Source organism: Mesorhizobium sp. M0030 (genome assembly GCF_040323695.1).
Taxonomy (GTDB): Bacteria; Pseudomonadota; Alphaproteobacteria; order Rhizobiales; family Rhizobiaceae; genus Mesorhizobium.
Genome location: NZ_JAMYVE010000002.1, coordinates 1 through 112,954, shown reverse-complemented (window position 1 = coordinate 112,954; position 112,954 = coordinate 1). Strand labels below are relative to the sequence as shown.

The 112,954-nt window shown below is 63.2% G+C and carries 104 protein-coding genes, 2 tRNA genes and 2 pseudogenes (1 of these 108 cut by a window edge); 61 read left to right on the top strand and 47 right to left on the bottom strand.

Annotated elements, in window-relative coordinates; all coding sequences use genetic code 11:
- Nucleotides 1-86, bottom strand: the beginning of a protein-coding gene (gene smpB, locus NKJ80_RS04350) for an SsrA-binding protein SmpB (RefSeq protein ID WP_023687280.1). It extends 394 nt beyond the left edge of the window; the window shows 86 of its 480 coding nt (coding positions 1-86); its start codon is at nt 84-86; the stop codon falls past the left edge of the window.
- Nucleotides 87-111: 25 nt separating this feature from the next.
- Nucleotides 112-993 carry a 4-hydroxy-tetrahydrodipicolinate synthase gene (gene dapA / locus NKJ80_RS04345; protein WP_023727558.1) on the bottom strand — a complete coding sequence of 294 codons (882 nt, stop codon included), beginning with the start codon at nt 991-993 and terminating at the stop codon, nt 112-114.
- Nucleotides 994-1,270: 277 nt separating this feature from the next.
- Between dapA and NKJ80_RS04340 the strand changes: the two genes are divergently transcribed.
- A complete protein-coding gene (locus tag NKJ80_RS04340) occupies nt 1,271-3,304 on the top strand; it encodes a lytic transglycosylase domain-containing protein (protein ID WP_352497142.1) in 2,034 nt (677 codons plus the stop codon).
- Nucleotides 3,305-3,626: 322 nt separating this feature from the next.
- Entirely contained in the window at nt 3,627-4,529 is a 903-nt protein-coding gene (locus NKJ80_RS04335) for an alpha/beta fold hydrolase (RefSeq protein WP_352497141.1), read from the top strand.
- 59 nt (nt 4,530-4,588) lie between these two features.
- On the opposite strand, the gene NKJ80_RS04330 is transcribed toward NKJ80_RS04335, so the two are convergent.
- On the bottom strand, nt 4,589-5,665 hold the full coding sequence (locus tag NKJ80_RS04330; RefSeq protein WP_502902188.1) for a tyrosine-type recombinase/integrase: 1,077 nt from the start codon (nt 5,663-5,665) through the stop codon (nt 4,589-4,591).
- Nucleotides 5,666-5,906: 241 nt separating this feature from the next.
- On the bottom strand, nt 5,907-7,052 hold the full coding sequence (locus NKJ80_RS04325; RefSeq protein WP_352497140.1) for a porin: 1,146 nt from the start codon (nt 7,050-7,052) through the stop codon (nt 5,907-5,909).
- A gap of 464 nt (nt 7,053-7,516) precedes the next feature.
- Here NKJ80_RS04325 and NKJ80_RS04320 point away from each other — a divergent pair.
- The 12 genes and pseudogenes from NKJ80_RS04320 to NKJ80_RS04265 all read left to right on the top strand — a co-directional run bounded on the left by NKJ80_RS04320 (nt 7,517) and on the right by NKJ80_RS04265 (nt 18,222).
- Nucleotides 7,517-7,607, top strand: a tRNA-Ser gene (locus tag NKJ80_RS04320).
- 148 nt (nt 7,608-7,755) lie between these two features.
- Nucleotides 7,756-8,121, top strand: a complete 366-nt coding sequence (locus NKJ80_RS31440) for a GIY-YIG nuclease family protein (protein WP_502896551.1) — start codon at nt 7,756-7,758, stop codon at nt 8,119-8,121.
- 123 nt (nt 8,122-8,244) lie between these two features.
- Nucleotides 8,245-9,438, top strand: coding sequence for a porin (locus tag NKJ80_RS04310; protein WP_023702165.1), 1,194 nt, complete (start codon nt 8,245-8,247; stop codon nt 9,436-9,438).
- 211 nt (nt 9,439-9,649) lie between these two features.
- Complete coding sequence (locus NKJ80_RS04305) at nt 9,650-10,762, top strand: pyridoxal phosphate-dependent aminotransferase (protein WP_352497139.1); 1,113 nt, start codon at nt 9,650-9,652, stop codon at nt 10,760-10,762.
- A gap of 146 nt (nt 10,763-10,908) precedes the next feature.
- Entirely contained in the window at nt 10,909-11,199 is a 291-nt protein-coding gene (locus NKJ80_RS04300; protein WP_023709796.1) for an acylphosphatase, read from the top strand.
- Between the two features lie 69 nt (nt 11,200-11,268).
- Nucleotides 11,269-11,925, top strand: a complete 657-nt coding sequence (locus NKJ80_RS04295; RefSeq protein WP_352497138.1) for a TetR/AcrR family transcriptional regulator — start codon at nt 11,269-11,271, stop codon at nt 11,923-11,925.
- A gap of 65 nt (nt 11,926-11,990) precedes the next feature.
- The gene (locus NKJ80_RS04290; RefSeq protein WP_023709798.1) at nt 11,991-13,154 is read left to right on the top strand and encodes an isovaleryl-CoA dehydrogenase; all 1,164 of its coding nucleotides are present in this window, start codon (nt 11,991-11,993) and stop codon (nt 13,152-13,154) included.
- 1 nt (nt 13,155) lies between these two features.
- Nucleotides 13,156-14,763 carry a carboxyl transferase domain-containing protein gene (locus NKJ80_RS04285; RefSeq protein WP_352497137.1) on the top strand — a complete coding sequence of 536 codons (1,608 nt, stop codon included), beginning with the start codon at nt 13,156-13,158 and terminating at the stop codon, nt 14,761-14,763.
- Nucleotides 14,764-15,293: pseudogene (locus NKJ80_RS04280) on the top strand (O-acetyl-ADP-ribose deacetylase). It begins immediately after the preceding gene.
- 120 nt (nt 15,294-15,413) lie between these two features.
- Nucleotides 15,414-15,788: a hypothetical protein gene (locus NKJ80_RS04275; protein ID WP_023670207.1), complete on the top strand. Its 375-nt coding sequence runs from the start codon at nt 15,414-15,416 to the stop codon at nt 15,786-15,788.
- A gap of 45 nt (nt 15,789-15,833) precedes the next feature.
- Nucleotides 15,834-16,211 (top strand): hypothetical protein, encoded by a 378-nt coding sequence (locus tag NKJ80_RS04270; protein ID WP_352497136.1) that lies wholly within the window; start codon nt 15,834-15,836, stop codon nt 16,209-16,211.
- 49 nt (nt 16,212-16,260) lie between these two features.
- Nucleotides 16,261-18,222 (top strand): acetyl/propionyl/methylcrotonyl-CoA carboxylase subunit alpha, encoded by a 1,962-nt coding sequence (locus NKJ80_RS04265; protein WP_352497135.1) that lies wholly within the window; start codon nt 16,261-16,263, stop codon nt 18,220-18,222.
- A 66-nt stretch (nt 18,223-18,288) separates the two neighbouring features.
- Here NKJ80_RS04265 and NKJ80_RS04260 read toward each other — a convergent pair whose 3' ends face one another.
- Together NKJ80_RS04260 and NKJ80_RS04255 are read right to left on the bottom strand one after the other, a co-directional pair.
- A complete protein-coding gene (locus tag NKJ80_RS04260) occupies nt 18,289-19,410 on the bottom strand; it encodes an ABC transporter substrate-binding protein (RefSeq protein WP_023687260.1) in 1,122 nt (373 codons plus the stop codon).
- Nucleotides 19,411-19,796: 386 nt separating this feature from the next.
- Nucleotides 19,797-20,063: an SEL1-like repeat protein gene (locus NKJ80_RS04255; RefSeq protein ID WP_352497134.1), complete on the bottom strand. Its 267-nt coding sequence runs from the start codon at nt 20,061-20,063 to the stop codon at nt 19,797-19,799.
- 437 nt (nt 20,064-20,500) lie between these two features.
- Between NKJ80_RS04255 and NKJ80_RS04250 the strand changes: the two genes are divergently transcribed.
- The 5 genes from NKJ80_RS04250 to NKJ80_RS04230 all read left to right on the top strand — a co-directional run bounded on the left by NKJ80_RS04250 (nt 20,501) and on the right by NKJ80_RS04230 (nt 24,347).
- Nucleotides 20,501-20,842 (top strand): DUF2147 domain-containing protein, encoded by a 342-nt coding sequence (locus NKJ80_RS04250; protein WP_023731827.1) that lies wholly within the window; start codon nt 20,501-20,503, stop codon nt 20,840-20,842.
- Between the two features lie 226 nt (nt 20,843-21,068).
- Nucleotides 21,069-21,221, top strand: a complete 153-nt coding sequence (locus NKJ80_RS04245; RefSeq protein ID WP_023670201.1) for a hypothetical protein — start codon at nt 21,069-21,071, stop codon at nt 21,219-21,221.
- A gap of 39 nt (nt 21,222-21,260) precedes the next feature.
- Nucleotides 21,261-21,455 carry a hypothetical protein gene (locus NKJ80_RS04240; RefSeq protein WP_023670200.1) on the top strand — a complete coding sequence of 65 codons (195 nt, stop codon included), beginning with the start codon at nt 21,261-21,263 and terminating at the stop codon, nt 21,453-21,455.
- 277 nt (nt 21,456-21,732) lie between these two features.
- Nucleotides 21,733-23,193, top strand: coding sequence for an AMP nucleosidase (locus tag NKJ80_RS04235; protein WP_023731828.1), 1,461 nt, complete (start codon nt 21,733-21,735; stop codon nt 23,191-23,193).
- Nucleotides 23,194-23,333: 140 nt separating this feature from the next.
- Entirely contained in the window at nt 23,334-24,347 is a 1,014-nt protein-coding gene (locus NKJ80_RS04230; RefSeq protein WP_488505400.1) for an endonuclease/exonuclease/phosphatase family protein, read from the top strand.
- Between the two features lie 25 nt (nt 24,348-24,372).
- On the opposite strand, the gene NKJ80_RS04225 is transcribed toward NKJ80_RS04230, so the two are convergent.
- Both NKJ80_RS04225 and NKJ80_RS04220 read right to left on the bottom strand, forming a co-directional pair.
- The gene (locus tag NKJ80_RS04225; protein WP_023826787.1) at nt 24,373-24,972 is read right to left on the bottom strand and encodes a DUF922 domain-containing protein; all 600 of its coding nucleotides are present in this window, start codon (nt 24,970-24,972) and stop codon (nt 24,373-24,375) included.
- A 143-nt stretch (nt 24,973-25,115) separates the two neighbouring features.
- Complete coding sequence (locus NKJ80_RS04220; protein WP_352497132.1) at nt 25,116-26,795, bottom strand: electron transfer flavoprotein-ubiquinone oxidoreductase; 1,680 nt, start codon at nt 26,793-26,795, stop codon at nt 25,116-25,118.
- Between the two features lie 302 nt (nt 26,796-27,097).
- On the opposite strand from NKJ80_RS04220, the gene NKJ80_RS04215 reads away from it, so the two are divergent.
- From NKJ80_RS04215 to NKJ80_RS04205, 3 genes are all read left to right on the top strand, one after another.
- The gene (locus NKJ80_RS04215; RefSeq protein ID WP_023698594.1) at nt 27,098-27,652 is read left to right on the top strand and encodes a hypothetical protein; all 555 of its coding nucleotides are present in this window, start codon (nt 27,098-27,100) and stop codon (nt 27,650-27,652) included.
- Between the two features lie 141 nt (nt 27,653-27,793).
- Nucleotides 27,794-28,672 (top strand): uracil-DNA glycosylase, encoded by an 879-nt coding sequence (locus tag NKJ80_RS04210; protein WP_352497131.1) that lies wholly within the window; start codon nt 27,794-27,796, stop codon nt 28,670-28,672.
- A 224-nt stretch (nt 28,673-28,896) separates the two neighbouring features.
- Entirely contained in the window at nt 28,897-29,709 is an 813-nt protein-coding gene (locus NKJ80_RS04205) for a helix-turn-helix domain-containing protein (RefSeq protein ID WP_352497130.1), read from the top strand.
- A gap of 19 nt (nt 29,710-29,728) precedes the next feature.
- Here NKJ80_RS04205 and NKJ80_RS04200 read toward each other — a convergent pair whose 3' ends face one another.
- Together NKJ80_RS04200 and NKJ80_RS04195 are read right to left on the bottom strand one after the other, a co-directional pair.
- Nucleotides 29,729-30,631: a DMT family transporter gene (locus NKJ80_RS04200; protein WP_352497340.1), complete on the bottom strand. Its 903-nt coding sequence runs from the start codon at nt 30,629-30,631 to the stop codon at nt 29,729-29,731.
- A gap of 170 nt (nt 30,632-30,801) precedes the next feature.
- Complete coding sequence (locus tag NKJ80_RS04195) at nt 30,802-31,014, bottom strand: hypothetical protein (RefSeq protein WP_155922471.1); 213 nt, start codon at nt 31,012-31,014, stop codon at nt 30,802-30,804.
- A gap of 37 nt (nt 31,015-31,051) precedes the next feature.
- Between NKJ80_RS04195 and pepN the strand changes: the two genes are divergently transcribed.
- Nucleotides 31,052-33,691 (top strand): aminopeptidase N, encoded by a 2,640-nt coding sequence (gene pepN, locus NKJ80_RS04190; RefSeq protein ID WP_352497129.1) that lies wholly within the window; start codon nt 31,052-31,054, stop codon nt 33,689-33,691.
- Between the two features lie 310 nt (nt 33,692-34,001).
- The gene (locus NKJ80_RS04185) at nt 34,002-36,323 is read left to right on the top strand and encodes a PAS domain-containing sensor histidine kinase (RefSeq protein ID WP_352497128.1); all 2,322 of its coding nucleotides are present in this window, start codon (nt 34,002-34,004) and stop codon (nt 36,321-36,323) included.
- A 104-nt stretch (nt 36,324-36,427) separates the two neighbouring features.
- Here NKJ80_RS04185 and NKJ80_RS04180 read toward each other — a convergent pair whose 3' ends face one another.
- The 5 genes from NKJ80_RS04180 to NKJ80_RS04160 all read right to left on the bottom strand — a co-directional run bounded on the left by NKJ80_RS04180 (nt 36,428) and on the right by NKJ80_RS04160 (nt 43,990).
- The gene (locus NKJ80_RS04180) at nt 36,428-36,793 is read right to left on the bottom strand and encodes an EF-hand domain-containing protein (protein WP_352497127.1); all 366 of its coding nucleotides are present in this window, start codon (nt 36,791-36,793) and stop codon (nt 36,428-36,430) included.
- Between the two features lie 165 nt (nt 36,794-36,958).
- On the bottom strand, nt 36,959-39,913 hold the full coding sequence (locus NKJ80_RS04175; protein WP_502902180.1) for a bifunctional [glutamine synthetase] adenylyltransferase/[glutamine synthetase]-adenylyl-L-tyrosine phosphorylase: 2,955 nt from the start codon (nt 39,911-39,913) through the stop codon (nt 36,959-36,961).
- An 11-nt stretch (nt 39,914-39,924) separates the two neighbouring features.
- Nucleotides 39,925-41,400 carry a sensor histidine kinase gene (locus NKJ80_RS04170; RefSeq protein WP_352497125.1) on the bottom strand — a complete coding sequence of 492 codons (1,476 nt, stop codon included), beginning with the start codon at nt 41,398-41,400 and terminating at the stop codon, nt 39,925-39,927.
- 107 nt (nt 41,401-41,507) lie between these two features.
- On the bottom strand, nt 41,508-42,182 hold the full coding sequence (locus tag NKJ80_RS04165) for a response regulator transcription factor (protein WP_023670185.1): 675 nt from the start codon (nt 42,180-42,182) through the stop codon (nt 41,508-41,510).
- Between the two features lie 254 nt (nt 42,183-42,436).
- Complete coding sequence (locus NKJ80_RS04160; RefSeq protein WP_023702184.1) at nt 42,437-43,990, bottom strand: Do family serine endopeptidase; 1,554 nt, start codon at nt 43,988-43,990, stop codon at nt 42,437-42,439.
- A 191-nt stretch (nt 43,991-44,181) separates the two neighbouring features.
- Here NKJ80_RS04160 and NKJ80_RS04155 point away from each other — a divergent pair, with 191 nt between their 5' ends.
- Together NKJ80_RS04155 and NKJ80_RS04150 are read left to right on the top strand one after the other, a co-directional pair.
- A complete protein-coding gene (locus tag NKJ80_RS04155; RefSeq protein ID WP_023684527.1) occupies nt 44,182-44,451 on the top strand; it encodes a CopG family ribbon-helix-helix protein in 270 nt (89 codons plus the stop codon).
- Nucleotides 44,448-44,756 (top strand): type II toxin-antitoxin system RelE/ParE family toxin, encoded by a 309-nt coding sequence (locus NKJ80_RS04150; protein ID WP_023670182.1) that lies wholly within the window; start codon nt 44,448-44,450, stop codon nt 44,754-44,756. The genes NKJ80_RS04155 and NKJ80_RS04150 overlap by 4 nt, the downstream gene beginning before the upstream one ends.
- Here the strand turns inward: NKJ80_RS04150 and NKJ80_RS04145 are convergent.
- From NKJ80_RS04145 to NKJ80_RS04110, 8 genes are all read right to left on the bottom strand, one after another.
- Nucleotides 44,753-45,217: a cytochrome c-type biogenesis protein gene (locus NKJ80_RS04145; RefSeq protein WP_023670181.1), complete on the bottom strand. Its 465-nt coding sequence runs from the start codon at nt 45,215-45,217 to the stop codon at nt 44,753-44,755. The two genes, NKJ80_RS04150 and NKJ80_RS04145, sit on opposite strands and share 4 nt — an antisense overlap.
- A complete protein-coding gene (locus tag NKJ80_RS04140) occupies nt 45,214-47,205 on the bottom strand; it encodes a heme lyase CcmF/NrfE family subunit (RefSeq protein ID WP_023684529.1) in 1,992 nt (663 codons plus the stop codon). The genes NKJ80_RS04145 and NKJ80_RS04140 overlap by 4 nt, the downstream gene beginning before the upstream one ends.
- A complete protein-coding gene (gene ccmE / locus NKJ80_RS04135) occupies nt 47,205-47,648 on the bottom strand; it encodes a cytochrome c maturation protein CcmE (RefSeq protein WP_023670179.1) in 444 nt (147 codons plus the stop codon). Before ccmE ends, NKJ80_RS04140 begins: the two co-directional genes overlap by 1 nt.
- 3 nt (nt 47,649-47,651) lie before the next feature.
- Complete coding sequence (gene ccmI, locus NKJ80_RS04130) at nt 47,652-48,791, bottom strand: c-type cytochrome biogenesis protein CcmI (protein ID WP_352497124.1); 1,140 nt, start codon at nt 48,789-48,791, stop codon at nt 47,652-47,654.
- 85 nt (nt 48,792-48,876) lie between these two features.
- On the bottom strand, nt 48,877-49,320 hold the full coding sequence (locus NKJ80_RS04125) for an RT0821/Lpp0805 family surface protein (RefSeq protein ID WP_023670177.1): 444 nt from the start codon (nt 49,318-49,320) through the stop codon (nt 48,877-48,879).
- 172 nt (nt 49,321-49,492) lie between these two features.
- The gene (locus tag NKJ80_RS04120; RefSeq protein ID WP_352497123.1) at nt 49,493-50,911 is read right to left on the bottom strand and encodes an ATP-binding protein; all 1,419 of its coding nucleotides are present in this window, start codon (nt 50,909-50,911) and stop codon (nt 49,493-49,495) included.
- Entirely contained in the window at nt 50,895-51,560 is a 666-nt protein-coding gene (locus NKJ80_RS04115; protein WP_023670175.1) for a response regulator transcription factor, read from the bottom strand. Before NKJ80_RS04115 ends, NKJ80_RS04120 begins: the two co-directional genes overlap by 17 nt.
- Nucleotides 51,561-51,642: 82 nt before the next feature.
- Nucleotides 51,643-51,903, bottom strand: a complete 261-nt coding sequence (locus NKJ80_RS04110) for a hypothetical protein (protein WP_023670174.1) — start codon at nt 51,901-51,903, stop codon at nt 51,643-51,645.
- Between the two features lie 280 nt (nt 51,904-52,183).
- Between NKJ80_RS04110 and NKJ80_RS04105 the strand changes: the two genes are divergently transcribed.
- Nucleotides 52,184-52,570 carry an ester cyclase gene (locus NKJ80_RS04105; RefSeq protein WP_023684533.1) on the top strand — a complete coding sequence of 129 codons (387 nt, stop codon included), beginning with the start codon at nt 52,184-52,186 and terminating at the stop codon, nt 52,568-52,570.
- A 6-nt stretch (nt 52,571-52,576) separates the two neighbouring features.
- On the opposite strand, the gene NKJ80_RS04100 is transcribed toward NKJ80_RS04105, so the two are convergent.
- On the bottom strand, nt 52,577-52,984 hold the full coding sequence (locus tag NKJ80_RS04100; protein WP_352497122.1) for a DUF3168 domain-containing protein: 408 nt from the start codon (nt 52,982-52,984) through the stop codon (nt 52,577-52,579).
- Between the two features lie 217 nt (nt 52,985-53,201).
- Here NKJ80_RS04100 and NKJ80_RS04095 point away from each other — a divergent pair, with 217 nt between their 5' ends.
- Complete coding sequence (locus tag NKJ80_RS04095) at nt 53,202-53,408, top strand: hypothetical protein (protein WP_352497121.1); 207 nt, start codon at nt 53,202-53,204, stop codon at nt 53,406-53,408.
- A gap of 7 nt (nt 53,409-53,415) precedes the next feature.
- Nucleotides 53,416-53,607 (top strand): hypothetical protein, encoded by a 192-nt coding sequence (locus tag NKJ80_RS04090; RefSeq protein ID WP_023684535.1) that lies wholly within the window; start codon nt 53,416-53,418, stop codon nt 53,605-53,607.
- 42 nt (nt 53,608-53,649) lie between these two features.
- Here NKJ80_RS04090 and NKJ80_RS04085 read toward each other — a convergent pair whose 3' ends face one another.
- Both NKJ80_RS04085 and NKJ80_RS04080 read right to left on the bottom strand, forming a co-directional pair.
- On the bottom strand, nt 53,650-53,916 hold the full coding sequence (locus tag NKJ80_RS04085; protein WP_023670170.1) for a DUF1488 family protein: 267 nt from the start codon (nt 53,914-53,916) through the stop codon (nt 53,650-53,652).
- Complete coding sequence (locus tag NKJ80_RS04080) at nt 53,913-54,176, bottom strand: hypothetical protein (protein WP_023670169.1); 264 nt, start codon at nt 54,174-54,176, stop codon at nt 53,913-53,915. The genes NKJ80_RS04085 and NKJ80_RS04080 overlap by 4 nt, the downstream gene beginning before the upstream one ends.
- 246 nt (nt 54,177-54,422) lie before the next feature.
- Between NKJ80_RS04080 and NKJ80_RS04075 the strand changes: the two genes are divergently transcribed.
- The 3 genes from NKJ80_RS04075 to NKJ80_RS04065 all read left to right on the top strand — a co-directional run bounded on the left by NKJ80_RS04075 (nt 54,423) and on the right by NKJ80_RS04065 (nt 56,777).
- Nucleotides 54,423-54,785 (top strand): co-chaperone GroES, encoded by a 363-nt coding sequence (locus tag NKJ80_RS04075; RefSeq protein WP_023684536.1) that lies wholly within the window; start codon nt 54,423-54,425, stop codon nt 54,783-54,785.
- Between the two features lie 64 nt (nt 54,786-54,849).
- Nucleotides 54,850-56,478, top strand: a complete 1,629-nt coding sequence (gene groL, locus NKJ80_RS04070; RefSeq protein WP_023684537.1) for a chaperonin GroEL — start codon at nt 54,850-54,852, stop codon at nt 56,476-56,478.
- A 134-nt stretch (nt 56,479-56,612) separates the two neighbouring features.
- The gene (locus tag NKJ80_RS04065; protein ID WP_023692806.1) at nt 56,613-56,777 is read left to right on the top strand and encodes a hypothetical protein; all 165 of its coding nucleotides are present in this window, start codon (nt 56,613-56,615) and stop codon (nt 56,775-56,777) included.
- A 13-nt stretch (nt 56,778-56,790) separates the two neighbouring features.
- Here the strand turns inward: NKJ80_RS04065 and NKJ80_RS04060 are convergent, their stop codons facing one another.
- On the bottom strand, nt 56,791-58,344 hold the full coding sequence (locus NKJ80_RS04060) for a trimethylamine methyltransferase family protein (protein WP_352497120.1): 1,554 nt from the start codon (nt 58,342-58,344) through the stop codon (nt 56,791-56,793).
- Nucleotides 58,326-58,541: pseudogene (locus tag NKJ80_RS04055) on the bottom strand (glycine cleavage T C-terminal barrel domain-containing protein); the annotation flags it as partial. The gene NKJ80_RS04060 and the pseudogene NKJ80_RS04055, both read right to left, overlap by 19 nt.
- A 217-nt stretch (nt 58,542-58,758) precedes the next feature.
- Between NKJ80_RS04055 and NKJ80_RS04050 the strand changes: the two are divergent.
- The 4 genes from NKJ80_RS04050 to NKJ80_RS04035 all read left to right on the top strand — a co-directional run bounded on the left by NKJ80_RS04050 (nt 58,759) and on the right by NKJ80_RS04035 (nt 63,521).
- Nucleotides 58,759-60,918, top strand: coding sequence for a transglycosylase domain-containing protein (locus NKJ80_RS04050; protein WP_023684539.1), 2,160 nt, complete (start codon nt 58,759-58,761; stop codon nt 60,916-60,918).
- Nucleotides 60,919-60,991: 73 nt separating this feature from the next.
- Complete coding sequence (locus NKJ80_RS04045; protein WP_023670163.1) at nt 60,992-61,576, top strand: DUF1214 domain-containing protein; 585 nt, start codon at nt 60,992-60,994, stop codon at nt 61,574-61,576.
- Nucleotides 61,569-62,117, top strand: a complete 549-nt coding sequence (locus NKJ80_RS04040; protein WP_023735535.1) for a DUF1254 domain-containing protein — start codon at nt 61,569-61,571, stop codon at nt 62,115-62,117. Before NKJ80_RS04045 ends, NKJ80_RS04040 begins: the two co-directional genes overlap by 8 nt.
- Before the next feature lie 396 nt (nt 62,118-62,513).
- On the top strand, nt 62,514-63,521 hold the full coding sequence (locus NKJ80_RS04035) for a hypothetical protein (protein WP_352497119.1): 1,008 nt from the start codon (nt 62,514-62,516) through the stop codon (nt 63,519-63,521).
- Here NKJ80_RS04035 and NKJ80_RS04030 read toward each other — a convergent pair.
- The 3 genes from NKJ80_RS04030 to NKJ80_RS04020 form a co-directional block, all read right to left on the bottom strand.
- The gene (locus NKJ80_RS04030; RefSeq protein ID WP_352497118.1) at nt 63,508-63,855 is read right to left on the bottom strand and encodes a DUF1491 family protein; all 348 of its coding nucleotides are present in this window, start codon (nt 63,853-63,855) and stop codon (nt 63,508-63,510) included. The two genes, NKJ80_RS04035 and NKJ80_RS04030, sit on opposite strands and share 14 nt — an antisense overlap.
- A 73-nt stretch (nt 63,856-63,928) precedes the next feature.
- Complete coding sequence (locus NKJ80_RS04025) at nt 63,929-64,717, bottom strand: peptidoglycan-binding domain-containing protein (protein WP_023670159.1); 789 nt, start codon at nt 64,715-64,717, stop codon at nt 63,929-63,931.
- On the bottom strand, nt 64,692-66,437 hold the full coding sequence (locus tag NKJ80_RS04020) for a sensor histidine kinase (protein ID WP_352497339.1): 1,746 nt from the start codon (nt 66,435-66,437) through the stop codon (nt 64,692-64,694). The genes NKJ80_RS04025 and NKJ80_RS04020 overlap by 26 nt, the downstream gene beginning before the upstream one ends.
- 531 nt (nt 66,438-66,968) lie before the next feature.
- Here NKJ80_RS04020 and NKJ80_RS04015 point away from each other — a divergent pair.
- Nucleotides 66,969-67,337, top strand: coding sequence for a DUF5330 domain-containing protein (locus NKJ80_RS04015; RefSeq protein ID WP_023684546.1), 369 nt, complete (start codon nt 66,969-66,971; stop codon nt 67,335-67,337).
- Between the two features lie 116 nt (nt 67,338-67,453).
- Nucleotides 67,454-67,882 carry a SufE family protein gene (locus NKJ80_RS04010; protein ID WP_023684547.1) on the top strand — a complete coding sequence of 143 codons (429 nt, stop codon included), beginning with the start codon at nt 67,454-67,456 and terminating at the stop codon, nt 67,880-67,882.
- Nucleotides 67,883-68,008: 126 nt separating this feature from the next.
- Here NKJ80_RS04010 and NKJ80_RS04005 read toward each other — a convergent pair whose 3' ends face one another.
- Together NKJ80_RS04005 and NKJ80_RS04000 are read right to left on the bottom strand one after the other, a co-directional pair.
- Entirely contained in the window at nt 68,009-68,434 is a 426-nt protein-coding gene (locus tag NKJ80_RS04005) for a Ros/MucR family transcriptional regulator (RefSeq protein WP_023673680.1), read from the bottom strand.
- Between the two features lie 412 nt (nt 68,435-68,846).
- Nucleotides 68,847-69,221, bottom strand: coding sequence for an SH3 domain-containing protein (locus NKJ80_RS04000; RefSeq protein ID WP_023684548.1), 375 nt, complete (start codon nt 69,219-69,221; stop codon nt 68,847-68,849).
- Nucleotides 69,222-69,335: 114 nt separating this feature from the next.
- Here NKJ80_RS04000 and NKJ80_RS03995 point away from each other — a divergent pair, with 114 nt between their 5' ends.
- The 3 genes from NKJ80_RS03995 (at nt 69,336) to NKJ80_RS03985 (ending at nt 72,642) form a co-directional block, all read left to right on the top strand.
- Nucleotides 69,336-71,483: a S9 family peptidase gene (locus NKJ80_RS03995; protein WP_023692797.1), complete on the top strand. Its 2,148-nt coding sequence runs from the start codon at nt 69,336-69,338 to the stop codon at nt 71,481-71,483.
- Entirely contained in the window at nt 71,480-72,106 is a 627-nt protein-coding gene (locus tag NKJ80_RS03990; RefSeq protein WP_023692796.1) for a LysE family translocator, read from the top strand. Before NKJ80_RS03995 ends, NKJ80_RS03990 begins: the two co-directional genes overlap by 4 nt.
- A gap of 146 nt (nt 72,107-72,252) precedes the next feature.
- Nucleotides 72,253-72,642 carry an SET domain-containing protein gene (locus tag NKJ80_RS03985; protein ID WP_023673684.1) on the top strand — a complete coding sequence of 130 codons (390 nt, stop codon included), beginning with the start codon at nt 72,253-72,255 and terminating at the stop codon, nt 72,640-72,642.
- Nucleotides 72,643-72,662: 20 nt separating this feature from the next.
- Here the strand turns inward: NKJ80_RS03985 and NKJ80_RS03980 are convergent, their stop codons facing one another.
- The 4 genes from NKJ80_RS03980 to NKJ80_RS03965 form a co-directional block, all read right to left on the bottom strand.
- On the bottom strand, nt 72,663-73,613 hold the full coding sequence (locus tag NKJ80_RS03980) for a cytochrome c (protein ID WP_352497117.1): 951 nt from the start codon (nt 73,611-73,613) through the stop codon (nt 72,663-72,665).
- Nucleotides 73,614-73,622: 9 nt separating this feature from the next.
- Nucleotides 73,623-74,060, bottom strand: coding sequence for a c-type cytochrome (locus NKJ80_RS03975; protein WP_023684552.1), 438 nt, complete (start codon nt 74,058-74,060; stop codon nt 73,623-73,625).
- Between the two features lie 159 nt (nt 74,061-74,219).
- Nucleotides 74,220-74,822 (bottom strand): superoxide dismutase, encoded by a 603-nt coding sequence (locus tag NKJ80_RS03970; RefSeq protein ID WP_352497116.1) that lies wholly within the window; start codon nt 74,820-74,822, stop codon nt 74,220-74,222.
- Nucleotides 74,823-74,927: 105 nt separating this feature from the next.
- Nucleotides 74,928-75,806, bottom strand: coding sequence for a branched-chain amino acid aminotransferase (locus NKJ80_RS03965; protein ID WP_023692793.1), 879 nt, complete (start codon nt 75,804-75,806; stop codon nt 74,928-74,930).
- 168 nt (nt 75,807-75,974) lie between these two features.
- Here NKJ80_RS03965 and NKJ80_RS03960 point away from each other — a divergent pair, with 168 nt between their 5' ends.
- The 9 genes from NKJ80_RS03960 (at nt 75,975) to NKJ80_RS03920 (ending at nt 86,855) form a co-directional block, all read left to right on the top strand.
- On the top strand, nt 75,975-76,637 hold the full coding sequence (locus NKJ80_RS03960) for a haloacid dehalogenase type II (RefSeq protein WP_023673689.1): 663 nt from the start codon (nt 75,975-75,977) through the stop codon (nt 76,635-76,637).
- 175 nt (nt 76,638-76,812) lie between these two features.
- On the top strand, nt 76,813-77,622 hold the full coding sequence (locus tag NKJ80_RS03955) for a L,D-transpeptidase (RefSeq protein ID WP_352497115.1): 810 nt from the start codon (nt 76,813-76,815) through the stop codon (nt 77,620-77,622).
- A 288-nt stretch (nt 77,623-77,910) separates the two neighbouring features.
- The gene (locus NKJ80_RS03950) at nt 77,911-78,111 is read left to right on the top strand and encodes a hypothetical protein (RefSeq protein ID WP_023684556.1); all 201 of its coding nucleotides are present in this window, start codon (nt 77,911-77,913) and stop codon (nt 78,109-78,111) included.
- Between the two features lie 809 nt (nt 78,112-78,920).
- Entirely contained in the window at nt 78,921-79,856 is a 936-nt protein-coding gene (locus NKJ80_RS03945; protein WP_352497114.1) for a helix-turn-helix domain-containing protein, read from the top strand.
- A gap of 233 nt (nt 79,857-80,089) precedes the next feature.
- Nucleotides 80,090-80,509, top strand: a complete 420-nt coding sequence (locus NKJ80_RS03940) for a hypothetical protein (protein ID WP_352497113.1) — start codon at nt 80,090-80,092, stop codon at nt 80,507-80,509.
- 1 nt (nt 80,510) lies between these two features.
- Nucleotides 80,511-85,088: a YadA-like family protein gene (locus tag NKJ80_RS03935; protein WP_352497112.1), complete on the top strand. Its 4,578-nt coding sequence runs from the start codon at nt 80,511-80,513 to the stop codon at nt 85,086-85,088.
- Between the two features lie 9 nt (nt 85,089-85,097).
- Nucleotides 85,098-85,673 (top strand): invasion associated locus B family protein, encoded by a 576-nt coding sequence (locus NKJ80_RS03930; protein ID WP_352497111.1) that lies wholly within the window; start codon nt 85,098-85,100, stop codon nt 85,671-85,673.
- A 13-nt stretch (nt 85,674-85,686) separates the two neighbouring features.
- Complete coding sequence (locus NKJ80_RS03925; protein WP_023735546.1) at nt 85,687-86,382, top strand: hypothetical protein; 696 nt, start codon at nt 85,687-85,689, stop codon at nt 86,380-86,382.
- Nucleotides 86,379-86,855, top strand: coding sequence for a DUF4189 domain-containing protein (locus NKJ80_RS03920; protein ID WP_352497110.1), 477 nt, complete (start codon nt 86,379-86,381; stop codon nt 86,853-86,855). Before NKJ80_RS03925 ends, NKJ80_RS03920 begins: the two co-directional genes overlap by 4 nt.
- Nucleotides 86,856-86,859: 4 nt before the next feature.
- Here the strand turns inward: NKJ80_RS03920 and NKJ80_RS03915 are convergent, their stop codons facing one another.
- Both NKJ80_RS03915 and NKJ80_RS03910 read right to left on the bottom strand, forming a co-directional pair.
- A complete protein-coding gene (locus NKJ80_RS03915; RefSeq protein ID WP_352497109.1) occupies nt 86,860-87,729 on the bottom strand; it encodes an aldose 1-epimerase in 870 nt (289 codons plus the stop codon).
- 70 nt (nt 87,730-87,799) lie between these two features.
- A complete protein-coding gene (locus NKJ80_RS03910) occupies nt 87,800-89,344 on the bottom strand; it encodes a helicase HerA-like C-terminal domain-containing protein (RefSeq protein ID WP_352497108.1) in 1,545 nt (514 codons plus the stop codon).
- Between the two features lie 348 nt (nt 89,345-89,692).
- Here NKJ80_RS03910 and NKJ80_RS03905 point away from each other — a divergent pair, with 348 nt between their 5' ends.
- The 3 genes from NKJ80_RS03905 to NKJ80_RS03895 all read left to right on the top strand — a co-directional run bounded on the left by NKJ80_RS03905 (nt 89,693) and on the right by NKJ80_RS03895 (nt 93,553).
- Nucleotides 89,693-91,135 carry a methylmalonyl-CoA mutase subunit beta gene (locus NKJ80_RS03905; protein ID WP_352497107.1) on the top strand — a complete coding sequence of 481 codons (1,443 nt, stop codon included), beginning with the start codon at nt 89,693-89,695 and terminating at the stop codon, nt 91,133-91,135.
- Nucleotides 91,132-93,252: a methylmalonyl-CoA mutase gene (gene scpA, locus NKJ80_RS03900; RefSeq protein ID WP_352497106.1), complete on the top strand. Its 2,121-nt coding sequence runs from the start codon at nt 91,132-91,134 to the stop codon at nt 93,250-93,252. The genes NKJ80_RS03905 and scpA overlap by 4 nt, the downstream gene beginning before the upstream one ends.
- Before the next feature lie 64 nt (nt 93,253-93,316).
- Entirely contained in the window at nt 93,317-93,553 is a 237-nt protein-coding gene (locus NKJ80_RS03895; protein ID WP_023670750.1) for an AbrB/MazE/SpoVT family DNA-binding domain-containing protein, read from the top strand.
- Nucleotides 93,554-93,560: 7 nt separating this feature from the next.
- Here NKJ80_RS03895 and greA read toward each other — a convergent pair whose 3' ends face one another.
- On the bottom strand, nt 93,561-94,034 hold the full coding sequence (greA, locus tag NKJ80_RS03890; RefSeq protein ID WP_023670749.1) for a transcription elongation factor GreA: 474 nt from the start codon (nt 94,032-94,034) through the stop codon (nt 93,561-93,563).
- Nucleotides 94,035-94,173: 139 nt separating this feature from the next.
- On the opposite strand from greA, the gene NKJ80_RS03885 reads away from it, so the two are divergent.
- Entirely contained in the window at nt 94,174-95,529 is a 1,356-nt protein-coding gene (locus NKJ80_RS03885) for a TIGR03808 family TAT-translocated repetitive protein (protein WP_352497105.1), read from the top strand.
- Here NKJ80_RS03885 and NKJ80_RS03880 read toward each other — a convergent pair.
- Both NKJ80_RS03880 and NKJ80_RS03875 read right to left on the bottom strand, forming a co-directional pair.
- Nucleotides 95,522-96,526 (bottom strand): asparaginase, encoded by a 1,005-nt coding sequence (locus NKJ80_RS03880; RefSeq protein ID WP_352497104.1) that lies wholly within the window; start codon nt 96,524-96,526, stop codon nt 95,522-95,524. The two genes, NKJ80_RS03885 and NKJ80_RS03880, sit on opposite strands and share 8 nt — an antisense overlap.
- Nucleotides 96,527-96,553: 27 nt before the next feature.
- A complete protein-coding gene (locus NKJ80_RS03875; protein WP_023816478.1) occupies nt 96,554-97,720 on the bottom strand; it encodes an acetyl-CoA acetyltransferase in 1,167 nt (388 codons plus the stop codon).
- 200 nt (nt 97,721-97,920) lie between these two features.
- Here NKJ80_RS03875 and betI point away from each other — a divergent pair, with 200 nt between their 5' ends.
- Genes betI through betB form a run of 5 tightly spaced genes read left to right on the top strand, consistent with a single transcriptional unit; the run spans nt 97,921 to nt 104,221 of the window.
- On the top strand, nt 97,921-98,511 hold the full coding sequence (gene betI / locus NKJ80_RS03870) for a choline-binding transcriptional repressor BetI (protein ID WP_352497103.1): 591 nt from the start codon (nt 97,921-97,923) through the stop codon (nt 98,509-98,511).
- A gap of 8 nt (nt 98,512-98,519) precedes the next feature.
- Entirely contained in the window at nt 98,520-100,049 is a 1,530-nt protein-coding gene (gene betC, locus NKJ80_RS03865; protein ID WP_352497338.1) for a choline-sulfatase, read from the top strand.
- The gene (locus NKJ80_RS03860) at nt 100,046-101,050 is read left to right on the top strand and encodes a threonine/serine dehydratase family protein (protein WP_023670743.1); all 1,005 of its coding nucleotides are present in this window, start codon (nt 100,046-100,048) and stop codon (nt 101,048-101,050) included. Before betC ends, NKJ80_RS03860 begins: the two co-directional genes overlap by 4 nt.
- A gap of 3 nt (nt 101,051-101,053) precedes the next feature.
- On the top strand, nt 101,054-102,706 hold the full coding sequence (gene betA / locus NKJ80_RS03855; protein WP_352497102.1) for a choline dehydrogenase: 1,653 nt from the start codon (nt 101,054-101,056) through the stop codon (nt 102,704-102,706).
- Nucleotides 102,707-102,757: 51 nt separating this feature from the next.
- A complete protein-coding gene (gene betB, locus NKJ80_RS03850; RefSeq protein ID WP_352497101.1) occupies nt 102,758-104,221 on the top strand; it encodes a betaine-aldehyde dehydrogenase in 1,464 nt (487 codons plus the stop codon).
- Nucleotides 104,222-104,409: 188 nt separating this feature from the next.
- Here betB and NKJ80_RS03845 read toward each other — a convergent pair whose 3' ends face one another.
- Both NKJ80_RS03845 and NKJ80_RS03840 read right to left on the bottom strand, forming a co-directional pair.
- Nucleotides 104,410-106,647 (bottom strand): mannose-1-phosphate guanylyltransferase/mannose-6-phosphate isomerase, encoded by a 2,238-nt coding sequence (locus NKJ80_RS03845; protein WP_352497100.1) that lies wholly within the window; start codon nt 106,645-106,647, stop codon nt 104,410-104,412.
- A gap of 11 nt (nt 106,648-106,658) precedes the next feature.
- Entirely contained in the window at nt 106,659-108,179 is a 1,521-nt protein-coding gene (locus NKJ80_RS03840; protein ID WP_352459678.1) for a phosphomannomutase/phosphoglucomutase, read from the bottom strand.
- Nucleotides 108,180-108,379: 200 nt separating this feature from the next.
- Between NKJ80_RS03840 and NKJ80_RS03835 the strand changes: the two genes are divergently transcribed.
- Both NKJ80_RS03835 and NKJ80_RS03830 read left to right on the top strand, forming a co-directional pair.
- Nucleotides 108,380-108,456: transfer RNA gene (locus NKJ80_RS03835), tRNA-Pro, on the top strand.
- Between the two features lie 168 nt (nt 108,457-108,624).
- Complete coding sequence (locus NKJ80_RS03830; protein WP_023684572.1) at nt 108,625-108,963, top strand: hypothetical protein; 339 nt, start codon at nt 108,625-108,627, stop codon at nt 108,961-108,963.
- A gap of 41 nt (nt 108,964-109,004) precedes the next feature.
- Here NKJ80_RS03830 and NKJ80_RS03825 read toward each other — a convergent pair whose 3' ends face one another.
- The 3 genes from NKJ80_RS03825 to NKJ80_RS03815 are packed head-to-tail and all read right to left on the bottom strand — an operon-like array spanning nt 109,005 to nt 112,717.
- Complete coding sequence (locus NKJ80_RS03825) at nt 109,005-110,624, bottom strand: ABC transporter ATP-binding protein (RefSeq protein ID WP_023725229.1); 1,620 nt, start codon at nt 110,622-110,624, stop codon at nt 109,005-109,007.
- 32 nt (nt 110,625-110,656) lie between these two features.
- On the bottom strand, nt 110,657-111,784 hold the full coding sequence (locus NKJ80_RS03820; protein WP_023670736.1) for an ABC transporter permease: 1,128 nt from the start codon (nt 111,782-111,784) through the stop codon (nt 110,657-110,659).
- A gap of 9 nt (nt 111,785-111,793) precedes the next feature.
- On the bottom strand, nt 111,794-112,717 hold the full coding sequence (locus NKJ80_RS03815; protein ID WP_023670735.1) for an ABC transporter permease subunit: 924 nt from the start codon (nt 112,715-112,717) through the stop codon (nt 111,794-111,796).
- Between the last annotated feature and the right edge of the window lie 237 nt (nt 112,718-112,954).

Below are 112,954 nucleotides of genomic sequence, written 5' to 3'. Positions count from 1 at the left end.
GTGTCGAGCACCTCATAGGAAAACCGCGCCTTGCGGTTTTCCGCAACGGTTTTGTTGTTTGGATCGGCTTTTCTGACCTGGTTCATGATGCGGAGAGGTGGCGCCTCATCCTCAATTTATCAAGCCGGCGTGCTTCATCGCCGCATCGATCTTCTCGGCGGTCGACGCCTCGATGGTCACCAGCGGCGAGCGCACCACGTTCTCGACCTTGCCAATCTTCGACAGCGCGTATTTGACGCCGCACAGGCCGGGCTCAAGGAAGATGGCCTTGTGCAGCGGCAGCAGACGGTCCTGCAATTCCAGCGCCTTGGCGCTGTCACCGGACAGTGTGGCTTCCTGGAATTCGGCGCACAGCCGCGGCGCGACATTCGACGTCACCGAGATGCAGCCGACACCGCCATGAGCGTTGAAGCCGAGGGCAGAGGCATCCTCACCTGAAAGCTGGATGAACTCCTTGCCGCAGGTGGCGCGCTGTTCGGACACGCGCTCGACCTTGCCGGTGGCATCCTTGACGCCGACGATGTTCTTGAAGTCGTGCGCCAGCCTGCCCATCGTCTCCGGCATCATGTCGATCACCGAGCGCGGCGGGATGTTGTAAATGATGATCGGCAGCTTGGTCGCCCTGGCGACGGCAGCGAAATGCTCGTACAAGCCGCGCTGTGTTGGCTTGTTGTAATAAGGCGTGACGACCAGAGCGGCGTCGGCGCCCGCCTGCTCGGCATACTGCACCAGACCGACCGCTTCAGCGGTGTTGTTTGAGCCGGCGCCGGCGACGACCGGAGCGCGGCCCTTGGCCACATCGATGCAGACCTTGACGACATGGCGATGCTCGTCATGCGACAGCGTCGGCGACTCTCCGGTGGTGCCGACCGGGACGAGGCCCGTCGTGCCCTCGCCAAGTTGCCATTCGACGAAGGCGCGAAAGGCTTTCTCGTCGAAACGTCCGCTCTTTTCGAACGGCGTCACGAGCGCAGTAAGCGAGCCTCTCAGCATGTCGTCCAACTCCTTGGAACTTGTTTGTTTATGCGTGTCATCGTCCCAAAACCGGTTCCCGCTTTTGGGCGACATGCATCGGGCGCCTTCTAGCCGAAAGCGAAGCCGCGCACCATAGTCTCGACACTGTTGCGCGGCAAGCATGCCGATGGTGCCAGCAAGCGCAATTCGAACGGCCTCGATAACCCTTTGTTTACGAGCTCTTCACGACCTAAGTCTAGGCTCTCGGGCACCTGGGCTTGCCATCTAAAGTGCCGCAACAGGGAAAGTCAGGATCATGCCGGCCAGTCGGCCACTCCGCTTCATATTGCTTGGCGCCGTTGCCCTGCTGATAGTGGGGACGGCGGCAAACGAGAGCGTCGACGAGCAGACGACCTCATCGATCCCGATGCCTGACATGCAAGATGGAGCGCAGACCGATGCGCCCTCCGCCAATATCGCCGTGTTGAAAGGCAGTCTCGATGCGTTGGCGACCGGCGATATCGCCGCGGCACGAGCGGTGCGCGAAACATTGCCGGCCAGTTCGCTGGACCGCCATATCCTGGCCTGGGCGATCGCGCTCTATGGCGGCGACCGTGTGCCGAGCAGCGAGATTGCCGATACCGCAAAGATGTTGCCGAATTGGCCGGGCACCATCGCTCTGCGCAAGAACAGCGAGCGCGCGCTTTATCGCGAAAACCCCTCGCCGCAGACCGTGGTGAAAGCCTTTGACGGCAGCCAGCCGCTGACCTTTCAAGGCGTGGTCATCCTTGCCCGTTCTTATTTAGCTCTTGGCAACACCAAGGCTGCGCTTTCCGTGCTGTCGCCATTCTGGCGCACCGAGAAGCTGGAAGCCAGGGACGAGGCGGCCGTCAGCAAGGAGTTTGGCGCCATCATTCCGGCTGCCGACCATCGTTTCCGCATGGAACGGATGTTTTATGCCGACCGGGAGAATTCGGCGCTGCGGGTCGCAGCCCTTGCCGGCGCGCAACCGCTGGCCGATGCCTGGGCCGCCGCCTCGCGTGGCGACAAGAACGCGGCCAAGCTGTTGAAAGCAGTGCCTGCCGCACAGCAATCGGCCGGCTATTTCTTCGCGCAAGCCGAATATCTGCGCAAGCAGCGGAAGTTTGCGGACGCCGCCGCGGTGGTAATGAAAGCGCCAACGAACCGCGACGCGCTGGTCGATCCCGATGCCTGGTGGGTCGAGCGCCGCGTGCTGTCGCGCGCACTGGTCGACCAGGGCGACTGGAAGACCGCCTACAAGATCGTTGCCGCGCATGCCGCCGAAAGCCCCGCCAGCGCCGCCGAGGCCGAATTCCACGCCGGCTGGTATGCGTTGCGCGGCCTCAACGATCCTGCGACGGCCTCGACCCATTTTGCCCGCATCGCCGATCTCGCGCAGGGACCGATGTCGCTGTCACGCGCCTATTACTGGCTTGGCCGCGCGGCGGAAGTCGGCGGTCCCGGCAATGCGAAGGATTATTTCACCAAGGCGGCAGCCTATGGCACCACTTTCTACGGGCAGTTGGCGGCGGAACGGGTTGGCTTGCGCACGCTGAACATCGTCTATCCCGAGCCAAGCACTGCCGACCGCCAAAGCTTTGACGGCCGCGAAGCCGTCAGCGCCATCAAGCGGCTGCAGGAGGCGGGCTACGACCGCTATGCCGAGACGCTTTACCGCGACCTCGCCGGGCAGTTGACCAGCCCCGGCGAGCTGGCGCTGCTTGCGGTGCTGGCGGAAAAGCAGGGCAATCATTTCATGGCGCTGAAGATCGGCAAGATCGCCGGCGCGCGCGGCATCGATGTCGGCGCGCTGTCGCATCCGCTGGGCGTCATTCCCGACACCGCCGACATATCCGGCTCGGGCAAGGCGCTGGCCTATGCGATCGCCCGCCAGGAAAGCGAATTCAATGTCGGCGCCGTCTCCAGCGCCGGCGCGCGCGGCCTGCTGCAGCTGATGCCGGGCACCGCCAAGCAATTGGCGAAGAAGGCCGGCGTGACCTTCTCGCAGGATCGGCTGACCAGCGACGCCGGCTACAATGCGACGTTGGGGGCTGCCTTCCTCGGCGAGCAGCTCGACCGCTTCGGCGGCTCCTATGTGCTGACCTTCGCCGGCTACAATGCCGGCCCCAACCGCGCCAGCCAATGGGTGGCCAAGTACGGCGACCCGCGCGGCAAGGGCATCGACGCCGTCGTCGACTGGATCGAGCGGATTCCCTACACGGAAACAAGAAGTTACGTGCAGCGGGTGATGGAGAATTACGAGGTCTACAAGATGCGTATTTCGGGGAAGTACGATATCGTTGGGGATTTGGTGAACGGAAGGGGTTGAGGCGGCAGAGCTGTCGCCATGGGCAGACGTTGGCGATCCTTCGCGCCCCCCTCTGGCCTGCCGGCCATCTCCCCCACGAGTGGGGAGATCAGCTGTCATTGCCGATTTCGCCAATCTCCAACGTCGAAGGAAGGGCGTAGCACCTGAACCGCCAATCTCCCCCCTCGTGGGGCCTCGTGGGGGGAGATGTCCGGCAGGACAGAAGGGGGCGCTGTCCCTCCGACATTTCCAAGAGTGTCAGCTTGCCGACAACCCTCGATTTGACCGCTCCCACCCTCGCCTGTAGCAGACGGAGACAATCCGGCCAGGGAGTCCTTTTAATATGTCGAGCACCGACGGCTTCTCCGACTTTTTCTACACCGCGCCGGACGGGCTCAAGCTTCACGCCCGCGTCTATGGCGAGACCAATTCGGCAGACTGGCAGGTCGTTTGCCTGGCCGGCTTGACCCGCAACGCGCGCGATTTCCATGAGCTGGCGCTTTATCTGTCGCAGCGGACCGACAATCCGCGCAAGGTCATCGCCTTCGACTATCGCGGCCGCGGCCAGTCCGCTTACGACCCTGATATCGGCCACTACACTATCGGCATCGAGGCCGGCGATGTCCTCGCTGGACTGGCCGCTCTGAACGTCGAGGAAGCGGCCTTCGTCGGCACCTCGCGCGGCGGGCTGATCATCCACGTGCTCGGCGCGCTGCGGCCAGCCGCGCTGAAAGCCATCGTGCTGAACGACATCGGACCGGTGATCGAGGCCGCGGGGCTCGCCCATATCCAAACCTATCTCGACCCGGCACCGAAACCGAAGAGCCGCGCTGAGGCGATCGATGCGCAACGCGTCGCGCACGGCGCGGATTTTCCCGCGCTGACGGCAGCGGATTGGGAGCGGATGGTGTCGGCCCTTTACCGGGAGACGGGCGAAGGTCTCCTGCTGCCGGATTTCGACCCGCGGCTGGTCCAGACGGTGGCGGGCCTCGACCTCAGCAAGCCGTTGCCGGATCTGTGGCCACAGTTCGAGGCGCTGGCGGCCATACCTTTGCTTGCCATTCGCGGCGCCAACTCGAAACTCCTGTCGGCCGACACACTCGACGAGATGCAAAAGCGTCATTCCGGCATGGAAGCGATCACCGTCGAGGGCCAGGGCCATGCGCCCTTCCTGGAGACAGGCAATCTGCCGGGCGCTATCGCGGCTTTCCTGGATGGAGTACCAAATTCTGCCCAGAAAAAGTAAACCCCAAGATCAAATATGATCCTGGGGTTGCCGCGGCAGTATATGAAAGCCTTGGTTAACTATTTGGCTTTCGAGCTTTTCCGGGGCGCCTTGGGTGCCTTCGCCGCTGCCGCTTTGCCCTTTTGGGCAGGCGCTGGCACTGAGGCCGTGGTCAGCGGCGATGCGAAGGCCGAGCTTTTTCCATCGCCGGACAGCCCTTCGCCGCGTGGTGTCTCCAGCACGACAACGCAGCCGTCGAGATCGTTGGTGGCCAGATGCGCATAGCGCATGGTCATCGAAAGCGTCTGGTGACCGAGCCACATCTGTACGCGGCGGATGTCGATGCCGCCCTGGACCAGACGCGAGGCACAGGTGTGACGCAAGATGTGCGGCACCACCTGATCGTCGGCGCCGAGACCGACTTCGGCCTTGGCATCGTTCCAGATGGCGCGAAACTGTGCCTGGCTGAGTTTGGTGAACGGACCCTTGGGCCGGCGGCCCTCTGACGGGGGCAGTTTGATCACCTCTTTGACCCGCTCGGTCATCGGGATGGTGCGGCTGCGGCCGGATTTGGTGATCCAGAACGAGACGCGATGTTCCTGGATGTCGTTCCAGATCAGTCCGAGCGCTTCGCCAAGGCGGCAACCGCTGTCGACGAGAAAGACCGAGAGACGGTAGGCATCCTCGCTGCGGGTCCTGATGGCGGCGAACAGCCTTGCTTCTTCGTCCCTTTCGAGGAAACGAATCCGTCCCGCCCGCTCCTTCTGGCGGCGGAACTCGGGCAGGCTGTGGATATCCCCCATCTTGTAAGCCTTGCGCAGCAGTTTGCTGAGGGCAGCCATCTTTCGATTGATGGTTGCATTGCTGTTGCCGCGCTGGCGCAAGGTGCCGATAAGATTGTCCAGGGTGCTCTGGTCAAAGGCGCTGAACCGTTCTCCGAGGAGAATCTCGTCTATTTCGCCGATGAAGGAGCTGACATTGTATTTATGCCGCCCATCATCCCAGAGTATGTCTCGGTATGCTGAAAAAAGCTCTCCGACCCGGTGCGACTTTACTTCTCTGATCTTGTTGTAGCTGTATTTTATCTTCGCATTTTGAGAAGAGAACATTGAGAAATGTTCGGAGGGGTCACCCTCTTGTATCGCGTCGATGGTCATAAATTGCCACACCCCCGAGTGGATAGAGTCAGACCTACCCGCTTGGAAGCGTCCTTTCAAGAGATTTAATCACGCAGTTGTGAATTCATCCGCCCATCAGCGGATCCCACGAACTCACCCTACGGACTGTTCAGCTGCCGATTCCCCCTGTTCCTTCTGCTTGCCTTGTTCCAGTCACGAAACAAAAACAGCCCGGGCGTAGATGCGCCCGGGCTGAATTTCACCTGTATAAACCCAGCCCTTAGAACGAGCGCTGGAAGCGGAGGATACCGCCGACGCTGTCTTTTTGCCGGGCGTTGGTCCAGTCCACGTTGGTGTAGCTCGCAGGATCGTTGAACCCGCCGTAGTGGTCGTAATCAACTTCAGCCGTGATCGTCAGGCCAGGCACGACATCGTATTCAATGTTCGCTGCCAGGGCATAGTTCTTCGCGTCGTCAGCCGAAGCCTGAGCATTGAACCTGGTCTTCTCGTTGATGGTGTACGTGCCACCACCCCAGACAGCCCAGTTGCCACCCCACTGCTTGAAGTAGCCGCGACCGAAGACATCCTTGACATTCGCCGGATCGTTGAGGTTGTCGTCGGTGCCGTAGCCGGCCATGACCCACAGCGACAGGGCCTGCGACACGGTGACGTCCAAGCGAACCTTGCCGGCCACTTCTTCGTAGTTGCTGTCGTAAGCGATGACGCCGGTAATGGCGCCCCAGCCCTGCGTGTACTTCACGCCGCCGACGACGTTCGGGACATAGCTGTCGATCGTCCGGAAGCCCGAGCCTTCTTCGAGAGAGACCACGGCCGAGAAGCCGTTGCCCGCATCGAAGTAGTACTGGACGACGTTGGTGTCGAAATCGCCGTAGGGAACCAGCGTATCCTGGATCACGTTGCCGGCGTAGCCGATGAACGTGTTGAAGGCCGATTCGTCCTTACCGACGCGGAGACCACCGAGCTGGATCCAGGCGAAGTTCAGCGAGGCCCCGGTGTTTCCAGCTTCGTTGTCGAAGAAGTAGTTGTTGCTGTTCTGGAAGTTGAAGCGGGTCTCGGTGTAGGTCTTCAAGGTGCCGAGTTCGGTTTCCTGGCCGGTCCAGGTCTTCAGCGCGAAACGGGCCTTCTTGCGGTAGGTGTCATTGGCGCTGCCATCCTGAGCATCGCCGGTAACCGCACCGTCGAACGAGCCGACGTCGCCGACGCCGATGTCGTAACGGACATAGCCGCCGATGCGCAGGCAGGTTTCAGTGCCGGGGATGAAGAAGTAGCCCGAGCCGTAAACGTCGCAAATCTTGACGTATTCAGCCGGTTCCGGCTCGGCGACGACGACGGCGTCGGCGGCACGCGCACCGGAAACTGCGATCAAGGCCGCAGCGGAGCCGAGGAGAAGGCTCTTAATGTTCATTTTCTGACCTCCAGTCAAAAGTTAAAAAACGGGTCTGGGTATTCTTTGCTGAAGGACAGCGTTCCCTGCCCCATCCCCACTACCGAAAAAGATGCGCACCGCGCCGCTTCTTCGAAATCGACATTACCCATGAGGCGGCGGCGTTCAACCACGATCGTACAGGCAAAAGGGCTGTGCGGGCGCTATCCCCTGGCGTTGTTGCACAAATGACACGATTTGGCCCCAGTCAGAAAGCTCTCATTAACTATCGAAGGGCCCGGAAGCCTTGTCCAGCGCGCCGCAATGCGGCCGAATCCGGCGACGGCCGGCCGAGATTGCGGCCATGTCACCGACTCGCCAGCCAGGGAACCGCCACAGATTCGCCGCATGCAAAAGGCGGCGCCGCGGCCGAATCCGGAATTTTCAGAGATAATGCCGCCGGCTTGTTGATTGTGCCGGCGCTTTTCTTTATCCAGCGGCGCAACGGAGAGGTGGCCGAGTGGTCGAAGGCGCTCCCCTGCTAAGGGAGTAGAGGTCAAAAGCTTCTCGTGGGTTCGAATCCCATCCTCTCCGCCATCCTGCTTCGCTCTTCGAGCTTCGCAGGACAAGCCCAACCCTCAGCGCGAAGCAGGATGGCGGAGAGAATGCCCTCCGAAGCCTTGGCGTAGGAGGGCCGGACCGCGTGGTGTGCTACGTGCCGCACAGCGTAAGCCCAGAGAATCCCTTGCAAAATTCGATTGGCAGTCCTGCTTCGCTCTTCGAGCTTCGCAGGACAAGCCCAACCCTCAGCGCGAAGCAGGATGGCGGAGAGGATGCCCTCCGAAGCCTTGGCGTAGGAGAGCAGCTCACGTGGTATGTGTATCTTCTGGAGAGTACGGCTGCGGAAGGCGAACGCTATATCGGCATAACGACGGACCTGAAACGGCGGCTTGTCGAGCACAATGCGGGGAAATCCAGCCATACATCCAAGTTTCTGCCGTGGCGGATCGTCAGCTATATGGCCTTTTCGAACCAGGCCAAGGCAGCTTCATTCGAGCGCTATCTCAAATCCGGTTCAGGGCATGCTTTCGCCAACAAGCCCCTGTGGTGATGGCCGCATCACCTGCCGCAAAGGTCCATCTTTTCAATAGACTTCAACAATAACAATTGGTTACAGCGAAAACGCTTGTCGCCGGCTTCACTATCTTGTTCGATTCTGACTGGAGGTCAGAAAATGAACATTAAGAGCCTTCTCCTCGGCTCCGCTGCGGCCTTGATCGCAGTTTCCGGTGCGCGCGCCGCCGACGCCGTCGTCGTCGCCGAGCCGGAACCGGCTGAATACGTGAAGATCTGCGACGTCTACGGCGCCGGCTACTTCTACATCCCCGGCACCGAAACCTGCCTGCGCATCGGCGGCTATGTCCGCTACGACATCGGCGCCGGCGACGTCGGCTCGTTCGACGGTGCGAGGTCCTTCGACCATAAGGATGGCGACGAGCAGGACACCTTCTACAAGAATGCCCGTTTCACGCTGAAGACCTGGACCGGCCAGGAAACCGAACTCGGCACCTTGAAGACCTACACCGAGACCCGCTTCAACTTCGGCAATCGTAACGGCTACCCGTCGGCAGACGATCCGACCACGGAAGCAGACGAGTTCAACTCCAACCCTGCCGGCAACAAGAACGTTTCGCTGAACTTCGCCTGGATCCAGCTCGGTGGCCTGCGCGTCGGTAAGGACGAATCGGCCTTCGACACGTTCATCGGCTACGCCGGCAACGTCCTCCAGGATACGCTCGTTCCCTACGGCGATTTCGACACCAACGTGGTCCAGTACTACTTCGATGCGGGCAACGGCTTCTCGGCCGTCGTCTCTCTTGAAGAAGGCTCGGGCGTCGTCGGCACGATCGACAGCTACGTTCCGCATGTCGTCGGCGGCGTGAAGTACACGCAGGGCTGGGGCGCCATCACCGGCGTCGTCGCTTATGACAGCAACTATGAAGAAGTCGCCGGCAAGGTTCGCCTAGACATCACCCCGATGCAGAACCTGTCGCTGTTCATCATGGGCGGCTACGGCACCGACGACAACCTGAATGACGACACGACCTTGATTCACAACGGCAACGCGATCAACGCCGGTGGCCGCGGTTTCTACAAGCAGTGGGGCGGCAACTGGGCATTCTGGGGTGGCGGCACCTACACCATAAACGAGAAGACCTCGTTTAATGCCCAGGTCTCGTATGACGAGTGGAAGAACCTCGGCGTCGCCGCGAACATCGCCTACGACGTTGTTCCCGGCTTCACGGTCACGGCCGAAGTCGACTACCTCAACGCAGGCAAGTTCGACGACGCCAACTTCTCCAACTTTACCAATGCCGACAAGAAGAGCAGCATCGGCGGTCTCCTCCGCTTCCAGCGCTCGTTCTAACAGGCAGAACCTGGCTGAAAATCGAACCCGGCGGGCAACCGCCGGGTTTTTCTTGTGAGGCGTCCGGACTGATCGGTCGCCGTGCGGATCTCGAGGGGTTTTCTGGCTCAACCGGCAGATCGGCAAAGGCGCCGCCTTGCGCCTCGCCAGAACTTGCGCCGTCCTATCGGGCACGCTAGCAAGAAGAGCCATTTTCTCGTGAGCTTTTGCCATGCGCCAGCGCCCTGCCCTCACGCCGCTTGTCGGCGCGCTTCCCTCCACGGTGCCGTTTGTCGGACCGGAAGCGCAGGAGCGCGAGCGCGGACGTGCGTTTCGCGCTCGCATCGGCGCCAATGAGAGCAGTTTCGGGCCTTCGCCGCGCGTTATCGAGCGCATGGAGAGCGTCGCGCGTGACCAGTGGATGTATTGCGATCCCGACAATTACGAGCTGAAGCAGGCTGCGGCCGCCCATCTCGGCATCGGCGCCGAAAACGTCGTGGTCGGCGAAGGCATAGACGGGCTGCTTAGCCTGGTGGCGCGCATGTATGTCGCGCCTGGCGACGCGGTGGTCACCTCGCTCGGCGCCTATCCGACGTTCAATTTCCACATTGCCGGCGTCGGCGGCCGGCTGGTCACGGTGCCTTACGAAAACGACAAGGAAAGTCTTGACGGCCTGTTGGCGGCGGTCACCCGAGAAAAGGCGCCGCTGGTCTATCTCTCCAACCCGGACAATCCGATGGGCAGCTGGTGGGAAGCGAGCGAGATCATCGGCTTTATCGAAGCCTTGCCGGAAACCACCATGCTGGTGCTCGACGAGGCCTATGGCGAATTGGGGCCGACCTCGGCGCTGCCGCCGATCGATGTCGCGCGGCCCAACGTCATCCGCATGCGCACCTTCTCCAAGGCATACGGGCTGGCCGGCATTCGCTGCGGCTATGCGGTGGCCGAGGCTGAGGTGATCCGCGATTTCGAGAAGATCCGCAACCATTACGGCGTCAGCCGCATGGCGCAGATCGCCGGCGTCGAGGCGCTGGCCGACCAAGACTGGCTGCACAGCGTGGTGGCGCGAGTCGCTGCCGGACGCACACGTATAGCCGGGATTGCCGAGACGAACGGGCTGAAGCCGCTGCCATCGGCGACCAATTTCGTCACCATCGATTGCGGCAAGGACGGCGCCTTCGCGCTGAAAGTGCTGCAAAATCTTTTGTCGCGCGACGTGTTCATTCGCAAACCGATGGCGCCAGGGCTCGACCGTTGCATAAGGGTCAGCGTCGGCCTCGATCATGAGCTCGATATCTTTGCCGAGGAACTGCCCGGCGCGTTCGCCGCGGCACGGGGAAACTAGCCCGGCCGATTGCCGTCGCGACACGGCCTGCCAATGCCGCCAAAGGCCAAGACAGAACCAGCCGGGTCCCCGGCTTCCGTCGATCCAACAACAATCCAACCGTTCAAGGCTGTTGCTTTCGTCCGATCCCGCGCCAGTTCTTGAGCATGGGAGATAACGACCGGCAAAAGGCGGTGCAGGCGCGCGTGCATGGTAAGGTGCAAGGCGTCGGCTACCGGATGTGGGCGCGACGCGAAGCGATAGGGCTTGGCCTCGTAGGTTGGGTACGCAATGAACGAGACGGCACGGTGACGGCCTCGATTGCCGGTGCCGATGCTGCGGTTTCCACAATGATCGAACGGCTCCGGCAAGGGCCACGGGGTGCTTCGGTTTCGAAGGTCGAGATCGAAGAATTCGAACTCCTCGACGCGCCCATCGACTTTCGGATCATTGTCTAGACGGAACCACTTTATTGCCGCTTGAATTAATCGAACGTTCGTTTTATTACTAAATACCGGGAGGCGATCATGGCACGCACAACGGGATCCGATGGCGAAAAAACTGAAGCGGCCGTCCGCGAGGCGGCGGTCAGCCTGATCGCCCGCTTCGGCTATGAGGCGACGTCGATGCGACAGCTTGCCGCCGAGGTCGGCGTCCAGGCGGCCGCGCTCTACCGCTATTTTCCGACGAAGGAAGACCTGCTGTTCACGCTGATGCGCGAACATATGGAAGGGCTGATCGAAGCGTGGGACGCCGCACGCCCCGACGCTGCCGATCCGGCAACGCGGCTTGCCGCCTATGTCGAAAACCACATCGCTTTCCACATCGAGCGCCGCCACTCCACCCATGTCTCGAACATGGAATTGCGCAGCCTGTCACATGACCGGCTGTCGCAGATCCTTCGCATGCGCACCGCCTATGAGAAGGAGTTGCGCGCCATCCTGCGCGACGGCGCGGAGGCCGGCGCCTTCAGTGTCGATGACACCGGGCTCACTGCCATGGCGCTGATCCAGATGATGACCGGCGTCATCGTCTGGTTCCGGCCGGGCGAGCGGCTGTCGATGGCTGAAGTCACGGCGACATATCTTTCAATGACAATGCGCCTGGTTGGCGCGAACATAGACGGCAAGACTTACAGCGCCGCGCGTCCCTTCGGACGCGCAAATGACGCTGTAGCATTTTGATTTCGCGCATGATCCTTTCCGAAAATCAAAGTTGATTTCGGGGTCATGCGGCAGGAGGGAACGGCATGTACACGAACACACTCAGCTTCGGGCATGACGAGGACATCGAGGCGCTGCGCGATCTGGTGCGCCGCTTTGCCCAGGAGAAAATAGCGCCGATCGCCGCCGAGATCGACCGCAGCAACCAGTTCCCCGCGCATCTGTGGAAAGAACTCGGCGCGCTCGGCCTGCTTGGAATCACCGCCGATCCCGATTTCGGCGGTAGCGGCATGGGCTACCTCGCCCATGTCATTGCGGTGGAAGAGATTTCGCGCGCCTCGGGCTCGGTCGGCCTTTCCTACGGCGCCCATTCGAACCTCTGCGTCAACCAGATCAACCGCTGGGCGACACCTGCGCAGAAGGAGAAATTCCTGCCGGCATTGTGCTCGGGCGAAAGGGCAGGTGCGCTGGCCATGTCGGAATCGGGCGCCGGCTCCGACGTCGTCTCGCTCAAGCTGCGCGCCGAAAAGCGCAACGACCGCTATGTGCTCAACGGCTCGAAAATGTGGATCACCAACGGCCCCGACGCTGAAACGCTGGTGGTCTATGCCAAGACCGATCCGGAGCGGAAATCGCACGGCATCACCGCCTTCATCGTCGAAAAGACCATGGCCGGCTTCTCGGCATCGCCAAAGCTCGACAAGCTCGGCATGCGCGGCTCCAACACCGGCGAACTGGTGTTCGACAATGTCGAGGTGCCCTATGACAATGTGCTGCATGAGGAGGGCCGCGGCGTCGAGGTCCTGATGTCGGGCCTCGACTACGAGCGCACCGTGCTCGCCGGCGGCCCGCTCGGGCTCATGGCGGCCTGTCTCGACGTGGCGATCCCCTATGTGCATGAGCGCAAGCAGTTCGGCCAGCCGATCGGCGAGTTCCAGCTCGTGCAGGGCAAGCTCGCCGACATGTATTCGACGATGAACGCCGCGCGCGCGTACGTTTATGCCGTCGCGGCTGCCTGCGATCGCGGCCAGACGACACGCAAGGATGCCGCCGGCTGCGTGCTGTTTGCCGCCGAAAAAGCGACGCTGATGGCGCTCGACGCCATCCAGCTGCTTGGCGGCAACGGCTATACCAACGAGTATCCGACCGGCCGGCTGTTGCGCGACGCCAAGCTCTACGAAATCGGCGCCGGCACCAGCGAGATTCGACGCTGGCTGATCGGGCGCGAGATCATGGCGGAAGGGGTTTAGCATGGCCGTACTTCAAACCCAGATCTCGCCCTCCTCCGAAACCTACCTCGCCAACACCGAGCGCATGCGGGCTCTGGTTTCCGACATTGCGGACAAGGCGGCAACCGTCGAGCGCGGTGGCTCGGAGGAGGCGCGCGAGCGTCATGTTTCGCGCGGCAAGCTGTTGCCGCGCGAGCGGCTAGCGCAGTTGCTCGACACCGGCTCGCCTTTCCTCGAGATCGGCCAGTTCGCGGCATGGTCCATGTATGGCGAGGAGATTTCCTCGGCCGGCCTCATCGCCGGCGTCGGCCGTGTCGAAGGCACCGAGGTGATGGTCGTGGTCAACGACGCCACGGTGAAGGGCGGCACCTATTATCCGCTGACGGTGAAGAAGCATTTGCGGGCGCAGGAGATCGCGCTGCAAAACAATCTGCCTTGCGTCTATCTGGTCGACAGCGGCGGCGCCAACCTGCCCAACCAGGACGAGGTGTTTCCCGACCGCGAGCATTTCGGCCGCATCTTCTACAACCAGGCCAACATGTCGGCGGCCGGCATTCCGCAGATCGCCTGCGTCATGGGCTCATGTACTGCGGGCGGCGCCTATGTGCCGGCAATGTCGGACGAGACGATCATGGTGCGCAACCAGGCGACCATTTTTCTCGGCGGCACGCCGCTGGTGAAGGCGGCTACGGGCGAAGATGTCAGCGCCGAGGAGCTTGGCGGCGCCGACGTGCACACCAGGCTGTCCGGTGTCGCCGACCACTATGCGCTGGACGACGAACATGCGCTGGCCATCTGCCGGCGCATCGTCAAAAACCTCAACCGGCGCAAGACTGTAAGCTTGACCCTACAGAAACCCATGCCGCCGCTTCATGACGCGCAGGAACTCTACGGCATCGTGCCGACGGATCTGCGCCAGCCCTATGATGTGCGCGAGGTGATCGCGCGCGTCGTCGACGGCTCCGAGTTCGACGAGTTCAAGCAGAATTACGGCACCACGCTGGTCACCGGCTTTGCCCATCTTCAGGGCATGCCGGTCGGCATCATCGCCAACAATGGCGTGCTGTTTTCCGAAAGTGCTGTGAAGGGCGCGCATTTCATCGAACTGTGCTGCCAGCGCAAGATCCCGCTGATCTTCCTGCAGAACATCACCGGCTTCATGGTCGGGCGAAAGTACGAGGCCGGCGGCATCGCCAAGGACGGCGCCAAGCTGGTGATGGCGGTTGCCACCGCCAAGGTGCCGAAGGTGACGATGATCATCGGCGGGTCGTTCGGCGCCGGCAATTACGGCATGTGCGGCCGCGCCTACTCGCCGCGCTTCCTGTGGATGTGGCCGAACGCGCGCATTTCGGTGATGGGCGGCGAACAGGCGGCGACCGTGCTGGCGGTGGTCAAGCGCGAGGGCATCGAGCGCAAGGGCGGTGAGTGGAGCGCGAACGAGGAAGCGAAATTCAAGAAGCCGATCCTGATGAAATACGAGCATGAGGGCCACCCGCTCTACTCCTCGGCGCGGCTGTGGGACGACGGCATCATCGATCCGGGGAAAACGCGCGAAGTGCTCGCGCTCAGCCTTTCGGCCGCGCTCAACGCCGACATCGAAGAAACGAAGTTCGGCGTGTTCAGGATGTAGATGAGCAAGTTCGGCGAACGGATACATGTCCACACCGGCGACATCACCAGGCTTGCGGTCGATGCCATCGTCAACGCCGCCAATTCCTCGCTGCTGGGCGGCGGCGGCGTCGACGGCGCCATTCACCGCGCCGCAGGCCCGGAGCTCGAATTCGAATGCCGGATGCTGAACGGCTGCAAGGTCGGCGAAGCAAAGCTTACCAAGGGCTATCACCTGCCGGCACGTTACATCATCCACACGGTCGGACCTGTCTGGCAAGGCGGCGGAAAAGGCGAAGCCGGGCTGCTCGCCTCCTGCTATATCAGGTCGCTCGAAATCGCCGCCGCCAGGATTGCCGGACCGTGGCATTTCCGGCGATCTCCACCGGCATCTACCGTTATCCGAAAAATGAGGCGACGCAGATTGCCGTTGGCATCGCAGGTACCTTCGTCGGACAGAACTCAACGCCTGAAACAGTTATTTTCTGCTGCTTCGACGAGCCAACAGCTCAACTATACCGACAAGCCGTTGCTGCCATTGAAGGATGCTAGTCTGCATGGATAAGATGGTTCATCCACCTACGCAAAAGAAATTTTCGGTGAGCAGGCTGGCGGCACTGGAGAATAGACGCTATTGTTCATCCCGCATTGGGCAACGGGGATGGGGTAAAGATGAGGCCAAAATATTCGGGAAAAACGACTGCGTCGGTACTTGCAGTCTTGCTTATATTTGCGGTACCCGGCGTTGGCGCCGCGGCATCGCTGGCGGGAAGCAAAGGCGACATCCATTTCTATCCGTATTTGCCGAAAAGCCCGAAAGACCAGTGCACCATGGCTTACAACGCCTATGTGGCCGCCGGCGGCCATTCGGCCTATGCGACCACGCCCTATGCCCGGATCCGTTCGTTGTACATCATCTGCGGCTCGGGCTTGAATGCACCGTCACAGAAGGCTGCCGAAGAACGGGCGATGAAATCCTGCGAGTCCGCCCGCAGCCATTACAAGGTCATTACAGGGGCTGGCTGCGAAGTTGCGGCATCGAAGTAGGCCGACAAGCATCGGCTTGGGCATTTTTCAAATGGGCGGCGCAAGATGAAATCGACACGCATCAAACGAATTACTGTATCGATGCTTGCCGGCCTGCTCGTATTTACGGCACCCGGTATCGGAGCGGCTGGATCGCTGGCGGGCAGCAAGGGAGACACCCGATTCTGGCCTCCGTTGTCACTGAATCCAAAGGAGCCCTGCACGAAGTCGTACAACGCCTATGTCGCGGCGAGTGGCCACTCGGCCTACGCGACCACATTCTACTCGCGCGTCGACGATCTTTACATCATCTGCGGTGCGCGGCTGAACGCGCCATCTCAGAAGGCCGCGGAAGAGTTGGCGTTGCGAAGCTGTCAGATTGGCCTGAAAAAGTGGAAGGTTCAGACCGCGAGCGGCGGCTGCAAAATCGCGGCTTCGAAATAGGCTCATTCCTGCCAGACCGGCGCCGCCCGAGACAAACCCGGGAGGCTCCATGTTCGCCAAGATCCTGATCGCCAATCGCGGCGAGATCGCCTGCCGGGTGATCCGCACCGCACGTAGGCTCGGTGTGCGCACGGTTGCCGTCTATTCCGACGCGGATTCCGAGGCTCTGCATGTCGAGATGGCCGACGAGGCGGTGCATATCGGTCCCTCGCCCGTCGGCGAAAGCTATCTGCGCGGCGACAGGATTGTTGCGGCGGCGCTGGCGACCGGCGCCGAGGCCATCCATCCCGGCTACGGCTTTCTCTCGGAAAACCCCGATTTCGTCGACCAGGTGGTGGCGGCGGGATTGATTTTCATCGGCCCGTCGGCTGCCTCGGTCCGCGCCATGGGTCTGAAGGACGCGGCCAAGCGGCTGATGGAAAAGGCCGGCGTGCCGGTGGTGCCGGGCTATCATGGCGAGGCGCAGGAGATCGTGCTGCTGGCGTCCAAGGCGCGTGAGATCGGCTATCCCGTGCTGATCAAGGCGCGCGCCGGCGGAGGCGGCAAGGGCATGCGCCGCGTCGAACATCCCGAGCATTTTTCGGAAGCGCTGTCAGGCGCACGGCGCGAGGCCAAGGCCGCGTTCGGCGACGATCGCGTGCTGGTCGAAAAATATGTCGACAAGCCGCGCCACATCGAGGTCCAGGTGTTCGGCGACAATTTTGGCAATGCCGTGCATCTCTATGAGCGCGACTGCTCGGCGCAGCGCCGCCACCAGAAGGTGATCGAGGAAGCGCCGGCGCCCGGCATGACGCCGGCGCTGCGCAAGGCGATGACGGAAGCGGCGGTCAAGGCCGCCAAGGCGATCAGCTATTCGGGCGCCGGCACCATCGAATTCATCGTCGACGCCTCGCAGGGGCTGAAGGCCGACCGTTTCTGGTTCATGGAAATGAACACCCGCCTGCAGGTCGAGCATCCCGTCACCGAAATGGTCACCGGCACCGACCTGGTCGAGTGGCAGTTGCGGGTAGCCGCCGGCGAAAAGCTGCCGAAGACGCAGAGCGAAATCACGCTTTCCGGCCACGCCTTCGAGGCGCGCATCTATGCCGAGGACGCGGCGAAAGGGTTTCTGCCGGCGACCGGCACGCTGCATCACCTGGCGTTTCCCGACAACGCGCCCGAAGGCGCCAGCATGCGCATCGAGACCGGCGTGCGGGCCGGCGATGCGATCTCGCCCTTCTACGATCCGATGATCGCCAAGCTGGTCGTCCACGCCAAGGACAGGCAGGCGGCACTCGATGCGCTCGGGACTGCGTTGTCGCAGACCGAGATTGCCGGCTCGACCGTCAACACCGCCTTTCTCGCGGCACTTGCCGCGAACACCGATTTTTCGGCCGGCGACGTCGATACCGGCCTGATCGGCAGGCATCAGGAAGCGCTGACCGCGGTCGCCCCGCCGCGCAGCGAGATCGTTGCCGCGGCGGCCCTTGCCGCGGCGGGCGCCGGTGCCTTGCCGCCGTCGAACGATCCGTGGTCGTCGCTTGCCGGCTATGCGCATTTCCACAGCATTGCGCGCCGCACGCGCCTGCGCCATGGCGAGGACGATATACTGGCGCGTGTTTCAGTGCGGCCGGACGGGCGCTTCGAGGTGGCGCTGGACGCGCCCTATGACAGCGTCAATTCGCATGATCTTCGCGCCGCCCCTCGCCTTGCCCGCTGGCCAGGCCACGTCACCGTCTTCGAAGGCGCGGTCGGCTACAGTTTCTTCGTCCCGGATCCGCTGGCGCGCACCGACGAGGCGGCCGCCGCTTCCGGCAGCCTGCGCGCGCCGATGCCAGGCGTGGTCAAGCTGGTGCGCGCGGCAAAGGGCGAAAGGGTGATCAAGGGCCAGCCGCTACTGATCCTGGAAGCGATGAAGATGGAGCACACGATCGCGGCCAGCCATGACGGCGTGATCGCGGAAATCGCCACCGAGGGCGCGCAGGTCACCGACGGAACGGTGCTGGTGCGCTTCGTTGAAGAGGCTGCATAGCCGGCTGGAGGCTTGAACGAAAAATGGCCAGGACAAGCCCGGCCATTTCCTTGAGTACGCGGACGATTACTGCGCGATTGGCGCGTATTTGCCGTCATGCCACTGGTTGATGTCGTAGCTGGCGTTCTTCAGATCGCCCTTCTCATCAAAGGTCACGTCGCCGACCACGGTGCTGAAAGGCGTGCCGTTCTTCAGCGCTTCGGCTACCTTGACCGGATCGTCCGTTCCGGCGCGCTTGACGCCCTCTGCAAACGCCTGAACGACGGCGTAGGAGAACAGCGTAAAGCCTTCCGGCACGAAGCCGCCCGCCTTGATCTTGGCGATGGCCTCCTTGGCTTCCGGCTTGGCCTGCGGGTCCGACGGGAAGACGAACAGGGTGCCTTCACCGGCGGGGCCGGCGACCTGCCAGAATTCCGGCGAGGCGATCGAGTCCGGCATGATCAGCTGGAACTTGACGCTCTGCTCGGCCGACTGACGCAGGATAAGCCCGGCTTCCGGGTGATAGCCGCCGAAATAGACAACGTCGGCCTTGAGGTCCTTCAGCTTGGTGACGAGAGCCGAATAATCCTTCTCGCCGGCATTGATGCCTTCATAGTCGATCTCCTTGAGGCCACCGGCATTCATCGTCGCCTTCACGGCATCGGCAACGCCCTGACCGTAGGCGCTCTTGTCATGCAGGATAACGACATTCTTGCCGGCATATTTCTTGGCGATCCACGGGCCAATGAAGGCGCCCTGCGCGTCGTCACGCGTATAGAGACGCATGATCGTCGGCCAGCCGGCCTTGGCGGCGGCATCGGTCAGCTCGGGATTGGAAGAGGCCGGGCTCATCATCAGCGCGCCGGCCTCGGCGTAGACGGCGGAAGCCGGGATGCTCGAACCTGAACAGGCATGGCCGTCGATAAACTTGACGCTGTTGGCAACGATCCGGTTGGCCACCGAAACCGCCTGCTTGGGATCGCACTGGTCGTCCTCGATGTCGAGCTTGATCATCGAGCCGTTGACACCGCCGGCGGCGTTGATCGCGTCGGCGGCTGCCGTTGCGCCCTGCTTGAACTGGTCGCCGATCGTGGCGAGCTGTCCGGTCATCGGGCCGACCACCGAAATGGTGATGTCATCGGCAAAGGCAACCGGCGCGCTCATCATCAGGCCAAATACGGCCGCGCTCAAAATACCCGTTTTTTTCATGGTGATAGAACTCCTCCCACACTCGCGCAGCCGCTCTGGCCGCGCTTCTTTCCGAAGGCGGGACAATTTCATCCTTCATTGGGCCTGTCTAGGCGCATCGGCGCCGCTCGATTGGGCCTCATCAACGCAAAAAGCCACGCCAGCCTGTTCCGGCCGGTCGTGGCTTTTTGCTCGTAGCAGTCCCCATGCGCCCCCGCGCCACGAAAACCTGCCCGCCGTCCCCATTGTGCACGACTGGACCGTGCCGGCCTGCCGCGTTCTTGTTCTTTCATGGTCGGCCGTCTTGTCGCGGCCTTGTCGTTTCACCGGTTCCGACCGTCTTTGCGGTCTTGATCCCGGGGCTTCCCTGTTTTCGATAATCTGCCTGCGATAATCTGCTCGCGATCTCAGTGCATCGTCATCCATTCGCGGGCTTCGCGCAGCGCCTTGGCGATCTCGACCTTGGACATTGCGACCGACAGTTCCGAGCGCAGTTCCGCGGCGCGGACCGAGCCCTTGATGGCGGCGATGTTGAACCATTTGTGGGCGGCAACGACATCGGTCTCGCAATCGCGGCCGGTCGCATACATCATGCCCAGTTCGAAAAGAATGTCGGCCTGGGCAGTTGCCCCCATGGCGCCGAAGCCGGCTTCAAGCATTTCAAAACGTGCCATTTTAGTCCCCTGTCTGGCTCCCGAGAGCGGGCCTCTTCTGTCCCCCGGTGTTCCCTGGGGAGCCGCTCTTTCGATGCTTCCGAGAATGAGGCCGAGCCTTGAATCCGTCGTTAAATGGCGTGCTTAATTTGGAGAAAACAAAGCTAAAACAAGAGGTAAACGCGGAAATTCGTTAAGGATACAAAGTCAGCAATCCCGCCGTTTTTCGATCGATTTGACGAAAATTTGCAAGGCGCCGATCAACACTCTGCTAACCACGCAAACCAAAGCCAACGCCTCGATCGTTTCATTTTCACGGGCTGCGCTCTCCCGACCCCGCATGAAAATTGCGAAACCTTCCGTCGCGGCACGCTTTTGTTTTGCCGGGAGCTGGATTAGCTTACGTTTGCGTAAGCGGCAGAGAGGCGGCTGCCCCATCTAAACCAGGGAGGACAGATATGTTTCGCAAAGTGAGCTTGGCCCTGGCGGCCGCCGTGATGATGGCTGGTGCGGCTTGGGCCGATCCGATCGAAGGCAATTGGAAGACACAAGCCGGCGACACAGCAGTAATCGGCGGCAGCGGTTCATTCTCCATCACGCTGAAGACCGGCAAATATGCCGGGAAGACCATCGGTTCGCTCAAGGCGGCCGGGGGCAACAAATATGCCGGCAACATCACCGATCCGGCAAACGACAAGACCTATTCGGGCAAGGCAACACTGTCGGGCACCTCGCTCAAGATGAGCGGCTGCGTGCTCGGCGGGCTGATCTGCAAGAGCCAGACCTGGCACAAGCTCTGATCTTGCTGCTTTGAGTTGACCAACGGGGCCTTCACAGGCCCCGTTTTCTTTTGCAGGACGGTCCGCGCCATAGCGACGACCGTGCCGTTTGCGGCGGCGCAAACCCGAACCGATGCTCTCCCTAAAACATCGTCAATCACTTTGAACCGCAGATGAACGTCGGCATCAGCGCCGGTTCAGTCGCATCAGGGCATTTTGATGGCGTGTTCAAGGAGACACTCCGCAAATGCTCGCTCGCCGCTTCACCATCGTCTGCCTGTTGATGAGCCTGTTCGGGATGCTCTTCGCCATCCTCGTGGCCGAATCCGGCCGTCCGGCCCGTTCCTGGGATGCAGCCAGTTCCTGCCAATTCGATTGCATGAACCATTTTCGCCCCTGAGACGACAAAGACATAGATCCAAACAGAAAAGCAAAAGCCATGAACCGCATCGCCATCAACGCCCTCCAGACCCTTCGGCTCCTGCCGCGGGCGGCGCTCGTCCTGGTCGTGCTGTCGGCGCCGGTCCTGGCCATGCCAATGATGCGGGCCAATGCCGACACGACGATCGACGCGCCGGCGACGAAGAAGCATGGCGTCGGCTTTGTCTTGCTGGTCAGTCTGCAGCGCGGGTAAGGTGTGCCGGTATTAAGGTGATGCCGGCCTGCAAGTGGCGGCCTTGGTGCTCACATGCTTCGAGTACGCTCCGCTCCGGTTCTCGAAGCCAACCAGTTTGGTCGCTTCGCGCCCGTCCTCGACTCCGGCTCAGCCTTACCTGAATCTCAGCACACCTTGGGCGTGGACGAATAAATCGACCACTTGGCGGCCACCCTCCCCTCCCAAGTGCGGCCTCAAGTCTCTATATTGAGCCATGGAAAAGCGAATCTACCCACAAGCTATCGAATCGGTCGTCATGCCGGAGCCTTTCGGCAAGCAGAGCTTCGACGACGCCAAAAAGGCCGTGGCCGCCTTGCAGGTGCTCTACGACCGCAACACCAAGTTTCTGCGCGACTCCTTTGCCACGCTTGCCGCCGGCGGCGACGAAAGCAAGCGCTACCGCGCCTTCTACCCGGAGATCGGCGTCACCACCAATTCGTTCACCCAGATCGACTCGCGCCAGGCCTACGGCCACATGCCGACCCCCGGGCATTTCTCGACCACCATCACCCAGCCGGTGCTGTTCGAACGCTATCTCGTAGAGCAGCTTCGCCTGATCATGCGCAATCACGGCGTGCCGGTAACGGTTTCGGAATCGACCACGCCGATCCCGCTGCATTTCGCGTTCCTTGAAGGAACCCATGTCGATGGCGCCGCCGCCGACCGCATCAAACGGCCGATCCGCGACCTGTTCGACGTGCCGGATCTCGACGGCACCGACGACCAGATCGCCAACGGCACCTTCGAGGTCGCGTTCGGCGAACCAAGGCCGCTGGCGCCGTTCACGGCGCAGCGCATCGACTATTCGCTGCACCGCATGACGCACTACACGGCGACCAGCCCGCAGCATTTCCAGAACTTCGTGCTGTTCACCAACTACCAGTTCTACATCGACGAGTTCGTCGCCCGAGCGCGGGCCCAGATGGCTGAAGGCGGCCACGGCTATACCGAATTCGTCGAACCGGGCAATGTCATCACCAAGGCAGGGCAAAACGCGCCCAGCGAAGGCGTGGCGGCGCCGCGCCTGCCTCAGATGCCAGCCTATCATCTGAAGAAGCCGAACCATGGCGGCATCACCATGGTCAACATCGGCGTCGGCCCGTCCAACGCCAAGACGATCACCGACCATGTCGCGGTGCTGCGGCCACATGCATGGCTGATGCTCGGCCATTGCGCCGGCCTGCGCAACACTCAGGCGCTGGGCGACTATGTGCTGGCGCATGCCTATGTCCGGGAAGACCATGTGCTGGACGATGACCTGCCGGTGTGGGTGCCGATACCGCCGCTGGCCGAGATCCAGGTGGCGCTGCAGGAGGCGGTCGCCGAAGTCACCGGACTTTCCGGCTACGATCTCAAGCGCATCATGCGCACCGGCACCGTCGCCACCATCGACAACCGCAACTGGGAACTGCGCGACCAGCGCGGACCGGTGCAGCGGCTGTCGCAGTCGCGCGCCATCGCGCTCGATATGGAATCGGCCACGATCGCCGCCAATGGCTTCCGCTTCCGCGTGCCCTACGGCACGCTGCTTTGCGTCTCCGACAAGCCGCTGCATGGCGAGTTGAAGCTGCCCGGCATGGCGACCGAATTCTACAAGCGGCAAGTGGCGCAGCATCTGACCATCGGCATCAAGGCGATGGAGAAGCTGGCGGAAATGCCGATGGAACGGTTGCATTCGCGCAAGCTGAGAAGCTTTTCGGAGACGGCCTTTCAGTAGACCGGCTTGCCATAAATGTTTGCCGCGAGGCGTTTCGTCATCTTGATTGGGCCGCATTTCAGCCGATAAAGGCCTGATACCTCGGCAATGTATTACCCGGTCTATGGGCAAAACCCGGTCTGATGGCACGCGTGCGAAAGATGATGGCTTCAATGGCGTTCCTGGCAATGCTCGGCCTCTCGGCCGCGCTTGTAGCCGGGTTCTTTGGCGCACTGCATCCGGCCTTCGATTCCTTCGCCCATTTCCGCATCCATTTTGCCGTGCTGATGGGGCTGATTGCGCTGCCGCTGCTCGCCACCTCGTTTCGCCTGCAGGCGGGCGTGGGCCTGCTGCTGGCCGTGGCCGCCTTCGCCAGCACGTTGAGCACCTTGCCGCGCCTGTGGCCGGTGCAGGCCGCCAATGACGCCGCGCCCGGCAACGAACCGGTCTACCGGCTGCTGCAGATGAACCTGCGTTTCAACAATCCGACACCCAAGAAGGTTCTTTCGCTGATCGCCAGGACCAACCCGGACGTGATCACGCTCGACGAAGTATCGGCCATGTGGGCGACCGAACTCGGCTATATCGAGAACGCCTATCCCTATCGCATCCTGTGCGCCCATCCCGACGGCGTGTGGGGCGTGGCGCTTTTGTCCCGGCGACCTTTTGCGGCCGGCACCGAGCCGCATTGCGAACCGCGCGGCGCGATGGCGGCCGCCACCGTCGATTTCGGCGGCACTCCGGTCGATGTCGCGGCGATCCATTTGAGCTGGCCGTGGCCGAAGGAACAATACTGGCAGATCGGCGAGTTGACCGAGACGCTCACCTCGCTCGGCGAGACGGCGATCATGGCCGGCGACTGCAATGCCGTGCCGTGGAGCGCCGCGGTACGGCGCGTTGCCTCGCTCGGCGGACTGACCGTGATGCCGTCGGCCGGACCGACCTGGATCCACCGGACCCTGCCCGATTTCCTGCGGCGCTATGCGGGCCTGCCGATCGACCAGGTGTTTTCGAAGGGCGGGGTGACCATCCTGTCGTCGACGCAGATGGAAGAGACCGGCTCCGACCATCTGCCGGTGATGGTGGAATTTTCATTGATGCGCGACGAGACCAAGCCGGTCGACGAGGATTCTACCGCGACTGTGTCGCTGATCCAGCCCAGCATGGGCGGCTAGATCGTACGCCACGGGGCTTACGGTTTCACAAGCCTACCAAGGCCTCGATGATGCGCTCGACATGGCCGCCTTCACTGTGCTCGCGCGCGTCGAACGCGATCTGTTTTGCCTCATAGAGCTTGGAAGTGGCTTGCAAGCGCCGCGTGGCTTCGACGCGCGTTTTGTTGCATTGCGGATCGTTGGCAAATTTCAGGCCGCGAACCGACCGCTCGGCAGCCTGCATCATCTGCCCGGCGATACGGCCATGGGTTCCTTCATGAGCGAGAACGCCTGTGAAAAACCGGTTCCAGCGTTTGCGCAGCGCCGGCGTGACGGCCGAGGCGACGCGCGGGTAGGTGTAGGCGATGTTGAGCGTTCCATTGGCCTGGCGCAGGCGGCAGACGCCGTTGACCTGACCCACGTCCAGGCTCCAGTCGGCGGTGTAGCTTGTCTGCGCGATGGCGTGGGTCATGAAACCGTGCTTGGGGCCCCTGCGGTTCATGGCGATAACCAGACCGGCACCTGTCGTGCCGGTGATGTCATAGGTTCGCGTCTTGACGACGGTTTTCACCCCCGCCGACGCCGTCCCGACGACGCCGCAGGCCGCGCTTACGACGGCGACGCAAAACAAGACCAACACGCGCATGCCATTTTCCCCATGGACGCGGCAATGAGACCACAAGCAGACGACGGTTTCAACAATCTTTGGCGCCGAGCGCCTTACATGCCTTGGTAAACCCGGCCATCGCCGCCATTTTTGCTGGTCGAGACGGCCCCGGTCGGTGGGGCTCACATGCCCTGATAGACCGGGCCTTCGCCGCCTTGTGGCGGCACCCAGTTGATGTTCTGGTTGGGATCCTTGATGTCGCAGGTCTTGCAGTGCACGCAGTTCTGCGCGTTGATGACGAAGCGCACATCCTTGGCAGACGGATCGGCGGCGGCGTTGCCGTCCTTGTCGACCCATTCGTAAACACCGGCCGGGCAATAGCGGGTCGAAGGCCCGGCAAAGACATCATGCTCGGAACGCTTCTGCAACTCCATGTCGCCGACGATGAGATGCACCGGCTCGTTTTCCTCGTGATTGGTGTTGGACAGGAACACCGAGGACAGGCGGTCGAAGGTCAGCACGCCGTCCGCTTTGGGATAGGCGATCTTCTTGTGCTTGGCCGCGGGCTCAAGCGTGGCATAATCGGCCTTGCCATGTTTCAGCGTGCCGAAGGGCGAGAAGCCGAACAGCGTGTTCAGCCACATGTCGAGACCACCGAGGCCGACGCCGATAATGGTGCCGAAGCGCGACCAGAGCGGCTTGACGTTGCGGACCTTCTTCAAATCCTTGCCGATATCGGTCGCGCGCCAGGCGTCCTCATAAGACGACAGTTCGTCATTGGCGCGGCCGGAGCCGATCGCTTGCGCGACATGCTCGGCCGCCAGCATGCCGGACAGCACCGCATTGTGCGAACCCTTGATGCGCGGCACGTTGACGAAGCCCGCCGCACACCCCATCAGCGCGCCGCCGGGGAAGGAGAGTTTCGGCACCGACTGCCAGCCGCCTTCGGTAATGGCGCGCGCGCCATAGCCGATGCGCTTGGCGCCCTCGAAGGTGCGCGATATCGCCGGATGCGTCTTGAACCGTTGGAATTCCTCGAAGGGCGACAGCCAGGGGTTCTTGTAGTTGAGATGCAGGACGAAGCCGACCGCGACCTGGTTATCCTCGAGGTGGTAGAGGAAGGAGCCGCCGCCTGTCTTCAGGTCGAGCGGCCAGCCGAAGGAGTGCTGCACCAGGCCCGGCCGGTGGTTCTCGGGCTTGACCTGCCACAGCTCCTTGAGGCCGATGCCGTATTTGCCGGGCTCACGCCCGTCGGACAGTTTGTATTTTGCGATCAGCTGCTTGGACAGCGAACCGCGCGCGCCCTCGCCGATCAGCACGTATTTGCCCATCAGCGCCATGCCCGGCGCAAAGCCCGGGCCATGTGTGCCGTCTTTTTCGACGCCCATGTCGCCGGTGACGACGCCCGTGACGGCGCCGGCATCGTTGTAGACGAGGCTGACGGCAGCAAAGCCCGGATAGATTTCGACGCCTAGCGCTTCAGCCTTGGTTGCCAGCCAGCGGCAGACATTGCCGAGCGAGACGATGTAGTTGCCGTGATTGTTCATCAGCGGCGGCATCAGTATATTGGGCAGACGGAACGAGCCGGCGGGGCCGAGCACCAGGAAATCGTCGGCCGTAACCGGCGTCTTGAAGGGATGGCCATCTTCCTCGCGCCAGCCCGGCAACAGGCGGTCGATGCCTATTGGATCGACGACGGCGCCTGACAGAATGTGTGCACCAACCTCGCCGCCCTTTTCCAACACCACGACGGAAAGCTCGGGATTGACCTGCTTGAGACGGATCGCTGCGGCAAGGCCCGCCGGGCCGGCCCCGACGATGACCACGTCGAATTCCATGCTCTCGCGTTCGATCTCGCTCATCAACCCCTCCGCACTGGCCAACCGTTTCCGGCATTTTGCTGGCTCCTGCGCTGCATAGCGCATCAATCCGCGACAGGAAACCGGCGCTGACGTGACAATGCCGATTTCGACAAAAAGTCGCGGATGACAACTCTGCCGCAAGCGTTTTGCGCGCGGCCGCGCTCAGCGTCCCATATTTTAATTGTTCGACGGCTCTCTTATCGGCCATACTTATTTCCATGCGCACGCCGTCCGGCTATTCATTGACGCGCTTCCCCCTTCCGCCCGGCCGGACGTGCCGAGCGATCCTTCTCGCCCTTTCAATGCTTACGCCGGTTCGCGCTCAGGCCGAGCCGGTGAAGGTGTGGGCGACCGGCGCCTATTCCTTTTCCGACGAGCTTGGCGGTTTCCACATCACCGGCGCCTCGGGCACCGGCACCAAGGAAGATCCGTTGGTCATCTCCGAGGAGCTGAATTCGTCGACGCCGGTGACGCTCACCATCCGCACCACCAAACCGATCCAGCCGTTCAGCACCAACGGCGAATTCGCCAACGGCATCCTGTACATGCGTATCGAGGTGCTCAACAACAGCGGCCAGGCCTGGGTCGAATTCCAGTTCGAGCTGCAGGAGATACTCAACCAGCCGAGCGTGTTCGGCGACGGCCTGTCCTTCGACCAGCGCAACAAGACGCCCGACAACATCCTGTCGAGCGCGTACGCCGATTTCGACCGCGATTTCGAACCCTATGACCGGCTCTTGTTCAAGAGTGGACAGATCGACCCGCTGAAGAGGGGACGCTTCGAGTTTCTGATCACCGACTACACGCCGCGCTGGACGTTCTATCTGGTGCAGGATCCGCGGATACCGACGGGGTAAGCGGCAGACGCCGTGAAAATCGCCACGAAATGCCCTTCGTGATTGGCGAAAGCCGACGAGCGCGTAATCTCCCTCCTTAAGGGGGAGATTACTAACCGCCCAACCTTGCAAATCGTCTCTCGGCGGACGAATGTGCCCGGCATGACTGCCGCCTCCCCCAACAACCGATCCGACCTGGCCGAGTTGCTCGCCTTCTACGCCTCTGCCGGTGTCGACGAAGCGTTGGAGGACGCGCCGGTGAACCGGTTTGCCGGGGCAGCACCGAAGCGCCCCGAGCGCACAACGGCGCCTGCCGCGCCGCCTCGCGAAAACAAGTTTCCGGAACAAGCCGCCGCCAGCCCCGGGCTGGACGCAAGCCGGGTGCCGGACGCGCCGGCGCGTTCCGTTCCGGCCATGGCGACGGTGCCCGACGAGGCACAGGCGGCCCTGGCCCGGCAAATGGCGGCAAGTGCCTCGACGCTCGACGAACTGCGCCAGCACATGGCGTCGTTCGATGGCTGCAACCTCAAATTCACCGCCAAGAACCTGGTCTTTGCCGACGGCAATCCGGAAGGTTTGGTGATGTTGGTCGGCGAGGCGCCCGGCCGCGACGAGGATATTGAGGGCCTGCCCTTCGTCGGCCGCTCGGGCCGGCTGCTCGACCGCATGCTGGCTGCGATCGGGCTTGACCGGACTTCGGTCTATATCGCCAACGTCATTCCCTGGCGGCCACCCGGCAACCGAACGCCGACGCCGCACGAGACCGAGATCTGCCGTCCGTTCGTCGAGCGGCAGATCGAGCTGGTCAATCCGAAGGTGCTGGTCAATCTCGGTGGCCCATCAGCCAAAACCTTGCTCAACACGACCGAGGGCATCCTGCGCCTGCGCGGCAATTGGCGCGTCCACACCACGGCTTCCGGTGTCGCCATTCCGGCGATGCCGACGCTGCATCCGGCCTATCTCTTGCGGACCCCTGCGCACAAGAAGCTGGCCTGGCGGGATTTTCTCGAGGTGAAGGCGAAGTTGCGGGAGGTGGGGTGAAGCGCGCCTCTTCCTTCCACCCTTGTGGGGGAAGGTGGATCGGCGCGCAGCGCCGAGACGGATGAGGGGTGTTCCAGCGGAGTGAGACGTTGGCGTTCCCTGGAACACCCCTCATCCGACCGAGCTTCGCTCGGCCACCTTCTCCCACAGGGGGAGAAGGGAGAACCGCGCCAATGACCTCCCAGGTAATTGAAATACGCCTCTCCCCGGCCTACTCATCCCCCATGACAACAGCCCAAACCTCCGCCGGCAGCCTGATCCGCGAATGGCGCACGCGCCGGCGCATGAGCCAGCTTGATCTCGCAATGGAGGCTGAGATTTCCCAGCGTCATCTCTCCTTCGTCGAAAGCGGCCGCGCCGCGCCCTCGCGCGAGATGGTGCTGCATCTGGCCGAGCAGCTTGAGATTCCGCTGCGGCAGCGTAATCAGCTGTTGCTGGCTGCCGGCTTTGCCCCGAGCTTCAGCGAGCGGCCACTCACAGATACGACGCTGGCGCCGGCGCTTGCCGCAGTCGAGAGCGTGCTCAAAGGGCATGAGCCGTTCCCCGCCCTCGCCGTCGACCGGCACTGGAACCTGATTTCCGCCAATGCCGCCATCGGCCCGTTTCTGGCCGATGTTGCCGAGCCGTCGCTGCTCCAGCCGCCGGTCAATGTGCTGCGCCTCAGCCTGCACCCGAACGGCATCGCACCGCGCATCGTCAATCTCGCGGAATGGCGGGCGCATCTGCTGGAGCGGCTGAAACACCAGAACGATGCCGCCGGCGATCCCGTCCTGGTCGAGCTGGAGCGCGAATTGCGAACCTATCCCTCCGGGCTCAAGGGCGCGCGGCCGGTGCCGGTCGAGCCCAACGGCATCGTCCATCCGCTGCGGCTGGCGCGTGGCGACCAGGTGCTGTCCTTCATCAGCACCATCACCGTCTTCGGCACGCCGCTTGACGTGACGCTGTCGGAACTGGCGATCGAGTCTTTCTTCCCGGCCGACGAGCAGACGCGAGCGGTGCTGGTGCGGCTGGCGAAGGAACGTGCGGAAGCTAACTGAGCCAACCCCGCGGACCTCCTCACCCCTGTGGTGGCGCTGCCTTGCGCGTTCGGGTGCGTTCCAGGCCGAGTTGGCGCTCGCGCCAGATGATGAAGATGCCGGCGGCAACGACGATCACACCGCCGACGAGCGTGTTGATGGTGGCGATATCGCCAAAGGCGAAATAGCCGACGACCACGCCGAGGATCATCGAGGTGTATTCGAACGGCGCCACCACCGAAGCTTCGGCATGGCGGTACGCCGCCGTCATCAAAATCTGCGCCAGCCCGCCACAGAACCCTGCTGCGACCAGCAGACCGGCCTGCAGCGGCGTCAGCGCCTGCCAGCCGAAGGGCAGCGTAAGCAGCGCCATGACACTCGCCGTCGCCGAGAACCACAACACGATGGTCGCTGTTCGTTCAGTCTGGACAAGATTGCGCACGAGCAGGATGGCATTGGCGGAGATTGCTGCAGAAACAAGAGCAGCGATGACGCCCAGCACCTCTTGGTCGCCGAGCGCGACGCCCGACGTGAGCAGCGTCAGCTCCGGCCAGGAGATGATCAGCACGCCGACCAGACCGACCGCAACCGCGCTCCAGCGATAGACGCGAATGGCTTCGCCGAGGAATAGCGAGGAGAACACCACCACCAGCAAAGGCTGGGCATAGTTCAGCGTGATCGCTTCCGGCAGCGGCAGCCGGGTCAGCGCGAAGAAGCCGAGCCCCATGGCGCAAACGCCGACGACACCGCGCGCAATGTGGTTCAGCGGGCGTTTGGTGGCGAACGCCGTACCGAGTTTTCTCTTGAAGGCCAGGAAGACGATGATCGGGAAGATGGCGAAGAAGGAGCGGAAGAAGACGATCTGGCCGGCCGGCAAAGTGCCGGCGGCCTTGATGCAGGTTTGCATGCCGACAAAGACCGCCACCGACATGACCTTGAGCATGATCCCGGTGAGAACATTAGAGCGCCGCGCGTCGTCTTCGACGCGCAAAGGACGCTCTGACACTTTAAATCTGCGCATCGTGCTTTCCAAAAATCGACATCGATTTTTGGGCCGATGCGCGCCGGGATGATCGGACAGTTTCCCGCCCGCTTCGTCTCCAGGCCCGGCTTTCACTGTTTTGTTGCTTCCCGGATCTCCGCTGAGATGCGCGTCGAACGACGCGGTACACAGGCGCCCATGCCGAACTTCGATGTGACGACGGTCATCAAGGCCTCACGATAATGGCGGAAGGGGAACGCCCCGAAATAGGCATTGGCGCAGTTTTGTCGAGTGACCGTTTCGTGTAAAGAGCGCGCAACTTTAGATTTAATGGGCCAGGACACGTCAGCGGCTCCGATAGCGACAGGGAAACCCAAGGGAATGCGAACCGATACCGGCCAGGTCTTCAAGCTCGAAGACTACCGCCCCAACGACTTTTCCATCCCGCAAACCGGCCTCACCTTCCGCCTTTCGCCAGACGCAACGCGTGTCACCGCAGTGCTGACGATCGAACGCCGCGATGGCGCCGCCGCCTCGACGTCGCTGGTGCTGGACGGCGACGGCCTGGTGCTCAAGCGCATTGCCATCGACGGTCGCGAGCTTGCCCCGGCCGAGTATCTCGCCACGCCGGACCAGCTGACCATTTTGAGGCCGCCGCCCCGTTTCCAGCTGCTGCTCGAGACCGAGATCGCGCCGGCCAGCAATGAGGCGCTGATGGGCCTCTACCGCTCCAGCAATGTCTATTGCACGCAATGCGAGGCCGAGGGCTTTCGCCGCATCACCTATTTCCTCGACCGCCCCGACATCCTGTCGGTCTATACCGTGCGTATCGAGGCGAGGCTGGACGAAGCGCCGCTGTTGCTTTCCAACGGCAATCCGGTCGAAAGCGGCGCGCTTGCCGACGGCTGGCACTTTGCAGTCTGGGACGACCCCTTCCCCAAGCCGTCCTATCTGTTTGCGCTCGTGGCCGGCAATCTCGGCAAGGTTGCGGACAGTTTCGTCACCATGTCCGGGCGCGAGGTCGAACTCGGCATCTATGTCGAGCCAGGCAAGGAGGGGCTTGCCGGCTACGCCATGGATGCGCTGAAGCGCTCGATGCAATGGGACGAGCAGGCCTTCGGCCGCGAATACGACCTCGACGTCTTCAACATCGTCGCCGTTTCCGACTTCAACATGGGGGCCATGGAGAACAAGGGCCTCAATATCTTCAACGACAAGTATGTGCTGGCCGACCGGGAAACCGCCACCGATGCCGATTTCGCCAATATCGAGGCGATCATCGCGCATGAGTATTTCCACAACTGGACCGGCAACAGGATCACCTGCCGCGACTGGTTCCAGCTCTGCCTCAAGGAAGGGCTGACGGTCTTTCGCGACCATGAATTCTCCGCCGACCAGCGCTCGCGCGCGGTCAAGCGCATCGCCGAAGTGCGCACGCTGAGGGCGCACCAGTTCCCCGAGGACCAGGGACCGCTGGCGCATCCGGTGCGGCCGCGCCGCTACCGCGAGATCAACAATTTCTACACGGCGACGGTCTACGAAAAAGGCTCGGAAGTCGTGCGCATGATCCGCACTATCCTCGGGGCCGAGGCTTTCCGCGCCGGCATGGACCTCTATTTCGAGCGCCATGATGGCGAGGCCGCGACGATCGAGGACTTCCTGAAGGTGTTCGAGGACGCCTCCGGGCGCGACCTGTCTCAGTTCGCGCTCTGGTATCACCAGGCGGGCACCCCGAACCTGACCGTCAGTTCGACGCACAATCCGGCGACGCGCGAGTTTACCCTCGAGATCGAGCAGTCGGTGCCGCCGACACCGTCGGAGAGCCGCAAGCGCCTGATGCACATTCCGCTCGCCTTCGGCTTGGTCGGCGCCGGCGGCGAACCGGTCGCCTATGGGGGCGTCGAAGGCGCCACCGTCGAAGACGGTGTCATCCATATCCGCAAGCGCCGACATATGGTGCGCTTCTCAGGCGTCGCCGAGCGGCCGGCGGTGTCGCTCAATCGCGGCTTTTCGGCGCCGATCACGCTTTCGGTCGAGCAGAAGGCCGACGACCAGTTCTTCCTCGCCGGCCATGACAGCGATGCCTTCGCGCGCTGGCAGGCGTTCAACACGCTGCTCACCGATGCGCTGATAGCGGCCTTCCGCCAGATCCTCGGCGGCGCGAAGCCGGCTTTCACCGCCAGGCTGACCGGACTTGCCGGCAAGATCGCCGGCGACGAGACCCTGGAACCTGCCTACCGGGCGCTTGCGCTGTCACTTCCGGGCGAGGCCGACATTGCCCGCGACATCGGCACGAACATCGATCCCGACGCTATCTTTGCCGCTCGCGAGGCGTTGGCGCTGGCAATCGCGCGCGCCAATCAGCAAACGTTCACCGACCTATACGGCCGCCTCGCCGACGACGGGCCGTTCAGCCCCGACGCGGCAAGTGCGGGACGCCGCGCGCTGCGCAACATCCTGCTCGACTACCTCTCGCTGCTGCCGAAAGGTGCTGCGCTCGCCGCCCGGCATTTCGAAACCGCGACCAACATGACCGACCGCGCCGCAGCGCTGACCGTCCTTGCGCACCGCCATGACGGTTCGCCGGAGGCGATCAAGGCGCTGGCCGATTTCGAGGCGCGTTATGGCGCCGATCCGCTGGTCATGGACAAATGGTTCCAGATCCAGGCCAGCGTGCCGGGACGCCGGACAGTCGACACGGTACGCGAGCTGACTGGTCACGCAGCTTTCTCGATGGCCAATCCGAACCGGGTGCGCTCGCTGGTCGGCACATTCGCCAGCGCCAACCAGACCGGCTTCCACCGCGCCGATGGCGAAGGCTACCGGTTTTTTACCCAGACCGTACTCGAGGTTGAAAAACGCAATCCGCAAGTGGCGGCCAGGCTGGCGACAGCGCTGCGCTCGTGGCGCTCGCTGGAGCCGGGCAGGCAAGCCAAGGCCAGGGAAGCGCTGCTGGCCATCGCCGGTGCCGAGAACCTGTCGGCGGATTTGCGGGACATTGTGGAGCGAACGCTGGCCTGATCCCTCCCCCTTGAGGGGACGGTGGACAGCCGCCGAAGGCGGATGGACGGGTGGGGTCGTTGCGGCAGTGCGCGACCTCGACCAACTTCGACCGTGATTGAGAGAGTCGAGCGCTTCGCCGAGGACCCCACCCGGCCCTTCGGGCCACCCTCCCCTCAAGGGGAGGGATTTCAGCGTTATTTCAATCAATTTTTAATGTTTTTCGGCCGCGCCTCTGGACAAGGCGAATCACCTTTGATTCTTTACAGACGATTCGGATGTGCGGTGTTGCCGGATCGTCAAGCGTACGGAAATTCGGGGAGTGCCATTTATGGCCAAGGCGGACGCGTGGGGCGCGCCCGAAGGGACGGCTTTTGAGCGGCGCAAGGCGCGAGGCGACGGCCTCGCCGGCAATACGCGGCTCATCGCTGAACCAGCCTACCGGCGGCTCCTGGCTGCCGAACCCCTTCTGCGCCGTTCGATACCGGCTCTCATCATCATCTTCCTGATCGTCATCGCCGCACTGCGCGTGCTGTCGCTGATGAACGAGCGCGACGAGGCCGAGCGCGACGGCAAGGCGGTGCTAGGTCTCGCCGCCGGCCAGATGGCGAACGCAATCTCGGCCGACCCGACCGCGGCATCCAGCGGTGCAATTGATCTTCTGGAAAGCACGAGCCGCCAGGGCGCCATGGGCAGAAGCCATGTGCTTGTGATCACCGACAGCGCCTTCAAGATCATTGCCGTGTCGCCGCTGTCGACCGGCTGGCAAGGGCGATCGCTGGACAGCCTGGTGCTGGACGGCCAGCCGCTGTTCATGTTCGGCGACCGCGCCGGGGTCATGGATGTCAGCATCGGCGGCCAGGACTGGTACGCGGCGGTGAGCCTGACCCGGGACCGCAAGAACGCCGCCGCCGTGCTGGTGCCGCAGGAAGCGGCGTTCGACAACTGGCGCAAGACCGTCTCGCTCAACGTCACGCTGTTTGTGCTGACAGCCGGCGTGCTGATCATCATCCTCTACGCCTATTTCGGCCAGGCATCGCGCGCCCAGACAGCCGACCGCATCTATCTCGAAGCCCATCAGCGCATCGACATGGCGCTGGTTCGCGGTCGCTGCGGCCTGTGGGACTGGGACATGGTGCGCGGCAAGATGTACTGGTCGCGCTCGATGTACGACATGCTGGGCTACGAGCCCTGCAACTCGATGCTGTCGTTCGGCGAGGTCGACGACATCATCCACCCCGAGGACGGCGACCTGTTCGAGCTGGCCAACAAAATCGTCGAGCGCGAGATCCACCATATCGACCAGGTGTTCCGGATGCGTCACGCCGACGGCCAGTGGGTGTGGATGCGCGCCAGGGCCCAGGTGATCGACCCGGAAGCGCCTGAGATCCAGCTGATCGGCATTGCCGTCGACGTCACCGAGCAGCGGCATCTGGCGCTGCGCTCGGAGGCGGCCGACCTGCGCCTGCGGACCGCGATCGAAAACATCAACGAATCCTTCGTGCTGTGGGATGCCGCCCAGCGCCTGATCATGTGCAATTCCAAATACCAGAAGGACAACGGCCTGTCGGACCGCGACGTCATGCCGGGCGCTGCGCGCGCCGTGCTTGAAGAGCGCATGCTGGCCTTCGCCTCGGAACGGCGGCTGGCCAACACCAACGGGCCACAAGGCGGCGCGACCTTCGAGCGGCAGCTTTCCGACGGACGCTGGCTGCAGGTCAACGAACTGAGGACCCGGGACGGCGGCACGGTCTCCGTCGGCTCCGACATCACCCAGATCAAGCTGCACCAGGAAAAGCTGGTCGACAGCGAGCGCCGGCTGATGGCGACCATCCACGACCTCAGCCTTGCCCGCCGTGCCGAGGAGGAACGCGCCAAGGAACTGGTCGAACTCAACCGCGAATACATGAAGGAAACCGAGCGCGCCGAGGCCGCCAACCGGGCCAAGTCCGAGTTCCTGGCCAACATGTCGCATGAACTGCGCACGCCGCTCAACGCCATCATCGGGTTCTCCGAACTGATGGAACAGGGCCTGTTCGGGCCGTTGGGTTCGCCGCGTTACGAGGAATATGCCAACGACATCAACGGCAGCGGCAAATATCTGCTGGGCGTCATCAACGACATACTCGACATGTCGAAGATCGAGGCCGGCCAATTCTCGATGGACCGCGAGGAAATCGATCTCTGCCCGCTGATCCGCGAGACGGTGCGGGTGATCTCGCTGCAGGCGGCGGAGAAATCGATCACGGTCGAAACCCGCATCGCCGATACGATGACGCTGTTCGCCGACCGCCGGGCGATCAAGCAGATCGCCATCAATCTGCTGTCGAATGCGGTGAAGTTCACCGGCCAGGGCGGCCATATCTCGGTGCGCGCCCGCAACACGTCAGGCGCGCTGGTGCTGACCATCGAGGACAATGGCTGCGGCATTCCGAAGGAGGCACTGAGCAAGCTTGGCCGCCCCTTCGAACAGGTGCAGAACCAGTTTTCGAAGAACCACGCCGGTTCCGGCCTCGGCCTTGCCATCTCGCGCTCGCTGGCCGAGTTGCAAGGAGGAGCGCTGAAAATCCGCTCGACCGAAGGCGTCGGCACGATCGTGTCGGTGCGCATCCCGGTGAAGAAGGCGCAACCGGCGGTGAAGGCGGCGGCCTGACGGCCCGCCAATGCGAAGCGGTGCTCTCCGCTGCGTTCAAGGACTGAGTAGGCGCGGTCATGCAAGGACTCCGGCGGCTTCGCCGCCGGAGCCACAATCACCACTCACTCCATGCTGTCGTCACCACCGTCCCAGTGGCGGTGGTGGCCCATGCGGCCGTTCTTTGGTAGTTCGTTGCGCTCGATCTTGCCGTCATTGTTGCGGTCGAGCATCGCGAACACCTTTTTCTCGCGCCCGGTGATGTCGTCCGTGGTCAGCGTGCCGTCGCCCTTGCTGTCGTAGCGGGCAACGATGCGCTTGGCCATTTCCTCGAACCGCGCCTTCTCCAGCGCGTCAGCGAGCTGGGCGACTGTCAGCTTGCCGCCATTATCGGCGACCAGCTTCTTCAGCCGCGCGTTCATGGCGTCGGAAAACTGGTCGAAGCTGATGGTGCCGTTGGAATCCTTCATCGCCTTGTCGAGGCGCATCATGGTGCCCTCGCGCATTCTGGCGCTGGCATTGTTCTCGGCATAGGCGGTGGTGCCGACGGCGCCGGCAAGCGCGACGAAGGCAAGGGCAAGTCCGGTCTCATGGGTATCTCCTGTTGCATCGTCACCCCCGATGCGATCCGAAACAGCCGCCAGAGCTTCACGCCCTCACAACCGTTTCGTACGAAGCAAAAGGTCGAAATCCTTTCTGACCTTTTGCGACGTTTCCTTGAGATGTGCTTCCAGCACACCGAAATCCGGCAGGTCAGTCACCGCCAGAAGCAGATCCGACAATCCCGGCGGAACGTCATCGCGTTCGAATGCGCCGGTGAGGCAAAGCCGCGTCATCTGGGTCAGCGCCAGATAGAGCTGGTAGGCTCCGCAAAGCTGCTGCCTGACGTCGGCCTCGGCGAAATCCGGCGACAGATGCGCCAGGATTTCGCCGGTCGCGGTCACCCTGCGGCCGGCTTCGACCTGCCCGGTTATAACCGCCACCTGCGCGATGAATTCGAGGTCGATGAGGCCGCCGGAGATGAGCTTGATGTCCCAGAGATCGCGCGGCGATTTTTCCTTCTCGATCAGCGCGCGCATCTCGGATGCCTCCGCCCTCACCTTGGCGGCGTCGCGCGGCAAGGCCAGAAGTGCCGCCACCTCGGCCTCGACCTCGGCGCAAAGGGCCGCGTCGCCGCCGATGGCGCGCCCCCGGGCCAGCGCCATGTGCTCCCAGGTCCAGGCCTCCTGGCGCTGGTATTTCTTGAAGGCATCGATGTGGGTGGCCACCGGCCCCTTGTTGCCGGATGGCCGCAAGCGCAAATCGAGCTCGTAGAGAACGCCTTCGGCGGTCGGCGCCGAGACAGCCGCGATCAGCCGCTGCGTCATCCTGGTATAGTAGTGCGATGGTGCGAGCGGCTTGTCGCCGTCGGACTCGTCGGCATTCGCGTCGTGGTCGTAGAGCAGAATGAGGTCGACATCGGAGCCGGCGGTGAGCTCGCGGCTGCCGAGTTTGCCCATGCCGAGCAGCGACACGGTGCCGCCGGCGATGCGGCCATGACGCAGCGCGAATTCGGTGGTCACCGCCTGCAATGCGGCGTCGATGGTGAGGTCGGCGAGATCGGAAAAGGCGCGGCCGGCGCGCGCCGGGTCGATCGAGCCGGCGAGCAGCCTGACACCGATCAGGAATTTCTGCTCGGAGGCAAAGATGCGCAAACGGTCGAGCACGTCCTCATAAGCCCGGTCGCCTTCGATGAAAGCGGCCAACCGCGCTGAGAGATAGGCTCGGTTGGGCAGTTCGGCGAGCAGCGCCGGGTCGAGCAGACCGTCGAAGACATGCGGGCGCCTTGTGATGATTGCCGCCAGCCGAGGCGCGGCGCCCATGATCGTCGCCATTAGTTTCAGCAGGGCGGGATTCGACTGCAGCAGCGAAAACAGCTGGATGCCGGCGGGCAGGCCGGCGAGGAATTCGTCGAAGCGAACCAGCGCCTCGTCGGCCCGGCGCGTCTGGCCGAAGGCTTTGAGCAGCGCCGGCGTCAGTTCGGTCAGCCGCTCGCGCGCTTCCGCAGACTGGGTGACGCGGTAGCGGCCGAAATGCCAGCCTCGAATCACGCGGCAGATGTCGCTTGGCCGCTGGAAGCCAAGGCCGTGCAAGGTCTGCAGCGTGTCGGGATCGTCGACATCGCCGGTGAAGACCAGATTGCCGACGCCGGCCGACAATTCAGGCGCGGTCTCGAACAGGGCGGCGTAATGGCGCTCGACCTCATGCAAAGCCGCGCGAAAGGTTTCGGCAAATCTGGCGGCATCGGCAAAGCCCAGCATATGGGCGATGCGTTCCAGCCCTTCATCATCGTCGGGCAGAATATGCGTCTGCTCGTCGGCGACCATCTGGATGGCGTGTTCGACGCGGCGCAGAAACCAATATTGCTGCGTGAGCGCGTCGCGTGCATCGGCGGTGATCCAGTTGCGCGCCGCCAGCGCACCCAGCATCGGCACCGTCTCGCGGCCGCGCAGCTCCGGAAAACGGCCGCCGGCGATCAGTTGCTGGGTCTGGACGAAGAATTCGATTTCGCGAATCCCGCCGCGGCCGAGCTTGACGTTGTGTCCTTTGACCGCGATCTCGCCATGACCCTTGTGGGCATGGATCTGGCGCTTGATCGAATGAACGTCGGCGATCGCCGCATAGTCCATGTATTTGCGCCAGACATAGGGCTGCAATTCCCGCAGGAACGCATCCCCGGCATCGAGATCGCCGGCCACGGGACGCGCCTTGATCATGGCGGCGCGCTCCCAGTTCTGGCCGCGCGCCTCATAGTAGCGAAGTGCTGCCTCGACCGGGATCGCCAGCGGCGTCGAGCCTGGATCGGGACGAAGCCTCAAATCGGTGCGGAAGACATAGCCGTGCCCGGTGCGGTCCTGCAGGATGCGGACCAGCCTGCGGGTCAGGCGCGCAAACAGCTCTGTGGCGTCGAGCGGATCGACGATTGCCGGCGCATCCGGATCGAAGAAGACGACGAGGTCGATGTCGGAGGAGAAATTCAGTTCATGCGCGCCAAGCTTGCCCATGCCGAGCACGATCCAGCCGGATTGCCGTGACGGATTTTCGGGATCGGGTAATTTGAGCTTGCCTTGGCTGTGCGCCTCGCGCAGCAGGAAGTCGACCGCCGCGCAGGTGCAGGCATCGGCGAGATTGCTGAGGCGCCTTACCGTCAGCGCGGCATCGGCCTCGCCGGAGAGGTCTGCAAGTGCGATCAGGAAGTGAGCTTCACCCTTCCACTGCCTGAGTTCCATCATCAGGCTGGATTCGGAAACGGTCTCGGAAAAGGCGACCTTGCCGATCGCTTCGGCGATGGCGAGCAGCCGAGCCTCGACACTGCCATCGAACAGCGCGTCGAGGATTTGCGGCCGGCGGCGCGCGACATCGCGGAGGAAGGGCGAGAGGTCGAAGACGGCAGCGAGAAACTCCTGTGCGGCGCCCTTGCCCCCTAGGAATTTCGCCAGCCGCGGCAGGTTCTCGTCCTTGGCATCGCCAGCGATCTCCGACAGTTCACGCCGGGCGCGGGCCTCATCCAGCGGCGCGAGCTGCGCCGCCAGTTGCAGGCGCCATTCGGTCTCGATCCGTTTCGCAGCCATCCTCACCGCCATCAATGGTCCTCCCGCGCCGGGAAGCTCATGATAACGGACAATCCGGGATTGGCAGGCAGAAGTTCAAGCCGGCCATTGTGAAAAGTCATGATCGCCTTGGCGAGGCTGAGGCCAAGACCGGATCCCGGCTGCGAGCGGCTCTTTTCCAGCCGCACGAAGCGCTCGGTCGCCCTGGCGCGGTCGGCATCGTCGGGGATGCCATGGCCATTGTCGGAAACGGAAAGGCGGATTTCGTGACCGACGCGCTGCAGGGCTACGCGCACGGCAGGCTTTTCCGTCGCATCGGTCGAGTATTTGATGGCGTTGTCGACGATGTTCGACAGTGCCTGGCCGATCAGCTCGCGGTTGCCATCGACGGAAAAATTCCCGTCCGCGGCAGTTTCAAGCACCACGCTAGCCTCCTCCGCCACCGGCTCATAAAGCTCGACAACGTCATGCACCGCGGCGGCGAGATCGACCTTGCTGGTGCTCTCCGAGGAATAGCCGGCCTCCAGCCTGGAGATCATCAGGATGGCGTTGAAGGTTTTTATCAGCTGGTCGGATTCGGCGATGGTGCCTTCCAGCGCCTGCCGGTAGTCGGTGGTCTTGTGCTTGCCCGAAAGTGTGGCCTCGGCGCGGTTGCGCAGTCTGGTCAGCGGCGTCTTCAAATCATGGGCGATGTTGTCGGAGACCTGCTTCAGCCCTTCGTTCAGCGTCGCGATCCTGGCCAGCATGGTGTTGAGGTTTTCCGACAGGCGGTCGAACTCATCGCCGGCGCCGGTCACCGGCAGCCGTCCCGTGAGATCGCCGCCCATAATGCGGCGGCTTGCCTCCGAGACGCTGTCGATGCGCTTCAGCGCGGCGCGGCCGACAAGGAACCAGATCAGCAGCCCGCCCAGGCCCATCATGCCCAGCGCCAGCATCAGGGCGCGGCGGACGACGGCGCGGAAGCGCTCGGGCTCGCCGAGATCGCGACCGACAAGCATGATCATCTGGTTGGGCAGCCGCAGCACCAGCGCGATGGCGTTGTGGCCCTTCTCGCCCTCGGACTGAATTTCGGTCTCGCCGGGCTGCGCGCCGTTCGGGTCAGAAGCCTGGTTGCGCTGCCGTTCGAGCTCACCTTCGCCGAAACGGCGATAGGAGAAGGGTTCGGTCGTCCAGCCATCGGTCTCGAGCACCCCCGGCGCCAGGCTCTGCACGTTGCCGGTGAGGATCTGGCCGTTGACGTCGGCAATGAGATAGAGGTTGGCGCCGGGCTGGCGCGAGCGCTGCTCGACGACGCGCACCAGCCGCGGCAGGCCGCCGCTCTGATAGGCACGGGCGAGGCCGAGCACCTCGTCATTGATGGTCTGCTGGGTCTGGCCGGTCAGCATGCGGGCCGACAACGACGTCATGTAGAAGACCAGCAACACGGCACATAGCGCGAAAAGCAGGAAATAAAGCGCTGAAAGCCGCGCCGCCGTCGTCCTCATGATGGCCGGCAGGGAAAGGGCCATCGAGTTCTAGCTCATGATGAGATTTGGCTGAAATCTCATCATGACCTACCCCTTTGTTGGAGCATGATCTTCTCCAAAAACCGGTACCTACTTTTTGGGATCATGCTCTAGCCGCTCTTCAGCATATAGCCGGCGCCGCGAACCGTATGCAGGATCGGCTTGTCGAAACCCTTCTCGATCTTGCCACGCAGGCGCGAGACGTGAACGTCGATCACGTTGGTCTGCGGATCGAAATGATAGTCCCAGACATTTTCGAGCAGCATGGTGCGCGTCACCACCTGGCCGGCATGGCGCATCAGATATTCGAGCAGGCGGAATTCGCGCGGCTGCAGCGTGATCTCGCGCGCCGCGCGCTTGACCGAATGGGACAGCCGGTCAAGCTCGAGATCGCCGACCCGGTAGACGGTTTCGGCCTCCCTGGCGCTGGCGCGGCGGTTCAGCACCTCGACGCGGGCGAGCAATTCGGAAAAGGCATAGGGCTTGGTCAGATAGTCGTCCCCGCCGGCGCGCAGACCGGTGACGCGGTCATCGACTTCGCCCAGCGCCGACAGGATCAGCACCGGCGTGGTGTTGCCGCGCGAGCGCAGGCCGGCAATGACGGAGAGCCCGTCGCGGCGTGGCATCATGCGATCGACGACCATCACGTCATAGTCGCCGGCATCGGCCAGCGCAAAGCCGGTTTCGCCGTCGCCGGCGACATGGGCGGTGTGCCCAGCCTCGGCAAAGGCCTTCTGCATATAGTCGGCCGCCTCGCGATCGTCTTCTATGACGAGAATCTTCATAGAGCCGTTATACGCGATTTCGCCGGAAGATTGAGGGGCCGCCATGAGCGCAAAAGCTTTCGTTCAAGCATGTCGTTTTGCCAAAACCGCAGTGCACTTTTGGGCGACATGCTTCGCTGTTAGAGCGGCAGCGGGCGATGGGGGCCCGCTGCCGCCGGGGGCAGAACACGATGACTGACTAACGCGATCGGCCCCTTGCTTCCCGTGCGGCGGCTCGGGGGTGTTGAAACCGCCGCACTGGAAACTGTGTGATGTCAGCCTTTGGCGACTGGCAGCGCGACGAAGCGGTTTGAATCGTCGCGGGTGATCTGCATCAGCACCGCCTTGCGGCCGGACTTGACCGCATCGGCCATCGCCTTGGCGACGTCGTCGGTGCCGTTCACCTCCGTCGAGTTGACCGAGGTGATGACATCGCCGGGCTGGATGCCGCGGTCGGCGGCATCGCTGTCGGGATCGACATCGGTCACCACCAGGCCCTTGCCGTTTTCCGACTTGGTGACGGTGAGGCCGAGATCGGCCAGCGCGGCGGGCTTTGCCGGTGCCGCGGGCTGCTGCGGGTCGGCCGAGGCCTGCTTGTCAGTGGATGGCAACGTGCCGAGATCGACCTTGATGGTCTGGCTCTTGCCGTCGCGCCACACCGTGACGTCGACCGACTTGCCGGGTGGGTAGGCGCCGATCAGACGAGCCAGTTCCTTCGGCGATGCGACGTCCTTGCCTTCGACCTGGGTGATCACGTCACCGGCGGTGATGCCGGCCTTCTTGCCGGGGCCACCGTCCTGGGCGCCCGAAACCAGAGCCCCGTTCTGCGACTTCAGGCCCAGCGATTCGGCGATGTCCGATGTAACCGGCTGGATTTCGACGCCGAGCCAGCCACGCTGCACCGAGCCGCTCTTCATCAGATCCTGCACCACCTGCTTGGCGGTCGAGGCCGGAATGTCGAAGGCGATGCCGACGCTTCCGCCCGACGGCGAGAAGATCGCGGTGTTGATGCCGACGACCTGGCCGTTAAGGTTGAAGGTCGGGCCGCCCGAATTGCCGCGGTTGACCGAAGCGTCTATCTGGATGAAGTCATCATAGGGACCGGCGCCGATATCACGGCCACGGGCCGAGACGATGCCGGCGGTGACGGTGCCGCCGAGGCCGAACGGATTGCCGACGGCCACCACCCAGTCGCCGACGCGAACCTTGGAATCGTCGGCGAAATCGACATAGGTGAACTTGCCGACGCCATCGACCTTGAGCACCGCCAGATCGGTGCGCGGATCGGTGCCGATCAGCTTGGCGTCAAGCTCCTTGCCGTCATTCATCACCACTGTGAAGGCGGAGCCTTCCTCGACGACATGGTTGTTGGTGACGAGATAGCCGTCATCGGAGATGAAGAAGCCAGAACCCTGCGCCACCGGACGCGGCTGGTCGTTGTTATGGTCGCGGTGGCTGAAGCGACGATTGCCGCCGTCATGGCCGTTCTGATCACCAAAGCCGCGGAATTGCTTGAAGAACTGGCGCAGCTGCGGATTGTCGGGCAGGTTGTTCATGCCGTCCGGATCGTCGGACTGGTCGGAGCCGTCATCGGCGGCAGGCTCGATCTTGGCCTTGACCTTGACGCTGACCACGGCCGGCGAAACGCGCTCGACGACATCGGCAAAGCCCGGCACCTGGGGCGCTTCGACCCGCACGGCGTCGGCCAGAACGGGAGCTGTACCAGTGGCAACGGCGCCGAAACCGATGCCGCCGGCAATGGCCAGCGAAGCGGCGGCGGCCAACAGGCGTTTGCGGGTGCGGGAATATGGGTTGGGGGCGATAGTCATGGGTCTCGTATCCTCTTTTCACTGGATGCGGCTCAGGCAGAGCATCCTCGGACAAGAGAAATAGAGAGGCGCACATTACGGCGCCATTTCCGGTGCATGAAAGTTTTGTAATGTTGGGCGGTCGCACAAATCGCTTGGTTGCGCTCGCCTGCTGCCCTATGGTGTACACAACTCAGCACAAGGCTTTCACAATGACAGCAAGCACCACCATGACCATTCGAGTCTCGTCCGAGACCAAGCTGAAGCTGGAGCAGATCGCTACCGATACCAGGCGTAGTAAATCGTTCCTCGCCGCCGAGGCGGTCTCAGCCTATGTCGATCGCGAGCTGGATATCATCGAAGGCATAAAACGTGGCATGGCCGACGCAGAGGCTGGCCGTGTCGTGCCCCACGACGACGCCATGGCGGAGCTCGACGCGGTGATCGAAGCAGCGAAAGCCAGGCGCGCAGGCAAGGCGTGAAGCGGTTCGTCACCTGGTCGCGAGAAGCGCTGGACGATCTCACGCAGCAAGTTGCCTTTATCGCTCAGGACAATCCTGCCGCCGCCCGACGCCTCGCGGACCGTATCCGTGAAATGGGCCGGGGCCTTGGTGATATGGCGACGGGCCGACCTGGCCGGGTAACAGGCACTTATGAGAAGCCCATCGGCCGCCTGCCCTACATCATTGCCTATGAATTGCGCCTGATCGCCGGCCGTCAGAGCATTGTTATCCTGCGCGCCATCCACACGTCGCGGGACTGGCCTTTGGAGGAATGGCCGAGCTAGTCGCTCAGCATCTTGTCCAGCGCCGCCTGTTCCTCGGCGCTCAGCGCCTTGGTTGCCAACGAGCGGCGGGAGCGTGTGGTCAGCACAATGAAAATGCCGCCGACTAGAAGCAGAAGCACCGGCGTGCCCCAAAGCAAGGCGTTGCGCGGGCTGAAGCGCGGCTTCAACAGCACGAACTCGCCGTAGCGCGACACGATATAGTCCATCACCTGCTGGTCGGTATCGCCGGCAACCAGGCGCTGGCGCACCAGGATGCGCAGGTCGCGGGCGAGGTCTGCATCGGATTCGTCGATGGACTGGTTCTGGCAGACCATGCAGCGCAGGCCTTCCGACAGGAGCCGCGCCCTCGCCTCGAGCGCCGGATCGGTGAGAACCTCGTCCGGTTTCACCGCTTGCGCGGCGCCGGCAAACAGCAGCGCCAGAAGCAGGGTGAGCGAGGCCAACGAGAACCTGGTGCTCACGGCGCGCCTGCCGACGGCATGGAGGCTGCCTGCTTGCGGCGGCGCGAGGGTGCGCCAACCCGCAGGCGACGGTCGAGCAGCGACATTGCGGCTCCCGCCATCATCACCAGAGCTCCGCCCCAGATCAGCGTCACCAGCGGCTTCCACCACAGGCGCACCACGACGGATCCATCGGTGCCTTCATCGCCCAGCGACAGATAGAGCTGGTTGAAGCCGATCGTCTCGATGCCGGATTCGGTCGTCGTCGTCTGCCGCACCGGAAAGAAGCGCTTGGCCGAGGTGATTTCGGCTGAAACGCCGCCATCGGCGCCGATCAGGGAAAAGCGGCCGCGCTGCTCGCTGTAGTTCGGACCCTGCGCCGGGAAGAGGCCGTCGAAACGCAGCGTGTGGCCGGAGAGTTCGACGCTCTCGCCGGCATGCATCGACAGTATCCTTTCGGTGCCGAAGCACAGCGTGCCGACAATGCCGAGCGTCGTCAGCCCGAGGCCGAGATGGGCAAGTGCAGTGCCGAACACCGAACGCGGCAGGCCGGCGAAACGGCGCAGCATGATGGCGTGCGACACATTGCCAAAGCCGGACTTGACGGCGAGGTCGGTGAGCGCGCCGCAGACCAGCCAGCAGGCGAGGCCGACACCAAGGGCGGCGAACACCGACGCGCCGTCGATGAACAGCCCGGTGACCAGCATCGCCAGGAGAGCGGCGCCGAAAGCCGCCATCAAGCGCTGGGCGACGGCATAGAGGTCACCGCGCTTCCAGGCGAGCAATGGTCCGAAAGGAACCACGACCAGCAGCGGCACCATCAGCGGGCCGAATGTCAGGTTGAAGAAGGGGGCGCCGACTGAGATCTTGCCGGCCGAAAGCGCTTCGACCGCCAGCGGATAGAGCGTGCCGACCAGCACGGTGGCCGTGGCCGTGGTCAGGAACAGATTGTTGAGGACGAGTGCGCCTTCGCGCGAGATCGGGTGGAACAGGCCGCCGGCCGTCAGCCGCGAGGCGCGCAGCGCAAACAGGGCCAGCGAGCCGCCGATGAACAGCGTCAAAATGCACAGGATGAAGATGCCGCGGGTCGGATCGGTGGCGAAAGCATGCACCGAGGTCAGCACGCCGGAGCGCACCAGGAAGGTGCCGAGCAGCGACAGCGAGAAGGTGAGGATGGCAAGCAGCAGCGTCCAGATCTTGAGCGCCGAACGCTTCTCCATGACGATCGCCGAATGCAGAAGAGCCGTGCCGGCCAGCCACGGCATAAAGGAGGCGTTTTCGACCGGATCCCAGAACCAGAAGCCGCCCCAGCCGAGCTCGTAGTAGGCCCAGTAGGAGCCCATCGCGATGCCGCCGGTGAGGAACATCCAGGCGACCAGCGTCCACGGCCGCACCCAGCGCGCCCAGGAGGCATCGATGCGGCCTTCGATGAGGGCGGCGACCGAGAAGGAAAAGCAGATAGAGAACCCGACATAGCCGAGATAGAGCAGCGGCGGATGGATGGCGAGGCCAAGATCCTGCAGGACCGGGTTGAGATCGCGGCCCTCGATCGGCGCCGGATTGAGCCGGGTGAACGGATTGGATGTCGCCAGGATGAACAGGAAGAAGGTGGCGCCGATCGCCCCCTGCACGGCCAGCACATTGGCGCGCAGCGTCGCCGGAAGGTTGGAGCCGAAGACAGCGACCAGCGCACCGAAGAAGGTCAGGATCAGCACCCAGAGCAGCATCGAGCCTTCGTGATTGCCCCAGGTTCCGGTGATCTTGTAGATCAGCGGCTGCAGCGAATGCGAGTTTTCCCACACGCTCGCCACCGAGAAATCGGAACTTGCATAGGCGCCGGCGAGTGCTGCGAACGATAGCGCCGTGAGCGCGAAGCCTGTGACCGTGACGGGACCGCCGACAGCCATCAGCCTCTGGTTGCCGGTACGGGCGCCGATCAGCGGCACCAGCGTCTGCACCAGCGACAGCACAAAGGCGAGGACGAGCGCGAAGTGTCCGGTCTCAACCATTACTGGCTCTTGCTCTCTTGCCACACGCCCTTGGCCTTCAGCCCGTCAGCGACTTCCTTGGGCATGTAGCGCTCGTCATGCTTGGCCAGCACGCTGTCGGCGACGAAAACGCCGTCGGCGCCAAAGCTGCCTTCGGTGATGACGCCCTGCTCCTCGCGGAACAGATCGGGCAGGATGCCGGTATAGCTGACCTTGACCGATTTGTGCGTGTCGGTGACCGAGAACGCAACCGTCGCGCCCTGCCCGCGCACGACCGTGCCCTTTTCGACGAGGCCGCCGAGCCTGATGCGCTGTCCCGGCTGCAAGCTGGCGGTGGTCAGATCGGCGGGCATATAGAAATAGGAGGCCTTCTGGCCCAACGCATAGAAGGTCAGCCCGGTGGCGGCGCCGAGGAAGGCAAGACCTCCGACAATCACCGACAATCGCTTCTGCTTGCGCGTCATGTCCTACTCCGTCGCCGTCAGGCCGAGCGAGGCGGCAAAGGCGGTGAATTTCTTCGCTTCCTCACTGTCGGCGCCAAACACGGCAATACCGCGATGCAGCGCGTCCCGCGCCTGGTCGGCCTTGCCCAGCACAACATAGGAACGAATGAGCCGCATCCATCCTTCCGTGTCGCGCGGATTTTGCCGCAATTTTTCGTCGAGGCCGGCGACCATGGTTTCGATCATGGCCTGCCTGTCCCGCGGCGCCATCGACGAGGCGGCATCGACGGCTGCGGCGTCGGGGCCTTTGGCGGGCTCTCCTGACGCGACGCTGCGGTTGGCGGCCTCGGCCAGTGCCTGTTGGACAGCTCCGCGCCATGGCGAATCCTGCGGCAGGGAATCGAGCATTTTCTGCCAAGCCGTGGTTGCCTCGGGTATGCGGCTTTCCTGGGCCAGCGCCATCGCCAAATAGAACGAGGCTTTCGCGTTTGCCGGGTCGAGTTTTAGCGCCTGTTCGAAAGCGGATTGCGCATCGGCCGAAACGATGCCGCCGGCCGCATTGGCAATCGCTTCGCCGAGACCGGCCTCGCGGGCAGCCGTGTCGCCATCGAGGCGGATGGCATTGCGATAGGCGGTCACGGCATCGGGAAAGCGCTGCAGGCGCAGATAGATCGGGGCGAGCACGTCCCAGCCGCGTCCATCGCCAGGGTTGGCGGCAAGATGGGCCTCGGCGCGCGCCACCAACTCGTCGACCGAACTATCGGCCGGATTCTTGGCCAGCCGTTCGGCAAGCGGCTGCGACGGCAGATCCGGCGAGCCGAGCTGGCTGTACAGGCCCCAGCTGAGCAGCGGGACCATCAGCACCGCTGATGTCGCCACCAGCCTGGCCGCCTTTGACGGCTGCTGAAGCGTCGCGGCATCGGCCTGGCCGGCATTTCCCAGCCGAAGGATGCGGCGGGCGATTTCGGCGCGCGCCTCCTCGGCTTCCGCCGGCTGGATCAGGCCGCGCGCGGCGTCACGCTCGAGCTCGGCCAATTGATCGCGATAGACTTCGAGGTCATGGTCGCTGCTGGTCGGAGCGTCCGTGCCGCCGCCGGTCAGCGGCAGCAGCACCGCCAGGCTTGCGCCCAGCGTGAGGAGTGCGGCTATGACCCAGAACAGCATGGTTCTTCCAATAGAGCGAGAGCCCTGCTCTCACAACATGAGGTCGCTGCGACGCTTTGACGGGATTCCGACCCCGGCCCAATGTTCAGGTCAGCGGCGTCCAGCTGCCGTCGGCGTTGCGGCATGCGGTGCCCCGCGCGGTCTGGCCGCCCGTGCCGGTAAACACTGTATGGGTGTACTGGCGGCAATCCTGCGAGCCGACGCGGTAGGGCTGGGCCGCGACGACTTCGCCGGAATGGGCCGAACTGTCGCCCTTCCAGGTCACCTTCTGGCCGCTCGCGGTATATTCGAGCGCCTTGTACTCCGCCTCGAGCGCCTTGCGCTTCTCGGTGCTGGTCAGGCCGCTGCCGATCGACCCGCCGACGAGCCCGCCAGCCATGGCCGAGATGATCGTCGTCGCGACCTTGGCACCCGAGGGAGGTGACGCGGGCGGATTGGTGATGGAAATATCCGGGCCACTGCCCTTGCCCAACGTTCCGCAGCCGGAAAGAGCGAGCAGTGCGGAAACGAGCGCAACGCGAATCTTCATGCCAACAACCGGTTTTCTTGAACGGGATGCGCTGGGTGCCGCGTCATCGGGGATGTCTGCTGGCCATAGTATTGATATTTGTCGGAAATTTGGCCGTTTGCCGACCGCCCAGGGAACAATCGACAGGCCGCCATAACACAGGCCCCCAACCATGTCGATTGGTCATCAAACATCATTGGAGGCTCCGCAAGCGCACCACCGCCTTCAGTCCACCCATGGCGGAGCGGTCCAGCGCCAGCGCACCGCCATACTCATTGACGAGGTCGGCAACGATGGCAAGTCCGAGCCCGGTTCCCGGCTTTGTCTCGTCGAGGCGCCGGCCGCGTTTCAAGACATCGCGGGCCTTGTCCTCGGGGATGCCGGGACCGTCATCCTCGATCGATAGCTCGAACAGGCCGGCTGCGGCCGGCGTGACGGATACGGCAACAGTGCTCTTCGCCCATTTCATCGCATTGTCGAGAAGGTTGCCGAGCAGTTCCTCCAGATCCTCGCGCTCGCCGGCGAAGACGATGTCGGCCGCCGGCAACACAAGCGACAGGCTGACATCAGGCTTGAGTTTTTGCAGCACGCGCACCATGCGCTGCACCAGCGGCGTCACCGGCGTGCGGTAGACGACGCTGTCGCGCTGCGCCGCGACCCGTGCCCGCTGCAGGTAGTGGTCGACCTGTTTCTGCATCGACGCCGCCTGGTCGGCGATGAGCTGGCCCTTGGCGCCGCCGAGAGCCCGGCCCTCATTGATCAGCACGGCGAGCGGCGTCTTCAGCGAATGGGCAAGGTTGCCGACCTGCGTACGCGAGCGCTCGACGATGCGCTTGTTGTTTTCGATCAGCGCATTGGTCTCGTTGGCGAGCGGCTCGATCTCGGCGGGAAACCGGCCATCGAGCCGTTGCGCCGTGCCTTCGCGCACCTGGGCAAGCGCGTTGCGAACCCGGCGCAAGGGCTGGAGGCCGAGCAGGATAGCAATCGCATTGATGGCGATCATGCCGACGCCGAACAGGCTGAGATAGGTCAGCAATCGGCCCTGGAAGGTGGCGATCTCCTGTTCGAGCTCGGTCTTGTTGCCCATCACGCGGAAGCGCGCGGCGCGGTTCTTGGCGTCGAGCACGAATTCGCTCTCGAACACTTCGAGCTGCTCGTCGCCGATACCGTCGGTGGAGTAGCTGCGCTGGAAGCTCGAATTGAACGGCACCTCGGCGACGGTCGGCGACGGGATCGTCGTGGTCATCGAGGACGAATGAAGGTTGCCGTGCACACCTTCGGAAGCCGGCTCCACCGACCAGTACCAGCCCGAATTCGGCTCCGAGAAGCGCAGGTCGCCAAGGTCGGGAGCACCGGTGAGCTGGCCGGATTCGGAAACGCCGACCGAGCCGATCAGATTGAACAGATGCGCCGACAGCAGGCTGTCGAAGCCGCGCTCGCTGGCCTGGCGGTAGAGCGTGGTGATCAGAGTGAAGATGACGATCAGGGTGAGGATCGCCCAGATCGTGGAAAAGCCGATGACGCGGAAGGCCAGCGAGCGCGGCCAGAGCCGCGCCGAAAAAGGCTTCCTTGCTGGTATGGGGAGCGGTTCCGCCTTACGCCTCCGGCTCACGCATGCGATAGCCCATGCCGCGCACGGTTTCGATCATGTCGATGCCCATCTTCTTGCGCAGCCGGCCGACAAAGACCTCGATCGTGTTGGAATCGCGGTCGAAATCCTGGTCGTAAAGATGCTCGACCAGCTCGGTGCGCGACACCACCTCGCCCATATGGTGCATCAGATAGGCCAGCAGGCGGAACTCATGCGAGGTCAGCTTCAGCGGCACGCCGTTGACATCGGCCTTGGAGGCCTTGGTGTCGAGGCGCAGCGGCCCGCAAGTGAGCTCGGACGAGGCATGGCCGGCGGCGCGGCGGATCAGCGCCCTCACCCTGGCCAGCACCTCCTCGATGTGGAACGGCTTGGTGACATAGTCGTCGGCGCCGGCATCGATGCCCGACACCTTGTCGCTCCAGCGGTCGCGCGCTGTCAGGATCAGCACCGGCATCTTGCGGCCGTTGCGGCGCCAGCGCTCGACGACGCTGATGCCGTCCATCTGCGGCAGGCCGATGTCGAGCACGACGGCATCGTAGGGCTCGGTGTCGCCGAGGAAATGCCCCTCCTCGCCGTCATAGGAGCGGTCGACGACATAGCCGGCATCGACCAGCGCGTCGGCCAGCTGCCGGTTGAGATCCTTGTCATCTTCTACGACGAGTACGCGCATGATCGGTCAGGCCTGTTGATGGGTCAGATATAGGCCGATTCCGGTGGTCTGGGAAACGAGCCCTGCAAGAGGGAAGATTGGATCAGTTCGCCGGGACGACGATCTCGGAACGGCGCGGACGCTGGCCGTCCTTGCCCGGCACAAGCACGACGATGACGCAGACCTCCTGGCCGCCACGCGTCGTCTGCGAAGCCTTGGCCAGCGTGCCGCCATTCTGCTCGGCAACCTGCTGGCCGATCGCGTAGCAATCCGCCGCGGCTGCCGGCGTCGCTTGCGACGCCAACAGGCCGGCCGCTGTGAGCGCCAGTATCGCGGTTCTGACATGAGAGCGAAGCGTTTTCATGGTCGGCGTTGTAACGCAACTGTGCTGAACGTGAAATGAACGGTGAACGGGTGAAAATCCATCCCCGCAATACCCCCTGCGCGCGCAACGAATGAATGCGATCCTACCGCCCAGTCCCTCAGACCGGGCAATGGATTCATAACCGGAAAACCGGCTGCGCGGCTATGGTTTTTGCGCGCAGGTTCTCAATTCGCAGCCAGATTGGGAACAGGTCAAGGCGAGACCATTCTGAAGGGCCGCCCTAAATAGCGCGGGAAACGCCAAATCATCGGAGGGCGCCATGACGGATAAAGACCTTGCCGACCTTTACCGGGGCTATATCGCTTGCCTGAATGCCCAGGACTGGGCGAAACTTGGAGACTTTGTCGGCGACGAGGTGCAGCACAATGGCGAAATGCTCGGCCTGTCGGGTTATCGCCGTATGCTCGAAGGCGATTTCGAGGCGATTCCCGACCTCCGCTTCAACATCGAACTGCTGGTCTGCCAGCCGCCGCGCGTGGCCGCGCGCCTGCATTTCGACTGTCATCCCAAGGGCGTGCTGTTCGGCCTGCCGGTGAACGGCAAGCGCGTGTCGTTCGCTGAGAATGTTTTCTACGAATTCGGAGAGGGTCGCATCCGCGAGGTGTGGTCAGTCATCGACAAGGCCGAGATCCAGGCGCAAATCTAGGTTGCTTCAATCAGTTTGCTCGGTGAGGGCGCGTATCCGCAGCACCCCGTGGTAGAGCGCCAGGTCCTCGTCATAGCGGGCCTCGGCGAACTCCAAGGACAGGCGGGTCTGGTCGCGCGAGCCGGTGGCGAAAGCGGCGCCGTCAAGGCGCGCCCGGATGCTGTCCATGATCAGACGCGTCTCGGCCTCGCCTTGCGCCTTCGACCAGACATGCAGCGTGATGAGCTGGTCGTCATCATTGTCGGCGCCGGTGTCCAGATCGAATGCGCTGGTCCTGCCATAGGTCACATAAGGGAAGGCGGCACTGTCGGCCGCCTGCTCGCGCAACCCGGCGCCGCCGAGCAGCGCCGTCAGCGAGGCATCGCTCTTCAATCTCATGAACAAGGCTTGCAGCAAATCGCCGGGCGCCGTCATCGTCGTCTCCGTTCGCCTGTCACGCTTTGAACAACCTCAGTTTCGCGCGCAACCTAACCGCGTTGCACGGATTTCGCCAGATGACGATCCGCCTGATGGAAGGCGGCGAATCGGGCGGCATGGCCCTTTCACGGACCGGGTTCTATTTGGCATGCGGGGAGTTTCAAGAAGGGTGTTATGAGGAGCCCTGTTTTCTCCGGCAATTCGAGGTCATTTCATGCGAACGCCACCGCTGCTGCCGGCTTTTGGAAAGCTCGGCGTCAAGCCCCCGGTCGCGATTGCGGCAGCACCCGCCCTGTCGAAGAGCACCGTGGCCCTGCGCATGCGCGAGATACTTTCAATGCATGGCCTGGCCTTAAAGCTGTCGGTGGTGGCCTGGACAATCCTGATCCTGGCGGCGGCATTTTTCATGTCAAAGGCCTGATGCCGATATGACAAACCGCTACGCGTTGCGCATGGACGAGCCCGAGAGCTGGACTATCTTCGACATCTTCACCGGCCAGCCTGTCGAGCTTAAGCAACAGGTAATGGTGGCCATGAATTTGCGCGATGCGGAAGCGATGGCCGACCGCCTGAACAGCCGGGACGTCAAGCGGCGGGCAAAAGCCGACCGCAAGTCCTGACGCACGCTGATCTCAGCCGCTCTGATGCAAGACGAACGCGCGCTAGCCGAAATCCGCGGCTGTGAGCACATAAATGCTCTTGCGGGTGCGGGCGTAGGCCTTGCTGGCAATGTCATGGATGGAGCTGGACGCGGTGTCGAAGGCCGCCAGATAGGTGGCTTCCGCGGTCGCCGTCCCTGATGGCGCCTTCGAGAGGGCATCGGCGGCGACAGAGAAGGAAATCTGGAACATGCCGTCATGGCCGACAAAGCGGATGCGCTTGCCGGCCTCGTCATAGAAGCGGCTTGGATTGGGGAATGTCAGGCTCATGACGTGCCCCCCTTCGGCGCGGCGGCGGCTTTCTTGACGGTAGCCCGCTTCTTCTTCGGTGTCGGGTTCAAGGCTTCCGCGACGCGGTCGGCCTCTTCCTTGGCCAGGCGCAATTCCCTGAGCCTTGCCGTCTTGATCTCCCTGGCCCTCGCTTCGGACATGTAGTCGGAGGTTGCCTTGTTGCGCTCGGCCGTCTTCTTCTGCTTGTCCATGAAGCGGGCTTCAGCTTTTTCCATGATGCTCTGATTGCCTTCGGCCATCGCATAAATCTCCTCGTGCCTGAAATTGTGAAATCGAACTTACAATATAAATAGTCGCTTTGGCCTCGAAATTCAATTTTTCGAAATATCTAGGCGCCTCGCGACGTTTCGAACCCGGCAGACATCATAATACGTTTTAATATTTAATTTTGGCCACGAATAATTTTTGGCACTCCTATCTATCGAGTGCCAACACGCCTATAAGAACGGCGCGGTCGCCTATGCCGGCCCCAGAAAGAAGTTCTCATGAAGTTTCGGCCACTCCACGACCGCGTCGTCATCCGGCGCGCCGAAGGCGATGTCAAATCCAAGGGTGGCATCATCATTCCCGACAATGCCAAGGAAAAGCCGCAGGAAGGCGAAGTCATCGCCGTTGGGCCGGGCGCACGCGACGAAAACGGCGCGCTTGTTCCGCTCGAAGTCAAGGCCGGCGACTTCATCCTGTTCGGCAAATGGTCGGGCACCGAGGTCAAGATCGACGGCGAGGACCTGCTGATCATGAAGGAAGCCGACATTATGGGCGTCATCGACAAGAGCGAGACGGCCGCTATCGGCAAGAGCGGGACGGTCGTCACCGAGAAAAGCGTCAAAGCCAAGAAGGCCGCCTGACCGGCCTGGCTTTGCCAGGCTCCGGCGAGCCGCTTGCTTCACCACACCAACGGGATTGAAAAAAATGTCTGCCAAGGAAATCAAATTCGCCACCGACGCGCGCGACCGCATGCTGCGCGGCGTCGAGATCCTCACCAATGCGGTGAAGGTCACGCTCGGCCCCAAGGGCCGCAACGTCATCATCGACAAGGCCTATGGCGCGCCGCGCATCACCAAGGACGGTGTGACGGTGGCCAAGGAAATCGAGCTTGCCGACAAGTTCGAGAACATGGGCGCGCAGATGGTGCGCGAAGTGGCTTCGAAGACCAACGACCTCGCCGGTGACGGCACCACCACCGCCACGGTGCTGGCCGCATCGATCCTGCGCGAAGGCGCCAAGCTGGTTGCCGCCGGCATGAACCCGATGGACCTCAAGCGTGGCATCGACCAGGCTGTCGCCGCCGTGGTCAAGGACATCAAGGCGAAGGCCAAGAAGGTCAAGTCGTCGGCCGAGATCGCGCAGGTCGGCACCATCGCCGCCAATGGCGATGCCAGCGTCGGCGCCATGATCGCCAAGGCGATGGACAAGGTCGGCAATGACGGCGTCATCACCGTCGAGGAGGCCAAGACCGCCGACACCGAACTCGACGTCGTCGAAGGCATGCAGTTCGACCGCGGCTATCTCAGCCCCTATTTCGTCACCAATGCCGACAAGATGCGCGTCGAGCTGGAAGAGCCTTACGTGCTCATCCACGAGAAGAAGCTCGGCAATCTGCAGGCGATGCTGCCGATCCTCGAGGCGGTGGTGCAGAGCGGCAGGCCGCTGCTGATCATCTCGGAAGACGTCGAAGGCGAAGCACTGGCGACGCTGGTCGTCAACAAGCTGCGCGGCGGCCTCAAGGTCGCGGCCGTCAAGGCGCCGGGCTTCGGCGATCGCCGCAAGGCGATGCTGGAAGACATCGCCGTGCTGACATCGGGCCAGATGATTTCCGAGGATCTCGGCATCAAGCTCGAAAACGTCACCATCGAGATGCTTGGCCGCGCCAAGCGCGTACTGATCGAGAAGGACACCACCACGATCATCGACGGCGCCGGCACCAAGGCGACCATCCAGGCGCGCATCGCGCAGATCAAGGGCCAGATCGAGGAGACCACGTCCGACTATGACAAGGAGAAGCTGCAGGAGCGGCTGGCCAAGCTCGCCGGCGGCGTTGCCGTCATCCGCGTCGGCGGCGTCACCGAGTCTGAAGTGAAGGAAAAGAAGGACCGCATCGACGACGCGCTGAATGCGACGCGCGCGGCGGTGGAAGAAGGCATCGTGCCCGGCGGTGGCGTGGCGCTTCTGCGCGCAAGATCGGCTCTGGCCGGCCTGACCGGCGCCAATGACGATGTGACCGCCGGCATTTCGATCGTGCTCAGGGCACTTGAAGCGCCGATCCGCCAGATCGCCGAGAATTCCGGCGTCGAAGGCTCGATCGTCGTCGGCAGGCTGTCCGACAGCAAGGACCACAATCAGGGCTTTGATGCCCAGAACGAGGTCTATGTCGACATGATCAAGGCGGGCATCGTCGATCCGGCGAAAGTGGTGCGCACCGCACTGCAGGATGCCGGCTCGATTGCAGCGCTTCTGATCACCGCCGAAGCGATGATCACCGACGTTCCGGCCAAGGATGCGGCGCCTGCGGGCGGCGGTGGCGGCATGGGCGGCTACTGACCATCGCCCGAAAATTGCCCCTGAGAATCTGGGCGGGCATAAATCAGAACAGGCTGCCGGGGACATTTCCCCGGCGAGCCAGGAATTTCCGTCAGTCAGTCAAGACCAGTCAGCAACGACAGGGAGATCGACAGATGATCACATTCGCCCCGAAGCCAAACGCTGTATCCGCGACCAAGCCGGCGGAGGAGAGCCGCTTCGATCGCATCCGCCGGATTGCCGCCGACAAGCACAGACAGACCGATGCCGGCATGATCCGCCGCGAGCCGCCGAAGCCCGGCGACAAGCGGCCGATGTGACGGCTGCCAACCCTCACGACACCGGCAACGCTCCGCCCTCTTCGGTGCGGCGGGCAATGAACTCGTCGAGCACATCGGATGTGGCAAGGGCCGACGCCGGCGGCTGGAAGTCGGCCAGCGTCCGCTTCCAGATGCCGGTGGCGCGCTCGGTGGCCGACTTCGAACCGGACTGCGTCCAGCTGCCGAAATTCGACCAGTCGGCGACCAGCGGCTCGTAGAAGGCGGTGCGGTAGCGCGTCATGGTGTGGCCGGCGGAGAAGAAATGCCCGCCCGGCTGGACTTCGGCGATCGCCTCGAAGCCGATCGAATCCTTGTCGCCGGGGGTCGTAGCACAGAGTTCGGCAACCGTCTGCAATGCCTCGATATCGGTGATCAGCTTCTCGTAGGAGACGCTGAGGCCACCCTCCAGCCAGCCCGCGGCATGGATGCAGACGGTGGCGCCGGCAAGCACCGAGCCCCACAGCGCGAACTGCGTCTCGTGCGCCGCCTGCACATCGGAAATGTTGGCCGCACTGCCGCCGCCGGACCGCCAAGGCAGGCCGGTGAAGCGGGCCAACTGACCGGCGCCCAGCGTCGCCTTGACGTGCTCGGGCGTGCCGAAGGCCGGTGCGCCGGACTTCATGTCCACATTGGAGGAGAAGGATCCGTAAACCACCGGTGCGCCCGGCCGCACCATCTGCGCCAGCGCGAGACCAGCCAGCGCCTCGGCATGCTGCAGCGTCAATGCGCCGGCGACGGTGATCGGCGCCATGGCGCCGGCCAGGCAGAAGGGCGTGATGATGGACACCTGGCCGGCCTTGGCGAAGTCGATGATGCCTTGCGCCATCGGGATATCGAGCTGGCGCGGCGAATTGGTGTTAATGACGGTATAGCAATGGACGCCGGCCAGGAACTCGTCCTGCGAGAGGCCGCGCGCCAACCGGATCATCTCGAACCCGTCCTCGACCTGCGGCGTGCCACGGGCGAAGACGAAGGGAAACTTGTCCGACAGGGTCAGCTGCGCACGGTTGACGGCATAGTGGCGCAAACGGTTGTCGACATCCTGAGGCTCGATCCAGGGGCCGAGCATATGCAGCACGTCGAAATTCTGAACAAGCTTGGTCAGTTCTTCGAAAGCGGCGAGCGTGCCCGGACGCCGTCCGCGTTCGAGATCGGTGACGTTGGGCGCCCCGGCTCCGGCGAGGAATGTCATCGAGCCGAGCTCCAGCATGAGATCGCGGCTACGGTTGCCCGCCAGCGCCCGGATGGATTTCGGCACCGAGGCCAGTGCGGCGGTGACAATATCGCGGCCGATGCGCACCATCTGGCTGTCCTCATCGACCAGCGCACCGGCTTTGGCGTAGATCGCCCGTGCCTCCGGCGGCAGCACCTTGATGCCGAGCTCTTCCAGCACGCGCAACGCCGTGCCGTGGATGGCCGCGACCTGGTCGTCCGAAAACACCGGCTGCGGCAGGAACGGGTTCTTGAGCGAGCGATAGTTCGGGTGGCGGCTTGGCCCGCTGCCGGCCTCACCGGTGTGCCCGCGCCGGCGCTCGCGCCTGGTCTCCCTTATGATGTCATCGACCATGGCCAAAACTCCTCATTGCCGCATCGCCTGCCCTCGGGGTCGTATGGGAAGGCCGGAATAATTCGCGCCGGCCGCTCGACGCCGACAATGTGCACCGAAAGCGCGGTCCCCTCCCCGGCGAATTCGTCGCCCAGCAACGTCAGCGCGACGCTTTTGCCTATTGTGTAGCCATAGCCGGCTGAGGCGACGAAGCCGACGCGCCGGCCCTTGTGCTAGACTGGCTCGAAGCCACTGGCGTCGGCATCGACGGCGTCGACCTCCAGCGTCACGATCCGGGCGGCGCTCAACAAACCGTGCGGTGTGGCCTGGCTGCCCTTGTGAGCCGGGCTGAAATGGATGAATAGTCTTGGCCGGGTATGCCCGCCCTGAAATTGCCCGCTTGCGGTTCTCAGGTGGGTTGGGTGAGTTTCGGGAATGGCCAGTCCTTTAGAACGACGTCCAAGACGAAGAGGTCCGATCGCCGCCGCATTGCTGGCGGTGGACGCGTGGATCGATTCCTCGCTCTACGAAATCGGCTTCAAGGCCGGCCAGTTCTGGGAATCGGCAACCATTTTTTCGCGGCGCTTCCGAGTCACCGGCTGGCGACGCGGCATCATCGAGGTGCTGAGCGAAGGTTTTACGATGGGCGCCGGCGGCGTCGTCGTGCTGCTCGCACTCGCGATGCCGGCCTTCCAGATCACCACCGGCGACTGGCGCAGTCAGGGCGATTTCGCCGTCACCTTCCTCGACCGCTACGGCAACGAGATTGGCCAGCGCGGCATCATCCAGCGCGATTCCGTGCCTGTCGACGAGATGCCGGACCATGTCATCAAAGCGGTGCTGGCGACCGAGGACCGGCGCTTCTTCGAGCACTACGGCATCGACGTGCTCGGCCTGTCGCGCGCCATCTTCGAGAATGTGCGGGCCAATTCCGTCGTCCAGGGCGGCTCCAGCATCACCCAGCAGCTGGCCAAGAACCTGTTCCTGTCGAATGAGCGTACCTTCCAGCGCAAGATCAAGGAAGCCTTCCTGTCGCTGTGGCTGGAGGCCAATCTGTCGAAGAAGGAGATCCTGCAGCTCTATCTCGACCGCGCCTATATGGGCGGCGGCACGTTCGGCATCGAGGCGGCGGCGGATTTCTATTTCGGCAAGAGCGTCAAGGATCTGAACCTCGCCGAGGCGGCGATGCTGGCCGGCCTGTTCAAGGCGCCGACCAAATACGCCCCGCACATCAACCTGCCCGCCGCCCGTGCTCGCGCCAATGTGGTGCTGTCGAACCTCGTCGATTCCGGTTTCATGACCGAAGGCCAGGTGCTGCAGGCAAGGCTGCATCCGGCCGAGATCGTCGACCGCGGCGAGCAGAAGAGCCCGGACTATTACCTCGACTGGGCCTTCGATGAGGTCAAGAAGATCGCCAAGCCCGGCCAGCATTCGCTGGTCGCCCACACCACTTTCGACGCCAACATCCAGAAAGCGGCGGAGGAATCCGTCGAATTCCATCTCCGCCAGTTCGGCAAGGAATACAACGTCACCGAGGGCGCCGTTGTAGTGATCGAGACCAATGGCGCGGTGCGGGCCATTGTCGGCGGCCGCGACTATGGCGCAAGCCAGTTCAACCGCGCCACCAAGGCGCTGCGCCAGACCGGCTCCTCGTTCAAACCTTACGTCTACGCCACCGCCATGGAGCACGGGTTCACCCCGGACTCCGTCGTCTCAGGCGGGCCGATCAGCTGGGGCGGCTGGTCACCGCACAATTACAATGGCGGCTCGGCCGGCAATGTGACGCTGATCACGGCGATCGCCAAATCGATCAACACCGTGCCGGTACGGCTGGCCAAGGACTATCTCGGCATCGGCCCGATCAAGGCGATGGCCGAATCATTCGGCGTGGAATCGCCGCTGGAGTCGCACAAGACCATGGTGCTCGGCACATCGGGCATGACGGTCATGGACCAGGCGACGGGCTACAGTGTGTTCGCGCAGAACGGCTTCGCCGGCTCGCGGCACGGCATCACCCAGCTCGTCACCCGCACCGGCGATGTCGTCTACGACTTTGCCAAGGATGCGCCGGCGCCGCATCGGGTTCTGTCGGAACAGGCTCTGAAATACATGAACACCATGCTGGCTGCGGTGCCGGCGATCGGCACCGCGCGGCGCGCGCAGCTGCCCAACATCGTCGTCGCCGGCAAGACGGGGACGACGCAATCCTACCGCGACGCCTGGTTCGTCGGCTTCACCGGCAATTACACCGCTGCCGTCTGGCTCGGCAATGACGACTTCACCCCGACCCGCAACATGACCGGAGGCACGCTGCCGGCGATGGTGTGGCAGCGGCTGATGGTCTACGCGCACCAGAATATCGACCTGAAGCCGATCCCCGGCCTCGACAAGCCCTTCGTCGACGAAGAGATCGCGGCCAAAGCCGAGGAAGCGGAGAAGAAAAACGCCGATCAGGCAGCCGCCGATGCCGCGGCCGAGCGCCCGGCGGTGCTGTCCAGCCGCACGACACAGACGCTGCGCGAGATGACCAAGGTGTTCCAGGCCGCGCCCGTGCTCGGCTCGCCGCAGACACCGGAGACCCTGTCGGCGCTTTGATTCCACAGCGCTGCTTGCTCTGTGGCCTGCCCCGCTATATCCCCGAACGATAATTCTCTCGTCCCGGTTCTTCATGCTCAAGACCGCCTTTTTCACGCTGCTTTCGCTTGCCATAGCCATCGGCCTCGGCGGCGGCAGCGTCTGGTATGCGCTGCAGGCGCAGAGCGGCGTCGGCGCGATCAGCATCGGCCAATGGACCGCCTTCCCCGAGATCGGCACGCAAGATGCCGACCCCTATTCGAAGGCGCGCGTGGCGCGCGAGGGCGTGCTGGCGCTCGGCAAGGCGGAAGGCTTGTCCTTCATCGCCGAACGCGATGCGGCCGGCGATGAGCTTCAGCGGCAATGCGACTACAGGATCGAAGGCAGTTTCCCGACCGCCCGGTTCTGGACGCTCTATGCCGCGGATCAATCGCTCGGCGTGGTCGACACCGGCAAGCCGAGGCTGGCGGCGCTGCAATCCTACCAGGTGCTGCGTCAGCCCGACAATTCGGTGATCATCGCCGTCGGCAACCGTCCGGCCCCCGGCAACTGGCTTCTGACCGAAGGTTTTGGCCGGATGTACTTCGTGCTCACCTTCTACGACACGCCGATTGCCTCAAGCACCGGCCTTTCCGACGTGTCGCTGCCCCGGATCGTCAAGGCTGGCTGCAATGCGTAGGTTGCTGCACGCCATCCTGCTCGGCCTGCTCGGCGCCGGCATCGTCCACATCGTGGTGCTTTTGCTGGTGCCGGAATTTACCGAGCGCGATGCCTGGTCACGGCTGGCGATGGCGTCCGACCTCTACAAGATGACCAGGCTGGATGCCGAGGCGGGCGGCGCGCCGGTGGTGAAGTCGGTAGATCCGCTGTTTTACGCCGCCGCCTGCCGCTTCGACCTTGCCGAAGGCGTGGTGCGGATCAAGGCGCCGGGCAGCGTGCCGTTCTGGTCGGTGTCGGTCTATGACCGCAACGGCCACAATTTCTATTCATTCAACGACCGCACGGCGACCGGCAACAAGCTGGACACCGTGGTGCTGACGCCGGCACAGATGATCGACGTGCGCAGGGAGCTTCCCGAAGACCTGCAAGGGGCGATCTTCGTCGAGGCGCCGATCGAGGAAGGCATCTTCGTCATCCGCGCCTTCGTGCCTGACGACAGCTGGAAGCCAGTTGTGTCGCAGTTCCTGGACCAGAGCTCCTGCGAACTGCAGGACTACTGACCTCACCCCGACGACCAGCAAATTCAGTGGTGCGGAACAGGCGTCCGTGGTGTGCCCGGCTGGTCCGCCGGTCGCGCCTGGCCCGCCAATGGCGGATGCTCGTAGCGGACGCCGGGAAAAATGATCACCGCCGCCGGCGTACCGGTGTCCTGAACTGCTCGATTGACTGGTGCCGATCGCGGCACGAAAGACAGTACCATGCCCATGGTTCGCGTATTCCTCTCGGTTGCCCCGGAGCACAACGCAACGCCTCCAAATGTGATTAAGGCCGGCAGAGGGTTAACGGAGCGCTAACGGATCGCGGCTAATTTGATGTTTGTTCCAGGCCTAGCGCGAAACCGACACAGTTGCGGTTGAGCATGGTCCGGGTTGTGTCGAGTGTCAGGCGTATCTTCCGTGTCAGCTTCGGATTTCAGGCAAATCGCCATACGGACGGAATCGGGAAAAGCCGAAAGGCTGTTTCGCGCCGCCGTGTCGGCGTTCTGCTCGCTGACCCGCCCGTCGCGCCGCGAGATCGCCCAGCTCGAGGATCTGACGCTGCCGCTGTTCGACAGCGTGCCGGTCGAATCGCGCCGCTATGTCGCCGCTGCCCTGTCCGAATGCGAATATGCGCCGGCCGCCCTGGTGCGGCGGCTTTGCGAGGAGCCGGTCGATGTCTGCGCGCCCTTGCTCGTCCGTTCGCGGGCGCTGGGCGACATCGACCTGATCGCGTTGATCGGCCGCCACGGCCTGCCGCATGCGCGCGCCATTGCCCGCCGCAAGGATTTGAACCCGACCATCGCGCAGTTGATCAAGGCGCTGGAAAAGCCGACCCTGGTGCGCGTGCGGCAGCCCGAGCCGATCGCCGACGTGGCGGGTGCCGACGCCGAAGCCGCTGCCGCCGCTCCCAGCGCACCAAAACTGCCCGGCAGCGCCGCCGAAACCGCCAGGCGCCGCCTGCGCTCGATGATGCTCGCCGGCGAGGCGACATCGGTCAATCCCTTCGTCGGCTTAGCAACTTACAGCAAGCTGCGCGAGACGGCGCTGACCGGCAACGCCGCCTTCTTCCAGACCGCGCTTGCCGACGCGCTCGACATCGACTTCTCCACGGCGCGGTCGCTGACCGAGCATTCGAGCTATGTCTCGTTGCTCGCCGCGCTGCGGGCGCTCGACCTCAGCGAGGACAGGGCATTTCTGATCGTGGTCGCGGTTTACCCCCGGGAGTTTCCGCACCCGCAGGCGATCCGCATCTTCCTCGACCGCTACCGGCTGCTGCACCACGAGGCGGCGCTCGACAAGGTACGCGGCTGGAAGGCCGAAACATTGTCGCGAGCGGTGCGCGGCAACACTCCTGTCGCCGCGAATGGCGACCAAGCGCCGGACGTCGACAAAGCCAGCCTAGGGGCCAGCCTCAAGGCGTCTTGACGGAGAGAAGCTCCTCGACGGAAACCGTTCCGGCCTCGATCTCGACCACCCAGATGTCGGGATCGAATTTTTTCTCCTGCTCAAGCCTGGCGTCAAGCACGGCGGCATCGTCGCCGGCGCCGAGCAGCGTGAAAAAGCGATCATCCGGTTTGTCCGAATCGTAGCTCGTCTGCGGCGCCGGGCCGAACAGGGAGACCTCGCCCAGCCTGCCGCGCGAGAGCACGAAGACAGCGCCGGCCTCGGTTGCGCCGCGCTTGACGACGGCCGCAAAGCCGCCGGCGCCGAAAACACGGCGCAGCAGGGCCGACACCCAAAACTCGGTGGTTACGCGCATGACGAGGCTCCGGAGGACATGCGCGGCGTCTTAGCCGGATTTTCGTCTATCCGCGAGCGGTCGTCTTGACCACTCAATTGGTCAGGCCGATCTCGCGCATCTTAACGTAGACGACCTCGTCGGGCTCGCCCGTTTCCGGCAGGCCGAATAGCGACTGGAATTCCTTGATCGCCGCCTTGGTGCGGGCGCCGACGACGCCGTCGAGCTGCATGTCGTCATTGCCGAATGCCTTCAGGCCGGCCTGGATCTTGACGATGCGGGCATCGGGCGCCTGGGCGGATACCGGCGCGGAAACCGGGATGGGCGCAGGCGCGGCCTCGGGCGCGGCAACTCGAGCGGCGGCCATATCCACGGGCCTCGGCACAGGATGCGGGATGCCAGCTGTTGTCTGCTTGGCGCCGAGCTGGTCGAGCAGGACGGCGTCGATCTCACCGGAGGCCGGCAGGCCAACTTTCTGCTGGTATGCCTGGATCGCCTTTTGGGTATTCGGCCCGGAAATGCCGTCGACCGTTCCCGTGTAGAAATCGAGATCCTTCAGGATGCCCTGGACCTGCTCGACGGTCGGATCGCTTTTGACCGGAGCCGGGCCGGGCCGCAGGATGTTGATGGTGGTTTCGGGTTCGTCCGCGCCGGGGTGCGGAAAACCCTCGATGCTGCGGGTGGCGAAGAAGGCGCCGGCATGCGGAAACGGCTGGTACCACAGCGCGTTGGCGGAAACGTAGAACAGCGTCACCAGGAAGGCGGTCGAGCCGCCGACCAGGACCGGATTGCGCGAGATCGCGCCGCCCAGCGCAATCGCGCCGGCCTCGAACGCGCCGCTGCGGCGCTTGACCGCCTTAGGCTGTTTTGCGGAGCGAGCCATTCCTGTCCCCTTTCGCGTCGCCTTTCGTCCTGGTCGCGGACATCGGCAGCACGCCGTTCCTGTCGGTCGCGCTCCTCTTCGGCCCGTTCACCGGCAGGCTGATCGTGACCGTCGTCCCCTCGCCCGGCATGCTTTCGATCGACATCGTGCCGTCGTGCAGCGCCACCAGGCCCTTGACCAGCGACAGGCCGAGCCCGGTGCCCTCGAAGCGGCGCGTATAGTCGTTCTGGATTTGCATGAACGGCTTGCCGAGATTGACAAAATCTTCCTCGGCGATGCCGATGCCGGTGTCCCTGACCCAGAAATGCAGCCGCGAGCCGATCCGCTTGGCGCCGACGATGATATCGCCGCCATCGGGCGTGAACTTGACCGCATTGGAGACGAGGTTGATCAGGATCTGCTGCACGGCACGACGGTCGGCATTGATCTCCCCGGCGTCCGGCGCAATCTGCGCCTGGAGATCGATGTTCTTGGCATTCGCCTGCAGCTGCATCATCGACTGGCACATCTCGACCGCTTCGATGAATCGGAACGGTTCGGGCTCGGTCGCGTAGGCGCCGGCCTCGATCCTCGAGACATCAAGGATGGAGGTGACGACGGCAAGCAGATGCTGGCCCGACTCCTTCACCAGGCCGACATACTCCTTCTGGCGCGGGTCCTTGAAGCCGCCGAACATCTCATGCAGCAGCATGTCGGAAAAACCGATGATGGCGTTGAGCGGCGTCCGAAGCTCATGGCTGACGACCGCCAGGAAGCGGCCCTTTGCCACCTCGGCCGACGCTGCGGCCTCATTGGCGGCAGCAAGCTCGTCGCGCAATTCGGCAGTCTCGTCGTTCTCGCGCAGCAGCAGAGTGAAGGTCTCCTGCTGCTCTTCGGCACGCATCAGTTCGAGCTGAAATGGCCGGTAATTGTCGGCCGTCGAGGCGCTGCCGTCCTGCGGCAGCCTTACCCGAAGATCGAGCCGGCGCGCCAGGGCGCCATCGCGCATGTCGGCAAGCGCGCTGAGATAAGCGACGCGATCGGACAGGTGGATGCGGTCGAACAGCCCGGCGCCGAAAAGCAGTTCCGGCGGCAGCTTCAGGATGGTGCGCGCCTTGGCTGAGGCATCCAGGACCTCGCCATGCCGGGCGACATGCAGGACAACGGCGTCGATCATGTCTTCAAGGCGGTCGTTTGGAAGCCGCGCGGGCTGCGCGCGTGCGGCATCGCCTAGGGCTGCGAGCCGGGGAACCAGCGTCAGGCCCCAGGCGAGCGGCAGCAGCCAGTGCCACGCCGCGACTTGCGCCCCTCCGAGCGGGACGACAGAGCCGACAAAGGGCTGCAGCAGCATTGCGGCCAAGGTTGAGAGGCCGCCCCAAAGTGCCGCGCGCTTTGAACCGCCGATCCACCAGGCCTCGAATGGCAGTGCCAGGGCCAGCAGCGCAACCGGCGACGCCAGGCCGCCTGCTGCCGCGACGGCGCCGGCAAGGGCAAGACCGCCGGCGGCAAGGGCAACCTGGGCTGCCAGCGTCATCTTACCCGACGCCGCCACCAGCAAGGCGGCGAACCAGCAAAGACCGAAGGCGGCGAAAATGGTTGCGACGGTGACGGCGGCGCCCATGCCCGAGGTGACCAGTGTCACCGCCGCACCGGCGGCGAAGAACGGAGCGGCAAGCATGATGCCGATGAACCGGCGCTGGCGCAGGCGATCGCCCTGGCCGATGATGGCCGGATGGACCATGCGTTCGCAACCGGCCGCCAGCGCGCCAGGCAGTTCAATATATCTGGCAGTTGTCAAACTCAACGCACTCGCACCCGGTCGTGACTGCCCCTGCTTTGCAGGTCGCTTTTGCTTGTTTGAAACTCGCATCCAGCGTTTAAGGAATGAATAAGGCTGACCGGAACAACGAGCGCGCTGCGGCAAAAATTGGAGCGCCGGCACCGGAATGCACCGCCATTTGTGGCCATAGTAAACGGAGCGTTATGTGCAAGGGCGTGCCCGTGGCTGCGAAACCCTGAGCCGGCATGCCTGCTCTTCTGAAGATATCCATGCGCAACAATCGCTTAGATGGTTACTGCAAGGTTAAGAAAATTGTCGGCATTTGAGGCTAATGCACTGCAAAACGCCTCGCTTCGAATTTGCCTAAAATTTGAGGAAAATTTTCGCTGAGCAGGAAAGCCGTCCTTTGCGCCTCATGTGCCATTGTGGCTGATATAAAGAGGTCATTGCGCATGGACGCATGATCCGGTCATTGGACGAGAGGGCAGATCGATGGGCTTTTTGATAAGAATGGCGTTCTGGTTTTCGCTGGTGTTGCTGGCGCTGCCGCTGACCGTCGGCCCCGACGAGGATGGCCGCGAGAGCGTCGGGCCGTTCCAGGCGCTTTTTGCGGCGCGCGAAGCGGTCGGCGACATCGCCGGCATTTGCGAGCGTAAGCCGGACGTCTGCGAAACCGGCAAGTCGGCGATGCATACGATCAGCGCCCGGGCCAAGGAAACCGCCAAGATCGCCGCCGCCATGCTGGACGACAAGAGCGCCGAGACCTCGCCCGATACATCGCTGGCCACCGGCAGCGTCGCCAAGGACATCGTGCTGCCGGCGACAGTCAACATACCTGCCAAGCTGGTGGCGAAGAACTAAACACCGTTTCAGCTGTATCTACAGCGACACCGCAGGCCGGTCGGACCTCTCGATGCCTGCGGTGCTTTTCTTCTTTTTCCGTGACGCCGCAGCCGCGGATGACTATATCCCGAGCAATGGCCACGACGATCCAGACGATCCGCGACGACTTCTCCCTGCTCGACGAGTGGGAAGACCGCTATCGCTATGTCATCGAGCTCGGCGAAGCGCTGCCGCCATTTCCCGACGCCGAACGCAACGCCGCCAACAAGGTGCCGGGCTGCGTCAGCCAGGTCTGGCTGACCACGAGCCGAGCGCCGGGCGCCGATCCGGTCATCACCTTCACAGGCGATTCAGACGCTCATATCGTGCGCGGTCTGGTCGCCATCATGCTCGCGCTGTTTTCGGGACGGACTGCCAGCCAGATCCTTGAAACGGACGCCGAGGCGACGCTGAGGTCGCTTGGCCTCGACGAACATCTGTCGCCGCAGCGGGCCAATGGCCTGCGCTCGATGGTCAAGCGCATCAAGCGCGACGCCGAGATGGCTCTCAAGCAGACTGCTTGATTGCTCTATCTTCTCTTCTTTCGACGCAATTCCAAGGGAAAGCGCTCGGCAGTTTTCCTGGAATTGTTCTAGAAACAAAAACGGCGCCGTAAGGGGCGCCGTTGATCTTGTCCATTGGAGCCGGTGTTACCGCCCCTTGCGCTTGCGGCCGAGGCCCATCTTCTTGGCCAGCTGCGAACGGGCAGCGGCATAGTTGGGGGCAACCATCGGATAGCTGGCGTCGAGATTCCACTTCTCGCGGTATTCATCGGGCGTCAGACCGTAATGGGTCATCAGGTGGCGCTTCAGCGACTTGAACTTCTTGCCATCTTCAAGGCAGACGATGTAATCGTCATGAACAGAGCGCTTCGGGTTTACCGCAGGCTTCTGCTTGTCGGCCGGAGGCTGTTCGCTTGCTCCGCCCACGCGCCCGAGAGCGGCATGGACATCAGCGATAAGGTTCGGCAATTCGCCGACCGGCACGGGATTGTTGCTGACATAGGCTGCCACCACATCGGCGGTCAGCTCGATCAGCGCATCGCTATTTCTGGAAGGTGTTTCGACGATATCCATGGTTTAGGCCCCAACGAAGGATGTTTCTGTTTGCGCCCTTTTTGGAAGATCGGGCATGGCGCGAATTTCACGCGGGAAGAGCTTCATGGATTCGCGTCCGGGCATCTTAATGAGCCCCCAGACAAAGTAAGTCAATTCGCATCTTGCGCTATATTCAACGATATTCATCGAATAGTCGCTCTTCAGCTTCAATCTTTCGTGCACTCTGTAACTTCGCGATATTTTCTGGTCGGACCAGGACTAGCATGACGTAAGGTCACGCCGTCGCTAAATCAGCAAGGACTCATAAAGTGGGCAGCGATGCTTGGTCTATGCTTCAAGATTTGGGCGGCTGATTGTCGGATTCGTACCAAACCGCAAGTTGCAAAGCGTTGGCGAAACACGCCGAAGAAGATCTTCGGTCTGACCGGATTCAATACGGCGTGAGGTATTTTCCATAGACCCAGCCACTAACAAAACCACCATTTTGCGCCGGGTCGTGCCAAACTTGACACCATTGATAGCGAATTGCCTGTTTCTGTTTCCAGTGCGGCTGGCCGGCGATCTCCAGAAGATTCAAGCCGCTGGTGCACTTGCCGGTCATCTGCAGGATCGTCCCGTTGGGATAGGCGGCCTGCTTCTGCGAGGTGCCGGACGGATATTTGCGAACGTTGAGCGTGTCGCCGAACGGCACGCCAGCCACTTGCCAAGCGGCGAACGCGGTTGCATGAGACTGGCCGGTGAAAGCCAGAACGGTCGAAGCGACGACGGCGAGAGCCGCAGCGGTGTTGATATGGAAATTCATCATCCTCTCCTTTTGGCTCATCTCCCGAGCCCGCCGCAACCAATACATCCCGGCCCTTGAACCCGCGCTGATCGGCGTGTTCATTTGCCATTCAAGTAATTTCTTCAGTGAGACGCAATGACCAAGACCTCAGCTTTTCCGACCGCCAGCCCGCCGAGCCCCGAGAAACACCCCGTCTTCGACACGCATCACGGCATTACCCGCACAGATGACTATGCCTGGCTGAGGGCCGAGAACTGGCAGGCGATGTTCAGGGACCCTTCCCTGCTTGAGGGCCGCATCCGCGCCCATCTCGAAGCCGAAAACGCCTATCAAGCAGTGCTTATGGCCGATACGCTAGAGCTTCGGAAGCAGCTGTTCGGCGAGATGAAGGGGCGCATCAAGGAAGATGATTCGACGGTGCCGATGAAGGATGGCCCCTATGCTTACGGCTCATCCTTCAAGCTTGGCGGCGAACAGCCCCGCTATTTCCGCATGCCGCGCGATGGCGGCGATGAGCAGATCCTGCTCGATGGCGACGCGGAAGCCGAGGGCAAGCCCTATTTCCGCCTCGGCGGCGTCGACCATTCGGCCGATCACCGCAAGCTGTTGTGGGCGTTCGACGACAAGGGCTCTGAATTCTTCACACTTCGCGTGCGCGATCTCACCAGCGGCAAGGAACTGAGCGACCAGATCGAGGCCACCAGTGGTGGCGGCGTCTGGAATGCCGCCGATGACGGCTTCTTCTACACAAGGCTCGACGACAATCATCGCCCGTCCAAGGTGCTGTACCACGCGCTCGGCGGCAGCCCCCTTAATGACCGGCTGATTTATGAGGAAACCGATCCCGGCTTCTTCATGGATGTCGGCGGCACGCGCTCCAACGAATGGATCATGATCGGGATCAACGATCACGAAACCTCGGAATATCACCTGATGCGCGCCGATGAGCCTTTCGCCGAGCCAAAGCTGGTGGCAAAGCGCGAGACTGGCCTGCAATATGATCTGGAAGAAGGCGGCGACATCTTCTTCGTCCTCACCAATGCCGACGGCGCCAAGGACTTCAAGATCATGACGGCGCCGGCTAATGACCCGGTTCGCGCCAATTGGGAAGAGCTGGTGGCGCACGAGCCAGGCCGGCTGATCCTGTCGGTGGTCGGCTTCAGGGATCATATGGTCAGGCTCGAACGCAAGGAAGGGCTGCCGCGCATCGTCGTGCGCGATCGCCGCAGCGGCGAGGAGCATCTGATCTCGTTCGACGAAGAGGCGTTCTCGCTCGGCCTGTCGGGGTCCTATGAATACGACACCGAGATCATGCGCTTCACCTATTCGTCGATGACGACCCCGGCGCAGGTCTTCGACTACAATATGCGCAGCCGCGAGCGTGTGCTGCTGAAGACCCAGGAAGTGCCGTCCGGTCACAATCCGGATCATTATGTCACGCGCCGGCTGATGGCGCCGGCCGCCGATGGCGAACTGGTGCCGGTCTCGCTCCTGCATCACCGCGACACGCCGCTCGATGGCTCCGCACCGTGCCTGCTTTACGGCTACGGCTCTTACGGCATTGCCATCCCGGCGGCGTTCAACACCAACTGGTTCTCGCTGGTCGACCGTGGCTTTGTCTTTGCCATCGCCCATGTCCGCGGCGGCAAGGACAAGGGCTATGGCTGGTATGACGACGGCAAGCGGGCGCACAAGATGAACACGTTCACCGATTTCATCGCCGTCGCGCAGCATCTCGTCGCCGAGCGTTACACCCAACACGACCGCATCGTCGCGCAAGGCGGCTCGGCCGGCGGCATGCTGATGGGTGCGATCGCCAACATGGCACCGCATAGTTTCGGCGCCATCGTTGCCGAGGTTCCCTTTGTCGACGTGCTGACCACGATGCTCGACGCAAGCTTGCCGCTGACGCCGCCGGAGTGGCCGGAATGGGGCAACCCGATCGCGTCGGCGGAAGATTATCAAACGATCGCCGCCTACTCGCCTTATGACAATGTCGCTGATCACGACTACCCGCCGATCCTGGCGCTGGCCGGCCTCACCGATCCGCGCGTCACCTATTGGGAGCCGGCCAAATGGGTGGCGCGGCTGCGCGAGCGCAAGAGCGGCGACAATCCGGTGCTGTTCAAGATCAACATGGATTCCGGCCATGCCGGCGCCTCCGGCCGCTTTTCAAGGCTGGAGGAGATCGCCTATACCTACTCCTTCGCGCTCAAGGTTACGGCCAAGCCCGAACCCGAGGTTACGGGCAAGGCTGAGAATGCAACGGAGGCGTCGCAATGATCGATCTATCCACCTTGACGGCTTACATAGCGGTTGTGCTTGGCTTTGTGTTTATTCCAGGCCCAGCCACGCTTTTGACGGTCGCGCGAGCGACGAGTTCCGGAACCAGGGTTGGCGTCGCGACGGGCGCGGGCGTCGCGGCTGGCGATGTGTTCCATACCATCATGGCGATGGTCGGCATTTCGGCGATCATCGCCACTTCGGCAACGCTGTTCAGCGTCGTAAAATACATCGGCGCGGCGTATCTCGTTTACCTCGGCATCCGCGCAATCATCGAGAGAATACCGGCCGACCCTACTGCCGGCGCACTCGCGATCTCCGCCAGCAAGGCGTTTCGTCAAGCTGTCCTGACCGAAGTGCTTAATCCAAAGACGGCGCTTTTCTTCCTCGCCTTCCTGCCCCAGTTCGTGCGGCCTGAAAACGGATCGGTGATGCTCCAGCTGATGACGCTGGGCATAATCTTTGTTCTGCTCGGCCTTTTCAGCACAGTCGTCTTTGCCGTGAGTGCGGGCCGGCTCGGCACGTTCCTGCGCCGCAATCCGTCGGTGGTGAAATGGCAAGGCAAGGTGGTTGGCGGCATCTACTGCGCGTTAGGCGTCCGTCTGGCCTTGCAGCAGCGCTGATGTCGATGCGAAAGGCGCGCCCGTCGAGGCGCGCCGATCGTCACTTTTTGAATTCCAGGCTGCTCATTTTCACTCGCATTTGCAATGGCTGCGCGCTACCCAATGCGCGCCACCTTCCAGACCATGACATACGCAAAGGGGCCACTATGTTGCTCGTCGACACCTATCTCGAGAAATCACCGATCCAGGGCATCGGGGTTTTCGCCAGGAACCACATTGCCAAGGGCACGCTGGTCTGGAAGCTCGACCCCAGATTCGACCGGATCATCGACGTCGAGACCTATGAAGGCGAGAGCGGCCCGGTGAAGAACTATCTCGACCGTTATTCCTATCCAGACCGCCGGGATCCGAACTACATCGTCTTCGAAGCCGACGACGCCCGCTACATGAACCATGACGACGAACCGAATTGCGACGTCTCCTCGCCCGAGGAAACCTATGCCTTGCGCGACATCGCACCCGGCGAGGAACTGACCTGCAATTACAGCCATTTCTTCGAGACGGGCTTCGACTTCCTCGGCGATCGCCACCTGTAGATCGCCACCTGTGGCCGGGATCACTTGGCCGGCTTGCTGCGCACCGGGTAGCCGTTGGGATGCGGCGGCACCGCCTTGAGATAGGCGGCTATTGCCGCGCGATCTTCCGGCGGCAGTTCGGCCATGTTGCGCTGCACGTCGACCATGGCGCCGCCGACCGAATCGAAATCAGGGGTAAAACCGGTTTCGAGATAGTTGGCGATGTCGGCTTCCGACCAGTCACCGAGCCCGCCTTCGCCCGATGTGATGTTCGGCACGATGCCGCTGCCTTCGGCGGCCGCCGCGCCAGCCAGCCACTGGCTCTTCCTGGTGCCGCCGGTGATGTCGCGCGGCGTGTGGCATTCGCCGCAATGGCCGGGCCCCTCGACCAGATAGCGGCCGGCGAGTACCAGATCAGGCGTGCCATCGGCAAAGGCAATCACCGGCTCTTTGCTGAGATGGAGCCGCTTCCACAGGCCGAGGCCGCGGCGGATGTTGAAGGGGAAAGTCAGGGAATTGTCGGGCGCCTTGCCGGCGACCGCCGGCAGCGTCTTCAGGAACGCATAGAGATCGGCAATATCAGCCGGCTTCATCCGGGCGTAGGACGCGTAGGGAAAGGCCGGATAGAAATGCTCGCCCGACGGCGACACGCCCTTCAGCATGGCGTTGGCAAGGTCCTCGACCGTCCAGGCGCCGATGCCGTCCTTGGGATCCTGCGAGATGTTGGGCGGCACGAAGGTGCCGAACGGCGTCTTGAGCTCGAGGCCGCCGACCAGTTGCAAACGGGCGTCACCCTGCGAGCCTGGCTTGGCGTGACAGGAGGTGCAGCCGCCGGCATTGAAAATGCGCTTGCCCCTGGCGGCGCCGCCGGGGCCGAGCTGCGCCAGGGTGTCAGTGTCGAGCTTGACCGGCGCCGACAACAGCCAGCCGGCGCCGGCACCGACGACACCCAGGACAAGGGCGGCGCCGACAAATTTTTTCCACAAGGGCATTGCCCGGGATCAGCTCTTCTTCACCCGATAGGTCTTGTGGCAGGTGCCGCAATCACTGCCGAGCGTATCGATCTGCGCCTTCAACGCATCGACATCGGCGGGTGCGGCGGCGACTGCGGCCTTGACGTCGGCGAGGTACTTGTCTTCGGTCGATTTGAAGCCCGCCATGTCTTTCCAGATTTTGGGCGAGGCGGTGGTATCACCGCTGTCGCTGCCGGCCGGGAACAGCGTGTCGACATCGAACTTCTCGGCATTGACTTGCAGCGCCTGCAGCGCCGTCAGCACGGCGGCGGCATCGAAGTCTGCCTCGCCCTTGGCGATTTTTGACAGGCCGCCGACGATCTTGCCTCGTTCCTTCATCAGTCCCTGTCGGTCGAGGATCGGGTCGGCAAAAGCCGCCGAGGCGGCGAGGCTGAGCATAGAGATGGCGATAACAAGCTTTCTCATTCAATTGGCTCCAGGATGATGAGGGGTCGCGACCTACCGTTAACGGAGGGCGGGCCGGGATTATTCCCTGTCCGCCGGCCGGATTCCGCCGAATTTTGTGTGCCTGCTGCTTCAGCTGAGAAAGAAAAGCCCCGGAGTACCGGGGCTTCTCTGGGTCGATCAGGCTTTCGCCTCTTCGTACATTTCAAGGACATGGTCCCAGTCGATGAGGCTGTCGACGAAGGCCTCGAGATATTTCGGCCGCGCGTTGCGGTAGTCGATGTAATAGGAATGTTCCCAGACATCGACGCCGAGGATCGGCGATGCGCCAAGGACGAGCGGGTTCTCGCCGTTCGGCGTCTTGGATATCGCCAGCTTGCCGTCCTTGACCGAGACCCAGGCCCAGCCCGAACCGAACTGCGTGGTGCCGGCGGCGATGAAGTCGGCCTTGAACTTGTCGTAGCCGCCGAGGTCGGCGTCGAAAGCCTTCTGCAGGGCGCCCGGAAGCTTGTTGCCGCCGCCGCCCTTCTTCATCCACTTCCAGAAATGGATGTGGTTGTAGTGCTGGGCTGCGTTGTTGAAGAGGCCGGCATTCTTGCCGAACGACTGTTTGACCACCTCTTCGACCGACAGATCGCCAAGGCCCGCTTCGGCGGCCAGCTTGTTGCCGTTGTCGACATAAGCCTTGTGGTGCTTGTCGTGGTGATACTCCAGCGTCTCCTTCGACATGTAAGGCTGCAAGGCCTCGTAGTCGTAGGGCAAGGCGGGCAATTCAAAAGCCATCGGTCATACTCCTCATGGAAAAATCCGGTGCGGATACCGGATTAAGATAGGGCTGCATTGATCTGGAACAACTCCGGAATGAAGCGCCAATTGCCTTTTAGCGGCTCAACCGGCGGAAGTCGAATGCGCCCATTCCCAATAAAGGTCGCGCGCTTTCTTGGCCACCGGCCCGGGCTGCAGATCGCGGTCCTCGATGCGGGTGATCGGCACGACCTTGGAATGATTTCCGGTCGAAAATATCTCGTCGGCTTCAAGAAAGTCGCGCACCGAGAGCATCTTCTCCGTGGTCTTGAAGCCGTAATCGCCAAGCAGCGTCATGGTGCGCGAGCGGGTGATGCCGGACAGGAAGGTGCCGTTGGGCGCCGGCGTCAACACGTGGCTGTCCTTGACCAGGAAGATGTTCGAGGTTCCGGTCTCGGCGACATTGCCCAGCATGTCCAGCACCAGCGCATTGTCGAAGCCGCGTCCCTTGGCTTCGAGAATGGCGCGGCCATTGTTGGGATAGAGGCAGCCGGCCTTGGCATTGGTCGGCATGGTCTCGATGGTCGGCCGCCGGAACGGCGACACGGTGATCGAAAAGCCGGTCGGCGAGATCATCGGCGATTCGTAAAGGCAGAGGCAGAAACGGGTCGAGGCCGGATCGGCCGGCACGCCCATATAGCCGCCATGCTCGGCCCAGTACATCGGCCTGATGTAGACCGCTGTCTTGCCGTCGAACTTCTTCAGCCCGTCCCAGGTCAGTCCAACAATCTCATCGGCGCTCATCGACGGCGCGAGGCCGAGCGCGGTCGCCGATGCGTTCACCCTGGCGGCATGCAGCTCGAGATCGGGGGCGACGCCTTCGAACCAGCGGGCGCCGTCGAAGACGCTGGTGCCGAGCCACATGGCGTGGCTGCGCGGACCCAGAATGGCGACGTTGCCTTCGTACCAGTCGCCGTCGACGAAGGTCCATGTCGCCGATAGCGCCGCAGTCACCAGTGTCATTGTTCGGTTCCGCTTCAAAGCTGCCTGTGCCAAGCATTGGAAGATGCTTTGACCGGCGCCGTCAACCGGCATGGAGCGGTTTTTGTTGAGGCCAGAGCGCCCCAAGAAAGCGATCAAGACCACAATCGATGCTTGCACCTTGCGCCGCCTGCCCTCAAAACTGTCGCCATGCATTACGCGGCTTACGTTTTCGACGCCTATGGCACGTTGTTCGACGTGCACGCAGCCGTGCGCCGTCATGACGGCGAGATCGGCCCCGACGGCCCGCTGCTTTCGGAAATCTGGCGCGCCAAGCAGCTGGAATATTCCTGGGTGCGCACGCTGATGGGCGGCTATGCCGATTTCTGGCAGCTCACCGAACAGGCGCTCGATTTCGCCCTGCTCAAGGTTCCCTCCGCCGACAAGGGACTGAAGGCCAAGCTGCTCGAAGCCTATTGGCGGCTCGATTGCTATCCGGAAGTGCCGGCCGTGCTCAAGGCGCTGAAAGCATCCGGCGCCAAGCTCGCAATCCTGTCCAACGGCTCGCCCGAGATGCTGGAAGCGGCGGTCAAGTCGGCCGCCCTCGACCAGGTGCTGGACGATATCTTTTCGGTCGACGCCGTCAGGCGCTTCAAGACCGACCCGTCGACCTACGACATGGTGGCGACGGGCTGGCGACTCTATCCGGGCGCCGTCTCGTTCCAGTCGTCCAACCGCTGGGACGTCGCCGGCGCCACCAAATTCGGCTTTCGCACCGTATGGATCAACCGCGCCAACCAGCCCGAGGAATACCGGGATTTCCCGCCGGCGCTGATCCTGCCGTCGCTTGAAGGCCTGCTGACCGGCGGCTGATCACTCTGTTGCCTTCGAGCAACAGTGGCAGGGCGGTCACAGCTTCGCCTTTGTTTGTCCACCCTCAGGCCAGAATCGGAACCGCCTATCGCGTCAGGCATTGGGGGAGGCCGACCACTGCGCCGCTTGAAGGCATTCACGCTTTCTTGCGATTCGAGACTTAAAAAAGGCAACCATGTTGAAGACCGAAATCGCCCCCTATCGCCTGAGCCGTCGCGGCTTTCTGAATGCTGCAGCCCTTGGCGCCGCTTCGATTGCGGTCTCCGCCTGCACCACCACCGGACCGGCGCCGGCGCCGGTCGAACCGCCACCGCCGACCTATGACGAGCCGCCGCTCGGCGACTATGCGACGATGTACGGCCCGATTTCCGACAGCGGGTTCGAGCTCCCGGCCATCCCGATCAAGAAGATGGACCCGCAGTTCCTGCGCCAGATCGTTCCCGATCCGACCGGCCAGCGGCCAGGCACCATCATCGTCGATACGACCAACCATTTCCTCTATCTGGTGCGCGAAGGCGGCCAGGCGATCCGTTACGGCGTCGGCCTCGGCCGCGCCGGCTTCGAATGGTCGGGAGACGCCGTCGTCCAGTGGAAGCAGAAATGGCCGAAATGGACGCCGCCCGATGAGATGGTTGCCCGCCAGCCTGAACTGGAAGAATACAGCGCCAAGAACGGCGGCATGCCCGGCGGCCTCAAGAACCCGCTCGGCGCCCGCGCGCTCTACCTGTTCCACGACAACGTCGACACGCTCTACCGCCTGCATGGCTCGCCGGAATGGAACTCGATCGGCAAATCCGTCTCGTCAGGCTGCGTGCGCCTGATAAATCAGGACATCATCGACCTCTACGACCGCGTGCCGTCGAAGAGCCCGGTCATCGTGACGTCCGACATCGGCCAGCCGATGGCGGCGAGCGCAAACCGCAGAGCCATCCCGATCGATGGCGGGGTGCCGGATGGCTCGGTCCTGCTCGGCCCGGTGACCTGATCGACTTCATCGATGCCATGAAGCGCAGGTTCCGCTCCATGCGGCAAAGCTCGCCAGGATCCCGATAGCTTTACGCGAATGCCTGGGGTTCGCATCCAAGATGTGCAATGCCGGCAACAGGAGGCCAAAAAAGACGTCCAGACGAACCATGGAGCCGCTGCAATCGGGGCGGCCATGCCCTGTCAATCTCGACGCTGCTGTGTTTCGTTACCGATTGATGTATATTAGACGGGAGTATGATTGCAGAGACATACATTTCATTAGATCATTGATGGCGGGGGAACGCCGATGGTGGGATTTGATTTCGATAGTCCGCCTGCCGACGGCGCCGAGGCCAACTTGTCGGCCGAATGCGAGCGCCAATTGCTGCCGCTCGTCCGCGGAATTGTCGAGGCGGCGGTTGCCGCCGGGTGGAGCCAGGAAGACGTTCTTCTGGCCATGGTCGAGCTGTCCTGGGATCTGTACGAGAAACGCCGAGGCGATCTTTAGCAGGCCTGCGTGAGCCGGATAATTCCGTAGCGCCGGCCAAGCCAGGCCATGTTTTTCTCGCGCGAACTTTTTTCTTCACTTACAATGTTTTTTCTATCCGCGGGATGCGCTACGCTGCCTTTGGGCAGGACTATGGGGGATACAAATTACCGTCCGGATTTCCGGGTTGGCTGTTTGCACGGCACGGAATTTCGATGGGCTGGCAAAGCGGCTGAGGCAAGGCTGAATGAAAAATGCGGGCGAGGTTCAGGAACGCAGCGCAGGCGCCGATCGGGTCGATCGGCACGCCCTCGGACATAATCCCCGAAAATGCCAATCCCAGAAGAGCAACCATGCGGGGGAGCGGGATATGCTCTGTCCGCAGCCCTGGATCGCTCCCGGAGGGTCGCCATCGCCGAAGTCGCCTACCTCGCGGGATTTTCGGATCAAGGCCATTTGGCCACCGCCATGAAGAAGCACAAGGGAAAGAAGCCATGATTCGGGCGATAACTGCTGCCGGATCGTCCGTGGCAATGACAGATAGTCGACCAGCTCTGTCAATGGCCGCGCGATCTATATTCGGAATACAACGCTGGATTGCGACGGCACACTATGCACAATAACTAGGCAAAATGGTAAGATAAGATCGGAAAATAGTCAGGTAGCCTTGGCTAATAATTCAAACCTGTAAGTTTATAGTCAAAATCCTGGTAAAATTTTCATTTGAGCTCAAATTCTTCTTTGCAATATAAAGCAGCATCTGTAGGATTCGAAGGGACGCCCAGGAGCAAACGTGAATTCTGGGCGCCTCGATACAGCACAGGATTGGATTGATCGGCGCAGCAGTGGCAGAGACGAAGATGCAACATAGAGGCAACGTCCAGGAAAGCGCCGGGACAGAGCGGCGGCGCGCGGATCGTCGCATCTTCGACGGAATTCCGGAAAGCGCGGGGCGCTACCTGGTCACGTTTCGAGGCGGCGCGGCTCATGTCGTTCATGGGCCGGGATCACACACATTCAAAGCGGCGGAACATTTCGCTTCGGTTCTGCTTGCACCCTCACCAGGGATTGCGGCATCGCTGGGCAGCGACAAAGTCCACGAATACGACGGCGACGTCGGCATGATCATGATCGTCCCAGCCGACCTCGGCGGCAAGGTGACCCGATCATCCACCACGGAAAGCGCAATCGTGGCGCTCACCCCCGAGAGTCTCTTCGAGCTGGCAATGCGTGAATTCGACACCGGCCATGCCGAGCTTCAATCGCCGCCGTTCGGGACCGTCGACTTCCAGGCGCTGCAACTCGCGCAGTTGCTGAAGGCGGAACTGACGGATCGGGAAACTCCAAACGAGTTCTATGTCGATTCGTTGGTCACCATGTTCGGCGTCCATTTGCTTCGGAACTACGCAGGAGCGCGAAAGTTGCCACAAGCCCCAAAGGGCGGTCTGTCGAACCGCAGCGCCCGGCGGGTGCGCGAATTCCTGGAGGTAAATTTTTCCAGCAAGATCGCGGTGGCCGAGTTGGCCGCACTCTGTGGCCTTTCGCCGAGCCATTTCATCCTGGCATTCACCAAGACCTTTGGCGAGCCGCCGCACAAATACCTGCTGCGGCTGCGTCTCGATTTCGCCGAAAAACTTCTCATCGAGAGCGACCTGTCGATTGCGGAAGTCGCTCATCTCAGTGGATTCTCGGACCAGAGCCACTTGACAGTCACCATGTCCAGATACCGGAACAGAACCCCCAGGCAGGTGAAGCTGCAACGTTAACGACTGTTGCGGCGCGCATGATTGTCCGCGGCGATACCTCGATTGATCTTCAGTATAGTCGAAGGTTGTGTGGCAGAGCAGTCACAGTTGTCGCGCAGGGACCAAATACCGGATTTTCCTACAAAGATTCCGGATTATTCCAAAATACTTGCACCGCGAATGTGCTCATGGTCGCGATGGAAGTCATTTGGGGCGGGGGAGCAACCAGATGATACAGCATGTCGGATTGTCCCATGGACATTCAATTCGCGGAAATCGAGGTCTTCGCGCCTAAGGCCGAAGCGGCCTGGGCTGCACTGCAACGCCAATACGCCAGCCGGATCAGCGCTGCGGAACTCGACCATCTCCTGGCCTGTTTCGTGCTTGGACTGACCTCTCCGGCTTGTGGTGAAGGCGATCCGGGATTTCATTTCGATCTCTGCCGCGCGCTGGTGGCGGTAAACCTGCCGCCGGAACGGACGGAGGCTGCACTGCATACGGTTCCAGAACCGACGCAGCCATGGGTCGCGAGCGCCTATCAGCTGATTGAAAAACAAGGCGCGAAGGTCGGTCTCTCGTTGCGGGAGAAGACGCGCAATTTCGAAGATTTTTTGGCCACCGGGGCGAATGATGCGGCACATCAGGGCGCCTCGGCAATTGCGAGGAAAAACTAGCATGACCAGACGCGTCGAGGGGCGGATAAGGATCGCATTTCTTCCCGGATTTGTTGGAAACTGGCTCACGGGCGCGGCCGACAGTCGCTCGGTCCGCCGCCGCCTGATGGCGGTCTTGCGCAACGCGTGCCGCGTGCTCGGCATGCGACGCAAATGTCTGGGGCTTGGCACGCTGGGCAGCGGCAGAATTGCGGCAGCGGCGCTGGGTGCAATCGCATTCGGGAGCATCGCCACCCCGGCGTCCGCGCAGTATGCCGCCGGCGGCGGCACCGCGACCGCCAGTGGCTCAGTCGCTATCGGCCCGGCCGCGACGGCCTCTCAGCTCAATGCTGTTGCGATCGGGACCCGGTCTGTCGGGTCAACGCAATACGCAGTGGCAATCGGCCAGGATGCGCAGGCCACAGGCACCGGCGGCGCGGTGGCGATCGGCGGCGGCGCGATTTCAAACAACATCAATACGGTAGCAATTGGCGTTCAGTCCGACGCCACTGCGGCCGGGGCCAGCGCACTGGGCACAAACTCCCACGCTTCGGGAGCGAACTCCACCGCGGTCGGTGTCGGCGCCACGGCCAGCAACAATTATGCGTTCGCCACTGGCTACGGATCGGTAGCCAGCGCCCAATACGCATACGCCATGGGCTATCAGTCCAGTGCTAGTGGCCTGCGCGGTATGGCGCTTGGATATCAAGCAACCCAGAGCGGGATCGATTCCCTTGCCCAAGGTACCAACGCCAATGCAGGCAGTCAAAACGCCATCGCGATAGGCTTCCAGTCGGTGGCGTCCGATATCAACTCTATCAATATCGGAGCGCGCACCGTTGCGGGGTCAGGGGCCTTGGCCCAAGGCGCCATCGCCCTTGGCACGGATGTCACAGCAAATCAGCAAAACGCCCTTGCCATTGGCGTCCTGACCAAAGCAACGGGAACGAACGCCGCAGCGGTGGGTAGAGGAGCCAGTGCATGGGGCAACCAGTCCATCGCATTCGGCACGGGCGCGCAGGCGGGCGTTCAGGCCAACACGGCGCTGCCCAACAGCATCGCCATCGGCACCAATTCGCTCTCTTCGGGGGCTTTCGCCACGGCGATGGGTGCTACCTCGGTTGCGAGTGGCTCCGCCAGCACCGCTATTGGCAACACCGCCGTCGCCAGCGGCGCGAACGCCTCCTCGTTCGGGTCCGGCGCGAATGCGACGGGAGACAATTCTCTTGCCGCCGGTGTCAGCGCCGCCGCCAGCGGGATTGCCAGCACCGCGCTCGGCATCGGCTCCAAGGCCAGCGCCACCAACGCCGTGGCGATCGGTAATGCGGCGGTCGCCAATTCCGCCGACGCTGTTGCAGTTGGCACGAATGCGACGGCGACGGGCGGCAAGGCCGTCGCCATCGGCGCCGGCAACACAGCTTTTGGCAACGGCGCGGTCTCCATCGGCGATCCGAGCTATGCCAGCGGCACCGGCGCCTTCACCGGCGGCGCCAACAACATCGCCAATAGCGACGGCACGGCAACCGCCACAGCCGCAAACCAGGCCGCAGGCGCGGTTGCCATCGGCAACAACAACAAGGCCGTCGGGCAAGGCTCCGTGGCGCTGGGCAATGGCTCGACAGCGGGTGCAGCCGGCCTTGCCGGCAATGTCGCGCTGGGCAATGGCGCGACGGCGACGGCAAGCTCCGGCGACGTAGCGCTCGGTTCGGGCTCGGTGACCGCGACGGCGGTCGGCACCAGCGGCGCGACGATCGGCAGCACGGCCTACAGCTTCGCCGGCACGACGCCGACGAGCACTGTCAGCGTCGGCGCGCTCGGCGCGGAGCGGACCATCACCAATGTCGCGGCGGGCCGGCTCAGCAATTCGTCGACCGACGCCATCAATGGCTCGCAGCTCTTCGCCACCAACCAGCAGGTGACGCAGAACACGACGGCCATCGCCGCCAACACCGCCGACATCACCAATCTCGGCAACACGATCAACAGCATCAGCACCGGTGGCGGCATCAAGTATTTCCACGCCAATTCGACGGCGGCGGACTCGTCCGCAACGGGCACGGACTCCGTTGCTATCGGACCAGTCGCGACCGCGACGGGGACAAACGCCATCGCGGCCGGCACCAATTCGAGCGCCTCCGACGCCAACGCCTCGGCCTTCGGCAGCGGCGCCGTCGCATCGGCGCTTGACGCAACGGCGATGGGATACATCTCCAAGGCCTCGGGCCAATACAGCACCGCCGTCGGTGCCAACGCCAATGCCACAGCCACGTCCAGCACCGCGATCGGCCAGAACGCGTTTGCAACCGCCTTTCAAGCGACCGCTCTCGGCGTAGGAGCGAATGCCGGCGCCCAGAATGCAATCGCGCTGGGCGCCCTCGCCAACGCCAGCAACGCCGGCGACGTGGCGCTCGGCTCGGGCTCGGTAACCGCCGCGGCGGTCGGCACCGCCGGCACGACGATCGGCGGCGTCGCCTACAACTTCGCCGGCACGACGCCGGCAAGCACCGTCAGCGTCGGCGCGGTCGGCGCGGAACGCACCATCACCAATGTCGCGGCGGGCCGGCTCAGCAATTCGTCGACCGACGCGATCAACGGCTCGCAGCTCTTCGCCACCAACCAGCAGGTGACGCAGAATACGACCGACATCGCCGCCAACACCGCCGACATCACCAATCTCGGCAACACGATCAACAGCATCAGCACGGGCGGCGGCATCAAGTATTTCCACGCCAATTCGACGCTGGCGGATTCGCAGGCGCTGGGGACGGATTCCGTTGCCATCGGCCCGAATGCTGTGGCCAACAATGCCGGCGACGTGGCGATCGGCGCGAATGCGGTGTCGACCGCGACCACGGCGGTCGGCGGCACCACGATCGGCGGCGTTGCCTACACCTTCGCCGGCGCGACGCCCGCGGGTGCATTCTCGGTCGGCTCGGTGGGCGCCGAACGCCAGATCCAGAACGTCGCGGCCGGGCAGTTGAGCAACTCCTCGACCGATGCGGTCAACGGCTCGCAGCTGTTTGCGACCAACCAGCAGGTGACGCAGAACACCACCGACATTGCCGCCAATACTGCTGACATCACCAATCTCGGCAATTCGATCAGCAATATTACGGGCGACACCTCGCTGGCCTACACCGACGCCAATGGCGACGGCATCCGCTATGTGCGCACCAACGACCGGACGCTCGCCGTCGCCGACTCTTTCGCGCAGGGGATCGGCTCGTCCGCCCTCGGCTACCAGGCGACCGCGAGCGCCGACAATGCGCTGGCGCTCGGCCGCGACACCCAGGCCAGCGTCATCGGCGGCGTGGCGCTCGGCGCCGGCTCGGTTTCGGACCGGGCGGTCGCGCCCGTATCGGGATCGATCCTCTCCGGCACCGGCCTCATTCCCTACAACACCGCGGACATGAGCCTGCTCGGCGCCGTCTCGGTCGGCACCTCCACCTCCTATCGCCAGATCATCAACGTGGCCGACGGCACGCAGGACCAGGACGCGGTCACGCTTCGCCAGTTGAAGGGCGCGCTGAGCTCGTTCGCGGTGACGGGAAGCTTGTATTTCCACGCCAATTCGACGGCAGCGGACTCGCTCGCGGTCGGCGTCGATTCGGTTGCGGTCGGTCCGCGCACCACCGTCAATGGCGACAATGGCATCGGCATCGGCAATGGCGCCATCGTGCAGCAGACGGCGCCGGGAGGCATTGCGATCGGCCAGAACTCGACCGTCAACCAGGCCGACAGTATCGCCCTCGGCACCAACGCGACCACCAACGGAGCGCAGGCGGTGGCGCTCGGCGCCGGCGCAAAGGCCAACGAGCCGGGCAGCGTCGCGCTCGGCGCGGGCTCGACGACGGCGGCGGCGGTCGCCACCACCGGCACCACGATCAACGGCGTTGCCTATACTTTCGCCGGAGCAGCTCCGACGAGCACGGTCAGCGTCGGCACCGTCGGCAACGAGCGCACCGTCACCAATGTCGCGGCGGGCCGGATCAGCGGCACCTCCACCGACGCCATCAACGGCAGCCAGCTCTTCGCCACCAACCAGGCGGTCGAAGCCATGCAGGGTAGCGTCGGCGACCTCAACCAGTTCGCCGTCCAGTACGACAAGGACGGGAACGGCAACAAGTCCAACTCGATTACCCTTGCCGGCGGCGACCCGAACACGCCGGTCGTCATCCACAATGTCGGGGCGGGCGTTGCAAACACCGATGCCGTCAATGTTCAGCAGTTCAACAGCGGGTTAGCACTCAACCTGGACAATTCGAAGAACTACACCAACCAGGTGGCGGCCACCACGCTGCAGCAAGCCAATGCGTATGCGGACTCCAAACTCAGCCAGCTCAACATGGACATGGGAGAGGTCAGGGGCGAGGCGCGCCAGGCTGCGGCAATCGGCTTGGCGGCCGGCTCGCTGCGCTACGACGATCGTCCCGGCAAGCTGAGCGTGGCCGCCGGCGGAGGCTATTGGCGCGGTGAAGGCGCCCTGGCCTTCGGCGCCGGCTACACCAGCGAGGAAGGACGTGTTCGAGCGAACCTGTCCGGTACGACGGCAGGCGGACACTGGGGTGTCGGCGCGGGCGTCAGTCTTACGCTGAACTAGAGCCCGGCCATGATCAGGCAGGCAGTCCTTGCTGTCGCGATATCCATGACGTCAATGCTCCTGTCCGGCCCGTTAGCGGCCGGGCAGGAAGCGATCCCTTCCGGCTACAGGGTAAAACCTTCCGACGTAGCGATCCCTGCGGATGCGAAGCTTGGCGAGTATCAACGGACCACCCGTCCGTTCGAGAACTGGACGCTGATCTGCGACGAGAACCTGAAGGCGCGCCAAAAGGTCTGCAATGTCACCCAGATCATCGAGGACCAGGCAGGACAGGTTGCGTTCAGCTGGTCGCTTGCCGCCACCAAGGAAGGCAACCCCTACATGATCTTGCGCGCCCCGCCGATCGCCAAGAGCGACGCTCCTGTCTCGCTGACGTTCGAGGGGCGCAAGGAGCCGATAAAAATTCAACTCGACGGATGCAATCAGGCCGTCTGCGTCGGCATGCTGCCGGTTGGTCCGATCATGCGCGATCAGATTTCGAAGGCCGCGGCATCCGTCATCTCCTTTCCGACCACGGATGGCAGAACGATCAACGTAACCGCGACCCTCAAGGGCTTGGCCGCGGCCGTTGCGGCGATCAATTGACGAGGCAATCGCGATGAACCAGCAATCGATCCATGACCGGATAATGGCCCGCAACCAGGGAAAGGATGCTGTCCGGGTCGGCATCGAAGACCGGAGCAGACCGCAACGAAATCGCGCGAGGACCGCGGTCTTCTCGTTGCTCGCCATTGCCGTCGTCGCCACGGCCGGCTTCGCGGCCATGCGCTACGACCTGCTCCACAATCTATTGCCGCAGCCGGCGGTCGCGGAGACCAACCAGCCCAATCCGGCCCTGGCCGAGACGCCATTTCTGCAACACGCCAAAGAGGCAGGCTTGCAGTCTTGTTCCAACATTTTCCCGGCCCTTGGGCAGATGCTGACAACCGGCACGACGTACAGCGTCCAGTCGATCTGGAACAACGAGGCCCCCGACAAACACCTCGTGGAAGCCCTGGTCGGCATGAACTACGCCACACAGGGCTACAGCGGCCCGGCGGCAGGTCTGGTGTTCGCGGCACCCACCGCATCCGTTTGCGAAGGTACGATGGTCAGGGTGGCGCCATTCGCGGCCAATTGCGCCGATGTTCCGGCCCTGCTTCCGAAAGACAGCAAGCTCGCCAACAATCTCGGACAAATCAGCGTCTATGAACTGGCCAATGGAGGGGGCAACGCGATGCTGCTGCCAACCGGCAACAGCTGCGTCGTCATTTCCGTGGCCTCGGCAGCAGGAAAACAAGGAGGCGTACAATGAGGATTAATTCCGCTATTGCGGCGGTCGGCATGCTGTTGCTTTGCGCCGGGCGGCTGGGCGCGGCGGACCTAGCCCCGGCGGCGGACGTGCCCGAGCCGCCGGCCCAGGAGGAGAGAGGCATCTGGGCGGCGATCGCCTATTCGAGCCCCGACGAGAAGCACGGCTTCTTTTGGGGCGCCGACAAGCGGCAGGAGGCGATGGACATCGCGCTGAAGCATTGCCAGAACGCCGGCGGCGGCAGCTGCGCCGTGGTCAGCGTATTCCGCAATCATCGCCATTGGGACGATGACGACAATACCGGCTTTCCCTACAAGCATTGCGGCGCCCTCGCCGTAGGCGAGAAGCCGGAAGGGCGGCTGACCAGTTGGGGCGCCGAGACGGCGCAAACACGCCGGGATGCCGAAGACCTGACACTGCAGGCGTGCGAGCGGAACGGACAAAAATGCAAGATCCGCGAGTGGGTGTGCACATGACGCATCAGAGCGAAGCAGCGGAACGCCAATCGAGGCGCATGTTTGCACTCAGCGTAGCGCCGTGCTCAAGCGGGGTCAGCCCTTTGCCGTGATGCGCATCGACGGTATGCGACACCGGCTCGAAGCAGAAGAAATCGGCATCCTGCGACGGCGAATAGAGGATGAAGACGTCGAGCAATGGCGAGGCGGTGAGCGAGATAGCGATCCTGTCCTCGGGCCGGGTGATCCTGGCGCGGCGGTCCCAGCCGTCGAAGGCGTTGTTGACCCAGCTCCGCGGCAACAGGGAGGCGTTCGAGAAATTCCACGCGGGGTAATCGGCCACCGGCGCCACGCCGACCGGCAGATGATGCTTGTCCTCCAGCCAGACCCGCGCCGCCTTCGCCTCGAGCGTCGTTCCGGCGCTGCGCGGGAACCACGGATGAAAGCCGAGCCCGTAAGGCAGGCGAATGCCGGTGCGATTCTCCACCGTGAGCGTGGCATCCAAGGCCCCGTCATGCAGCGCATAGGCGACCCGCGCCGTATATCGGTAGGGGCCGATTTCACCGGCGTCGAGGACCAGTTCTGCCTCGGTGGCGCTGTGGCTGGCAATCCGCCACTCCCTCTGGAAGCCGTCGCCATGGATTGGAAAGGCCTCCCCCGGCACGTTCGGCTCGATCGCATGGAAGCGGCCGTCGAAGGCGAAACCGCCGCCTGAGATGCGGTTCGACCAGGGAACCAGAAGCTGGCAGCCGGAGGCGCCGTTGCCATCGTCGGGGCGGAGCAGCGGCACCGTTGCGCCGCAGACCAGTGCGTCGAAGCGGGCGATCGCCGCGCCCTTTTGCGGCGCCAGGACCAGACGGGCGCTGTCGTCGCGCAGTTCCAGGAGGCCGGCCATCCCTACCAACCGCCGTCAATAGCGATATTTTGGCCGCTGATCATGTCCGAGGCGGGCTGGCTGACACTTTTCACCGCCCCCTGGACAGGCTGCCCAGAATCCCGCGCACGATCGCGCGGCCGACCGACGAGCCGACCGAACGCACGACAGCTTTGATCGCGGCTTCGGCCACCGTCTGGCGGTTGGACGGGCGCGGCGCCGGCACGCGCCGGCCACCGGATTGCTGCGGCGGCGGATCGTCATTGCCGAAGCCCGGAATGGTCCAGCGCGAGCGCCCGCTGTCGGCCTGCTGCGCCTGCTCGTCCTGCGCATCCTTGGCTTTCTTCTGCAGCATCTCGAAGGCCGATTCGCGGTCGATGGTCTGGTCGTACTGGCCGGCGACCGGGCTCTGGTCGATCAGCTTGCGGCGCTCGTCCGCCGTGATCGGGCCAAGCCTGGACGACGGCGGCCGGATCAATGTCCGCTGCACCATGGACGGCACGCCCTTGACCTCCAGCGTCGAGACCAGCGCCTCGCCGGTGCCGAGCTGGGTGATGGCGGTGGCGCAGTCGAAATCGGGATTGGGCCGGAAGGTGTCGGCGGCGGTCTTGACCGCCTGCTGCTCACGCGGCGTATAGGCGCGCAGCGCGTGCTGCACACGGTTGCCGAGCTGGGCGAGAACCTTTTCAGGGATATCCAAGGGGTTCTGCGTAACGAAATAAACGCCGACGCCCTTGGAGCGGATCAAGCGAACCACCTGTTCGACGCGGTCGATCAGCACCTTCGGCGCTTCGTCGAAAAGCAGATGCGCCTCGTCGAAGAAGAACACCAGCTTCGGCCTTTCGAGATCGCCGTCCTCGGGCAATTCCTCGAACAGCTCCGACATCAGCCAGAGCAGGAAGGTGGCGTAGAGCCTGGGGTTCATCATCAATCTGTCGGCGGCAAGCACGCTGATGGCGCCACGACCGTCGCGAGTGGTGCGCATGATGTCGGCAATGCGCAAGGCCGGTTCGCCGAAGAAATGCGCCGCACCCTGCTGTTCCAGCACCAGAAGCGTGCGCTGGATTGCGCCGACCGACGGCTTGGTGACATTGCCGTAGCGCGAACTGATCTCGTCGGCGCGCGCTGCGATGTTGGCCAGCAGTGCTTGCAGATCCTTCATGTCGAGCAGCAGCAGGCCGTCCTCATCGGCGATGCGGAAGGCGATGTTCATGATGCCTTCCTGCGCTTCGGAGAGGTTCATCACCCGCGACAAAAGCAGCGGCCCCATTTCCGAGACGGTGGCGCGGATCGGATGGCCCTGCTCGCCGAACAGGTCCCAGAAGATGACCGGGAATTCCTGGAAGTCGTAAGGGTCGAGCTTGACCTGCTCGGCCCGCTTGACCAGGAAATCCTGCGCCTTGCCCATCATGGCAATGCCGGACAGGTCGCCCTTGATATCGGCGCAGAACACAGGCACGCCGGCATTGGAAAACCCCTCGGCCAGGATCTGCAGGCTGACTGTCTTGCCGGTGCCGGTGGCGCCGGTGATCAGGCCATGGCGGTTCCCATATTGCAGCAAGAGCTGTTCGGCGCGCTGATAGCTGTCGTCGGGCTTGCGGCTGGCGCCGAGGAAAATGCTGGTGTCGTCAGCCATATGACCATGTCTCCGCAAACTGATGTGTTAAAAGCCTGTGGCCGTGCCGCAGGGTATAGTCAGGCCATTGCGCAGCGACAATGCTATTCTCCAATTGGGCTATCCATCCAGTTGGCTATTCATCCAGATTGGGCCAATCGTCTAAATTGAACCAATCCTCCAAATCGGTTTTTGGAACTTGCGGATTTTGCCGCTGTTTGGCAATCGTTCCATGGTTCGTCCACGCAGCTGCCCTATGTCAGGGAAGCGAATCCCAACCGCGCAAGCGCATTGCATTGCGATATCTGGCAGGGAACCGTAGACTGGACGGCTGACGCTGGTGCGGCCGCATAAAAACGAGGAACATGGATGGGCGCCGGAGCCTTGACCAGGAGCATCGAACCCGCTGACGTCGAGCGCCAGCGTTGGCTGGCCTTGGCCGAAAAGGCGCTCGCCGGCGCCTCCTTCGAGGAAAAACTGGTCTCGCATACCGACGATCAGATTCGCATCGAACCGCTCTACGATCGCGCCGCCGGCGCCGAGCCGCTTGTGCGCGCCAACCCCAAATTGCCCTGGATCGTCAGCCAGCGCGTTGACGATCCCGATATCGGCCGCGCCAAGGCGCAGGCCCTGGACGATGTGGCACAAGGCGCGACGGGATTGTCGCTTGTCTTCGAGGGTGCTCCGAATGCGTTCGGCTATGGCCTGCCAAGGACGGCGCAGGCGCTGGAAACGGTGCTGGATGGCGTACCGCTCAACCGCAGGCAGATCCGCATCGACGCCCATCCCTGGAGCCGTGCCGTCGCCGACTGGCTGGTGGCGTTCCTGAGCAAGCGCCGCTCCGACCCGGCAAAGCTGAACCTCTCCTTCGGCATCGACCCGGCGGCAATCTTTGCCGGAACCGGCCGGCTGCGCATGTCGATCGAGGCGTTGCAGGCATCGATGCCGCAATCGCTGGCGCATTTCTTCTCGCTGGGCGTGCCGGGTGTGCTGCTGGAGGCCGACGGGCGGGTGTTCCACAATGCCGGCGCCACGGAAGCGCAGGAACTCGGCACCATGCTCGCTTCCGCCGTGTCATACCTCAGGATGTTCGAGGATGCGCGCCAGCCGCTTGTCTATGCCGCTCCCCATATCGGCTTTGCGCTGAGCGTCGACCAGGACCAGTTCCTGTCGATGGCCAAGGTCCGGGCCTTGCGCAGGCTGTGGGCGCGCATCCAGGAAACCTGTTCCATCCCGGCATCGACAGCCAACATCCATGCCGAGACGTCGTTCCGCATGATGACGGCGGCGGATCCCGAAACCAACATCCTGCGCACCACCATCGCTAGCTTTGCAGCGGCAGCAGGCGGCGCGGACTCGATCTCCATCCTGCCACACACCATCGCCCTCGGGCTGCCGGCCGGCTTTGCCCGCCGCATCGCCCGCAATGCGCAGTTGATCATGGCCAATGAAAGCCATATCGACCATGTCGCCGACCCAGCATTTGGGTCGGGCGCAGTCGAGGCGCTGACCCTGGGCCTGTGCGAAGCGGCGTGGGAAGAGTTCCAGCGGATCGAAGCGGAAGGCGGCGTTCTGGCAAGCCTGCAGCAAGGGCATATCCAGAAGCGCGTCAAGGCAGCATCCGAGCGCCGCGCCGAGGCCTACCGGTCGGGTGAACGGGCAATCATCGGCACCACGCTTTACCCGCTGAAAAACGATGCCCCGGTCGAGACGCTGGCGGCTGAGCGGCGGCCGCCTTTCACAGAGGGCGTGGCGGTGTGCGAGGCGCTGTTTCCGGTCCGCATCGACCAGGCAATCGGAGCCGCACAGTGATCCCGGATTTCAGCCACATTGGCTGGTCGGCGCCACGGCGCGCGCCGGTCGAGGTCAAGGGCCAGCGGCTGACGCCGGAAGGTATTGCCGTCAAGCATCTCTACAGCCAGGGCGATCTCAAGGGGCTGCCGCATCTCGACACCTATCCGGGAATGCCGCCCTTCGTGCGCGGTCCCTACCCGACCATGTATGTCCAGCAGCCGTGGACGATCCGGCAATATGCCGGCTTCTCGACGGCCGAGGAATCCAACGCCTTCTACCGGCGCAATCTCGCCGCCGGCCAAAAGGGCCTTTCGGTCGCTTTCGATCTGCCCACCCATCGCGGCTATGACAGCGACCATCCGCGCGTTGCCGGCGATGTCGGCATGGCGGGCGTGGCCATCGATTCCATCCTCGACATGCGGCAATTGTTCGACGGCATTCCGCTGGGCGAGATGACGGTGTCGATGACCATGAACGGCGCGGTGCTGCCGATCATGGCGCTCTATATCGTCGCGGCCGAAGAACAGGGCGTTGCTCAGAAGGATCTCGCCGGCACCATTCAGAACGACATTCTGAAGGAGTTCATGGTCCGCAACACCTACATCTATCCGCCGAAGCCCTCGATGCGGATCGTGTCTGACATCTTCTCCTATACCTCCCAGCACATGCCGAAGTTCAATTCGATCTCGATCTCCGGCTATCACATGCAGGAGGCCGGCGCGACCGCGGACCTGGAGCTCGCCTACACCATCGCCGACGGCATCGAATATGCCCGCGCCGGCGTCGCCGCCGGGCTCGACATCGACCGTTTCGCCCCGCGGCTTTCCTTCTTCTGGGCGATCGGCATGAACTTCTTCATGGAGATCGCCAAGCTCCGCGCGGCGCGCCTGTTGTGGGCGACCCTGATGCAGAAGAATTTTGCACCGAACGACGAACGCTCGCTGTCGCTGCGCACCCATTGCCAGACCTCCGGCTGGTCGCTGACGGCGCAGGACCCCTACAACAACATCACCCGCACCATGATCGAGGCGATGGCGGCGACGCAGGGACATACCCAGTCGCTGCACACCAACTCGTTCGACGAGGCGATGGCGCTGCCGACCGACCACTCGGCCCGCATCGCCCGCAACACGCAGCTGATCCTGCAAAAGGAATCCGGCACCACCCGCATCATCGATCCGTGGGGCGGCTCGGCCTATATTGAACGGCTGACGCATGATCTGGCGGCGCGTGCGCTCGCCCACATCGAAGAGGTCGAGGCGCTTGGCGGCATGGCGGCGGCAACCGAACAGGGCATTCCAAAACTGCGCATCGAGGAAGCGGCGGCGCGCACGCAGGCGCGTATCGATTCCGGCGAGCAGATACTGGTTGGCGTAAACGCGCATCGCCCCGAGAACGAAATCGACGTCGACGTGCTGAAGATCGACAATGCCGAGGTCAAGGCCCGGCAATTGTCGAAGCTGCAGAACCTGAAAGGCACGCGCAATGTCGGCGCGGTCGAGAGCGCGCTCGATGCGCTGACCCGCGCTGCGCAGGGTAACGAAAACCTGCTGGAATTTGCCATCCGCGCCGCGCGCGCCAATGCCACGGTCGGCGAGATCTCGCTGGCGCTCGAAAAGGTCTTTGGCCGTCACGTCGCCTCGGTGCAAACGATCTCCGGCGTTTATCGCAATGCGCTTGGCGACAATCTGACGGTCGACCGATTGCTGGAGAAGCTCGAAGCTTTCGAGAAGAAGTCCGGCGGCAAGCCGCGCATCCTGGTCGCAAAGATGGGACAGGACGGCCACGACCGTGGCCAGAAGGTGATCGCCACGGCCTTCGCCGATCTCGGCTTCGACGTGACGGTCGGCGCGATGTTCCAGACACCCGACGAGATCGCCAGGCTGGCGGTGGCGCAGGACGTCCATGTCATCGGCGCCTCATCGCTGGCGGCGGGGCACCTGACGCTGATCCCCGAACTACGCGACGCGCTGAAGAAGCTCGGCCGCAGCGACATGCTGATCGTCGCCGGCGGCGTCATCCCGCCGCAGGATTACGGCGCAGTGCTGGAAGCGGGTGCCGCGGAAATCTTCCCGCCAGGGACGGTTATCCCGGAGGCTGCGGATCGGTTGCTGGACCGGCTGCTGGCGGGCTGATTGAAACAGTTGCACTGCTTATCAAAGTTGCGTTGCAATATCGGGCGCAACCTATGGTATAGCTATGAACACCATCATTCACGGACTTGAGGACGGATCGGGCGTTGTAATCCTGCCGCGGGAAACGCTCGACAGCTTGGGCCTGCAGGTGGGCGATGAACTCCAGATCATCGAAACCGACGACGGCATCATCCTAAGGCCGGTGCCGTGTGACGACGTCGAACGGCAAATGCGTGCTGCTCGCGATGTCATGGACAAGTATGAGCCCGCGTTGCGAAAGCTGGCTGTGCAAATAGGGTGAGCTGGCGTCAGGCGTCCGACAGCTTGACGATTTCCCATTCCTTGCCGTTGACGCTTGCGACGTCGCCGACCTTCTTGCCGAACAGCGCCACGGCCATTGGCGAGACGTGTGAGATGCTGCCCTTTGAGGGGTCGGCCTCGTCCTCGCCGACGATCTTCCAGTGCACTTTCTTGCCGTCATCGCTTTCCAGCGTGACACCCATGCCGAAGCGCACCTGGTCGCTGCCCGGTTCCGGCACGGAAAGCTCGGCGCTTTCGCGGCGCGCTGTCCAGTAGCGCAGGTCGCGCGAGACGACGGCAATGCGCTCGCGATCGGCTTTTCGCTCGGCTTTCGCCAAGATGTCGCGCAGATCGGCCAGATTGTCCTCGATCATCGCCAGGCCGCGCTCCGTCACCAGATTGCGGTGTTGGCTGATCGGCCGCTCGCCGATGCCGGCAATGGCGTTTTCGCTGTCTTCCTCGCGGGTAAAAGCCCTGCTCATCGGATAAACTTAGGCCCGCTTCGGCGACTGTACAAGCCACTTGCCGGACCCGGTCATTGGCCGGACTATCGCCGAGCGGAGACCTATGCGGCTGGCCCAATTCCTGCGAAGAACCATTTCATCGCAGGGATCTGTGCCGATGTTGAACAGACGAACGCTTCTCAAGGGGACTGTCGGCTTTGCGGTGCTCGGCGTTTCGCTGGACAACGCCTTGGCGAAGACGGCAGCGCTTGGCTCGATCAACGCCGCCGAGGTCGGCGTGGAGCCGGACGCACCGGACGACCAGAGCAAGGCCTTTGCCAGGATGCTAGCCGAGGCAAGCCAGCGCAATGCGCCGGTGTTCCTGCCGCCGGGCACCTATGTCGTGTCCAACCTGACCCTGCCCGCCGGCGTCAGGCTTTCGGGCGTGCCGGGCGCCTCGCGCATCCTCTATGGCGGCAATGGCCATTTGCTGACGGCCGAACAGGCCGAGCATATAGAGTTCACCGCATTGGTCTTCGACGGCGCCAACGGCGGGTTGGCCGACGATGCGCAAGGCCTGCTCGACCTGCGCCGCGTCGCCCATCTCGTCATCGACAATTGCACGATCACCGGCAGCGGCAAGCATGGGCTGGCGCTGGAGCATGCGTCGGGCCGCGTCGAGCGCTCCGAGATTTCGGGGGCTGCGGACGCCGGCATCTACTCCGTCGAGGCCGCTGGCCTGGCGATATCCGACAACACCGTATCTGACTGTGGCAATGGCGGCATTCTTGTGCATCGCTGGCAGCAGGCCGAGGACGGCACGATCGTCAGCGGCAACCGCGTGCAGCGGATCGGCGCGCGCAGCGGCGGCACCGGGCAGAACGGCAATGGCATCAACGCATTCCGTGCCGGCAATGTCTCCGTCACCGGCAACATCGTCTCTGACTGCGCCTTCTCGGCGATCCGCGCCAACAGTTCCAGCAATCTGCAGATGACCGGCAACACCTGCTCGCGGTCGGGCGAAACGGCGCTCTATTCCGAATTCTCCTTCGAAGGCGCCATCATCGGCAACAACATCGTCGATGGTGCCGCTAACGGCATCTCGATCGTCAATTTCAACGACGGCGGCCGTATGGGTGTCTGCTCGAACAACATCGTGCGCAACCTCTCGACCACCGGCCCCTACCCCGCCGACGCGCCGGGCTTCGGCGTCGGTATCAGCGTCGAGGCCGACACCACCGTCTCGGGCAATGTCATCGAGAACGCGCCGCTCTACGGCATGCAGATCGGCTGGGGCGCTTATATGCGCAATGTTGTGGCGACGGGAAACATCATCCGTCAGGCCGGAACCGGCATCGCCGTTACTGTGGTAGAAGGCGCTGGAAACGCCATCATTTCCGACAACGTCATCGACGGCGCCAAGAACGGCGCCATCATCGGCCAGCGCTGGGCCGAACCGGCGACCGGCGACCTCGCGCGGTCAAGCGTAAGCGGCTATGCGCATCTGACGGTCGAGCGAAACAGGGTCAGCTGAGCGCCGTCGTCGGCCGCAGCGAGCCGACCTTGGCGCCGATGCGGCTTTCGATCGGCGGATTGGCCCGCTCCAGAAGGTTCGCCGCCAGTGCGCCGTCGGCGCTGAGAAGTTTTGCCAGCACAGTGGCAATCATCACCTCGGCGGCGCGGCCGGCGCCGTCATCACATTTTAGCGCGATGCCGAGGCCAAGCTCCGGAACGGCAGCGCAATAGACACCCTCGGCGCCCGTCTTGACGAATATGCGGCCGGGCGCGGCCTGCATCAGCGCCACATCCACTTTGCCGGTGCCGGCGACCAGGAAAGGCTCGGCCATACAGGCAGACAGCAGGCGTTTGGCCGCCTTGGCGCGCTCAGGGCCAAAGCTCCTGCCCGTCGCCATGCGGGCAAAGCCAAGGGCAAAACTTTTCAGCGGCACGGCATAGGTGGGGATCGAGCAGCCATCAGTTGCCCGGTGATCCGCATCGTGGGCAGCGCCGGTCACCGCCTGCATGGCGTCGCGCACCATCTCCTGCAAACCATGGCCTGCCTTGACGTAGCCTTGGTGGGCAATCCCTGAGTGCACGCAGGTGCAGAGAAATCCGGAATGCTTGCCCGAGCAATTGTTGTGCAGTGCGTTCGGCGAGACGCCTGTGCGGGCCAGTGCGATCGTCGCGTCGTGGCTCGACGGCCAATGCGCGCCGCATTCCAGCGCCGACTTGTCGAGCCCGGCCTTGGCCAGCATCGCCTGCGCCAGTTCGACATGCGCGGGTTCGCCCGAATGTGAAGCGCAGGCCAGCGCCAGTTCGCGGTCGCCGAAGCCATAGGCATCGGCGGCACCCGTTTCGACCAGCGGCAGCGCCTGGATGGCCTTGACCGCCGAGCGCGGAAACACCGGCCGCGCCGTATCGCCGATCTCCAGGACAGGCTTGCCGTCACCGTCAAAGATTGCGACAGCGCCGCGATGGGCGCTCTCGACGATCGCGCCGCGCAAGACTTCGACCAGAACCGGATTTGTCATCACCACCCCGAAAAATACGGGCCGCTTCTACCTGATCCGGTCGAGGATGGAAACGTAGTTGGCGACGGCAGCGCCACCCATGTTGAAGATGCCGCCAAGCTTTGCGTCCGGCACCTGGATGCCGCCTGCCTCGCCGGTCAACTGCATGGCAGTCAGCACATGCATCGACACACCGGTGGCGCCGATCGGATGGCCCTTGGCCTTCAGCCCGCCCGAAGGATTGACCGGCAGCCTGCCGTCTTTTGCCGTCGTGCCGTCCAGCCCCAGCCTGGCGCCCTCGCCCGGCTTGGCTAGGCCCATCGCCTCATATTCGATGAGTTCGGCAATAGTGAAGCAGTCATGCGTCTCGACGAAGGAGAGGTCGTCGAGCGTCACGCCGGCCTTCTTCAAAGCCTGGTTCCAGGCCTGCTCGCAGCCTTCGAAAGACAGGATGTCGCGCTTCGACATCGGCAGGAAATCCTGGACATGCTCGTTGGCGCGGAAGGCGACGGCGCGGCGCATCTTCAACGCCGTCGAGGTGTCGGTCAGCACAAGGGCGGCAGCACCGTCGGAGACCAGCGAACAGTCCGTGCGCTTCAGCGGACCGGCCACGAACGGGTTTTTCTCGCTTTCCTGGCGGCAGAACTCGTAGCCGAAATCCTTGCGCATCTGCGCGTACGGATTGTCGACGCCGTTCTTGTGGTTCTTGGCCGCGATCATCGCCAGCGCGTCCGACTGGTCGCCATAACGCTGGAAATAGGCCTGCGCGATTTTGCCGAAGACGCCGGCGAAACCAGCCGGCGTGTCGCCCTCCTCCGGCAGATAGGAAGCCTTGAGCAGGTTCTTGCCGATCTCGGGGCCGGGTGTCGTCGTCATCTGCTCGGCACCGACCACCAGCACGATGCGGGCGGCATTGGCATCGATGGCGCGGATGCCTTGGCGGACCGCTGCCGAACCCGTGGCGCAGGCGTTCTCGACCCGCGTCGCCGGCTTGAAGCGCAGCCGGTCATCGGCCTGCAGCACCAGGCTGGCGGTAAAATCCTGAGGGGAGAAGCCGGCGTTGAAATGGCCGAGCACGATCTCGTCGACCTCGTCCGGGCCAATGCCGGCATGGTCGAGCGCGTCGACCGCGACCTTGGTGATCAGGCCTTCCAGCGTCTCGCCTTCCAGCTTGCCGAAGCGCGAATGCGCCCAGCCAACGATGCATGCGGTCATGGCGGTCTCCATCCTTGGCGCCAGCCTAACATGTGGGCAAACGGCGCACTTCGCCTTTATTGTTCAAATATAAACAATCCCGCCCGCATCGAAAAGGGCCGCAAGCCGACAATCGCTTGGTGCAGGTTCCAATCGGATCAATTTTTTGTTGATTGACGCGTCAATAAAAAATAATCTCCGCCGCAAAAGCCGGGAACATCATGCCTAAAGTCGGAATGGAACCGTTGCGCCGCAAGGCGCTCATCGACGCGACGATCTCGGCGATCGGCGAGCGCGGCTCGCTTGACGTGACCATGTCGGAGATAGCGGGGCGCGCCGGTGTGTCGTCAGCATTGGCTCACCACTATTTCGGCGCCAAGGATGAGCTGCTGCTGGCGACGATGAGGCATATTCTGGCCGAGCTGACGATCGACATGCGGCGCGCGCTGCAATCCGCCGGCTCGCCGCGCGAACGCGTTTCGGCGGTGGTCGCCGTCAACTTCTCCGACATCCAGTTCCGGCCGGAAACCATCGCGGCCTGGCTCGCCTTTTATGTCGATGCACAGAAATCATCGGCCCTGCGCCGGCTGCTCAGGGTCTATGCGCGGCGGCTGCATTCCAACCTGATGAGCGGACTGATCGGCATACTGCCGCGCAACGAAGCCGACCGCGCGGCGGAAGCGGTCGCGGCGATGATCGACGGGCTGTACATCAGGCGCGCGCTGAAGGACGGCGTGCCGGATGCTCAAACCGCGATCGCGCTGGTCGAAGATTATCTCGAAATCAAACTCGGCAGGCGACAGACACAGTGACAGCCTCAGTGATATCAAGGCGACCCAACATCCTGATCGTCATGGTCGATCAGCTCAACGGCACGCTGTTTGCGGACGGGCCGGCGGACTTCCTGCATGTGCCGCATCTCAAGGCGCTGGCCGCACGCTCGGCGCGCTTCGGCAACAACTACACGGCCTCGCCGCTTTGCGCGCCGGGCCGCGCCGCTTTCATGAGCGGGCAATTGCCGTCGCGCACCCAGGTCTATGACAACGCCGCCGAATTCGCTTCCTCGATCCCGACCTATGCGCATCATCTGCGCAGCGCCGGCTACTACACCTGCCTGTCGGGCAAGATGCATTTCGTCGGGCCGGACCAGTTGCACGGTTTCGAGGAGCGGCTGACCACCGACATCTATCCCGCCGATTTCGGCTGGACGCCGGATTACCGCAAGCCCGGCGAGCGCATCGACTGGTGGTATCACAATCTGGGCTCGGTCACCGGCGCCGGCGTTGCCGAGATCACCAACCAGATGGAGTATGACGACGAGGTCGCCTTCCACGCGGTGCAAAAACTCTACGATCTTGCCCGCACCTCCGAGGACGAGGCCAGCCGGCCCTGGTGCCTGACGGTTTCCTTCACCCACCCGCACGACCCCTATGTCGCACGGTGGCAATATTGGGATCTCTATGAAGACTGTCCGGCGCTTGAGCCGGAGGTGGGATTCATCCCCTATGCCCATCAGGACCCGCATTCGCAACGGCTTTACCGGGCCAGCGACTACGACAGTTTCAACATCACGCCGGAGCAGATCCGCCGCTCGCGGCGCGGCTACTACGCCAACATCTCCTATCTCGACGACAAGGTCGGCGAGTTGATGTCAGTGCTGGAGCGAACGCGCATGCTGGACGACACCATCATCCTGTTCTGCTCCGACCATGGCGACATGCTTGGCGAGCGCGGCCTGTGGTTCAAGATGAATTTTTTCGAGGGCTCGGCGCGAGTACCTTTGATGATCGCCGGCAAAGGCATTCCTGCAGGGCTGATCGAGGCGCCGGTCTCCAACCTCGACGTGACGCCGACGCTGTGCGATCTCGCCGGCATCGACATCTCCGCGATCGCACCGTGGACCGATGGCCAGTCGCTGCTGCCGTTGCTTGATGGCGGACAGCGCACCGCGCCGGTGCTGATGGAATATGCCGCCGAGGGCTCCAACGCGCCGTTGGTGGCGATCCGCGACGGCCGCTACAAATTCATCCATTGCGAGATCGACCCGCCGCTTCTGTTCGATCTCGAAGCCGATCCGCAAGAACGCACCAATCGTGCCACCGATCCGGCGCATGCCGATCTGGTGGCGGCCTTCACGGGAGCCGTGCGAGCGCGCTGGGACATGGCGGCATTCGATGCCGCGGTGCGCGTCAGCCAGGCGCGGCGCTGGGTGGTTTATCCCGCGCTGCGCAACGGCACGCATTACCCCTGGGAGTTCCAGCCGCTGCAGAAGGCGTCGGAACGCTACATGCGCAACCACATGAACCTCGACAATCTCGAGGAACAGAAACGCTTTCCGCGAGGCGAATGATGACAATTGTCCCCTCCCTCGAGCACCTCAGACAGGCCTATGCCGTGACGTCGAAGGCGACGCAGATCACGCCTTTGCTGGAATCGACAGCCTTGGCCAAGGAGACGGGTGCGGCCCGCGTCTTCATCAAACCGGAATCGCTGCAATGGGCGGGATCGTTCAAGGTGCGCGGGGCCTATTGGCGGTTGAAGCGGCTGTCGCCGGATGAGGCCATAAAAGGCGTCGTCGCCTACTCCTCCGGCAATTTCGCGCAAGGGTTGGCGGCTGCCGGCCAGGCGCTCGGCATTCCCGTCACCATCGTCATGCCGATCGACGCGCCGGCCGCCAAGCGCGATGCGACCGCAGGCTATGGCGCGCGCGTCGTGCTGACCGATCATGGCGAGCGCGCCCGTGAAGAGGTCGCAGCCGCCAAGGCCCGCGAGATTGCCGAGACCGAAGGGCTGGCGTTGCTGCATCCATTCGACGATCCGGAGATCGTTGCCGGCCAGGCCGGCGCCGGGCTCGAAGCGCTCGAACAATTCGAGGCAAAGGACGCCAGTGCCGAACTTCTGTTCTGCTCGGTCGGCGGCGGCGGACTGATCGGCGGCATGTCGCTCGCCTTCCACTATCTGTCGCCGGCAACCGAGATCATCGGCGTCGAGCCGGAAGGCTTCAACGGCATGGGTGCATCGCTAGCGCATGGCGCCATCGAGACCATGCCGATCGCGCCGAAATCGATTTGCGACGGGCTGATGTCGCGGCGGCCGGGCGACGCGCCGTTTGCGGCGGTCAAGACCGCCGGCGTGCGCGGCATCACCGTCGATGATGCCTCCGTGCGGCGGGCAATGAAGATCGCCTTCGAACGGATGAAGCTGGTGCTCGAGCCATCGGGCGCCGCCTCTCTGGCGGCGCTCCTCGGCGGCAAGGTGGATGTGACGGGTAAAACGGTCCTGGTCATGGCTACCGGCGGCAATGTCTCGCTCGCCGATTTTATTTCGCATATGAACGATGGGCGCATGTGAACCATGCTTGAAGCAGACTTCGTCATCATCGGCTCCGGCTCGGCCGGCTCGGCCATGGCCTACCGACTGTCGGAAGACGGCAAGCATTCGGTGATCGTCATCGAGTTCGGCGGTACCGATATCGGGCCGCTGATCCAGATGCCGTCGGCGCTGTCGATCCCGCTCAATATGAGCCTTTACGACTGGGGCTTTGCCAGCGAACCAGAGCCGCATCTCGGCGGCCGCGTGCTGGCGACGCCACGCGGCAAGGTGATCGGCGGCTCGTCCTCGATCAACGGCATGGTCTATGTCAGGGGCCACGCACGCGACTTCGACCACTGGGCCGAACAGGGGGCAGCCGGCTGGGGCTTCGCCGACGTGCTGCCCTATTTCAAGCGCATGGAGGACAGTGACGGGGGCGAGGACGGCTGGCGCGGCCATGGCGGCCCGCTGCACGTCCAGCGTGGCCCGCGCAAGAATCCGCTCTACGGCGCCTTTGTCGAGGCCGGCCGCCAAGCCGGGTTCGAACTGACCGACGACTACAATGGTTCGAAGCAGGAAGGCTTCGGGCCGATGGAGCAGACCATACGCGGCGGCCGCCGCTGGTCGGCGGCGTCAGCCTATCTGAAGCCGGCGCTCAAGCGGCAAAATGTCAGCGTGATCAGAGGCTTCGCCCGCCGGGTGATCATCGAGAATCAGCGTGCCGTCGGAGTCGAGATCGAAGCTCACAAACAGATTCAGGTCGTTAAGGCGCGACGTGAGGTGATCGTTGCCGCATCATCGATCAATTCGCCCAAGATCCTGATGCTATCCGGTATCGGCCCGGCCGCGCATCTCAAGGAGAACGGCATCCAGGTCGTGTCCGACCGGCCCGGTGTCGGCCGCAATCTGCAGGATCATATGGAGCTCTACATCCAGCAGGAATCGACCCAGCCGATCACGCTGAATTCGGTTCTCAACCCATTCTCCAAGGCGCTGATCGGGGCGCAGTGGCTGTTCTTCAAGACCGGCCTCGGCGCCACCAACCATTTCGAGGCCGCAGCCTTCGTGCGCTCGCAGGCCGGCGTCGACTACCCCGACATCCAGTATCACTTCATCCCGGCTGCGGTGCGCTATGACGGCAAGGCGGCGGCGAAGGCCCATGGCTTCCAGGCGCATGTCGGGCCGATGCGGTCGAAGTCGCGCGGTTCGGTGACGCTGCGCTCGCCCGACCCGAAAGCGACGCCGGTCATCCGCTTCAACTACATGTCGCATCCAGACGACTGGACCGAGTTCCGCCACTGCATCCGGCTGACCCGCGAGATCTTCGGCCAGAAGGCTTTTGACGGCTTCCGCGGCAAGGAAATCTCGCCGGGTTCGCATGTCCAGTCGGACGAGGATCTCGACGCCTTCATCCGGGATCATGCCGAGAGCGCCTATCACCCGTGCGGCACCTGCAAGATGGGTCGGGCCGATGACATCACGAGCGTCGTCGATCCGGAGTGCCGCGTCATCGGCATCGACGGGTTGCGGGTCGCCGACTCCTCGATCTTTCCGCGCGTCACCAATGGCAATCTCAACGCGCCCTCGATCATGACCGGCGAAAAGGCCTCCGACCACATTCTCGGCCGCACGCCGCTGGCGCCATCCAACCAGGAACCCTGGATCAATCCGCGCTGGCAGGTGGCGGATCGATAGGGCATTGTCCGACGGACTGCTCCGCAATAGCGAATACATCTGGAGAACAGCATGCGCGCCCAGCCAACGGCATCGCACTATGTCAACGGCCGCTACATCGAGGACGAAGGCGGCGCGCCGCTGCCGGTGATCTATCCGGCGACCGGTGAGGTCATCGCCACTTTGCATTCGGCGACTCCGAACGTGCTGGAGCTCGCCATCGAAGCCGCGCGGGCCGCACAACCGGCCTGGGCGCGGATGAAGCCGGTCGAGCGTGGCCGCATCCTGCGCCGCGCCGCCGACATTTTGCGCGCGCGCAACGCCGATCTGGCGCGGATCGAGACGCTCGACACGGGCAAAGCGATCCAGGAGACGCTGGTGGCGGATGCACTATCGGCCGCCGACTGCCTCGAATATTTCGGCGGCGCGGTTGCCGCCTTCAACGGCGAGGCGATCGATCTTGGTGGACCTTTTGCCTATACGCGCCGCGAGGCGCTCGGTGTGTGCGTCGGCATCGGCGCCTGGAACTATCCGATCCAGATCGCCGGCTGGAAATCCGCCCCGGCGCTCGCCATGGGCAACGCCATGGTATTCAAGCCTTCGGAGAACACGCCGCTGTCGGCGCTGGCGCTGGCCGAGATCTACTCAGAGGCGGGCCTGCCCGACGGGCTGTTCAACGTGGTGCAAGGCTATGGCGATGTCGGCGCCGGCCTCGTCGGCCACGATGTCGTTGCCAAGGTTTCGGTGACCGGCTCGGTGCCGACCGGCCGCAAGGCGCTGTCGCTCGCCGGTTCGAAGATGAAGCACGCCACGATGGAGCTCGGCGGCAAGTCGCCGCTGATCGTCTTCGACGATGCCGATCTCGAAAACGCCATCGGCGGCGCCATGCTCGGCAATTTCTATTCGACCGGGCAGATCTGCTCCAACGGCACGCGTGTTTTCGTACAAAGCGGCATCCATGACCGCTTCGTCGACCGGCTGGTCGAGCGGACGAAAAAGATCCGCATCGGCGATCCGCTCGATCCTGAGACGCAGATGGGGCCGCTGGTCAACAAGGCGCAGCAGGAGAAGGTCGTTTCCTACATCGCGGCCGGCAGGCAGGATGGAGCAACGCTCGCCTGCGGTGGCAACGTGCCGTCGCTGCAAGGGTTCGATGGCGGCTTCTTTGTCGAGCCGACGGTGTTCACCGGTGTCACCGATACGATGCGCATTGCGCGCGAGGAGATTTTCGGGCCGGTGATGAGCGTGCTGAAGTTCGACGGCGAGGACGAGGTGATCGACCGCGCCAACGACACCGAATTCGGCCTCGCCGCCGGCGTCTTCACCCGCGACCTGCAGCGCGCTCATAGGGTGATCGCCGAACTGCAGGCCGGCACCTGCTGGATAAACGCCTACAATCTGACGCCGGTGGAAATTCCGTTTGGCGGGGTGAAGCAATCCGGCATCGGGCGCGAGAACTCGCTGGCGGCTTTAGCGCTCTATTCGCAGCTGAAGGCGGTGTATGTCGAGACCGGGGACGTGGCGAGCCCGTATTGAGGGTTGAAAGCGAAGTGACAGCTGATCTCCCCCCTTGCGGGGGAGATGGCCGGCAGGCCAGAGGGGGGTGTGACGGATCGCCAACCTTTGGTCTGATCTTCGAGTAGCGGAGACGTCGGCGGGACAGCACCCCCTCTGCCTTGCCAGGCATCTCCCCCGCAAGGGGGGAGATTGGCAGCTCCAACGCTTCACCCCTTCTGCGCTGTCCCATCAAGATACTGCGTCAGCGCGCAGACCAGATGATAGAAGATGCTGGCCGGCACGTCCGATGCCAAGGAGCGGCCGCGTTCGTCGATGCGGTCAATCCACAGGCCGAGCGGGGCCGGATCGATGTGCCAGCGGAACAGGCGGCCGACGCGCGCCTCGATCTCCGGCTTGAGGTCGGGGCCACCAGGCCCGTCAAGCGCGATCGCCGCCTTGATCGCTTCGGCCTGTGGCCAGCTGCGCGATACAAGGTCGAGCGGCAGGCCTTGTCTTGAGACGGCGCCATAGGCAAGGCCGGTGGCGCGGTTGAGGCCGTTGGCGATGGCCGAGGCGTAGAGCTTGCGGGCAAAATTGCTCAACTCGCCCTGACCGCTGCGGGCGACGAAATTGGTGAGCAGCGAGGCCCATTCGAAATGATGGCCGGGCTCGGTCCATGTGCCCTTCTCGCCGGCGGCCGGCTTCCACCCGGCGTCGAAATATTCGCCCAGCGTCCAGCTCTCGGCATCGAAGAAATGACTGCGGAAAAGGTCGATGATGCGCGCGGCGCGGCGCAGATAGGTGCGGTCGCCGGTCGCCTCATACCAGGCGAGGAAGGCCTCGAGCAGATGCATATGCGGGTTGGAGCGCCGCTCGCCCTCGCCGTCGGATGTCTCCAGAAAGCCGGTCATGCGGCTGTCCTCGAGATGCGCGTCGAGAAACACGAAGGTCTCCTGGCCCAGCCGCAGCGCATCCGGATCGCCGCACATATGCGCGTGCGCCAGCGCCAGCAGCACGCAGGAATGGTCGTAGGCATCCTCGGTTGGGTCGGCGACGGAGCCGTCGACATTGAGCGTGCGCACCCAGCCGCCCCGGTCCGTGCGGCCCTTGCCGGCCATGAAGGCGATGCCATGGGCGATCAGGCGATCGGCAGGACCGTCCCAGCCGCGGGCCTTGGCAACGGCGAAGGCGTAGACTTGCCTCGCCGTCGTGCGCATGCGCTTGGGCTTCAACAGCGCCTCGCCGTCGAAGCCGAGCGCCTCGTGGAAGCCGCCATGACGCTCATCGACGCCTGAAGTCGACCACAGCGGCAAGGTCTCCTCGAACAGCCAGTGATGCACGCGCCGACGCCAGGCGCCGCTCTCGATGACGCGGTCGTGTGCCGGCGTAAACCTGGTTTCCAGCCGTCCCGATTTCTCCAGCTGCTCGACGATCTTCTTGACGTGCTGGCTGTGGCTGACCGGCGCGACGAAGGTGGCGTCCGCCGTCGAGACGATCGCGACGTCCTTCATGCCGATAGCCGACAAAAGCCGGCCGTCGCTTCTGATGTAGGAGTTCTCGCAATCGATGGCGACAACATCGCCGACGACGACATTGCCATTGGCATCAGCAGGGCCGACATCGAGCAGCGACTGCCAGGAGCCGAGGTCGTTCCAGCGAAAGCCGGCCGGCACCATGACGATGTCCTTGGCCCGCTCCATGATGGCGTAGTCGATCGAGTTCGACGGGATGGCGGCGTAGAGGTCGAGCGGCATATAGAGGCCGGACAGATCCGAAGTCGCTGCCTTGTAGGCCGCTTCGGTGGCCTGCCAGATGTCGGGCTGGAAGGCCGCAAATGCGTCGCGCATGGCGCCGGCGCGAAATAGGAAAATGCCGGTGTTCCAGTAGAAGGTGCCCGCACTGAGATAGCTCTGCGCAGTGGCGAGGTCGGGCTTTTCGACGAAGCGCGACACGTCGAAGACGCCGCCGCTTTCGGCTGCGACTTCGATATACCCATAGCCGGTCTCGGGCTGCGTCGGCTTGATGCCGAACACCACCAGACGGCCGGCAAGCGCTGCCTGGCTGCCCGCCTCGACGCTCTGCCAGAACTGCTTGGGCGTGGCGATTTCGTGGTCTGACGGCACCACCAGCACCAGGCTGTCGCCGAACTCCGACAATGTGCGCAGCGCGGCCAGCGCCACGGCGGCAGCCGTGTTGCGCCCGGTCGGCTCGAACAGCGGGCCACCGCCGGCGAGGTCGAGGCCGGCAAGGTCGGCATGGACACGCTCGGCATGGCGCTCGGCGGCGATCAGGAAGATCGGCGTCTCACCTTCCGGCCGCGCCGTCAGCCGGCGCAAGGTCTTGGCCAGCATCGAGCCGTCGCCGGAGAGATCGTGGAACTGTTTCGGGTTGTCCTCGCGCGACAGCGGCCACAGCCGCGAGCCGACACCGCCGCTCATGACAAAACTGACGATGCGCTCGCTCATGAAAGGTCCAATCAGAACGTCTGGTTGTAAGCGCCGACTTCGGGGCTGCGGCGCAGCACGGCGTCGACGGCCTCGAACATCTGCCGGCGGCGGTCGGACGATACCGGGCTTTCGACAACCACGACAAGCTCCGGCTTGTTCGACGACGCCCGTACCAGGCCCCAGGTGCCATCCTCGGCCACGACGCGCACGCCGTTGACGGTGATCAGCTCGGCGATCTTCTGGCCGGCAAAAGTCTTGCCGGCGCGCTGCATCGCCTGGAAGTCCGCCACCACCCGATCGACCACGCCGTACTTCACTTCGTCGCCGCAATGCGGCGACATGGTCGGCGTGCCGAAGGTCAGCGGCAGCGCGCGATAGAGATCGGCCATCGAACTTGTGGGGTTGCGGTCGAGCATCTCACAAATGGCGGTCGCGGTGATGAGACCGTCATCATAGCCGCGGCCGATCGGCGGATTGAAGAAGAAATGGCCCGACTTCTCGAAGCCGGCAACGGCGCCCAGTTCGGCGACCCGGCGCTTGATGTAGGAATGGCCGGTCTTCCAGTAATCTGTCTTCGCGCCGTTGGCGCGCAAGACGCTGTCGGTGTTGAACAGGCCGGTCGACTTGACATCGACGACGAAGGTCGAGCCGGGGTATTGGGTTGATATGTCCCGCGCGAGCATGACGCCGACCTTGTCGGCAAAAATCTCGTTGCCCTCATTGTCGACCACGCCGCAACGGTCGCCGTCGCCGTCGAAGCCCAGCCCGACATTGGCACCTGTTTCCAGCACTTTGTCCCTGATGGCATGCAGCATCTGCATGTCTTCCGGGTTCGGGTTATAGCGCGGAAAACTGTGGTCGAGCTCGACATCGAGCGGGATCACCTCGCAACCGATGCGCTCCAGCGCCTGTGGCGCGAAGGCGCCGGCGGTGCCGTTGCCGCAAGCGGCCACGACTTTCAGCTTTCGCGCGATGCGCTTGTCGCTCACCAGATCGTCGAGATAGGTCTCGCGAAAACCGGAGACGAATTCGTAGCAGCCACCGCCGGCAAGATCGAAATCGCCCGACAGCACGATCTGTTTCAGGGCGCTCATCTCCTCCGGTCCGAAGGTGAGCGGCCTCGCCGCACCCATCTTGACTCCGGTCCAGCCATTCTCGTTGTGCGATGCCGTGACCATGGCGACGGATGCCGCGTCGAGCGCGAACTGGGCGAAATAGGCCATGGGCGACAGCGCCAGGCCAATGTCTTTCACCTTTGCGCCCGCAGCCATCAGGCCGGAAACCAGCGCCAGCTTGATGGCAAGCGAATAGGAACGGAAATCATGCCCGGTGACGATGTCGGGACCCGCGCCAAGACGGCGGATCAAAGTGCCCAGGCCCATGCCCAACGCTTGGACGCCGATCAGGTTCAGGTCCGGCGGTTGCGTCGAACCGGCATGGCCAAACCACCAGCGCGCGTCGTATTCGCGAAAGCCGGACGCCTTGATCAGCGCTTCGGTTTCGAATTCGAAGCTGTTGGGCCGGGCGTCGCCTACGATTTTCAGGGGCAAGGCAGCAAAGCTCCAGATGGCGAAAACACGATCTATCGGGGCTGCGACTTAGCACACAAGGCTTTAAGCCGGGTTTATCCCGGGAGGGAAAGCCAAGCTTTGCGGCGATGCCCAACGAAAGCCAACGAAATGCGACAGAAGCGCTGCCATTGCCGCTTGCAGGAACGGTATGCGGCAGCTATAAGCCCGCGGTCTGGTCACGGAGTGTAGCGCAGCCTGGTAGCGCACCTCGTTCGGGACGAGGGGGTCGCAGGTTCAAATCCTGCCACTCCGACCAGAAAAAACAGACACTTAGGTGTTTGTTCTCCCGACCCACAAGATAGCTTGATGCAAACCGGCCGCGTCGGCGTCGCTGTCAGCATGGTGTTTTGACGCGACAACCTTCCGCGCTACCTCGATAATAGGAATGCCGCCGAGACAGCGGCCGGAACGAGGTTTGCGGAAGATGAATTTGTTGATTTCAAGCCGGCTGTCAGCGCTGCTCGCTTTGTCCCTGGCGGCAGGCTGCTCATCGCTGGGCAGCGCGGTGAACCCGGCGAAATACGACAGCATGACATGCGCCGAGCTCAACACCGCCGTAGGCGATACCGCGCGCGACATCTCGCAAACCGCCATCACCCGCGGCAAGGTCGCCAACACCAGCGTGCCGAACTGGCTGCTCGGCGGCACGCGCGTGAAGAGCGCAGTGGCCAAGCGTGAGACGGCCAGAATCGAACTGCTGAAGCAGCGGCAAGAGGCCATTGTCGCGACAAGAGCCAACAGATGTCCCAGGTCAGCGGGCTAAGCGAACTGGCCCTACCCTGACTATCTGCTCAACGTCACGCCTTAAGCACTCAGCCGGAAGCGCGTGACATCGATCGCCGCAGCCATCAGCGTCTGGGTGTAGGCGGCCTGCGGGTTGCTGAATATCTGTTCGGTCGGGCCTTCCTCGACGATCTTGCCCTGCCTCATGACGATGATGTAGTCGGCCATGGCGCGCACCACGGAGAGATCGTGGCTGATGAAGAGGTAGGATAGTTCGTGGTCGGCCTGCAGCTTGCGCAGCAATTCGACGATCTGCTTCTGCACCGAGCGGTCGAGCGCCGAAGTCGGCTCGTCCAGCACCACCAGTTTGGGCTTCAGGATCACGGCACGCGCGATGGCGATGCGCTGGCGTTGGCCGCCGGAGAATTCGTGCGGGTAGCGGTTGCGTGCGTTGGGATCGAGGCCGACCTCGAGCAAGGCCTCGACGGCGCGCTGATCGCGTTGCTTGCCTGACAGGTTCGGCTCATGCACCAGAAGCCCTTCGGTGATGATCTGGCCGACGGTCATGCGCGGCGACAGCGAGCCGAACGGATCCTGGAAGACGAGTTGCATCTCCCGCCGCAGCGGCCGCATCGCCTGGCGGTCGGCGGTGGAGATGTCGCGGTCGCCGAAGCGGATGACACCGTCGCTGGGCAACAGGCGCAGAAGTGCGCGGCCGAGCGTCGATTTTCCCGAACCGGATTCGCCGACGATACCGATGGTCTGGTTGCGCTTCAGCCGGATCGAAATGTGATCGACGGCGCGCAAAAGCAGCGGCTCGCCGGCAAGGAAGCCACCGCCGATCTTGAAGGTTACCTCGACATTCCTGCCCTCGAGCAGCACCGGTGCGTTGGCCGGCGGCGCCGCCTTGGTGCCGGTCGGCTCGGCGGCCAGCAGCATTTTCGTATAGGCATGCTGGGGATTGGCGAACAGCGCTTCCGCCTCGCCTTCCTCGACGACTTCGCCATAGCGCATGACATAGACGCGGTCGGCAAAGCGCCTGACAATGCCGAGGTCGTGGGTGATAAAGACGATGGCCATGCCGAGCTTGCGCTGCAGTTCGGCGAGGAGAACCAGGATCTGCGCCTGGATGGTGACGTCGAGCGCCGTCGTCGGCTCGTCGGCGATCAGGATGTCGGGGTCGTTGGCCAATGCCATGGCGATCATGACGCGCTGGCGCTGGCCACCCGACATTTCGTGCGGATAGGATTTCATCCGCCGCTCGGGATCAGGAATATGCACCAGCCGCAAGAGCTTGAGCGCCTCCTCGCGCGCCTCGGCAGCGTTCAGCCCGCGGTGCTTGCGGATCGGTTCGATAAGCTGGTTGCCGATCGAATAGAGTGGATCGAGCGAGGTCATCGGCTCCTGGAAGATCATGCTGATCTTGGCGCCGCGCACCTTGTTGAGGTCGGGCTTGCTCATGGTCAAAAGGTTGCGGCCGCGATAATCGACGTGACCCGTCGCCTCGCCATTGGACGCCAGCAGGCTCATCGCCGCCATCATGGTTTGGCTCTTGCCGGATCCGGATTCGCCGACCACGGCAACGGTTTCACCTGCCTTGACGTGGATGTTGATGCCCTTGACCGCTTCGACCGCGCCGTCGAGCGTGCGGAAGCGGACGCGAAGGTCCTTGACGCTGAGGATCGTTTCGGGCGTTTCCATCGCAACGGTCCCCATTTTATTTGGTCCCCATATTATCGGTCTCTCGGATCGAGCGCATCGCGCAGGCCGTCGCCGACGAAGTTCAGCGCAAACAGCGTCGACACGAGGAAGAAGGCGGGGAACAAAAGCAGCCAGTTGGCGGTGCCGATGTTCTTGGCGCCGACGGAGATGAGCACGCCCCAGCTGGTCATCGGTTCCTGCACGCCAAGGCCGAGGAAGGACAGAAAGCTTTCCAGGATGATGACCTGCGGCACCAGCAGCGTCATGTAGATCACCACTGGTCCGAGCAGATTGGGGATGACATGGCGCAGCAGGATGCCGCGCTGGCCGACGCCCATGGCTTCGGCCGCCTGGACATACTCCTGCCGCCGGATCGACAGCGCCTGGCCGCGCACGATGCGCGCCATGTCGAGCCACAGCACCGCTCCCACCGCCAGGAACATCAGCACGAAGTTGCGGCCGAAGAACACCACCAGCATGATGACAAAGAAAATGAAGGGCAAAGAATAGAGCACGTCGACGATGCGCATCATCACCTCGTCGATCTTGCCGCCGGAAAAGCCGGCCGCCGCCCCGTAGAGGACGCCGATGACCACCGCGACAATGCCGGCAAGCAGGCCGATGGCCAGCGAGATGCGCCCTGCCATCAGCGTTCGCGAGAGAAGATCGCGACCGGTGTTGTCGGTGCCGAACAGGAAGTACTGCTGTTTGACCGACGCAGTCATAGTCAATTCGAGCCCGTCGGCCGATTTGCTCTCTATCTTGGTATCGTCGAAGGCATCGGAGCGGTCAAGATAGCGGATGTTGCGGTCGTCGATCGGTTTGGTCGAGGTGACGGTGACGGTGACGCGACTGCCGTCCAGTTTCCACTCCTTGATGTCGACGCGCATGCGCTTGATGGCATCCTTGAGCGCCGTCTCGATCATGTCGGGCTTCGGATAGGCTGAAAAGCTTGGCGGCGTGCGCACATAGTCGGCATAGATGGTGGTGTACTGATGCGGCACGAACCAGGGGCCGAAGATGCTGATGACGCCAATGAAGGCCAGGTAATAGAGGCTGAACATGGCGGCGCGGTTGGCTTTGAGGCGCGCCCATGCGTCGCCCCAGAGCGAGCGGCCGACGACGGCCGGCGGAGCGGCGGCGGCTGTGATGTCAGTCATAGCGCACCCTCAGTCATAGCGTACCCTCGGGTCGACGACCGCGTACATGACGTCGACGATCAGGTTGAAGACGATGGTGAAGAGCGCGATCACCACCACGGTCCCCATCACCAGCGTGTAGTCGCGGTTGAGCGCGGCATCGACGAAATAGCGGCCGACACCGGGAATGGAGAAGATGGTCTCGACGATGACCGAACCGGTGAGCAGCGCCGCGGCTGCGGGGCCGGTGAAGGAAACGATCGGCAGGATGGCGCCGCGCAGCGCGTGCTTGACCACCACCGACCAGTCGGAGAGGCCGAGCGCACGCGCCGTTCGGATATGATGCGAACGCAAGCTCTCGATCATCGACCCGCGCATCAGGCGGGCAACGATGGCGATCTGCGGCAAGGCCAGCGTCAGCACCGGGCCGATCTTGTTGATTAATGCGCCATCACCCCAGCCGCCGATCGGCAACAGCTTCCAGGTCAATCCGAACACCAGCTGAATCACAGGAGCGATGACGAAGGTGGGGATAGTGCTGCCGGCGGTCGCCAGCGCAATCACCGTATAGTCGCCAAGCTTGTTCTGGTTGAGCGCGGCGATGGTGCCGAGCACCGAACCAAGCAGCAGCGCCAGGATCAGCGCCGAGGTGCCGAGCTGGACCGATATCGGCAGCCCCTTGGCAAACAGTTCGGTGACGGTGAAGTCAGGCAAATTGTAGCTCGGCCCGAAATTGCCGCGCAGAAGATTGCCGAGATAGTGGGCATATTGCAGCCAGAGCGGATCGTCGAGGCCGAACTGTGTTTCCAGATTGGCCCTGATCTCGGGACTGAGGCCCCGCTCCTGATTGAAGGGGCCGCCCGGTGCGACGCGTATCAGGAAGAACGCCATGGTCACGATGACGAATAGCGTCGGAATGGCGGTCAGAAGCCGCCGTAAGATGTATCGCAGCATCGGCGCCCCGCTTCGGCCAGAGCGACATACGTCCATGCGGACGCATTGCCACGCTCCGGCGCCAAATCTTCGCACCGGGCTTGCCGAAAATCGACCACGACTTTCGGACCGGTGCGATGACCGACCAGTCCGGCGGCCCCCCAAAATGGGGCGCGGGGCGCGGAAAGAGGAATATAAAGTATGTTATAAAAAAAAGAAACGGGCGCCGCGAAGTATTTGTGTGATTTGGGGGGGGGG

Excerpts from the sequence above, each read along its gene's own strand:
- NKJ80_RS03920 (WP_352497110.1), top strand. The coding sequence starts at position 86,379 with ATGAGGATTAATTCCGCTATTGCGGCGGTCGGCATGCTGTTGCTTTGC.
- NKJ80_RS04260 (WP_023687260.1), bottom strand. The coding sequence starts at position 19,410 with ATGAAAAAAACGGGTATTTTGAGCGCGGCCGTATTTGGCCTGATGATG.
- NKJ80_RS04010 (WP_023684547.1), top strand. The coding sequence starts at position 67,454 with ATGGCCACGACGATCCAGACGATCCGCGACGACTTCTCCCTGCTCGAC.
- NKJ80_RS04155 (WP_023684527.1), top strand. The coding sequence starts at position 44,182 with ATGACAGCAAGCACCACCATGACCATTCGAGTCTCGTCCGAGACCAAG.
- NKJ80_RS04215 (WP_023698594.1), top strand. The coding sequence starts at position 27,098 with ATGCTTACGCCGGTTCGCGCTCAGGCCGAGCCGGTGAAGGTGTGGGCG.
- ccmI (WP_352497124.1), bottom strand. The coding sequence starts at position 48,791 with ATGCTGTTCTGGGTCATAGCCGCACTCCTCACGCTGGGCGCAAGCCTG.
- NKJ80_RS04105 (WP_023684533.1), top strand. The coding sequence starts at position 52,184 with ATGACGGATAAAGACCTTGCCGACCTTTACCGGGGCTATATCGCTTGC.
- NKJ80_RS04265 (WP_352497135.1), top strand. The coding sequence starts at position 16,261 with ATGTTCGCCAAGATCCTGATCGCCAATCGCGGCGAGATCGCCTGCCGG.
- NKJ80_RS04335 (WP_352497141.1), top strand. The coding sequence starts at position 3,627 with ATGTCGAGCACCGACGGCTTCTCCGACTTTTTCTACACCGCGCCGGAC.
- NKJ80_RS03995 (WP_023692797.1), top strand. The coding sequence starts at position 69,336 with ATGACCAAGACCTCAGCTTTTCCGACCGCCAGCCCGCCGAGCCCCGAG.
- NKJ80_RS04025 (WP_023670159.1), bottom strand. The coding sequence starts at position 64,717 with ATGGCTCGCTCCGCAAAACAGCCTAAGGCGGTCAAGCGCCGCAGCGGC.
- NKJ80_RS04230 (WP_488505400.1), top strand. The coding sequence starts at position 23,334 with ATGATGGCTTCAATGGCGTTCCTGGCAATGCTCGGCCTCTCGGCCGCG.
- NKJ80_RS04075 (WP_023684536.1), top strand. The coding sequence starts at position 54,423 with ATGAAGTTTCGGCCACTCCACGACCGCGTCGTCATCCGGCGCGCCGAA.
- NKJ80_RS03845 (WP_352497100.1), bottom strand. The coding sequence starts at position 106,647 with ATGAGCGAGCGCATCGTCAGTTTTGTCATGAGCGGCGGTGTCGGCTCG.
- NKJ80_RS04250 (WP_023731827.1), top strand. The coding sequence starts at position 20,501 with ATGTTTCGCAAAGTGAGCTTGGCCCTGGCGGCCGCCGTGATGATGGCT.
- NKJ80_RS03820 (WP_023670736.1), bottom strand. The coding sequence starts at position 111,784 with ATGACTGACATCACAGCCGCCGCCGCTCCGCCGGCCGTCGTCGGCCGC.
- NKJ80_RS04270 (WP_352497136.1), top strand. The coding sequence starts at position 15,834 with ATGAAATCGACACGCATCAAACGAATTACTGTATCGATGCTTGCCGGC.
- NKJ80_RS04275 (WP_023670207.1), top strand. The coding sequence starts at position 15,414 with ATGAGGCCAAAATATTCGGGAAAAACGACTGCGTCGGTACTTGCAGTC.
- NKJ80_RS03960 (WP_023673689.1), top strand. The coding sequence starts at position 75,975 with ATGCATTACGCGGCTTACGTTTTCGACGCCTATGGCACGTTGTTCGAC.
- NKJ80_RS03885 (WP_352497105.1), top strand. The coding sequence starts at position 94,174 with ATGTTGAACAGACGAACGCTTCTCAAGGGGACTGTCGGCTTTGCGGTG.
- dapA (WP_023727558.1), bottom strand. The coding sequence starts at position 993 with ATGCTGAGAGGCTCGCTTACTGCGCTCGTGACGCCGTTCGAAAAGAGC.
- NKJ80_RS04210 (WP_352497131.1), top strand. The coding sequence starts at position 27,794 with ATGACTGCCGCCTCCCCCAACAACCGATCCGACCTGGCCGAGTTGCTC.
- betA (WP_352497102.1), top strand. The coding sequence starts at position 101,054 with ATGCTTGAAGCAGACTTCGTCATCATCGGCTCCGGCTCGGCCGGCTCG.
- NKJ80_RS04340 (WP_352497142.1), top strand. The coding sequence starts at position 1,271 with ATGCCGGCCAGTCGGCCACTCCGCTTCATATTGCTTGGCGCCGTTGCC.
- pepN (WP_352497129.1), top strand. The coding sequence starts at position 31,052 with ATGCGAACCGATACCGGCCAGGTCTTCAAGCTCGAAGACTACCGCCCC.
- NKJ80_RS04115 (WP_023670175.1), bottom strand. The coding sequence starts at position 51,560 with ATGCGCGTACTCGTCGTAGAAGATGACAAGGATCTCAACCGGCAGCTG.
- NKJ80_RS03895 (WP_023670750.1), top strand. The coding sequence starts at position 93,317 with ATGAACACCATCATTCACGGACTTGAGGACGGATCGGGCGTTGTAATC.
- NKJ80_RS04295 (WP_352497138.1), top strand. The coding sequence starts at position 11,269 with ATGGCACGCACAACGGGATCCGATGGCGAAAAAACTGAAGCGGCCGTC.
- NKJ80_RS04015 (WP_023684546.1), top strand. The coding sequence starts at position 66,969 with ATGGGCTTTTTGATAAGAATGGCGTTCTGGTTTTCGCTGGTGTTGCTG.
- NKJ80_RS04200 (WP_352497340.1), bottom strand. The coding sequence starts at position 30,631 with ATGCTCAAGGTCATGTCGGTGGCGGTCTTTGTCGGCATGCAAACCTGC.
- NKJ80_RS04020 (WP_352497339.1), bottom strand. The coding sequence starts at position 66,437 with ATGGTCCATCCGGCCATCATCGGCCAGGGCGATCGCCTGCGCCAGCGC.
- NKJ80_RS03970 (WP_352497116.1), bottom strand. The coding sequence starts at position 74,822 with ATGGCTTTTGAATTGCCCGCCTTGCCCTACGACTACGAGGCCTTGCAG.
- NKJ80_RS03915 (WP_352497109.1), bottom strand. The coding sequence starts at position 87,729 with ATGGCCGGCCTCCTGGAACTGCGCGACGACAGCGCCCGTCTGGTCCTG.
- NKJ80_RS04000 (WP_023684548.1), bottom strand. The coding sequence starts at position 69,221 with ATGATGAATTTCCATATCAACACCGCTGCGGCTCTCGCCGTCGTCGCT.
- NKJ80_RS04185 (WP_352497128.1), top strand. The coding sequence starts at position 34,002 with ATGGCCAAGGCGGACGCGTGGGGCGCGCCCGAAGGGACGGCTTTTGAG.
- NKJ80_RS03980 (WP_352497117.1), bottom strand. The coding sequence starts at position 73,613 with ATGCCCTTGTGGAAAAAATTTGTCGGCGCCGCCCTTGTCCTGGGTGTC.
- NKJ80_RS03965 (WP_023692793.1), bottom strand. The coding sequence starts at position 75,806 with ATGACACTGGTGACTGCGGCGCTATCGGCGACATGGACCTTCGTCGAC.
- NKJ80_RS04030 (WP_352497118.1), bottom strand. The coding sequence starts at position 63,855 with ATGCGCGTAACCACCGAGTTTTGGGTGTCGGCCCTGCTGCGCCGTGTT.
- NKJ80_RS04180 (WP_352497127.1), bottom strand. The coding sequence starts at position 36,793 with ATGATGCGCCTCGACAAGGCGATGAAGGATTCCAACGGCACCATCAGC.
- NKJ80_RS04080 (WP_023670169.1), bottom strand. The coding sequence starts at position 54,176 with ATGGCCGAAGGCAATCAGAGCATCATGGAAAAAGCTGAAGCCCGCTTC.
- NKJ80_RS03985 (WP_023673684.1), top strand. The coding sequence starts at position 72,253 with ATGTTGCTCGTCGACACCTATCTCGAGAAATCACCGATCCAGGGCATC.
- groL (WP_023684537.1), top strand. The coding sequence starts at position 54,850 with ATGTCTGCCAAGGAAATCAAATTCGCCACCGACGCGCGCGACCGCATG.
- NKJ80_RS03825 (WP_023725229.1), bottom strand. The coding sequence starts at position 110,624 with ATGGAAACGCCCGAAACGATCCTCAGCGTCAAGGACCTTCGCGTCCGC.
- NKJ80_RS03860 (WP_023670743.1), top strand. The coding sequence starts at position 100,046 with ATGATGACAATTGTCCCCTCCCTCGAGCACCTCAGACAGGCCTATGCC.
- NKJ80_RS04050 (WP_023684539.1), top strand. The coding sequence starts at position 58,759 with ATGGCCAGTCCTTTAGAACGACGTCCAAGACGAAGAGGTCCGATCGCC.
- NKJ80_RS04240 (WP_023670200.1), top strand. The coding sequence starts at position 21,261 with ATGAACCGCATCGCCATCAACGCCCTCCAGACCCTTCGGCTCCTGCCG.
- NKJ80_RS04140 (WP_023684529.1), bottom strand. The coding sequence starts at position 47,205 with ATGGTTGAGACCGGACACTTCGCGCTCGTCCTCGCCTTTGTGCTGTCG.
- NKJ80_RS03950 (WP_023684556.1), top strand. The coding sequence starts at position 77,911 with ATGGTGGGATTTGATTTCGATAGTCCGCCTGCCGACGGCGCCGAGGCC.
- NKJ80_RS03940 (WP_352497113.1), top strand. The coding sequence starts at position 80,090 with ATGGACATTCAATTCGCGGAAATCGAGGTCTTCGCGCCTAAGGCCGAA.
- NKJ80_RS04305 (WP_352497139.1), top strand. The coding sequence starts at position 9,650 with ATGCGCCAGCGCCCTGCCCTCACGCCGCTTGTCGGCGCGCTTCCCTCC.
- NKJ80_RS03930 (WP_352497111.1), top strand. The coding sequence starts at position 85,098 with ATGATCAGGCAGGCAGTCCTTGCTGTCGCGATATCCATGACGTCAATG.
- NKJ80_RS04205 (WP_352497130.1), top strand. The coding sequence starts at position 28,897 with ATGACAACAGCCCAAACCTCCGCCGGCAGCCTGATCCGCGAATGGCGC.
- NKJ80_RS03975 (WP_023684552.1), bottom strand. The coding sequence starts at position 74,060 with ATGAGAAAGCTTGTTATCGCCATCTCTATGCTCAGCCTCGCCGCCTCG.
- NKJ80_RS04255 (WP_352497134.1), bottom strand. The coding sequence starts at position 20,063 with ATGGCACGTTTTGAAATGCTTGAAGCCGGCTTCGGCGCCATGGGGGCA.
- NKJ80_RS04175 (WP_502902180.1), bottom strand. The coding sequence starts at position 39,913 with ATGGCTGCGAAACGGATCGAGACCGAATGGCGCCTGCAACTGGCGGCG.
- NKJ80_RS03955 (WP_352497115.1), top strand. The coding sequence starts at position 76,813 with ATGTTGAAGACCGAAATCGCCCCCTATCGCCTGAGCCGTCGCGGCTTT.
- NKJ80_RS04065 (WP_023692806.1), top strand. The coding sequence starts at position 56,613 with ATGATCACATTCGCCCCGAAGCCAAACGCTGTATCCGCGACCAAGCCG.
- NKJ80_RS04005 (WP_023673680.1), bottom strand. The coding sequence starts at position 68,434 with ATGGATATCGTCGAAACACCTTCCAGAAATAGCGATGCGCTGATCGAG.
- NKJ80_RS04310 (WP_023702165.1), top strand. The coding sequence starts at position 8,245 with ATGAACATTAAGAGCCTTCTCCTCGGCTCCGCTGCGGCCTTGATCGCA.
- NKJ80_RS04245 (WP_023670201.1), top strand. The coding sequence starts at position 21,069 with ATGCTCGCTCGCCGCTTCACCATCGTCTGCCTGTTGATGAGCCTGTTC.
- NKJ80_RS03925 (WP_023735546.1), top strand. The coding sequence starts at position 85,687 with ATGAACCAGCAATCGATCCATGACCGGATAATGGCCCGCAACCAGGGA.
- NKJ80_RS04330 (WP_502902188.1), bottom strand. The coding sequence starts at position 5,665 with ATGACCATCGACGCGATACAAGAGGGTGACCCCTCCGAACATTTCTCA.
- NKJ80_RS04225 (WP_023826787.1), bottom strand. The coding sequence starts at position 24,972 with ATGCGCGTGTTGGTCTTGTTTTGCGTCGCCGTCGTAAGCGCGGCCTGC.
- NKJ80_RS04220 (WP_352497132.1), bottom strand. The coding sequence starts at position 26,795 with ATGAGCGAGATCGAACGCGAGAGCATGGAATTCGACGTGGTCATCGTC.
- NKJ80_RS04090 (WP_023684535.1), top strand. The coding sequence starts at position 53,416 with ATGACAAACCGCTACGCGTTGCGCATGGACGAGCCCGAGAGCTGGACT.
- NKJ80_RS04095 (WP_352497121.1), top strand. The coding sequence starts at position 53,202 with ATGCGAACGCCACCGCTGCTGCCGGCTTTTGGAAAGCTCGGCGTCAAG.
- NKJ80_RS04285 (WP_352497137.1), top strand. The coding sequence starts at position 13,156 with ATGGCCGTACTTCAAACCCAGATCTCGCCCTCCTCCGAAACCTACCTC.
- NKJ80_RS04290 (WP_023709798.1), top strand. The coding sequence starts at position 11,991 with ATGTACACGAACACACTCAGCTTCGGGCATGACGAGGACATCGAGGCG.
- NKJ80_RS04170 (WP_352497125.1), bottom strand. The coding sequence starts at position 41,400 with ATGGCCCTTTCCCTGCCGGCCATCATGAGGACGACGGCGGCGCGGCTT.
- NKJ80_RS03830 (WP_023684572.1), top strand. The coding sequence starts at position 108,625 with ATGAATTTGTTGATTTCAAGCCGGCTGTCAGCGCTGCTCGCTTTGTCC.
- NKJ80_RS03990 (WP_023692796.1), top strand. The coding sequence starts at position 71,480 with ATGATCGATCTATCCACCTTGACGGCTTACATAGCGGTTGTGCTTGGC.
- NKJ80_RS04325 (WP_352497140.1), bottom strand. The coding sequence starts at position 7,052 with ATGAACATTAAGAGCCTTCTCCTCGGCTCCGCTGCGGCCTTGATCGCA.
- NKJ80_RS04060 (WP_352497120.1), bottom strand. The coding sequence starts at position 58,344 with ATGGTCGATGACATCATAAGGGAGACCAGGCGCGAGCGCCGGCGCGGG.
- NKJ80_RS04100 (WP_352497122.1), bottom strand. The coding sequence starts at position 52,984 with ATGACGGCGCCCGGCGATTTGCTGCAAGCCTTGTTCATGAGATTGAAG.
- NKJ80_RS04110 (WP_023670174.1), bottom strand. The coding sequence starts at position 51,903 with ATGAAAACGCTTCGCTCTCATGTCAGAACCGCGATACTGGCGCTCACA.
- NKJ80_RS04040 (WP_023735535.1), top strand. The coding sequence starts at position 61,569 with ATGCGTAGGTTGCTGCACGCCATCCTGCTCGGCCTGCTCGGCGCCGGC.
- NKJ80_RS03875 (WP_023816478.1), bottom strand. The coding sequence starts at position 97,720 with ATGACCGCATGCATCGTTGGCTGGGCGCATTCGCGCTTCGGCAAGCTG.
- NKJ80_RS04125 (WP_023670177.1), bottom strand. The coding sequence starts at position 49,320 with ATGAAGATTCGCGTTGCGCTCGTTTCCGCACTGCTCGCTCTTTCCGGC.
- NKJ80_RS03815 (WP_023670735.1), bottom strand. The coding sequence starts at position 112,717 with ATGCTGCGATACATCTTACGGCGGCTTCTGACCGCCATTCCGACGCTA.
- ccmE (WP_023670179.1), bottom strand. The coding sequence starts at position 47,648 with ATGACGCGCAAGCAGAAGCGATTGTCGGTGATTGTCGGAGGTCTTGCC.
- NKJ80_RS04160 (WP_023702184.1), bottom strand. The coding sequence starts at position 43,990 with ATGACTATCGCCCCCAACCCATATTCCCGCACCCGCAAACGCCTGTTG.
- betB (WP_352497101.1), top strand. The coding sequence starts at position 102,758 with ATGCGCGCCCAGCCAACGGCATCGCACTATGTCAACGGCCGCTACATC.
- greA (WP_023670749.1), bottom strand. The coding sequence starts at position 94,034 with ATGAGCAGGGCTTTTACCCGCGAGGAAGACAGCGAAAACGCCATTGCC.
- NKJ80_RS03905 (WP_352497107.1), top strand. The coding sequence starts at position 89,693 with ATGGGCGCCGGAGCCTTGACCAGGAGCATCGAACCCGCTGACGTCGAG.
- NKJ80_RS04045 (WP_023670163.1), top strand. The coding sequence starts at position 60,992 with ATGCTCAAGACCGCCTTTTTCACGCTGCTTTCGCTTGCCATAGCCATC.
- NKJ80_RS04085 (WP_023670170.1), bottom strand. The coding sequence starts at position 53,916 with ATGAGCCTGACATTCCCCAATCCAAGCCGCTTCTATGACGAGGCCGGC.
- NKJ80_RS04300 (WP_023709796.1), top strand. The coding sequence starts at position 10,909 with ATGGGAGATAACGACCGGCAAAAGGCGGTGCAGGCGCGCGTGCATGGT.
- NKJ80_RS03910 (WP_352497108.1), bottom strand. The coding sequence starts at position 89,344 with ATGGCTGACGACACCAGCATTTTCCTCGGCGCCAGCCGCAAGCCCGAC.
- betI (WP_352497103.1), top strand. The coding sequence starts at position 97,921 with ATGCCTAAAGTCGGAATGGAACCGTTGCGCCGCAAGGCGCTCATCGAC.
- NKJ80_RS04165 (WP_023670185.1), bottom strand. The coding sequence starts at position 42,182 with ATGAAGATTCTCGTCATAGAAGACGATCGCGAGGCGGCCGACTATATG.
- NKJ80_RS03880 (WP_352497104.1), bottom strand. The coding sequence starts at position 96,526 with ATGACAAATCCGGTTCTGGTCGAAGTCTTGCGCGGCGCGATCGTCGAG.
- NKJ80_RS04235 (WP_023731828.1), top strand. The coding sequence starts at position 21,733 with ATGCCGGAGCCTTTCGGCAAGCAGAGCTTCGACGACGCCAAAAAGGCC.
- NKJ80_RS03935 (WP_352497112.1), top strand. The coding sequence starts at position 80,511 with ATGACCAGACGCGTCGAGGGGCGGATAAGGATCGCATTTCTTCCCGGA.